This window comes from Acidovorax sp. NO-1, assembly GCF_000238595.1.
Classification (GTDB): Bacteria; Pseudomonadota; Gammaproteobacteria; order Burkholderiales; family Burkholderiaceae_C; genus Acidovorax.
The window spans coordinates 1-113,418 of the sequence record NZ_AGTS01000100.1 but is presented as its reverse complement, the minus strand read 5'-3'; the positions used below and the strand labels follow the sequence as shown (position 1 = coordinate 113,418).

General features: G+C 63.7%; 105 protein-coding genes and 2 pseudogenes (1 of these 107 only partly in view). 66 read left to right on the top strand and 41 right to left on the bottom strand.

Annotated elements, in window-relative coordinates; genetic code table 11:
* On the bottom strand, positions 1 to 270 hold the 5' portion of the coding sequence (locus KYG_RS16360; protein ID WP_008906043.1) for a GntR family transcriptional regulator. It extends 519 nt beyond the left edge of the window; 270 of the gene's 789 nt are visible here — the first part of the coding sequence; it begins with the start codon at positions 268 to 270; its stop codon lies off the left edge, out of view.
* 213 nt (positions 271 to 483) lie between these two features.
* Here KYG_RS16360 and KYG_RS16355 point away from each other — a divergent pair, with 213 nt between their 5' ends.
* From KYG_RS16355 to acnB, 4 genes are all read left to right on the top strand, one after another.
* Positions 484 to 1,470: a malate dehydrogenase gene (locus KYG_RS16355; protein WP_008906042.1), complete on the top strand. Its 987-nt coding sequence runs from the start codon at positions 484 to 486 to the stop codon at positions 1,468 to 1,470.
* 14 nt (positions 1,471 to 1,484) lie between these two features.
* Positions 1,485 to 2,555: a CoA ester lyase gene (locus KYG_RS16350; protein ID WP_182119813.1), complete on the top strand. Its 1,071-nt coding sequence runs from the start codon at positions 1,485 to 1,487 to the stop codon at positions 2,553 to 2,555.
* 31 nt (positions 2,556 to 2,586) lie between these two features.
* Complete coding sequence (locus KYG_RS16345; protein WP_008906040.1) at positions 2,587 to 3,180, top strand: hypothetical protein; 594 nt, start codon at positions 2,587 to 2,589, stop codon at positions 3,178 to 3,180.
* Between the two features lie 124 nt (positions 3,181 to 3,304).
* On the top strand, positions 3,305 to 5,890 hold the full coding sequence (acnB, locus tag KYG_RS16340; RefSeq protein WP_008906039.1) for a bifunctional aconitate hydratase 2/2-methylisocitrate dehydratase: 2,586 nt from the start codon (positions 3,305 to 3,307) through the stop codon (positions 5,888 to 5,890).
* Between the two features lie 120 nt (positions 5,891 to 6,010).
* Here the strand turns inward: acnB and KYG_RS23945 are convergent, their stop codons facing one another.
* The 4 genes from KYG_RS23945 to tsaE all read right to left on the bottom strand — a co-directional run bounded on the left by KYG_RS23945 (position 6,011) and on the right by tsaE (position 8,962).
* Positions 6,011 to 6,250 (bottom strand): glycine zipper 2TM domain-containing protein, encoded by a 240-nt coding sequence (locus tag KYG_RS23945; RefSeq protein ID WP_085942600.1) that lies wholly within the window; start codon positions 6,248 to 6,250, stop codon positions 6,011 to 6,013.
* Between the two features lie 303 nt (positions 6,251 to 6,553).
* A complete protein-coding gene (locus tag KYG_RS16335) occupies positions 6,554 to 6,886 on the bottom strand; it encodes a cupin domain-containing protein (protein WP_008906038.1) in 333 nt (110 codons plus the stop codon).
* 108 nt (positions 6,887 to 6,994) lie between these two features.
* Positions 6,995 to 8,437 (bottom strand): N-acetylmuramoyl-L-alanine amidase, encoded by a 1,443-nt coding sequence (locus KYG_RS16330; RefSeq protein WP_008906037.1) that lies wholly within the window; start codon positions 8,435 to 8,437, stop codon positions 6,995 to 6,997.
* A gap of 6 nt (positions 8,438 to 8,443) precedes the next feature.
* Positions 8,444 to 8,962, bottom strand: coding sequence for a tRNA (adenosine(37)-N6)-threonylcarbamoyltransferase complex ATPase subunit type 1 TsaE (gene tsaE, locus KYG_RS16325; protein WP_008906036.1), 519 nt, complete (start codon positions 8,960 to 8,962; stop codon positions 8,444 to 8,446).
* A 12-nt stretch (positions 8,963 to 8,974) separates the two neighbouring features.
* Between tsaE and queG the strand changes: the two genes are divergently transcribed.
* Positions 8,975 to 10,024, top strand: coding sequence for a tRNA epoxyqueuosine(34) reductase QueG (gene queG / locus KYG_RS16320; RefSeq protein ID WP_008906035.1), 1,050 nt, complete (start codon positions 8,975 to 8,977; stop codon positions 10,022 to 10,024).
* 96 nt (positions 10,025 to 10,120) lie between these two features.
* Here queG and KYG_RS16315 read toward each other — a convergent pair whose 3' ends face one another.
* Complete coding sequence (locus KYG_RS16315) at positions 10,121 to 10,798, bottom strand: GDSL-type esterase/lipase family protein (protein ID WP_008906034.1); 678 nt, start codon at positions 10,796 to 10,798, stop codon at positions 10,121 to 10,123.
* The gene (locus KYG_RS16310) at positions 10,795 to 11,700 is read right to left on the bottom strand and encodes an AEC family transporter (RefSeq protein WP_008906033.1); all 906 of its coding nucleotides are present in this window, start codon (positions 11,698 to 11,700) and stop codon (positions 10,795 to 10,797) included. The genes KYG_RS16315 and KYG_RS16310 overlap by 4 nt, the downstream gene beginning before the upstream one ends.
* Positions 11,701 to 11,824: 124 nt before the next feature.
* Here KYG_RS16310 and KYG_RS16305 point away from each other — a divergent pair, with 124 nt between their 5' ends.
* Both KYG_RS16305 and xerD read left to right on the top strand, forming a co-directional pair.
* Positions 11,825 to 12,790 carry a tripartite tricarboxylate transporter substrate binding protein BugE gene (locus tag KYG_RS16305; protein WP_008906032.1) on the top strand — a complete coding sequence of 322 codons (966 nt, stop codon included), beginning with the start codon at positions 11,825 to 11,827 and terminating at the stop codon, positions 12,788 to 12,790.
* A 73-nt stretch (positions 12,791 to 12,863) separates the two neighbouring features.
* Entirely contained in the window at positions 12,864 to 13,763 is a 900-nt protein-coding gene (gene xerD, locus KYG_RS16300; protein WP_008906031.1) for a site-specific tyrosine recombinase XerD, read from the top strand.
* Positions 13,764 to 13,791: 28 nt separating this feature from the next.
* Here xerD and KYG_RS16295 read toward each other — a convergent pair whose 3' ends face one another.
* The 3 genes from KYG_RS16295 to KYG_RS16285 form a co-directional block, all read right to left on the bottom strand.
* A complete protein-coding gene (locus KYG_RS16295) occupies positions 13,792 to 15,072 on the bottom strand; it encodes an EAL and HDOD domain-containing protein (protein WP_008906030.1) in 1,281 nt (426 codons plus the stop codon).
* 105 nt (positions 15,073 to 15,177) lie between these two features.
* A complete protein-coding gene (locus KYG_RS16290) occupies positions 15,178 to 16,443 on the bottom strand; it encodes an EAL and HDOD domain-containing protein (protein WP_034695002.1) in 1,266 nt (421 codons plus the stop codon).
* Between the two features lie 93 nt (positions 16,444 to 16,536).
* Positions 16,537 to 17,340, bottom strand: a complete 804-nt coding sequence (locus tag KYG_RS16285) for a ferritin-like domain-containing protein (RefSeq protein WP_008906028.1) — start codon at positions 17,338 to 17,340, stop codon at positions 16,537 to 16,539.
* Positions 17,341 to 17,423: 83 nt separating this feature from the next.
* On the opposite strand from KYG_RS16285, the gene KYG_RS16280 reads away from it, so the two are divergent.
* Together KYG_RS16280 and KYG_RS16275 are read left to right on the top strand one after the other, a co-directional pair.
* A complete protein-coding gene (locus KYG_RS16280) occupies positions 17,424 to 17,948 on the top strand; it encodes a gamma carbonic anhydrase family protein (protein ID WP_008906027.1) in 525 nt (174 codons plus the stop codon).
* 26 nt (positions 17,949 to 17,974) lie between these two features.
* Positions 17,975 to 18,967, top strand: a complete 993-nt coding sequence (locus KYG_RS16275; protein ID WP_008906026.1) for an Hsp33 family molecular chaperone HslO — start codon at positions 17,975 to 17,977, stop codon at positions 18,965 to 18,967.
* Between the two features lie 22 nt (positions 18,968 to 18,989).
* Here the strand turns inward: KYG_RS16275 and KYG_RS16270 are convergent, their stop codons facing one another.
* From KYG_RS16270 to KYG_RS16245, 6 genes are all read right to left on the bottom strand, one after another.
* Positions 18,990 to 19,475, bottom strand: a complete 486-nt coding sequence (locus KYG_RS16270; RefSeq protein ID WP_050813878.1) for a hypothetical protein — start codon at positions 19,473 to 19,475, stop codon at positions 18,990 to 18,992.
* Between the two features lie 22 nt (positions 19,476 to 19,497).
* Positions 19,498 to 19,776: a cell division protein FtsB gene (gene ftsB, locus KYG_RS16265; protein WP_008906024.1), complete on the bottom strand. Its 279-nt coding sequence runs from the start codon at positions 19,774 to 19,776 to the stop codon at positions 19,498 to 19,500.
* 143 nt (positions 19,777 to 19,919) lie between these two features.
* Positions 19,920 to 21,206 carry a phosphopyruvate hydratase gene (gene eno, locus KYG_RS16260; protein WP_008906023.1) on the bottom strand — a complete coding sequence of 429 codons (1,287 nt, stop codon included), beginning with the start codon at positions 21,204 to 21,206 and terminating at the stop codon, positions 19,920 to 19,922.
* Between the two features lie 99 nt (positions 21,207 to 21,305).
* Positions 21,306 to 21,596: a DUF1330 domain-containing protein gene (locus KYG_RS16255; RefSeq protein ID WP_005795233.1), complete on the bottom strand. Its 291-nt coding sequence runs from the start codon at positions 21,594 to 21,596 to the stop codon at positions 21,306 to 21,308.
* 4 nt (positions 21,597 to 21,600) lie between these two features.
* Positions 21,601 to 22,458 carry a 3-deoxy-8-phosphooctulonate synthase gene (gene kdsA / locus KYG_RS16250; RefSeq protein WP_008906022.1) on the bottom strand — a complete coding sequence of 286 codons (858 nt, stop codon included), beginning with the start codon at positions 22,456 to 22,458 and terminating at the stop codon, positions 21,601 to 21,603.
* 11 nt (positions 22,459 to 22,469) lie between these two features.
* Complete coding sequence (locus KYG_RS16245; RefSeq protein WP_008906021.1) at positions 22,470 to 24,128, bottom strand: CTP synthase; 1,659 nt, start codon at positions 24,126 to 24,128, stop codon at positions 22,470 to 22,472.
* Positions 24,129 to 24,242: 114 nt separating this feature from the next.
* Between KYG_RS16245 and coaBC the strand changes: the two genes are divergently transcribed.
* The 4 genes from coaBC to KYG_RS16225 all read left to right on the top strand — a co-directional run bounded on the left by coaBC (position 24,243) and on the right by KYG_RS16225 (position 27,108).
* Complete coding sequence (coaBC, locus tag KYG_RS16240) at positions 24,243 to 25,466, top strand: bifunctional phosphopantothenoylcysteine decarboxylase/phosphopantothenate--cysteine ligase CoaBC (RefSeq protein WP_008906020.1); 1,224 nt, start codon at positions 24,243 to 24,245, stop codon at positions 25,464 to 25,466.
* Between the two features lie 228 nt (positions 25,467 to 25,694).
* Positions 25,695 to 25,967, top strand: coding sequence for a hypothetical protein (locus tag KYG_RS16235; RefSeq protein WP_050813884.1), 273 nt, complete (start codon positions 25,695 to 25,697; stop codon positions 25,965 to 25,967).
* Complete coding sequence (gene dut, locus KYG_RS16230) at positions 25,964 to 26,410, top strand: dUTP diphosphatase (protein WP_008906018.1); 447 nt, start codon at positions 25,964 to 25,966, stop codon at positions 26,408 to 26,410. The genes KYG_RS16235 and dut overlap by 4 nt, the downstream gene beginning before the upstream one ends.
* A gap of 191 nt (positions 26,411 to 26,601) precedes the next feature.
* Positions 26,602 to 27,108, top strand: a complete 507-nt coding sequence (locus KYG_RS16225) for a glycine zipper 2TM domain-containing protein (RefSeq protein ID WP_008906017.1) — start codon at positions 26,602 to 26,604, stop codon at positions 27,106 to 27,108.
* A gap of 55 nt (positions 27,109 to 27,163) precedes the next feature.
* Here the strand turns inward: KYG_RS16225 and KYG_RS16220 are convergent, their stop codons facing one another.
* Positions 27,164 to 27,688, bottom strand: coding sequence for a peptidylprolyl isomerase (locus KYG_RS16220; protein ID WP_008906016.1), 525 nt, complete (start codon positions 27,686 to 27,688; stop codon positions 27,164 to 27,166).
* 53 nt (positions 27,689 to 27,741) lie between these two features.
* Here KYG_RS16220 and KYG_RS16215 point away from each other — a divergent pair, with 53 nt between their 5' ends.
* The 3 genes from KYG_RS16215 to KYG_RS23940 all read left to right on the top strand — a co-directional run bounded on the left by KYG_RS16215 (position 27,742) and on the right by KYG_RS23940 (position 29,882).
* On the top strand, positions 27,742 to 28,866 hold the full coding sequence (locus KYG_RS16215; protein ID WP_008906015.1) for a cupin domain-containing protein: 1,125 nt from the start codon (positions 27,742 to 27,744) through the stop codon (positions 28,864 to 28,866).
* A 25-nt stretch (positions 28,867 to 28,891) separates the two neighbouring features.
* Complete coding sequence (locus KYG_RS16210) at positions 28,892 to 29,413, top strand: hypothetical protein (RefSeq protein WP_008906014.1); 522 nt, start codon at positions 28,892 to 28,894, stop codon at positions 29,411 to 29,413.
* A gap of 202 nt (positions 29,414 to 29,615) precedes the next feature.
* The gene (locus tag KYG_RS23940) at positions 29,616 to 29,882 is read left to right on the top strand and encodes a hypothetical protein (protein ID WP_085942599.1); all 267 of its coding nucleotides are present in this window, start codon (positions 29,616 to 29,618) and stop codon (positions 29,880 to 29,882) included.
* A gap of 143 nt (positions 29,883 to 30,025) precedes the next feature.
* Here the strand turns inward: KYG_RS23940 and KYG_RS16200 are convergent, their stop codons facing one another.
* The 6 genes from KYG_RS16200 to KYG_RS16180 all read right to left on the bottom strand — a co-directional run bounded on the left by KYG_RS16200 (position 30,026) and on the right by KYG_RS16180 (position 35,005).
* Positions 30,026 to 30,808 carry an MBL fold metallo-hydrolase gene (locus KYG_RS16200; RefSeq protein WP_008906012.1) on the bottom strand — a complete coding sequence of 261 codons (783 nt, stop codon included), beginning with the start codon at positions 30,806 to 30,808 and terminating at the stop codon, positions 30,026 to 30,028.
* Positions 30,809 to 30,898: 90 nt separating this feature from the next.
* A complete protein-coding gene (gene bamC / locus KYG_RS16195; RefSeq protein WP_008906011.1) occupies positions 30,899 to 31,996 on the bottom strand; it encodes an outer membrane protein assembly factor BamC in 1,098 nt (365 codons plus the stop codon).
* Between the two features lie 45 nt (positions 31,997 to 32,041).
* Positions 32,042 to 32,938 carry a 4-hydroxy-tetrahydrodipicolinate synthase gene (gene dapA, locus KYG_RS16190; protein WP_008906010.1) on the bottom strand — a complete coding sequence of 299 codons (897 nt, stop codon included), beginning with the start codon at positions 32,936 to 32,938 and terminating at the stop codon, positions 32,042 to 32,044.
* 30 nt (positions 32,939 to 32,968) lie between these two features.
* Complete coding sequence (locus KYG_RS16185; RefSeq protein ID WP_008906009.1) at positions 32,969 to 33,523, bottom strand: bifunctional 2-polyprenyl-6-hydroxyphenol methylase/3-demethylubiquinol 3-O-methyltransferase UbiG; 555 nt, start codon at positions 33,521 to 33,523, stop codon at positions 32,969 to 32,971.
* Between the two features lie 75 nt (positions 33,524 to 33,598).
* A complete protein-coding gene (locus KYG_RS24860) occupies positions 33,599 to 33,757 on the bottom strand; it encodes a hypothetical protein (protein WP_008906008.1) in 159 nt (52 codons plus the stop codon).
* Positions 33,758 to 33,787: 30 nt separating this feature from the next.
* Complete coding sequence (locus KYG_RS16180; protein ID WP_008906007.1) at positions 33,788 to 35,005, bottom strand: MFS transporter; 1,218 nt, start codon at positions 35,003 to 35,005, stop codon at positions 33,788 to 33,790.
* A 130-nt stretch (positions 35,006 to 35,135) separates the two neighbouring features.
* Here KYG_RS16180 and KYG_RS16175 point away from each other — a divergent pair, with 130 nt between their 5' ends.
* The 4 genes from KYG_RS16175 (at position 35,136) to KYG_RS16160 (ending at position 42,372) form a co-directional block, all read left to right on the top strand.
* Positions 35,136 to 37,118, top strand: coding sequence for a DNA topoisomerase IV subunit B (locus tag KYG_RS16175; RefSeq protein WP_008906006.1), 1,983 nt, complete (start codon positions 35,136 to 35,138; stop codon positions 37,116 to 37,118).
* A gap of 93 nt (positions 37,119 to 37,211) precedes the next feature.
* Positions 37,212 to 38,000: a lytic transglycosylase domain-containing protein gene (locus tag KYG_RS16170; protein ID WP_008906005.1), complete on the top strand. Its 789-nt coding sequence runs from the start codon at positions 37,212 to 37,214 to the stop codon at positions 37,998 to 38,000.
* A complete protein-coding gene (parC, locus tag KYG_RS16165) occupies positions 37,997 to 40,354 on the top strand; it encodes a DNA topoisomerase IV subunit A (RefSeq protein ID WP_008906004.1) in 2,358 nt (785 codons plus the stop codon). Before KYG_RS16170 ends, parC begins: the two co-directional genes overlap by 4 nt.
* 212 nt (positions 40,355 to 40,566) lie before the next feature.
* Positions 40,567 to 42,372, top strand: coding sequence for a methyl-accepting chemotaxis protein (locus KYG_RS16160; protein ID WP_008906003.1), 1,806 nt, complete (start codon positions 40,567 to 40,569; stop codon positions 42,370 to 42,372).
* 79 nt (positions 42,373 to 42,451) lie between these two features.
* Here the strand turns inward: KYG_RS16160 and KYG_RS16155 are convergent, their stop codons facing one another.
* Entirely contained in the window at positions 42,452 to 42,910 is a 459-nt protein-coding gene (locus KYG_RS16155) for a RidA family protein (RefSeq protein ID WP_008906002.1), read from the bottom strand.
* 207 nt (positions 42,911 to 43,117) lie between these two features.
* On the opposite strand from KYG_RS16155, the gene KYG_RS16150 reads away from it, so the two are divergent.
* From KYG_RS16150 to KYG_RS16140, 4 genes are all read left to right on the top strand, one after another.
* Positions 43,118 to 45,616 carry a DNA internalization-related competence protein ComEC/Rec2 gene (locus tag KYG_RS16150; protein ID WP_008906001.1) on the top strand — a complete coding sequence of 833 codons (2,499 nt, stop codon included), beginning with the start codon at positions 43,118 to 43,120 and terminating at the stop codon, positions 45,614 to 45,616.
* A gap of 83 nt (positions 45,617 to 45,699) precedes the next feature.
* Positions 45,700 to 47,217 (top strand): circularly permuted type 2 ATP-grasp protein, encoded by a 1,518-nt coding sequence (locus KYG_RS16145; RefSeq protein WP_008906000.1) that lies wholly within the window; start codon positions 45,700 to 45,702, stop codon positions 47,215 to 47,217.
* A 1-nt stretch (position 47,218) separates the two neighbouring features.
* Positions 47,219 to 47,377 (top strand): alpha-E domain-containing protein, encoded by a 159-nt coding sequence (locus tag KYG_RS23935; RefSeq protein ID WP_008905999.1) that lies wholly within the window; start codon positions 47,219 to 47,221, stop codon positions 47,375 to 47,377.
* The gene (locus tag KYG_RS16140; RefSeq protein ID WP_008905998.1) at positions 47,371 to 48,330 is read left to right on the top strand and encodes an alpha-E domain-containing protein; all 960 of its coding nucleotides are present in this window, start codon (positions 47,371 to 47,373) and stop codon (positions 48,328 to 48,330) included. The genes KYG_RS23935 and KYG_RS16140 overlap by 7 nt, the downstream gene beginning before the upstream one ends.
* Positions 48,331 to 48,377: 47 nt before the next feature.
* Here the strand turns inward: KYG_RS16140 and KYG_RS16135 are convergent, their stop codons facing one another.
* The gene (locus tag KYG_RS16135) at positions 48,378 to 48,692 is read right to left on the bottom strand and encodes a VF530 family DNA-binding protein (RefSeq protein WP_034694991.1); all 315 of its coding nucleotides are present in this window, start codon (positions 48,690 to 48,692) and stop codon (positions 48,378 to 48,380) included.
* Between the two features lie 34 nt (positions 48,693 to 48,726).
* A complete protein-coding gene (locus KYG_RS16130; protein WP_008905996.1) occupies positions 48,727 to 49,644 on the bottom strand; it encodes a LysR family transcriptional regulator in 918 nt (305 codons plus the stop codon).
* Positions 49,645 to 49,815: 171 nt separating this feature from the next.
* On the opposite strand from KYG_RS16130, the gene KYG_RS16125 reads away from it, so the two are divergent.
* Entirely contained in the window at positions 49,816 to 50,697 is an 882-nt protein-coding gene (locus KYG_RS16125) for an alpha/beta hydrolase (RefSeq protein WP_034694989.1), read from the top strand.
* A 111-nt stretch (positions 50,698 to 50,808) separates the two neighbouring features.
* Here the strand turns inward: KYG_RS16125 and KYG_RS16120 are convergent, their stop codons facing one another.
* Positions 50,809 to 51,981: a pyridoxal phosphate-dependent aminotransferase gene (locus tag KYG_RS16120; protein ID WP_034694987.1), complete on the bottom strand. Its 1,173-nt coding sequence runs from the start codon at positions 51,979 to 51,981 to the stop codon at positions 50,809 to 50,811.
* 81 nt (positions 51,982 to 52,062) lie between these two features.
* On the opposite strand from KYG_RS16120, the gene KYG_RS16115 reads away from it, so the two are divergent.
* A complete protein-coding gene (locus KYG_RS16115; protein ID WP_008905991.1) occupies positions 52,063 to 53,499 on the top strand; it encodes an NAD-dependent succinate-semialdehyde dehydrogenase in 1,437 nt (478 codons plus the stop codon).
* A 199-nt stretch (positions 53,500 to 53,698) separates the two neighbouring features.
* Here the strand turns inward: KYG_RS16115 and KYG_RS16110 are convergent, their stop codons facing one another.
* The 4 genes from KYG_RS16110 to KYG_RS16095 form a co-directional block, all read right to left on the bottom strand.
* Positions 53,699 to 54,415, bottom strand: a complete 717-nt coding sequence (locus KYG_RS16110) for an SUMF1/EgtB/PvdO family nonheme iron enzyme (RefSeq protein ID WP_008905990.1) — start codon at positions 54,413 to 54,415, stop codon at positions 53,699 to 53,701.
* Between the two features lie 235 nt (positions 54,416 to 54,650).
* Positions 54,651 to 55,574 (bottom strand): porin, encoded by a 924-nt coding sequence (locus KYG_RS16105; protein ID WP_050813877.1) that lies wholly within the window; start codon positions 55,572 to 55,574, stop codon positions 54,651 to 54,653.
* Positions 55,575 to 55,975: 401 nt separating this feature from the next.
* On the bottom strand, positions 55,976 to 56,452 hold the full coding sequence (gene bfr / locus KYG_RS16100) for a bacterioferritin (RefSeq protein ID WP_008905988.1): 477 nt from the start codon (positions 56,450 to 56,452) through the stop codon (positions 55,976 to 55,978).
* 155 nt (positions 56,453 to 56,607) lie between these two features.
* Positions 56,608 to 57,426, bottom strand: coding sequence for an FTR1 family protein (locus KYG_RS16095; protein WP_008905987.1), 819 nt, complete (start codon positions 57,424 to 57,426; stop codon positions 56,608 to 56,610).
* Between the two features lie 393 nt (positions 57,427 to 57,819).
* Here KYG_RS16095 and ahpC point away from each other — a divergent pair, with 393 nt between their 5' ends.
* Positions 57,820 to 58,395 (top strand): alkyl hydroperoxide reductase subunit C, encoded by a 576-nt coding sequence (gene ahpC, locus KYG_RS16090; protein WP_008905986.1) that lies wholly within the window; start codon positions 57,820 to 57,822, stop codon positions 58,393 to 58,395.
* Between the two features lie 161 nt (positions 58,396 to 58,556).
* Positions 58,557 to 60,167: an alkyl hydroperoxide reductase subunit F gene (gene ahpF / locus KYG_RS16085; protein WP_008905985.1), complete on the top strand. Its 1,611-nt coding sequence runs from the start codon at positions 58,557 to 58,559 to the stop codon at positions 60,165 to 60,167.
* A 189-nt stretch (positions 60,168 to 60,356) separates the two neighbouring features.
* On the opposite strand, the gene KYG_RS16080 is transcribed toward ahpF, so the two are convergent.
* Positions 60,357 to 61,178 carry a pyruvate, water dikinase regulatory protein gene (locus tag KYG_RS16080; RefSeq protein ID WP_008905984.1) on the bottom strand — a complete coding sequence of 274 codons (822 nt, stop codon included), beginning with the start codon at positions 61,176 to 61,178 and terminating at the stop codon, positions 60,357 to 60,359.
* A gap of 204 nt (positions 61,179 to 61,382) precedes the next feature.
* Between KYG_RS16080 and ppsA the strand changes: the two genes are divergently transcribed.
* The 3 genes from ppsA (at position 61,383) to KYG_RS16065 (ending at position 66,257) form a co-directional block, all read left to right on the top strand.
* Entirely contained in the window at positions 61,383 to 63,773 is a 2,391-nt protein-coding gene (gene ppsA / locus KYG_RS16075; RefSeq protein WP_008905983.1) for a phosphoenolpyruvate synthase, read from the top strand.
* A 62-nt stretch (positions 63,774 to 63,835) separates the two neighbouring features.
* On the top strand, positions 63,836 to 64,174 hold the full coding sequence (locus tag KYG_RS16070) for a DUF4212 domain-containing protein (RefSeq protein ID WP_008905982.1): 339 nt from the start codon (positions 63,836 to 63,838) through the stop codon (positions 64,172 to 64,174).
* Positions 64,167 to 66,257, top strand: a complete 2,091-nt coding sequence (locus KYG_RS16065) for a VC_2705 family sodium/solute symporter (protein ID WP_034695031.1) — start codon at positions 64,167 to 64,169, stop codon at positions 66,255 to 66,257. Before KYG_RS16070 ends, KYG_RS16065 begins: the two co-directional genes overlap by 8 nt.
* Before the next feature lie 76 nt (positions 66,258 to 66,333).
* Here the strand turns inward: KYG_RS16065 and KYG_RS16060 are convergent, their stop codons facing one another.
* The 3 genes from KYG_RS16060 to KYG_RS16050 form a co-directional block, all read right to left on the bottom strand.
* Entirely contained in the window at positions 66,334 to 66,693 is a 360-nt protein-coding gene (locus tag KYG_RS16060) for an FKBP-type peptidyl-prolyl cis-trans isomerase (protein WP_008905980.1), read from the bottom strand.
* A gap of 134 nt (positions 66,694 to 66,827) precedes the next feature.
* Complete coding sequence (locus KYG_RS16055; protein ID WP_008905979.1) at positions 66,828 to 67,136, bottom strand: helix-turn-helix domain-containing protein; 309 nt, start codon at positions 67,134 to 67,136, stop codon at positions 66,828 to 66,830.
* Positions 67,137 to 67,335: 199 nt separating this feature from the next.
* On the bottom strand, positions 67,336 to 68,241 hold the full coding sequence (locus KYG_RS16050) for a LysR family transcriptional regulator (protein ID WP_008905978.1): 906 nt from the start codon (positions 68,239 to 68,241) through the stop codon (positions 67,336 to 67,338).
* A 118-nt stretch (positions 68,242 to 68,359) separates the two neighbouring features.
* Here KYG_RS16050 and KYG_RS16045 point away from each other — a divergent pair, with 118 nt between their 5' ends.
* Genes KYG_RS16045 through KYG_RS16035 form a run of 3 tightly spaced genes read left to right on the top strand, consistent with a single transcriptional unit; the run spans position 68,360 to position 71,607 of the window.
* The gene (locus KYG_RS16045; protein ID WP_008905977.1) at positions 68,360 to 69,316 is read left to right on the top strand and encodes a hydroxymethylglutaryl-CoA lyase; all 957 of its coding nucleotides are present in this window, start codon (positions 68,360 to 68,362) and stop codon (positions 69,314 to 69,316) included.
* A gap of 23 nt (positions 69,317 to 69,339) precedes the next feature.
* Positions 69,340 to 70,554, top strand: coding sequence for a CaiB/BaiF CoA-transferase family protein (locus tag KYG_RS16040; RefSeq protein WP_008905976.1), 1,215 nt, complete (start codon positions 69,340 to 69,342; stop codon positions 70,552 to 70,554).
* Positions 70,555 to 70,590: 36 nt separating this feature from the next.
* Positions 70,591 to 71,607, top strand: coding sequence for a tripartite tricarboxylate transporter substrate binding protein (locus tag KYG_RS16035; RefSeq protein WP_008905975.1), 1,017 nt, complete (start codon positions 70,591 to 70,593; stop codon positions 71,605 to 71,607).
* A gap of 192 nt (positions 71,608 to 71,799) precedes the next feature.
* On the opposite strand, the gene rpoD is transcribed toward KYG_RS16035, so the two are convergent.
* Positions 71,800 to 74,172 carry an RNA polymerase sigma factor RpoD gene (rpoD, locus tag KYG_RS16030; RefSeq protein WP_034694982.1) on the bottom strand — a complete coding sequence of 791 codons (2,373 nt, stop codon included), beginning with the start codon at positions 74,170 to 74,172 and terminating at the stop codon, positions 71,800 to 71,802.
* A 256-nt stretch (positions 74,173 to 74,428) separates the two neighbouring features.
* On the bottom strand, positions 74,429 to 76,444 hold the full coding sequence (dnaG, locus tag KYG_RS16025; protein WP_008905973.1) for a DNA primase: 2,016 nt from the start codon (positions 76,442 to 76,444) through the stop codon (positions 74,429 to 74,431).
* A gap of 53 nt (positions 76,445 to 76,497) precedes the next feature.
* On the opposite strand from dnaG, the gene KYG_RS16020 reads away from it, so the two are divergent.
* The 5 genes from KYG_RS16020 (at position 76,498) to KYG_RS16000 (ending at position 82,786) form a co-directional block, all read left to right on the top strand.
* Positions 76,498 to 77,604 (top strand): PotD/PotF family extracellular solute-binding protein, encoded by a 1,107-nt coding sequence (locus tag KYG_RS16020; RefSeq protein ID WP_008905972.1) that lies wholly within the window; start codon positions 76,498 to 76,500, stop codon positions 77,602 to 77,604.
* 3 nt (positions 77,605 to 77,607) lie between these two features.
* Complete coding sequence (locus tag KYG_RS16015; RefSeq protein ID WP_008905971.1) at positions 77,608 to 79,281, top strand: diguanylate cyclase domain-containing protein; 1,674 nt, start codon at positions 77,608 to 77,610, stop codon at positions 79,279 to 79,281.
* A 116-nt stretch (positions 79,282 to 79,397) separates the two neighbouring features.
* A complete protein-coding gene (locus KYG_RS16010) occupies positions 79,398 to 81,044 on the top strand; it encodes an acyl-CoA synthetase (protein ID WP_008905970.1) in 1,647 nt (548 codons plus the stop codon).
* A 117-nt stretch (positions 81,045 to 81,161) separates the two neighbouring features.
* Positions 81,162 to 81,833, top strand: a complete 672-nt coding sequence (locus KYG_RS16005; protein ID WP_008905969.1) for a pyridoxamine 5'-phosphate oxidase family protein — start codon at positions 81,162 to 81,164, stop codon at positions 81,831 to 81,833.
* Positions 81,834 to 82,030: 197 nt separating this feature from the next.
* Positions 82,031 to 82,786 carry a sulfite exporter TauE/SafE family protein gene (locus tag KYG_RS16000; protein ID WP_008905968.1) on the top strand — a complete coding sequence of 252 codons (756 nt, stop codon included), beginning with the start codon at positions 82,031 to 82,033 and terminating at the stop codon, positions 82,784 to 82,786.
* A gap of 100 nt (positions 82,787 to 82,886) precedes the next feature.
* Here KYG_RS16000 and KYG_RS15995 read toward each other — a convergent pair whose 3' ends face one another.
* Positions 82,887 to 83,894, bottom strand: coding sequence for an integron integrase (locus KYG_RS15995; protein WP_008905967.1), 1,008 nt, complete (start codon positions 83,892 to 83,894; stop codon positions 82,887 to 82,889).
* Positions 83,895 to 84,043: 149 nt separating this feature from the next.
* On the opposite strand from KYG_RS15995, the gene KYG_RS15990 reads away from it, so the two are divergent.
* The 3 genes from KYG_RS15990 to KYG_RS15980 all read left to right on the top strand — a co-directional run bounded on the left by KYG_RS15990 (position 84,044) and on the right by KYG_RS15980 (position 85,331).
* On the top strand, positions 84,044 to 84,382 hold the full coding sequence (locus KYG_RS15990) for a DUF6572 domain-containing protein (protein WP_034694981.1): 339 nt from the start codon (positions 84,044 to 84,046) through the stop codon (positions 84,380 to 84,382).
* Positions 84,383 to 84,443: 61 nt separating this feature from the next.
* Complete coding sequence (locus tag KYG_RS15985) at positions 84,444 to 84,641, top strand: hypothetical protein (RefSeq protein ID WP_008905965.1); 198 nt, start codon at positions 84,444 to 84,446, stop codon at positions 84,639 to 84,641.
* A 273-nt stretch (positions 84,642 to 84,914) separates the two neighbouring features.
* Positions 84,915 to 85,331, top strand: coding sequence for a hypothetical protein (locus KYG_RS15980; protein WP_008905964.1), 417 nt, complete (start codon positions 84,915 to 84,917; stop codon positions 85,329 to 85,331).
* Positions 85,332 to 85,433: 102 nt separating this feature from the next.
* Here KYG_RS15980 and KYG_RS15975 read toward each other — a convergent pair whose 3' ends face one another.
* The 3 genes from KYG_RS15975 to KYG_RS15965 all read right to left on the bottom strand — a co-directional run bounded on the left by KYG_RS15975 (position 85,434) and on the right by KYG_RS15965 (position 90,096).
* Positions 85,434 to 87,278: a gamma-glutamyltransferase family protein gene (locus KYG_RS15975; protein ID WP_008905963.1), complete on the bottom strand. Its 1,845-nt coding sequence runs from the start codon at positions 87,276 to 87,278 to the stop codon at positions 85,434 to 85,436.
* 197 nt (positions 87,279 to 87,475) lie between these two features.
* Positions 87,476 to 89,017, bottom strand: coding sequence for a GGDEF domain-containing protein (locus KYG_RS15970; protein ID WP_008905962.1), 1,542 nt, complete (start codon positions 89,015 to 89,017; stop codon positions 87,476 to 87,478).
* Positions 89,018 to 89,121: 104 nt separating this feature from the next.
* Complete coding sequence (locus KYG_RS15965) at positions 89,122 to 90,096, bottom strand: NADPH:quinone oxidoreductase family protein (protein ID WP_008905961.1); 975 nt, start codon at positions 90,094 to 90,096, stop codon at positions 89,122 to 89,124.
* A gap of 138 nt (positions 90,097 to 90,234) precedes the next feature.
* On the opposite strand from KYG_RS15965, the gene surE reads away from it, so the two are divergent.
* The 24 genes and pseudogenes from surE to KYG_RS15855 all read left to right on the top strand — a co-directional run bounded on the left by surE (position 90,235) and on the right by KYG_RS15855 (position 113,029).
* A complete protein-coding gene (gene surE / locus KYG_RS15960; RefSeq protein ID WP_008905960.1) occupies positions 90,235 to 91,023 on the top strand; it encodes a 5'/3'-nucleotidase SurE in 789 nt (262 codons plus the stop codon).
* Positions 91,023 to 91,793: a protein-L-isoaspartate(D-aspartate) O-methyltransferase gene (locus tag KYG_RS15955; RefSeq protein WP_008905959.1), complete on the top strand. Its 771-nt coding sequence runs from the start codon at positions 91,023 to 91,025 to the stop codon at positions 91,791 to 91,793. The genes surE and KYG_RS15955 overlap by 1 nt, the downstream gene beginning before the upstream one ends.
* Positions 91,794 to 91,805: 12 nt before the next feature.
* Positions 91,806 to 92,723, top strand: a complete 918-nt coding sequence (locus KYG_RS15950; RefSeq protein WP_008905958.1) for a peptidoglycan DD-metalloendopeptidase family protein — start codon at positions 91,806 to 91,808, stop codon at positions 92,721 to 92,723.
* A gap of 50 nt (positions 92,724 to 92,773) precedes the next feature.
* Positions 92,774 to 93,745 carry an RluA family pseudouridine synthase gene (locus tag KYG_RS15945; RefSeq protein WP_050813880.1) on the top strand — a complete coding sequence of 324 codons (972 nt, stop codon included), beginning with the start codon at positions 92,774 to 92,776 and terminating at the stop codon, positions 93,743 to 93,745.
* A 147-nt stretch (positions 93,746 to 93,892) separates the two neighbouring features.
* On the top strand, positions 93,893 to 94,648 hold the full coding sequence (gene scpB, locus KYG_RS15940) for an SMC-Scp complex subunit ScpB (protein ID WP_008905956.1): 756 nt from the start codon (positions 93,893 to 93,895) through the stop codon (positions 94,646 to 94,648).
* Positions 94,648 to 96,192 (top strand): annotated as a pseudogene (locus KYG_RS23930) (pseudouridine synthase); the annotation flags it as partial. The gene scpB and the pseudogene KYG_RS23930, both read left to right, overlap by 1 nt.
* A gap of 118 nt (positions 96,193 to 96,310) precedes the next feature.
* Complete coding sequence (gene ndk, locus KYG_RS15925; protein ID WP_008905954.1) at positions 96,311 to 96,736, top strand: nucleoside-diphosphate kinase; 426 nt, start codon at positions 96,311 to 96,313, stop codon at positions 96,734 to 96,736.
* Between the two features lie 87 nt (positions 96,737 to 96,823).
* A complete protein-coding gene (gene rlmN, locus KYG_RS15920; RefSeq protein ID WP_008905953.1) occupies positions 96,824 to 97,945 on the top strand; it encodes a 23S rRNA (adenine(2503)-C(2))-methyltransferase RlmN in 1,122 nt (373 codons plus the stop codon).
* Positions 97,946 to 97,982: 37 nt separating this feature from the next.
* Complete coding sequence (pilW, locus tag KYG_RS15915) at positions 97,983 to 98,816, top strand: type IV pilus biogenesis/stability protein PilW (protein WP_008905952.1); 834 nt, start codon at positions 97,983 to 97,985, stop codon at positions 98,814 to 98,816.
* Positions 98,791 to 99,177, top strand: coding sequence for a helix-turn-helix domain-containing protein (locus KYG_RS25260; protein ID WP_369749967.1), 387 nt, complete (start codon positions 98,791 to 98,793; stop codon positions 99,175 to 99,177). The genes pilW and KYG_RS25260 overlap by 26 nt, the downstream gene beginning before the upstream one ends.
* Entirely contained in the window at positions 99,174 to 99,722 is a 549-nt protein-coding gene (locus KYG_RS25525) for a RodZ domain-containing protein (RefSeq protein WP_246330933.1), read from the top strand. The genes KYG_RS25260 and KYG_RS25525 overlap by 4 nt, the downstream gene beginning before the upstream one ends.
* 20 nt (positions 99,723 to 99,742) lie before the next feature.
* Positions 99,743 to 101,005, top strand: coding sequence for a flavodoxin-dependent (E)-4-hydroxy-3-methylbut-2-enyl-diphosphate synthase (gene ispG, locus KYG_RS15910; RefSeq protein WP_008905951.1), 1,263 nt, complete (start codon positions 99,743 to 99,745; stop codon positions 101,003 to 101,005).
* Between the two features lie 154 nt (positions 101,006 to 101,159).
* A pseudogene (gene hisS, locus KYG_RS15905) lies at positions 101,160 to 102,424 on the top strand (histidine--tRNA ligase).
* Positions 102,425 to 102,438: 14 nt separating this feature from the next.
* A complete protein-coding gene (locus KYG_RS15900; protein WP_008905950.1) occupies positions 102,439 to 103,131 on the top strand; it encodes a tetratricopeptide repeat protein in 693 nt (230 codons plus the stop codon).
* Positions 103,132 to 103,205: 74 nt separating this feature from the next.
* Positions 103,206 to 104,294 carry an outer membrane protein assembly factor BamB gene (gene bamB, locus KYG_RS23920; protein ID WP_237707281.1) on the top strand — a complete coding sequence of 363 codons (1,089 nt, stop codon included), beginning with the start codon at positions 103,206 to 103,208 and terminating at the stop codon, positions 104,292 to 104,294.
* 13 nt (positions 104,295 to 104,307) lie between these two features.
* A complete protein-coding gene (gene der, locus KYG_RS15895) occupies positions 104,308 to 105,651 on the top strand; it encodes a ribosome biogenesis GTPase Der (RefSeq protein ID WP_008905948.1) in 1,344 nt (447 codons plus the stop codon).
* 106 nt (positions 105,652 to 105,757) lie between these two features.
* The gene (hfq, locus tag KYG_RS15890) at positions 105,758 to 106,012 is read left to right on the top strand and encodes an RNA chaperone Hfq (RefSeq protein ID WP_008905947.1); all 255 of its coding nucleotides are present in this window, start codon (positions 105,758 to 105,760) and stop codon (positions 106,010 to 106,012) included.
* A 69-nt stretch (positions 106,013 to 106,081) separates the two neighbouring features.
* On the top strand, positions 106,082 to 107,248 hold the full coding sequence (gene hflX, locus KYG_RS15885) for a GTPase HflX (protein ID WP_034694978.1): 1,167 nt from the start codon (positions 106,082 to 106,084) through the stop codon (positions 107,246 to 107,248).
* A 54-nt stretch (positions 107,249 to 107,302) separates the two neighbouring features.
* Positions 107,303 to 108,673 (top strand): FtsH protease activity modulator HflK, encoded by a 1,371-nt coding sequence (hflK, locus tag KYG_RS15880; RefSeq protein ID WP_034694977.1) that lies wholly within the window; start codon positions 107,303 to 107,305, stop codon positions 108,671 to 108,673.
* Positions 108,674 to 108,682: 9 nt separating this feature from the next.
* Positions 108,683 to 109,591, top strand: a complete 909-nt coding sequence (gene hflC / locus KYG_RS15875; RefSeq protein WP_034694976.1) for a protease modulator HflC — start codon at positions 108,683 to 108,685, stop codon at positions 109,589 to 109,591.
* Positions 109,592 to 109,621: 30 nt separating this feature from the next.
* Complete coding sequence (locus tag KYG_RS15870; RefSeq protein ID WP_034694975.1) at positions 109,622 to 109,804, top strand: DUF2065 domain-containing protein; 183 nt, start codon at positions 109,622 to 109,624, stop codon at positions 109,802 to 109,804.
* 90 nt (positions 109,805 to 109,894) lie between these two features.
* Positions 109,895 to 111,043, top strand: a complete 1,149-nt coding sequence (locus KYG_RS15865; protein WP_008905943.1) for an ATP phosphoribosyltransferase regulatory subunit — start codon at positions 109,895 to 109,897, stop codon at positions 111,041 to 111,043.
* A gap of 27 nt (positions 111,044 to 111,070) precedes the next feature.
* The gene (locus KYG_RS15860) at positions 111,071 to 112,447 is read left to right on the top strand and encodes an adenylosuccinate synthase (protein ID WP_008905942.1); all 1,377 of its coding nucleotides are present in this window, start codon (positions 111,071 to 111,073) and stop codon (positions 112,445 to 112,447) included.
* A gap of 57 nt (positions 112,448 to 112,504) precedes the next feature.
* Entirely contained in the window at positions 112,505 to 113,029 is a 525-nt protein-coding gene (locus KYG_RS15855; protein ID WP_008905941.1) for a phosphoribosyltransferase, read from the top strand.
* Positions 113,030 to 113,418 lie beyond the last annotated feature (389 nt).

The window sequence follows — 113,418 nt, the reverse complement described above, 5'->3', positions numbered from 1 at the left end:
AAATGTGCCCTTGCCCTGGCGGCGCATGACAAGGTTTTCGGCCGCCAGCTCGTCAATGGCCTTGCGCACCGTGCCCTGGCTCACGCGAAACCGCGCGGCAAGCTCCATCTCGCTGGGAATGGCCTCGCCGGGCTTCCATTCGCCCTGCTGCAGGCTCTGGAGGATGAGTCCCTTGATCTGCTGGTACAGCGGACTGAATGCCGGCGTGGCATTGCCAGCGACGCCGGATGGCGTGCCGGTGGGGTCAGCGGCGTACGGAAGGGATGACATGGCAGGAGAATGCAGTGGACGCCTGGTGGGTGCGTGGCGGGGGTATCAGCGGGTATCAATCATATCTTATATAAGACATAAGACAAATTGACCCGACGCGCCGATCAGCAGTACAATCCAAGGCTGTTTTGCGGGGCACGGGCTGCTGGTAACAGACGCAGGTGCTTGGCTTTCATCACCGTTTCTGTTTTTCACTTCCTGGAGTTTTTCACCATGAGCAAGAAGCCTGTTCGCGTGGCCGTCACCGGCGCCGCTGGCCAAATTGGTTACGCCCTGCTGTTCCGTATTGCCTCCGGCGAAATGCTGGGCAAGGACCAGCCCGTCATCCTCCAGCTGCTCGAAGTGCCCGTGGAAGGCCCCCAGAAGGCGCTCAAGGGCGTGATGATGGAGCTCGATGACTGCGCATTCCCCCTGCTGGTGGGCATGGAAGCCCACAGCGACCCCATGACCGCCTTCAAGGATGCCGACTACGCGTTGCTGGTCGGTTCGCGCCCCCGTGGCCCCGGCATGGAGCGTGCCGAGCTGCTGGCCGTCAACGGCGCCATCTTCACGGCACAGGGCAAGGCCCTGAACGCCGTGGCTTCGCGCAACGTGAAGGTGCTGGTGGTGGGCAACCCTGCCAACACCAACGCCTACATCGCCATGAAGTCGGCTCCAGATCTGCCCCGCAAGAACTTCACCGCCATGCTGCGCCTGGACCACAACCGCGCCGCGAGCCAGATCGCTGCCAAGACCGGCAAGGCCGTGGCCGACATCGAGAAGCTGACCGTCTGGGGCAACCACTCGCCCACGATGTATGCCGACTACCGCTTCGCCACCATCAACGGTGAGAGCGTCGCCAAGATGATCAACGACCAGGAATGGAACGCCAACACCTTCCTGCCCACCGTGGGCAAGCGCGGCGCGGCCATCATCGAAGCCCGCGGCCTGTCGTCGGCAGCCTCCGCGGCCAATGCCGCCATTGACCACATGCGCGACTGGGCCCTGGGTACCAACGGCAAGTGGGTCACCATGGGCGTGCCCTCGGATGGCCAGTACGGCATTCCCAAGGACACCATGTTCGGCTTCCCCGTCACCTGCGAAAACGGCGAATACAAAGTGGTGGAAGGTCTGGAGATCGACACGTTCTCGCAAGAGCGCATCAACACCACGCTGGCTGAGCTGCAAGGCGAGCAAGACGGCGTGAAGCACCTGCTGTAAACCAGGTAAGCGCCATGCAGCCGACGCCACAGGCATCGGGCCCTGATCGGGCCGCCCGGGTCCCCGCACAGGGGCAGGGCGCTGCGCCAATCCATCCACGCGATGTGTTGCTGGGCGCCCAGGCGCAGACGGGTTTCCTGCCGGTCTGCGACCACTACAGCGGCGTCGAAGCGCGCATGCGCAAGAGCCTGCAGCTGCAGGCGGAAATGATGCAGGAGTTCGGTACCTGCGTCTTTGATGTCACCCTCGACTGTGAAGATGGCGCCCCCGTCGGCCTCGAAGCTGACCATGCCCGGCTGGTTGCCAGCCTGGCCGGCGGCGCTGCGCCAGGTGCGCGCGTAGCGGCCCGGGTCCACGCGGTGGACCATCCGGCGTTTGCCAATGACGTCGCCACGATCGCGGGCGAGGCGGGCCACCGGCTCAGCCACATCATGCTGCCCAAGGTGGAATCTGTGGACGATGTGCTCAAGGCGGAGCGCGCGCTGGAACAGGCCTCTCCGGCTTTGGTGCCGATCCATGCCCTCATCGAATCTCCGGCCGCAGTGCACAGAGCGTTCGAGATCGCCGCGCACCCCCGCGTGCAGAGCCTGAGCTTTGGGCTCATGGATTTTGTGTCGGCCCATGCTGGCGCGATACCGGCACAGGGCATGAGCTCAACCGGACAGTTTTCGCACCCCCTGGTGGTGCGTGCCAAGCTGGAAATCGCCGCTGCCTGCCATGCCCATGGCAAGGTGCCGTCGCATTGCGTTGTCACCGAGTTTTCCGATACGTCGGCCTTGCACCGCGCCGCCAGCCAAGCTGCGCGCGAGCTGGGTTACACCCGCATGTGGAGCATCCATCCGGCCCAGATCCGGCCCATCCTGCAGGCATTTGCACCTGCGCAGGATGACATTGAGGTTGCTTCAAAAATAATAGCTGCCGCCGCAGATTCTGATTGGGCTCCGATCAGTTTTGAGGGTGTGTTGCACGACCGTGCGAGCTACCGTTTTTACTGGCAGTTGCTTGAGCGCGCCCACAGCACCGGGCGTGCACTTCCCGATTCCGTGCGCCATTGGTTTGGCGATCCGGCCTCCGTTCCATCGTGAACACTCCTGAATCCTTCTCGCAGGACCACCCATGAAATCCTTCATTGCTTCCGCATTGATGCTGCTCGTTCCGGCGCTTGCCGTGGCGCAAACTCCCGCCAAGCCCGAGGTCAAGGCTTCGGCCAAGCCGGCTGCCAAGCCCGCCAAGACTGCGGAAAAGGCGCCCGCCGCCAAGAAGTCCGCGGTGGCCAAATCCGAGGGCACCAGCAGCCGCACGCAGCTCAAGAGCGCGGCCAACCAGGTGGCTACCGGCATCATCGCGGCCGAAGCAGCCTTGTCTCCTGACGAACTCGCCATTGCAGAGCGGGTGCATGTCGGCCGCATCCCCTGTGAGCTGGGTGCGTTCGTCACCGTGTCGCCCGAGCCCGCGAGCCCGGGGCACTTTCACATCGAAGGCAAGGGCTTCAAGTACTTCATGGCGCCTGTGGCTACCACCACGGGGACGGTGCGCCTGGAGGACAAAAAGGGCGGAGCGGTGTGGCTTCAGATTGCCAACAAATCCATGCTCATGAACCAGAAACTTGGCCAGCGCCTGGCCGATGAGTGCATGAGCCCTGAGCAGATCATCGTGGCCGAAGCCATCAAGAAGAACCCCCCTGTGAGCGTGCTGGAGCCTCTCAAGTAGCCCACGCGCCGCGGGGCTATTCGCCCCTGAAAAAAACAACACCCTGTGCGTGCAGCACGAAAGCCCGTGTGCCGAGGCTGATTTCGCACGCCACCCCACTTTAGAACGCAACCGGAGAAAACTGATGTTGAAAGCCTACCGTGACCATGTTGCAGAGCGCGCTGCTCTGGGCATTCCGCCCCTGCCCTTGAGCGCCAAGCAGACCAGCGAACTGATCGAGCTCCTCAAGAACCCTCCAGCTGGCGAAGAAGCCATGCTGGTCGACCTGATCACCCACCGCGTGCCTGCCGGTGTGGACGATGCCGCCAAGGTGAAGGCCAGCTACCTGGCGGCTGTGGCGCACGGTACCGAGGTGTGCACCCTCATTGGCCGCGAGCGCGCAACGCAGCTCCTGGGCACCATGCTGGGTGGCTACAACCTCACGCCGCTGATCGACCTGCTGGACGATGCTGCGGTGGCGTCCGTCGCCGCCGAAGCGCTCAAGAAGACGCTCTTGATGTTCGACCAGTTCCATGACGTCAAGGAAAAGGCCGACAAGGGCAATACCTTCGCCAAGGCCGTGCTGCAGAGCTGGGCCGACGCCGAGTGGTTCACCAGCCGCCCCGAAGTGCCCCAGAGCATCAAGCTCACCGTGCTCAAGGTTACCGGCGAGACCAACACCGACGATTTGTCGCCCGCCCCCGACGCCTGGAGCCGCCCCGACATCCCGCTGCATGCGCTGGCCATGCTCAAGAACAAGCGCGACGGCATCACGCCTGAAGAAGACGGCAAGCGCGGCCCGGTGAAGTTCATCGAAGACCTGCGCGCCAAGGGCAACCTGGTGGCCTATGTGGGTGACGTGGTCGGCACGGGTTCCAGCCGCAAGTCGGCCACCAACAGTGTGCTGTGGTTCACCGGCGAAGACATTCCGTTTGTGCCCAACAAGCGGTTTGGCGGCGTCTGCCTGGGCAGCAAGATTGCTCCCATCTTCTACAACACCATGGAAGACGCGGGCGCGCTGCCGATCGAGCTGGACGTGAGCCAGATGCACATGGGCGACGAGATCGAACTGCTGCCCTACGCCGGCAAGGCGCTCAAGGACGGCAACGTGATTGCCGAATTCGAAGTCAAGAGCGAAGTGCTGTTTGACGAAGTGCGTGCCGGCGGCCGCATTCCGCTGATCATCGGCCGCGGCCTGACCACCAAGGCCCGCGAAGCCCTGGGCCTGCCCCCATCCACGCTGTTCCGCCTGCCCCAGGTGCCCGCTGCCACCGGCAAGGGCTTCACCCTGGCGCAAAAGATGGTGGGCCGTGCCTGCGGTCTGCCCGAAGGCCAGGGCGTGGTGCCCGGCACGTACTGCGAACCCCGCATGACCTCGGTGGGTTCGCAAGACACCACCGGCCCGATGACCCGCGACGAACTGAAGGACCTGGCCTGCCTGGGCTTCAGCTCCGACCTGGTGATGCAGTCGTTCTGCCACACGGCCGCTTACCCCAAGCCCGTGGACGTGAAGATGCACCACGAGCTGCCGGACTTCATCAGCACGCGCGGCGGCATCTCGCTCAAGCCCGGCGACGGCATCATCCACAGCTGGCTCAACCGCATGCTGCTGCCCGATACCGTGGGCACAGGCGGCGATTCGCACACCCGCTTCCCCATCGGCATCAGCTTCCCCGCAGGTTCCGGCCTGGTGGCTTTTGCCGCTGCCACGGGCGTGATGCCCCTCGATATGCCCGAATCGGTGCTGGTGCGCTTCAAGGGCCAGATGCAACCGGGCGTGACGCTGCGTGACCTGGTGCATGCCATTCCGCTGTACGCCATCAAGGCAGGCCTGCTGACAGTGGAAAAGCAGGGCAAGAAGAACATCTTCTCGGGCCGCATCCTTGAGATCGAAGGCTTGCCCGACATGAAGGTGGAACAGGCGTTCGAGCTGTCCGACGCGTCGGCTGAGCGCTCTGCAGCGGGCTGCACCGTCCGCCTGAACAAGGAACCCGTGATCGAGTACATCAACTCGAACATCGTGCTGCTCAAGAACATGATCGCCCAGGGCTACGCCGACGCACGCACCATCGGCCGCCGCATCAAGGCCATGGAAGCCTGGCTGGCCAACCCGCAGCTGCTGGCGCCCGACGAAGACGCCGAGTACGCGGCCGTGATCGAGATCGACCTGTCCGAGATCACCGAGCCGATCGTGTGCTGCCCCAACGATCCGGACGACGCCAAGACGCTGTCGGACGTGGCTGGCGCCAAGATTGACGAAGTGTTCATTGGCTCGTGTATGACCAACATCGGCCACTTCCGCGCAGCTTCCAAGCTGCTCGAAGGCAAGAAGGACATTCCGGTAAAACTGTGGATGGCCCCACCCACCAAGATGGATGCGCACCAGCTCACCGAAGAAGGCCATTACGGCGTGTTCGGCGCGGCCGGTGCCCGTATGGAAATGCCCGGCTGCTCACTGTGCATGGGCAACCAGGCACAGGTGAAGGAAGGCGCTACCGTGATGTCCACCAGCACGCGCAACTTCCCCAACCGCTTGGGCAAGAACACCAACGTGTATCTGGGTTCGGCAGAACTCTCGGCCATCTGCTCCAAGCTGGGCCGCATTCCTTCCAAGGAAGAGTACCTGGCCGACATTGGTGTCATCAACCAGAACGGCGACAAGATCTACAAGTACATGAACTTCGACCAGATCGCCGAGTTCAAGGAAGTGGCAGACGGCGTGACCGCCTGATTGGCGGCGCGGTGGCGCGGATAGCGCCCTGTCCAATAAAAGAAAAGCGGCTCCAGGAGCCGCTTTTTTCATGCGCTGGGGCGTCGCTATGTTGCGACCCTATGCCAGACCCTGAGACGCTTATCGGCGATACGGCTTGCGCTGGTCGCGGTCTTCGCCGATTTCGTGGCCTACCAGCGCACCGGCAGCGGCACCGCCAATGGTGCCGACCGGACCGCCGAAGATGGCGTTACCGGCGACCCCGCCTACGACAGCGCCTACGCCCGTTCCGACTTGTGCGCCAGTAGGGTTCGATGCGCAGCCGCCAAGGGCCAGGGCTGCAGTGCAAGTGGTTGCGAGGAGTATGTGACGGATTTTCATGGCAGGAGTCCTTTATGAATGGATCCAGGCCCTGATGCCCGTCTGCTGTTTGCGGAGGGGCTTGGCCTGTGCCTTTACTATCGACTCTGCCCGCAGGGCTGCGCGTAGGCAGGCTTGGCGTGCGTGTGTAGGACGGGGCGGGCTTGGGAATGCGTTCAAGGCAAACGCTGAAAACCCCTCGCGCGCCGCGCACTCCGGCTTTGGGCGGTCTGAGGCGTTGCACATCCTGGCCGCAGCTGCGATTTGCGCCTTGCATCCCGTCCCGAATGGGTGACCGCGCCACAGGGTTTATTTTGCGGCGGCTTAACCCGGGCGCAGGCAGATCGTGACCAGCAGCGAGGCGTGCTCCACCGCCTTGAGCGAGTGCAGCGCGCGGGGGGCCAGATGCACAAAGTCGCCGGGGTGCAACTGCTGGTTTCCGTCCTCGGTGGTGAACTCGACCACGCCTTCAAGGCATTGCACGGTGGCTTCCCCCGGTGTCTGGTGCTCCTTCATGGATTTGCCTGCGGGCAGTACCACGCGCATGACCTCGAGCTGGCCCGCCTTGAGAATGGCGGCAGTGACAGCCTCAGGCAGGCGGTCGCCCAGAGGGCGCACGCTCACGATCTGGCCGGATTGGGCGTGGGGCAGGGCCATGGCTATCTCCTTCTTCGGCCCCGGCGCCCAAGGGGATCCACGAGCACGGGGCGCCGGTGATGGGGCTTACTTTGCCTGCAGTTGGCGCCCTGCGCAAGGCGGGCTTGCCTACACCGACCGGCTGCGCGCCAGCGGCGGGTTCTTGGCGAAGTAGCGCACGATGCCGCGCATCAGCGCGTCGGCCAGCTTCTCCTGGTAGGCGCTGCTGCGCAGGCGCTTTTCTTCTTCCGGGTTGCTGATGAAGGCGGTTTCCACCAGCACGCTGGGGATGTCCGGGGCCTTGAGCACTGCAAATCCCGCCTGTTCCACACGCGGTTTGTGCAGTCGGCCCACATTGCCAATCTCGCCCAGCAACACCGTCCCCAGCTTCAGGCTGTCGTTGATTTGCGCTGTGGTGCTCATGTCCAGCAGCGCGCGCTGCACCTGCCGGTCTTTGGACTGCACATTGATGCCACCCACCAGATCTGCCTGGTTTTCCTTGTTGGCCAGCCAGCGCGCAGCCGTGCTGGAGGCGCCGCCCTGGCTCAGCGCAAACACGCTGGCGCCGCGCGCCGTGGGCACCGTGAACGCGTCGGCATGGATGCTGACGAACAGGTCGGCCTGCACGCGCCGCGCCTTTTGCACGCGGGTGGCCAGGGGTACAAAGTAGTCGCCGTCGCGCGTCAGGTAGGCGCGCATGGGGTTGCCTCCCACGGTGGTGGCGTTGATGCGATCGCGCAGCATGTGCGCCACGCGCAGCACCACGTCCTTTTCGCGCGTGCCTGCGGGGCCGATGGCACCGGGGTCTTCGCCGCCATGACCAGGGTCCAGCGCCACGATGATGATCCGGTCGGTCTGGGTGGTGGTGGCGCGGTTGCCAGGGCGCGCGGGTTCCGGTGGCGGCGTGGTGGCCACCATGGGCGGGGGCTCGGGCGGGCCCGGGCGCTGGCTGCGCTGGGCAATCAGGTCGCCCAGGGGGTCGTGCTCGGCGGGGGGCGCAGGGGGCCGTGCGGCGGCGGCTGCGGCAGCTGTCAGCGGTGGGTTGGGGGCTGGCGCGGGTTTGGCAGGGGCTTCGCGCAGGCGCTCGGCAATCAGCGCCTCCAGCGGGTCCACCGGCTCGGCGGGGTACAGGTCAAACACCAGCCGGTGCTGGTAGGCGGCCACCGGCGGCAGGGTGAACACCTGGGGCATGGCGGCCTGTTTCAGGTCGACCACCAGCCGCACCACGCCAGGCGCGTTCTGGCCCACACGGATGCCGGCAATGTTGGGGTCGTCGGGCTTGACCTTGGCCACCAGCTCGCGCAGCTCGGGGCTCAGGTCAATGCCTTCGATGTCCACCGCCAGCCGGGGCGGTGTGGTCACGAAAAACTGCTTGGCCACCAGCGCGCCGTCGGATTCGATGGTCACGCGCGAATACTCGGGGGCGGGCCACACGCGCACGGCCAGGATGGTGGCGCCGCGTGCAATCTGCTGCGTGCCCAGCAGCAGCACCAGGCTGCCCGCCTGCAGCACGGAGCGGCGCGAGGGCAGGGGGGCAGCAGCGGGGCGGGCGGGCAGGGTGGGTTCGTTCACGGCGTCTCAGAGGGCTTGCAGCAGGCTGCGCCCGGTGGCGGTGTGGGCGTGCAGCGTGATCTTCCTTTCGGTGTCATCCATTGCTTCAATGTGGATAGCAAGGTCCGCAAGCGGGGTAAGCGCTGCGGCCTTTTCCGGCCATTCTGCCACCTTGAGGCCGGGGTTGGCAAAAATGTCCCTGAAACCCGCGTCCTCCCACTCGCGCGGGTCGTCAAAACGGTAGAAGTCAAAGTGCCAGATGGCGAGGCCCGGGGCCTCGTGCGGCTCCACCACGGCATAGGTGGGGCTCTTGATGCGGCCCTCTACGCCCAGGGCGCGCAGCAGGTGGCGCACCAGTGTGGTCTTGCCCGCGCCCAGGTCGCCGTGCAGGGTCACGAAGGCATTGGCCAGCAGGGGCTGTGCGGCAAGGCGCTGCGCGAAAGCGGTGGTGTCGTCCTCGCTGTGCCAGGTGAAATGGCGCGTGGCCGGGGCGGCGGTGGCGTCGCCGCTTTCTACAATCTGGCCGGTATGTGGTGCAACAGTCAACTCGTTCCTCAAATGCAGGAGTGGGCCCGCGAACTGGGATTTTCCCAAATCGGCGTGGCGGGGGTGGACTTGTCTGCGGCAGAGCCCGGGCTTGAGGCCTGGCTGGCGCAGGGGTTTCATGGTGACATGCATTACATGGCATCCCATGGGTTGAAGCGCGCACGCCCGGCCGAGCTGGTGCCCGGCACGGTGAGCGTGATCACCGCGCGCATGGATTACTTGCCGCGCGATACCGCCGTGCACGCGCCCGAAGGCTGGCAGGTGGTGGAGCTCTCGCGCCTTGTCCGCCCGCAGGAAGGCATCGTCTCCGTCTACGCCCGGGGCCGGGACTACCACAAGGTGCTGCGCGCGCGCCTGCAAAAACTCAGCGACCGCATCGCCGAGGCCATCGGCCCTTTTGGCCACCGCGTGTTCACCGACTCGGCTCCCGTGCTGGAAGCGGAGCTGGCCGCGCGCAGCGGCCAGGGCTGGCGCGGCAAACACACACTGGTGCTCAACCGCGAGGCGGGGTCCATGTTCTTTCTGGGCGAGATTTATGTGGACATGGCCCTGCCCAGAAGCGCGCCCGTCACCGCGCACTGCGGCAGCTGCAGTGCGTGCATTGACGTGTGCCCCACGCAGGCCATCATTGCGCCGCACCGCATCGACGCGCGGCGCTGCATCTCGTACCTCACCATCGAACACGCCGGGCCCATCCCCGTGGAGTTGCGGCCCCTGATGGGCAACCGCATCTATGGCTGCGACGACTGCCAGCTGATCTGCCCCTGGAACAAGTTTGCCCAGGTGAGCCGCCTGCCGGATTTTGACGAGCGCAAGGGCCTGGGGGGCCAGCAACTGGTGCACCTGTTTGCGTGGGACGAGCCGACCTTTTTGCGCATGACCGAGGGTGGCCCCATCCGCCGCATCGGGCACGAGCGCTGGCTGCGCAATGTGGCTGTGGCGCTGGGCAATGCGCTGCGGGCGACGGGCGACGCGGCGGTGCGTGCGGCATTGCAGTCCCGCGCCGACGACCCCAGCGAGCTGGTGCGCGAACATGTGGCCTGGGCGCTGGATTTGGGGTGAAATTGGCCCCCGGCGCTTTATGGATAAGCGCGAGCAGCTATCAAAATAAGAGCATTGGTACCGCTTTGCTGCGGCGTGTTGCTTTGGATCTTGCGGCTACCGCGCCAGCCAACCTGTGTCTTTGAGGGTCAACACCAGCCCCTGGGTGAATTCTTCATACCCCGCCGCATTGGCATGGATCTGGTCCGCCCGCAGCCGCTCCTGCCCCAGTACACCTGACCAGCCTTTGCGGTGCAGCGGCACTTTCAGCTCGCTGGCGATTTCCTCGTACATCGCATGGTCGCTGAGGCGGCCTACTGCGGCCAACATCGTCAGCTCGGGCACGGCCACCAGCAGCACCTGTGCGCCGCTGGCCTGAGCATCGGCGCAGATCTGGCGGATGTTGCTGCGGGTTGTGGCAGTGCTCTGGCGGCGCAAAAAGTCGTTGCCGCCAATGCTCACGATCACCAGCGCGGGGGTGTGCTTATGCAGCAGCCCTGGCAACCGTGCCAGCGCCTGGGCAGAGGTGTCGCCCGAGATGCCGCCGTTGACTACTTTCCAGCCTGTCAGGCGTGCCAGCACGGCCGGGTAGGCGGTGTCGGCCGAGGCACCCACGCCCGATGTCAGCGAGTCGCCCAGGGCCAGCACGGTGGCATCGGGCGGCAACGATTGCGCGCGCGGGGTTTTGCGCCCGCAGCCCACCTGCGCCACCAGCGCCAGTGCCCCCAGGCTTGCCATCAACGCGCGGCGGCTGGTCACAGCGTCCGAACCCAGGGCTCTGCGGGAATCGGTCATCGGAGAAACCCCAGCGCAAACGGCAGGCTGACCATGCCCAGCAAGGTGGATAGGGTGACCAGCCCGGCCACATACGGCCCGTTGTAGCCCATGCGCGCCGCCAGCACATAGCAGGTAGATGCGGTGGGCAGGGCCGAGAAGGCCAGAAGCACCGTCGTCTGCACCGGGTTCAGCCCGAACAGCCGTGCCATCGCAAACGCCAGCAGTGGCTGCACCAGGTGCCGGATGGACAACACCGCCACGCTCAGCGCCTTGCCGCGCGAGAGCAGGCCAAACTGCAGGCCTGCGCCGGCTGCCATCAGGCCGAGGGCCAGCGATGCGGCGCTGATGCGGCTGACTGTGGGGCTGGCCCATTCAGGGATCTGAAACCCCAGCAAATTGGCGATCAAACCCGATCCCGTGGCGATGATGAGCGGGTTGCGCATCAGCTCCCGTGCAAAGCTGTGCTGCCCGTGCCGCGCCATGGGCCACACGGCCGCCACGTTGAACAGCGGCACACACACGCCGATCAGCACGGCGATCATCAGCAGGCCTTCTGCGCCCGCCAGGCGCTCGGCAATGGCCAGGCCAATGAACGAGTTGAAGCGGAACGCCACCTGCGCGCTGGCCGCATGGTCGCGCGCGTCGATGTGTTTGCCCAGCCAGGGCCAGTGCGGCAGGCTGTAGGCCACCGCAATGCCTGAAACGCCCATGGCCAACCCCGCCGCAATGAGGCCCGACGCAGCGCCGATGTCCACGGGGCTCTTGACGATGGACTGGAACAGCAGTACCGGGAACAGCAGGTAGTACACCAGGCTCTCCACGGGCTGCCACACCGAGCGGTTGAGGGCGGTGTACCGGCAGATCAGGTAACCGCAGAGGATGAGGGAGAAATCCGGGATCAGGAGCTGGGCGTAATTCACGCTCCGAGAATACTTGATGCAAGGCAGGGTCTTGGGGTTAGCCCTTATGTGGAATCCGCAGGTTGATGGCGGGCGTGTTGCGCATACCATCAGCGCTGTCTGTTACCTCACGAAGGAGAACTCCATGCATCGTCGTCAATGGCTTGCGCTGTCCGTACTGGCCGCCGCAGCAGGTACCGCAGCCGCCCAGGGCTACCCCAACAAGGTGATCAAGCTGCAGGTGCCGTTTGCACCCGGTGGCACCACCGACATCATTGCGCGCGTGATCGCCGACCCGCTGGGCAAGGCCCTCGGCCAGAGCGTGATCGTGGAGAACAAGGCCGGTGGCGGCGGCATTGTGGGTGCGGCGGAAACGGCACGCTCGGCACCCGACGGCTACACGCTGGGCGTGGCCACCGTGTCCACCACGGCCGCCAACCCCGCCATCAACCCCAAGACCCCGTACAACCCGCTGACGGATTTCACGCCCATCATCAACATTGCGGCCACGCCCAACCTGATTGCCGTGAACCCCAGCTTCCCCGCCAAGGACTACAAGTCGTTTGTGGCCGAAGTGCAGAAGAACCCCGGCAAGTATTCGTATGCATCGTCGGGCACGGGCGGCATCGGCCACCTGCAGATGGAGCTGTACAAGAGCCTGTCCAACACCTTCGTCACGCACATCCCCTACCGCGGTGCGGGCCCTGCACTGAACGACACTGTGGCCGGCCAGGTGCCGATCATCTTTGACAACATCCCATCGGCGCTGCCCTTTATCAAGGACAACCGCCTGGTCGCCATTGCCGTGGCAGCCCCCCAGCGCGTGGCCGCACTGCCCAATGTGCCCACCTTCAAGGAACTGGGCCTGGAGCCCGTGAACCGCATGGCGTACTACGGCATCCTGGGGCCCAAGGGCCTGCCCAAGGACATCGTGGACAAGATCAACGCCGCCGTGCGCACCGCTTTGCAAGACCCGGCGGTGAAAAAGCGCATTGAAGACACCGGCTCGATCGTGGTGGGCAACACCCCCGAGCAGTTTGCCGAACAGATCAAGGCCGAATTCGCGGTGTACAAGGATGTGGTCGCCAAGCAGAAGCTGACGCTGGAATAAGCCGGCGCGGCTTTGTTGCCACACCAAGCCGCCCGTTGCCACGGGCGGCTTTTTTACGTGCTATCGTTTTTGCATGCTCCCCACCAGCCTGACTGCCATTGACACCTTTGTGGACGCCCTGTGGCTGGAGGATGGCCTGTCGCGCAACACGCTGGCCGCTTACCGGCGCGATCTCACGCTGTATGCACAGTGGCTGGCAGGCCAGCAGCCGCCGCTGGCGCTGGATGACACAGCCGAGCACCACCTTCAGGGGTACTTTGCCGCCCGGCACGCGCAGACCCGTGCCACGTCTGCCAACCGGCGCCTGACGGTGCTGCGCCGCTACTTTCACTGGGCGGTGCGCGAGCGGCGCATGGCGGCCGACCCCACAGTGCGCCTGCAGGCCGCGCGCCAGCCGCTGCGCGTGCCCAAGACACTGTCCCAGGCGCAGGTGGAGGCACTGCTGAACGCACCCGACCTGGGCAACCCGCTGGGCCTGCGCGACCGCACGATGCTGGAGCTGATGTACGCCAGCGGGCTGCGCGTGACGGAGCTGGTCACCCTCAAGACCTTCCAGCTGGGGTTGAACGAAGGCGTGCTGCGAGTGATGGGCAAGGGCAGCAAGGAGCGGCTGGTGCCTTTTGGCGAGGAAGCCCGCCAGTGGCTGGAGCGCTACCTTCAGGAAGCGCGGGGCACGATCCTGGGCGGCCAGCAGACCGATGACCTCTTTGTGACGCAGCGCGGTAGCGGCATGACGCGCGTGATGTTCTGGGTCATTGTGAAGAAATGGGCGCAGGTGGCGGGCATCACCGTGCCGCTGTCGCCCCATACGCTGCGGCATGCCTTTGCCACACACCTGCTCAACCATGGCGCTGACCTGCGGGTGGTGCAGCTGCTGCTGGGGCACGCCGATATTTCCACCACCACCATCTATACCCATGTGGCGCGGGAGCGGCTCAAGTCGCTGCATGCGCAGCACCACCCGCGGGGTTGATCCTGGCCGGGCCAACGCCCGGCGCGCGTCACTCTTCGTTCAGGCTTTCCGCCCAGGTCAGCGCCTGCAGATGGGCCCAGTTGACTTGGCGGTTGGACAGGTGCAGCGCGTCAGCCGCCCTGGCAAAGGCCACCTCATCGCCGCTTTCGCACGCAATGGTGAGCTCCAGAAAAGGCGCAAACACCCCGGTACCACGCAGCAGTGCATCCATCACGGGCTCGGGCAGCGCCACCGATTCCAGCGCTTTTTCAATGGGAACACCCAGCATGGTGTCGAGCAGCGAGAAGACGCCCACCACAAAAGCGTTGTCGCATTCTTCGGGCGGCAGCAGCTCGGCGGCGAGCAGCTCCATCAGGCGGCCACGCACCACGGCGGTCTGGCCCACGGCCGGTGGGGCGCCGCCCGCGCGGGATGTGGTCATGAGCAAGGCTGCCCACCGGAACAGCTTTTTAAGGCCCAGGATCATCACCGCATGGCGGAACGAGGTGATCTCGCACGACAGGCCAAAACCCGACGAGTTGATGAAGCGCAGCAGGTTGAAAGACAGGGTGGGGTCTTTCTTGAGCAGCTCTTCAATTTCAGCCGTGGTCGCCTGTTTGCGCACCAGGTTGATGAGCTGGATGATGGTGGCCTGCGAGGGGCGGATGGTGGTGGCCTTCACCAGCGACGGTTTGGCGAACCAGTAGCCCTGGAACAGCTTGACACCCAGGCCGCGCATCAGCTCGTACTGCTCGGCCGTTTCCACCTTTTCGGCCACCAGGGTGGCCTTGCTGTGGGTGGTGGAGAATTTCACCAGCGGCCCTGCCAGTTCGGGCTTGAAAGCCTGCATGTCCAGCTTGATGAAGGATGCGAGCGGAAGCCAGTTGGTGTAAGCGCGCTTGAGGGCCTGCTGATCGAACGCCAGGCGAAAGCCACGCGCGCGCAGTGCTTCCAGTGTGGGGATGCGGCCTTCGATCTGTTCTGCGGTGGCGCCCTCGGGCAGGGGGGGCACTTCCAGCACCACCTTTTCGGGGTGGATCAGCTCCAGGTGGCCACCGGAGAGGCTGTCGTGCGTGCAATTGATGAACACCGTCTTCTTGCCGACCAGCGCTTCGGTGCCGGCGTATGACAAGGCATTGAACAGCAGGGCCGCATCGCTGGCCGCAGTGTGCGCATCAGAGGCCGTGGAGCGGTCAAACAGCTCATAGCCATAGACAGCGCGGGATTCATCCACGATGGCCTGGCGCGCAATGATTGCGATGTTCTCGTCTACGGGTTCGACCGCTGGCGCTGCAGCTTCGGGGGCGTCTTGTTCAGGTGTGCTCGACATGGGTCTGCTGTGATGAAGGGCGGGGCTCGCACTTGATTCTAGACCGGCACGCTCCGCCCGCACAGGAATCCCTGCGCATCGCCCTGCATCGCAGGCAGACGGGTGTCAGTCGCCGAGCTGGTCTGCCCAGGCCAGCGCCTGCAGGTGGGCCAGGTTGATCTGCTGGCTGGACAGGTGCAGCAGCCCTGCCGTGCGGTTGAACACCACATCGTCGCTGGACTCGCAGGCCTCGGCCAGTGTCAGCAGGTCGCCCAGAAAGCCCTCTCGGCGCAGCAGCGCTGCAGCCACCGGCTCGGGCACGTTGAGCAGGCCCAGCGCCGATTCCATGGGCATCGAGAGCATGACGTCCAGCAGCGAGAAAATGCCGACGACAAAGGCCTGGTCGGCCTCTTCGGGGGGCAGCGTTTCCAGCGCCAGTAGCTCCATCAGGCGGCCCCGCACCACGGCCGTCTGCCCCACGGACGACGGCGTGCCACTGGTGCGCGAAGCGGTCAGCAGCAGGGCGGCCCAGCGGAAAAGCTTTTTCAGCCCCATCAGCATGACGGCTTGGCGGAAGGATGACACCTCGCGCGAGAGCCCGAAGCCGGCAGAATTGATCAGGCGCATCAGGTTGAATGCCAGGCCAGCGTCTTTCTTGAGCGTTTCTTCGATGTCGTCGGTGCTGGCCTGTTTGCGCACCTGGTTGATGAGTTCGATGATGCTGGCCTGCGAGGGCGTGAGCAGCTTGGCCTCAACGAGGGCTGGGCGCGCGAACCAGTAGCCCTGGAACATCTGCACGCCCTGGCTGGAGACCATGTCGTACTGCTGGGCGGTTTCCACCTTTTCGGCGATCAGTTCAGCCTGCGAATGGCGCCCCGCATAGCTGATGAGCACGGCGAGCTGGTCGGGGGCCAGCACCGACAGGTCCAGCTTGATGTAGTCGGCCAGCGGCAGCCAGGGCGCATAGGCCGACTCCAGCACAGTGTGGTTGAACGCCAGGTGAAAGCCGCGATCGCGCAGCTCCGTGAGGATGGGCAGTCGCGTGGCCACCTCTTCACTGGCCGCATGGCCCAGCGGCGGGATCTCCAGCACCACCTTGTCAGGGTCTACCAGTTCCAGGTGCCCGCCCGAGAGGCTCTCGTGGGTGCAGTTGACGAAGATGAGCTTCTTGCCCACCAGCTCTTCGGTGCCCGCATGCGACAGCGCCGTGAAGACCAGGATCACATCGGTGGCGGCCGTGTGCGCCGCGCCGCTGCGCGAGCGGTTGAACAGTTCGTAGCCCACCACCACCTGTTGCGCGTTGACGATGGCCTGCCGCGCGATCATGGCGACCGAGGTCTGGTTGTCGGTGGCAGGTGCAGAAGAAGTGCCGGGGGCGGTGTTTGTGCTCATGGAGGGAGTATCGAAGAAACAGGGGCCGGTGTCAGTGCCGGGCTGGCGCGGCGGATTGTAGGAGCGGCGGCAATGCGCCATGTAACCAGAATTTCACAGCTGCTGGAGCCAGCGCAGTTCGTTGTCGGTGAAGCCGGCCTTTTTGCGGGCCGTTTCGTTGAACGGGGGTTTGAGGCGCGGGGCCTCGTATTGCGCCACCAGCGTGGCGTAGTGGGTCTCGGGGTCCAGCCCCGCCCGTTCACAGAGCCAGCGATACCAGTGGTTGCCAATCGCCACATGACCCACCTCGTCGCGCAGGATGGTGTCCAGAATGGCCACGGCCGCGAGTGCGTCGGGCGTGCCCACCTGGCGCAGCTTGGCCTGGATCTGGGGCGTGGCGTCCAGCCCCCGGGCCTCCAGGGTCCGGGGCACCAGCGCCATGCGGGCAAGGATGTCGTGCCCAGTCTTCTCGCACATGGTCCACAGGCCCTGGTGGGCCGGGAAGTCGCCGTAGTCATGGCCCTGGCTGCGCAGGTGGTCGCGCAGCAGCCTGAAATGGCCGGCCTCCTCGGCCGCCACCAGCATCCAGTCGAGGTAGTAACGCTGCGGCATGCCGCCAAAGCGCCAGACGGCATCCAGCGCCAGGTTGATGGCATTGAACTCGATGTGCGCGATGGCGTGAATCAGCACGGCGCGCCCCTCGGGCGTGGCGGGCGAGCGCCGGGCCATGTCGGTATGACGCCGAAGCTCGGGGCGCGCAGGGCGGCCTGGCAGGTCGTGGGCGTCGCCGGGGATTGGGTGCGTGTCGTTTGCTATTGAAAGCGTAGCTGCTTGCGCATGCAGGGCAAGCGCTGCGGCCGCTTTTTGTTCAGGGTCTGAAAGGCACAAGACCTGCAGTGCACGTTGGCGAAGCTCCATCCTTACAATTCTAGGGGCGCTGTAACGCCTGGCAGCTTCTGTGGCCTTGCGCGCGCTGGCCTTTTCTTTTTCTGGAGTGGTGCATGGCAATTTATGAACTCGATGGCGTGGCGCCGCAGGTGGCCGCATCGGCCTGGGTGGCAGACAGCGCGCAGGTGATGGGCAACGTGGTGCTGGGCGAAGACGCCAGCGTCTGGTTTGGCACGGTGGTGCGCGGCGACACCGAGAGCATCACCATTGGCGCGGGCTCCAACATCCAGGACGCCACTGTGCTGCACGCCGACTTCGGAAAACCCCTGGTGGTGGGCGAGCGCGTGACGGTGGGCCACCAGGTCATGCTGCATGGCTGCACGATTGGCGACGAATCGCTGATCGGCATTGGCGCCGTGGTGCTCAACGGGGCGAAGATCGGCAAGCATTGCCTGGTGGGCGCCGGTGCGCTGGTCACCGAGGGCAAGGAGTTTCCCGATGGCTCCATGATCATTGGCAGCCCCGCCAAGGCGGTGCGCGAACTGACGCCCGAGCAGATCGAAGGGCTGCGCCAGAGCGCCCTGCACTACATGGACAACGCGCGACGTTTTCGAAACGGCCTGCGCAAAATCGGCTGATTGCCGACATTTTCTGGAACCCCTGCGTGTCTGAACTTCACAAGTTTCTTTTTGATGGCCTTCCCGTGCGCGGCATGATCGTGCGCCTGACCGATGCCTGGACGGAAATCCTGCGCGTGCGTGCAGGCAATTCCGCCACGGGCGCGTATCCCGCACCGGTGAGCGAGCTGCTGGGCGAGATGGCGGCGGCCGGTGTGTTGATGCAGTCCAACATCAAGTTCAACGGTGCGCTGGTGCTGCAGGTGTTTGGCGATGGCCCGGTCAAGCTGGCCGTGGCCGAGGTGCAGTCGGACCTGAGCCTGCGCGCCACGGCCACCATCAACGGCGACGTGCCCGACGGCGCGCGCCTGAGCCAGATGGTGAATGTGGGCGGCGGCGGCCGCTGCGCGATCACGCTGGACCCCAAGGACCGCCACCCTGGCCAGCAGCCCTACCAGGGCGTGGTGCCGCTGCACGGCGACCACCACGAGAAGCTGGACCGCCTGTCCGACGTGCTGCAGCACTACATGCTGCAGTCCGAGCAGCTCGACACCATTCTGGTGCTCGGCGCCAACGAGCAGGTGGCGGCGGGCCTGTTGATCCAGCGCATGCCCATCAAGGGTGAAGGCAACCTGGCCGCAGGTCTCTCGCACCGCGAGAACGAAGACCAGATCGGCCACAACGAGGACTACAACCGCATCGCCCACCTGGCCGCCAGCCTGACGCGCGAGGAGTTGCTGACGCTGGACGTGGACACCATCCTGCACCGCCTGTTCTGGGAGGAAAAGCTGCTGCGCTTTGAGCCCCAGCAAGGCGCCAGCGGACCGCGCTTTGCCTGCACCTGCAGCCGCGAGCGGGTGAGCAACATGCTGCGCAACCTGGGCGCGGAAGAAGCCGAGAGCATCCTCGCCGAGCGCGAGGACATCGAGGTGGGCTGCGAGTTCTGCGGCCAGCAGTACCGGTTTGATGCAGTGGACGCCGCGCAGATTTTTGTCTCGCCCGCTGTCAGCCAGCCGCCCGGGCCCACGGGCATCCAGTAATCCGCCAGATTTGGCACGGCCCTCAGGGTTGCCGTGCTTCTCGCTGGGCGACAAGCGAGGTGAACAGGCGGTGCTCGCATTGAGGGTCGCTGCATTTCTCGCAGTTCCAGTCGCGCAACCGGGGCATTCGGGCCCCATTTTTTGATTCAAAACTGCCGCTAGCGCTTGCTGGATAAGCGCCAATAGCTATCTTATTGATAGCGTTTAGTGCGTTCTCGATCCGCCGTTCACCTTGGCCATAGACCACCTGGTAACGCAGCCCGGCTTGGGCCAGCGCAGCCCGAAGCCGGGCGTCCGCGGCTTCGCGGTCGGGTTGCTGCGCGGGCGGGCAGGGCAGGTCCAGCCCCATCAGCAACGTGAGGGCAGCCGCCGTGCAGTCGTCCGCGGTCGTCGTGCAGACAAGGCGCGCAGCGCCTCGTGCCAACCGCTGTTGCAAATCGTGTGCGAGGGCTGCGGCCCCGGTGCCGGGTGCGCCGATCAGGGCAATGGTCGGCGGCGGCGCAGACACGGGGTGCACAAAAAACCGCGCCTCAGCGCGGTGTGAACTGCACGTAGATCTCGTTGGGCTTGACCATGCCCAGTTCGCTGCGTGCTTTTTCTTCCACCATGTCCAGGCCTTCCTTGAGGTCGTGCACCTCGGACGCCAGGCGCTCGTTGGCCTGGCGGGCCTGGTCGTTTGCGGCCTTCTGCACATCAATCTGCCGCTGCATCTCGTTGACACGCGGCACGCTGCCACGCCCCAGCCAGAGCTGGGCGTGCAGCCCCACCAGCAGTGCCAGCAGAACCACGGTGACGGTGCGTGAGACCAAGGGTCAACCTTTACTGTTGCAACGATGTTTCGCCGCCGGGCCGCCCCAAGGCGCTCTGAACCGCTTGGCGGTCAGCCCCGAAAGGGAAACGTGGCCCCTTGGGGGGGCAGGGAGCCACACGCAGTGGGCGACCGTGGGGGGCATTACTTCAGGTTATAGAACGCAGCGCGGCCGGGGTACTGGGCAATTTCGCCCAGGTCTTCCTCGATGCGCAGCAGCTGGTTGTACTTGGCGATGCGGTCCGAACGGCTCAAGCTGCCGGTCTTGATCTGTCCCGCGTTGGTGCCCACGGCGATGTCGGCAATCGTGCTGTCTTCGGTTTCGCCCGAGCGGTGCGAGATCACGGCGGTGTAGCCGGCGCGCTTGGCCATCTCGATGGCGGCGAACGTTTCGGTCAGCGTACCGATCTGGTTGATCTTGATCAGGATGGAGTTGGCGATCTTCTTGTCGATGCCTTCCTTGAGGATCTTGGTGTTGGTCACGAACAGGTCGTCGCCCACCAGCTGCACCTTGTCGCCCAGGCGTTCGGTCAGGTGCTTCCAGCCGTCCCAGTCGCCTTCGTGCATGCCGTCTTCGATGCTGATGATGGGGTACTTGTCCACCCAGGTGGCCAGCATGTCGGTCCACTGCTCGGCGCTGAGCTTGATGCCGCCTTCGCCTTCCAGCACGTACTTGCCGTCCTTGTAGAACTCGCTGGCGGCGCAGTCCAGGCCCAGGGCGATCTGCTCGCCGGCGGTGTAGCCCGCAGCGTCGATGGCCTGCAGGATGAGCTGGATGGCGGCTTCGTGGTTTTCCACGGAAGGCGCGAACCCGCCTTCATCGCCCACGGCGGTGCTCATGCCCTTGTCGTGGATGATCTTCTTGAGGGCGTGGAACACCTCGGCGCCCCAGCGAACGGCTTCGCGGAATGTGGGCGCGCCCACGGGGATGATCATGAACTCCTGCAGGTCCAGGCTGTTGTTGGCGTGTGCGCCGCCGTTGATCACGTTCATCATGGGCACGGGCAACTGCACGCTGCCCATGCCACCCAGGTAGCGGTACAGGGGCAGGCCGGATTCTTCAGCCGCTGCGCGGGCCACGGCCATCGACACGGCCAGCATGGCGTTGGCGCCCAGGCGGCTCTTGTTCTCGGTGCCATCGAGGTCGATCAGGGTCTTGTCCAGAAAACCCTGTTCCGACGCATCCAGGCCCAGCACGGCTTCAGAGATTTCGGTGTTGATGGTTTCCACGGCCTTGAGCACGCCCTTGCCCAGGTAACGGCTCTTGTCGCCGTCGCGCATTTCAATGGCTTCGCGGCTGCCGGTGGATGCGCCCGACGGCACAGCGGCCCGGCCCATCACGCCCGATTCGAGCAGCACGTCGCACTCGACAGTGGGGTTGCCGCGGCTGTCCAGAATCTCGCGACCGACGATGTCAACGATAGCACTCATGGTTTTCCTTTTGCAGAAGTTTCAAATCAAATCGGGCTCCAGCGCTTGATGGATAAGCGCTGGCAGCTATCAATTAAAGAGCGAATCGGGTGTGTGCGCTCAGACGCCTTCGACGCACACCATGCGCATGATGGCGGCGCCTTCGCGGGCTGCCTTGGCCTTTTGGTACTCGGGCGTGTCGTAGAAAGCGCGGGCGGCTTCAAAGCTCGGAAACTTGAGAATCACGGTGCGGCCGGGGTTCCAGTCGCCTTCCAGCACCTCGACCTTGCCGCCGCGCACGCACACTTCAGCGCCGTGGGCCTGCATGGCCAGGGTGCTCCATTTGCGGTACTCCTCGTACTGCGTGGGGTTGGTGACGGTGACGGATGCGATGACGTAACCACTGCTCATGTCTTCAGGCTCCAAAGTTGTTTTCGAGGAATCCACTTTTCTTGGTGACGTCGTCCAGCGCCACCAGCGTTTCAAGCAATGCCTTCATGTGCTTGAGCGGCACGGCGTTGGGGCCGTCCGACCAGGCTTCGGCGGGGCGGGGGTGGGTTTCCATGAACAGGCCCGCCACGCCCACGGCCACGCCGGCGCGCGCAAGCACCGGCACCATGTCGCGCGCACCACCGCTCACGGCGCCCAGGCCACCGGGCTTTTGCACCGAGTGGGTCACGTCGAACACCACGGGCGCGCCGGAGTTGCGCATCTCGGCCAGGCTGGTCATGTCGGCCACCAGGTTGTTGTAGCCAAAGCTCACGCCTCGCTCGCAGGCGAGGAACCGGTCTTCTGACAGGCCGACTTCGGCTGCGGCGGCGCGGGCCTTGTCGATGACGTTCTTCATGTCCCAGGGTGCAAGAAACTGGCCCTTCTTGATGTTCACCGGCTTGCCCGATTGCGCCACAGCGCGGATGAAATCTGTCTGGCGGCACAGGAACGCAGGCGTTTGCAGAACGTCCACCACGCTGGCCACCTCGGCCACGTGCGAGGTGTCGTGTACATCGGTCAGGATGGGCAGCTGCAGCTGGCGACGCACTTCATCGAGGATCTTCAAACCGGCGTCGATGCCGACACCGCGCTTGCTGGTGCCCGACGACCGGTTGGCCTTGTCGAACGAGCCCTTGTAGATCAGCGGAATGCCCAGCGGCGCGCAGGCATCCTTGAGCTGGCCTGCGACGTCCAGCGACATCTCCAGGCCTTCGATGGAGCAGGTGCCTGCGATCAAAAAGAAGCGCTGGTCCAGGCCAACATTGAATCCGCACAGCTGCATCGTGACTCCCCTCAGGCTTTCTTCGTGGCTTGCTGGTGTTCCACGGCGGCCTTGATGAAGGCGTTGAACAGCGGGTGGCCGTTCCAGGGCGTGGACTTGAACTCGGGGTGGAACTGCACGCCGATGTACCAGGGGTGCACGCTGTGCGGCAATTCCACGATCTCGGTGAGTTCTTCGCGTTGCGTCAGCGCCGAGATCACCAGGCCCGCCTTGCGCAGCTCGTCGAGGTAGTTCACGTTGGCTTCGTAGCGGTGGCGGTGGCGTTCGGTCACCACGTCGCCGTAGATGCTGTGGGCCAGTGTGTCCTTGGCCACGTCCGAGCTTTGTGCGCCCAGTCGCATGGTGCCGCCGAGGTCCGAGTTTTCGTCGCGCGTCTTGATGGTGCCGTCGGCATCCTTCCACTCGGTGATCAGCGCGATCACGGGGTGGGGCGTGGTGGGGTCGAACTCGGTGCTGTTGGCTTTGGCCAGGCCCGCCACGTGGCGTGCATATTCAATGGTGGCCACCTGCATGCCCAGGCAGATGCCCAGGTAGGGCACCTTGTGTTCGCGGGCAAACTGGGCGGTGCAGATCTTGCCTTCCACACCGCGGCTGCCGAAGCCGCCGGGCACCAGAATGGCGTCGTACCTGGCGAGCTTGTCGGCAGCATTGGCACTGTCGATGGTTTCTGAGTCCAGGTGCTCGATCTTCACGCGCACATGGTTCTTCATCCCCGCGTGGCGCAGCGCTTCGTTCACCGATTTGTAGCTGTCCGAAAGATCGACGTATTTGCCGACCATGGCAATGGTGACTTCGCCCTGCGGGTGCTCGGTTTCGTGCACGAGCTCGTCCCAGCGCTTAAGGCTGGTGGGCGGTGTATTCAGGCGCAGCTTGTCGCAGATCAGGCCGTCGAGGCCTTGCTCGTGCAGCATGCGGGGCACCTTGTAGATGGTGTCCACGTCCCACATGCTGATCACGCCCCATTCGGGCACGTTGGTGAACAGCGAAATCTTTTCGCGCTCCTCCTCCGGCACCGGCTTTTGCGCGCGGCACAGCAGCGCGTCGGGCTGGATGCCGATCTTGCGCAGCTCCTGCACGGTGTGCTGGGTAGGCTTGGTCTTGAGCTCGCCTGCCGTGGCAATCCAGGGCAGGTAGGTGAGGTGCACAAAGGCCGAGTTGTTGGGGCCCAGCTTGAGGCTCAACTGGCGCACGGCTTCGAGGAACGGCAGCGATTCGATGTCGCCCACGGTTCCGCCCACCTCGCAGATGGCCACGTCCACCGCGTCATCGGTGCCGATGCCCGCACCGCGCTTGATGTATTCCTGGATTTCGTTGGTGACGTGGGGAATGACCTGAACGGTCTTGCCCAGGTAGTCGCCACGGCGCTCTTTCTCCAGCACCGACTGGTAAATCTTGCCGGTGGTGAAGTTGTTGGACTTCCTCATGCGCGTTTCAATGAAACGCTCGTAGTGGCCCAGGTCGAGATCGGTTTCTGCGCCGTCGTCGGTCACAAAGACCTCGCCGTGCTGAAACGGCGACATGGTGCCGGGGTCTACGTTGATGTAGGGGTCAAGCTTGATGAGGGTGACTTTGAGGCCCCGCGATTCGAGGATCGCGGCAAGGGAGGCTGAGGCGATTCCCTTACCGAGGGAAGACACCACACCGCCGGTGACGAAGACAAATTTGGTCATGTCTGAAGGGGGCCTCTCGCGAGAGGTCTCCTGGTGGTGGGAAATTGGGATTATAGATGGCACCCCGGCAATACCCCCGGCGGCAAGGGTACCCCCGTCTGCTAAATTCGCCCCATGAATGAGCTTGCTGGCAAACACATTGTTCTGGGTCTGAGTGGGGGCGTGGCTTGCTACAAGGCAGCCGATCTGTGCCGCCAGCTCATCAAGGAGGGCGCCACCGTGCAAGTGGTGATGACCGAGTCGGCTGAACAATTCATCACGCCTGTCACCATGCAGGCGCTGTCGGGCCGCACGGTGTATGGATCGCAATGGGACGCCCGCGAGCCCAACAACATGCCCCACATCAACCTGAGCCGCGAGGCAGATGCCATCCTGATTGCGCCCTGCAGCGCGGACTTTATTGCGCGTCTGGTGCAGGGCCGGGCGGACGAGTTGCTCAGCCTGATGTGTCTGGCCCGCCCCGCAGAGCAAGTGCCGTTGCTGTTGGCCCCCGCCATGAACCGCGAAATGTGGGCACACCCCGCCACCCGGCGCAACTTGAACCAGGTGGCGCAGGATGGTGCGGTGGTGCTGGGCGTAGGCAACGGTGACCAGGCCTGTGGCGAGACGGGCGACGGCCGCATGCTGGAGCCCGAGGAACTGCTGGAGGAGCTGATTGCGTTCTTTGCGCCCAAGGTTCTGGCCGGGCGCAAGGTGCTGGTGACGGCAGGCCCTACGTTTGAGGCAATCGACCCCGTGCGTGGCATTACCAACCTGTCGAGCGGAAAAATGGGCTTTGCCATTGCCCGCGCGGCCCGCGAAGCCGGGGCTGATGTCACGCTGGTCGCCGGGCCCGTGCATATACCGACCCCGCGCGGTGTGCGCCGCGTGAATGTGCAGTCGGCGCGGGACATGCTGGCCGCGGTGGAGCGGCATGTGCAATCGGCATCGGTGTTCATCGCCACTGCGGCCGTGGCGGACTGGCGGCCCGCGCGCGAGTCGACTCAAAAGATAAAAAAGGACGGCTCGGGTGACACCCCGAGCCTTGAATTTGTTGAAAACCCAGACATCCTTGCCACGGTCGCGAAGTCACTCCACGCCCTGGAAGGCGATCTTTTCTGTGTAGGTTTTGCGGCAGAGAGCCATGATCTGCTGGCCCATGCCACCGCCAAGCGTGCGCGCAAAGGTGTGCCGCTGCTGGTGGGCAATATCGGCCCTGCCACCTTTGGCCAGGATGACAACGCCCTGCTGCTGGTGGATGCCCAAGGCCACCGGGAGCTTCCCCGGGCGTCCAAGCGGGTGCTTGCGCAGCAGCTTGTGCAGGATATTGCGACACGCCTGCCGCCTGCGGCACGGTGACGGCTACTAACGGGAGGTCGTATGAGAACTGGCTCCACCAAGCCTGAATGGGACACCCCGCCAGACGGCGATTTTGCGCGCTATGTGGAGCAGCTGACCGCCTCTGTGCCACCAGCGAAGACCCCACCGTCGTCCTACGCCTCGCCTGCGGCCAGTCCGAAGCAGCCTGGTTCAAGGGTCGCCCGCCCTGTGGCACCGGGTGTTCCGCCCGATCTGGCCCAGGTTCTGATGCCACTGTTCGGCGTGCTGCGTGCTGTACGTATGCTGCTGGTGGTGCTGCTGGCATTGCATGGCGCGGCGCTTTTTTTGCTGGGGCAGGGCTCGTTGCCGGGATTGGTGGTGATGGGGGTTCTGTGGTGGGCGCTTGGCTGGTTGATGCAGGCAGCTCCTGGAGCCCTATCATCTGAAAGCGGTGCGTCCACACCAGCACTGGGGCCGCTGCAGGAGCGTCTGCGGCAGGTCGCGCAGCAACGCACAACAGGAAAGAAGAAACTGCCGTGAAGATTGATGTGAAGATTCTGGATCCGCGCATGGCGGATCAGTTGCCCACCTATGCCACCCCGGGCAGCGCTGGCCTGGACCTGCGCGCCTGCCTGGATGCACCGCTGACCTTGCAGCCCAATGCATGGAAACTCGTCCCCACGGGCATCTCGTTGTACATCAAGGACCCGGGCTACGCGGCGCTCATCCTGCCGCGCTCCGGGCTGGGGCACAAGCACGGTATCGTGCTCGGCAATCTTGTCGGCCTGATTGACAGCGATTACCAGGGTCAGCTGATGGTGAGTGCCTGGAACCGCAGCAGCGTTGCGTTCACCCTGGAGCCCATGGAGCGGCTGGCCCAGTTGGTGATCGTTCCCGTGGTTCAGGCGCAGTTCAATGTGGTCACGGAATTTGCAGCCACAAAGCGGGGTGAGGGCGGCTACGGCTCAACCGGCAAAGCCTGAATCCACGTATTGCCCGGTTTGGTCAGTTGCGTTGTAAGACGATGCTTACCTTTCGATGGGTTTGTTACTGACCAATGGGTTGCTCCTGCGTCTACGGACCAGGGGGCTGCAACGTTGTTCCAATCAAGCTATGCAAACAAGGCCAGACACTCCGTCTGCCGTGCGTAACCCATGACTTTAGGAGCCTGGAAATGCTGAAATTCAACCGTTCTTTCGCCGTTGCTGGCACTGTGGTTCTCGTGAGCGCTCTGGCGGCATGTGGCCACAACCGCTCCGCCCCTTCCGCGCCGTATTCCGGTGGCTACTCGGGCGGTTACCAGACGGCACCCGCCTACCCCAACAGCCCAGCCGGCACAGAATACGGCCGCGTTTCCAACATCGAGGTACTGCAGGGCCGATCACAGGGTCAGACGTCCGGTGCAGGTGCCGTGATCGGCGCGGTGGTCGGAGGGGTGTTGGGGAACCAGATTGGCAAAGGCTCGGGCCGGGCCGCTGCCACAGGCGTGGGCATTGTGGGTGGTGCTGTAGCCGGCAATGCCATCGAGGGCCGCAACAGCAGCCAAGATTACGCCCAAGGTTACCGTTTGTCGGTGCAACTCGATCAGGGGGGCTACCGCGTTTATGACGTGAGCAGCCCCGGCGATTTGCGCATTGGCGACCGCGTCCGCCTGTATAACGGGCAGATTTCGCGTCTCTAAGGTCGAAGAAAAGCATCAATGAAGTCCTGGCATCCCGGGACTTCCGCAATTGCCTTCAGTGCAGCAGGTGGTTTCCGGGCGCTTGGGGTTGCACCCGGAAGAAGCCTGTTCCCGCGCTTTTGCGGCCTACTTCCTCTTCCGTCGCCTCTCTGACGCCCTGCACAGTCAGCTGAAGTCGCAGCGCAATCCCCGCCAGTGGGTGATTCCCGTCCAGAACAACATGCTCGGGATAGATCTCGGTGACGGTGTAGAGCCCCGTGCGTGGTGCATCGGGATTGCACCCTTGCGGTAGGGCGGCACCGTCAAAAGTCATCCCTTCCTCGGTCTCTGCGGGAAAGAGATTGCGAGGCTCCAGAAAAAGCAGTTGGTCATCAAAGTCTCCGAAGGCGTCTTCCGGCTCCAGATGCAGGGCGAGCGTGGCCCCGGGGCCGTGTCCTTGCAGGGCTTCTTCGATGCGTGGCAGAAGGTCGTCCCCGCCGACGAGAAACTCCACAGGCTCATCGAGGACGTCCAGCTCTTCGCCCAGCGTGTCCTTGAGTATCCAGGTCAGCGCGACTACACAGTGTTCGGTAATTTCCATAGGAGAATTGTCGCAGTTTGACCAACGGCTCCGAAAAGGGGCAATTCGTTCTCATGGATATCCAGCAACCCCTCCCCCTGCTCGGCAGCCTGACCCCCGCGCAGTTCATGCGCCGCCATTGGCAGAAAAAGCCGCTGCTGGTGCGCCAGGCGATTCCACAGTTTTCGCCTCCGGTGCTCCGATCCGAGCTTTTTGCGCTGGCCGCCCAAGAGGGCGTGGAATCGCGTCTGGTGCAGTTGGCCAAAGGGGCTTGGAAGCTGCGCCATGGTCCTTTTCAGCGGCGTGCGCTGCCTTCGCTGCAGCAGCCTGACTGGACCTTGCTGGTGCAGGGCGTGGATCTGCATGACGATGCCGTGCATGCGTTGATGCAACAGTTCCGGTTCGTGCCCGAGGCGCGACTGGACGATCTCATGATCAGCTACGCGTCCAACGGCGGCGGCGTCGGTCCACATTTCGACAGCTATGACGTTTTTCTGCTTCAGGCGCACGGGCGACGCCGCTGGCGCATTGGACGCCAGAAGGACCTCACGCTGCGCGACGGCATTCCGCTCAAGGTGCTGGCGCAGTTCGAACCAGAAGAGGAGTTCGTCCTCGAGCCCGGTGACATGCTGTATTTGCCGCCCCGCTACGCCCACGACGGCGTTGCCGAAGGCGAATGCATGACGTACTCGATTGGCTTCAGGGCACCGGCCCGGCAGGAGCTGGCGCAGGAGCTTTTGGTGCGGTTGGCAGAGGACGCTTCTGAACAGGAAGGTGCGCTGCTGTACCGCGACGCAAAACAGGAAGCAGTGTTTCAGCCCGCAGCCATTCCTTCGGGGTTACAGGATTTCGCGCGCGAGGCCCTGGCCCGAGCGCTGTCGCAGCCGCTGGTGTTGGAGCGCGCGCTGGGTGAATACCTGACCGAGCCCAAGCCCAGTGTATGGTTTGAAGCCGGAGATGTGGGCGTGATGCTGGAAGGCGTGCGCCTGGATCGCCGTAGCCGCATGATGTATGACACGCACCACCTGTTCATCAATGGCGAGAGCTACCGCGCTGCTGGCCGGGATGCAACACTGATGCGCCGTTTGGCAGATGAACGCCAGTTGACGGCGCGGGAGCTTGCACGGGCCAGTGACGATGCGCTGGAATTGTTGTCAAACTGGTGTGACGCAGGCTGGGCGCACGCCTGGGCAGGCTAGCCAGTGAAGACCGAGGAGCCACGTGATGACCGAGATTTCTGCCACTAGCCCGCAGTCGCTCCCCGACTTGCCCTCTGGCCGTTTCAGTGGGCGGGAGGCGTTCCAGCAACTGGTTCGCGACGCAATTGCCACGGCCGCACGCGATGGGTGGAAGGAGATCGTCATCAGCGATGCGAATTTTCATGACTGGCCGCTGGGCGAACGCGCTGTGGTGGAGGCCCTCCAGGAATGGGCACACGGGAGTCGGCGGTTCACGATGCTGGCCTGCAGCTATGACGACGTGATTCGACGGCATGCCCGTTTTGTGCGGTGGCGTGGCACATGGGATCACATCCTCAATTGCCGCCGCAGCCCTGGCGCCGACCCGCTGGACATTCCCAGCGCTCTGTGGTCTCCGCAATGGGTGATGCAGCGGTTGGACCCTGAGCGGTGTGTGGGCGTGACGGGCAATGAACCCGATCGGAGGGTGTTGCTGCGCGAGACACTCAACGAGTGGGTTCGTGGCAAGAGCGCGCCTGGCTTTCCTGCTTCGACCCTGGGGCTTTGAGCCTCAATCGGCGTATTGCGCAGAGTCAAGCGGTCGTAAAGGATTCGTCAGTGTTAGTCAGTATTGACTAAATACCAATATAATCGGCGGCTGTGCCAAAAAGGTGCAACCCAAGCGCATTGTGCCAAAGCGTACCGGGGCTTCCCATAAGCCTTGCGCCGTGGCTTTTCAAGATTCTGTCTGTTCAACTAGGAAAATCGAAATGAAGAACTCTCTCGTTCTGGCCGCCCTGATCGCTGCTGCTGCACTCGCCGCCTGTGGCAAGAAGGAAGAACCCGCTCCTGCACCAGCGCCCGCTCCTGTCGAAGCACCCGCTCCTGCTCCAGAGCCAGCAGCTTCTGAAGCCGCTCCTGCCGCATCGGACGCAGCTGCAGCCGCCTCTGACGCAGCAGCTCCTGCTGCTGACGCTGCCAAGGCCGCTGCCGACGCAGCTGCAGCCGCTGCAACTGGCGCTTCCGAAGCCAAGTAATCCCGGCGTGCAGTGGTGGCAGGTTGCAAGACCTGCCGCTTTTGCCCAAAAGCTCCGCCCGCAAGGCCGGAGCTTTTTGCTTTTTGGGTGCGATGGCTTTTTCAGTAGCCCGTGAGTGACGGTCATTCGGGCTGTGCAACTGCTCAGCCCGTGACGGTCAGCCACGGTGTACCGGCTGTCGGACTGGCCACGGTGATGTCGTCGGGGCTGGTATCGAGGGCGCGGCCCAAGGCCTGCTTCGCGAGGGTGGGGGTGTTGTTGCGTGCGCTCAGATGAGCGGCCACCACGCATTGAAGGCGCGAATGCCGGACCGCCCGCAGGATGCTGCCGGTCGCTTCGTTGGCCAGGTGTCCGTAGGGCCCGGCAACCCGGCGTTTGAGGAACAGTGGGTACCTGGAGGCGTCGAGCAGTGCGGGATCATGGTTGGCTTCAATCATGAGCGCATTGCAGCCTTTCAGTTGCTCCAGAACGTGATCGCTGGCGTGGCCCAGGTCGGTCAGTAAGCCCAGATGGGATGCACCGTCGGTAAATCGCAGTTGCAGCGGTTCGCGGGCGTCGTGTGGCACCGTGAAAGGAACTGCGTTGAAGGCCCCCATGTCGATGGCGTGCATGTCATGCGCAACCTGAAGAAGGCCATCAAAATCCGGGGCTCCCAAGGCGGAGTAGGTGCCCTGGCTCATCCACACTGGAACACGGTAGCGCACGGCCAGTGCCTGCGCGCAGCCAATGTGGTCCGAGTGTTCGTGCGTGATGAAGATGCCATCGAGGTCGTCAGGTTGCAACTGTGCCTGTGCCAGACGAGCCTGAAGCTGCCGGATTCCGAATCCGCAATCGATGAGCAGACGCCGGGTCAGCGTGCCGCAGCGACCCTCCACCACCGTGGCGTTGCCTGTGCTGCCGCTGCCCAGGTTCTTGAAGCGCAGCATGAAGGTTCGAATGAAAGCGCGCCTTGGCAGCCGTCTGGGTCCCGGGGCGTGCGCCCTGGGACTGCTGGCTGGGGGGGGCGGGCAGGCCGCTTATTTCAGGTCGTCGGCGATCACGCGCACGATGCGTTCCGCGTTGGCCGAGGATTCGGGTGCGCCAGCCTCATTGAGGACGGACACCGTGCTCGACTCGCCCTCGCTGCGCAACACGATGCGGTACTTCAGCGGGGGTGTGGAACTGGTCGTGTTGAACAATTTTCCGAAGAACCCTGGATCCTTCTTGTCGGCATTCGGCGCCACATAGCGGACGAAGTACGTGCCTTCGTTGCGGTTGCGGTCTTCCACCGTGAAACCGGTGCGGTCGAGCGCCAGGCCCAATCGGCGCCAGGCGCGGTCAAAGCCCTCGTCGAGCTGTACCACGGGTACGTTGTTGACGGTGGCCATGCGGGCCCCCTGAGCGCGCGATGCGGGCACAGCCACAACGGCCTTGGACTGTTCCTGGCTCACGCCCAGCTTGACCATCAGGCGGCGCAGGAATTCGGTCTCGAGTTCGACATCGGCGGGGCGGGGCTGCCAGACGGTGGTGTCCTGCACCTTGGTGGTGTAGACCTCCACCATGCCGCGGTGGGAAATGTAGATCTCGGTGCCGCCATTGGCGTTGCGCTCCAGGCGAGTGCGGAACTTGTCGCGTTCACCGGTGGAGTACACGGAATCGAGCAGCTTGCCCAGGGTGGCGCGGATGATGTCCTGCGGCAGCTTGGCACGGTTTTCGGCCCAATCGGTTTCCATGATGCCCACATTGGCATCGGCCTGCTCGAGGTTGAAGCCGTTTTCCTGCCAGAAGTCACGCACAGGCTCCCAGAGCTTGTCGGCGGGGCGGTTGACCACGAGCCAGCGCTGGTTGCCATCGCGCTCGATGCGGACATCGCCCAGCTGCAATGCAGCGGCATTGGCCGTGCCCGAGGGCTGCGCGGCCAGCCCCGCCTGCATGGCAGCCGCCGAAACGGTGCCGCCGGGGATGGCATAGCGCGAATCCCGTGACAACTGGGTGAGGTCTGGAGGCACTTCGAGCGTGGCGCCCTTGGCGGCGCTCTTGTAGTCGATCTTGTCGCCTTCCAGAAGGCTGGTGGAGCAGGCGGACAGGGCCATGGCAAGGGCCAGCAGGCTCAGGCGGGTGGTAGCAGCTTTCACGCGGAAATCCTTGGAGAGTGTCTCGGGGAGCGGGCGCAGCCCGGATTAGATCAGGCCGCTGGTGCGCAGCGCGGATTCGACCACAGCCTCGTTGCCGCTGGTCAGCGGCGTCATGGGCAGGCGCATGGAGCCGCCACACAAGCCCATGCGGGCCATGGCCCACTTCACGGGAATGGGGTTGGCTTCGACAAACAGGTGCTTGTGCACGGGCATCAACTTGAACTGGATTTCCATGGCGCGCCGCGCATCGCCTGCAAGGGCCGCCACACACAGTTCGTGCATCAGGCGGGGCGCCACGTTGGCCGTGACGCTGATGTTGCCGTGGCCGCCGCAGAGCATGAGGGCTACGGCCGTAGGGTCGTCGCCCGAATACACCGCGAAGTTCTTCGGCAGATCGCGAATGAGCCATTGCGCGCGCTCGATATTGCCCGTGGCTTCCTTGATGCCGATGACGCCAGGCACCTGGGCCAGGCGCAGCACGGTGTCGTGCTGCATGTCCGCCACCGAGCGGCCGGGCACGTTGTACAGCACGATGGGCAGGTCACCCGTCGCTTCGGCAATGGCCTTGAAATGCTGGTACTGGCCCTCTTGCGTGGGCTTGTTGTAGTAGGGCACCACCTGCAGCTGGCTGTCGGCCCCCACACCGCGGGCGAACTTGGCCAGCTCGATCGCTTCGGCGGTGGAGTTGGCGCCGCAGCCGGCCATGATGGGCACGCGCTTGGCGGCTTGCTCCACAGCCACGCGGATGATTTCGCAGTGTTCCTCGACATTGACCGTGGGCGACTCGCCCGTGGTGCCCACCACGCCGATGCAGTCGGTGCCTTCGGCGATGTGCCAGTCGATGAGTTTGCGCAGTGCCGGGTAGTCCACGCTACCGTCCTCGTGCATGGGAGTGACGAGGGCGACGATGCTGCCGGTAAGGGGGACGGAGGAAGAGGTCATGTCCGCAGGGGTAAACGGTAAAAGAGCATTCTAACTAGCCGACACGGGCAAAAGATGTCGTGAGGGTGCGCCGGAGGGCGGGAGTTCCCGCACCGCCGTGATGCGTTGCACAAATCGGGCGGGTTCGGGCAAAAAGCCGTCTTCGTAGGCCACCACCCGCAAACCCTCGCAAGCCCTGATCAGTTCACCGGGTTGCAGCAGAAACTCGGGCCGCGCGGGGCGCCCCACGGTTTCATTGCCGTGCGCGAAGGTTTCATAGATAAGCACACCACCGGGCGCCACGCTGCCTGCAATCACCGGTAGCAAGGGGCGCCACAGGTAGTTGGTCACCACCACGGCGCCAAACACGCGCCCGGCAAACGGCCAGGGGCCCGACTCGATGTCAGCGCAGACCATTTCGCCCAGACCCGCACAGGCGGCAAGGGCTTCTTCAGAGCGGTCCACACCCGCCACGCGCAGGCCCCGGGCGTGCAGATATCGCACATGGCGGCCCGCGCCACAGGCCACATCCAGGGCCGTGGTGCTGCCGGGGATCAGGTGAGCCCAACGTTGCACCCATTCGGAAGGGGCTTCGGTACCGTGCATTTTGCTATGTTAATGATAGCTTTAGGCGCTTTTTGGATAAGCGCTGGAGGCCAAAAAGACTAAAAATTCAGCGGCTTAGAAGCATGCCCAGACCTGGTCGGCAACCATCACCATGAAGTCTGGCACCGTGTACATGCCAAACACCGCAAGGCAGGCCAGCACCGCCACGGCCCAGCCAAGCCAGCGCAGCGCGGGCTTTGCCGACGTGGACCATGGGGAAGATGGTGGGTTCATGGTGGTCTTGGGATGCTGTGTGCAGCGATGTCAGGCCGGTTGCGGCGCATGGCGCTGGATGGGGCTTTCCTTGACGGGCAGGTTCACCAGGCCCGCAAACACTCCGAGCCCGATGGCGATGTACCAGACGATATCGTAGCTGCCGGTGGCGTCATACAGATAGCCTCCCAGCCACACGCCCAGGAAGCTCCCGATCTGGTGGCTGAAAAACACAAAACCGCCCAGCATGGACAAATGCTGCACGCCGAAAATCTGCGCCACGGTGGCGTTGGTGGGCGGAATGGTGGACAACCACAGCGTGCCCATCACCGCCGAGAACACATACACCGACAGCGGCGACAGCGGCACCAGCAAGAACACGCTGATGGCGACGGCCCGCGCAAAGTAGATAAAAGCCAGGATGAACCGCTTGGGCATGCGCTGGCCCAGCGTGCCCGCCACATACGTGCCCAGCACGTTGAACAGCCCGATCAGAGCCAGTGCATAGCTGGCCACCTGGGGCGACAGGCCATGGTCCTTGAGGTAGCTGGGCATGTGCACGCCGATGAAAACCACCTGAAACCCGCACACAAAATAGCCCGCCATGAGCAGGTTGAAACTGGGGTAGCGGAAGGCCTCGCCCAGCGCCTGCAGGATGGTTTGCTCACGTTTGACGGGCGCTGAGCCCTGGAACCCCGGCTCGCGCAGGCCAAAGGCCAGCGGCACAATGAGCAGCACCATGAGCGACAGTGCCAGCAGCGCCTGTTGCCAGCCCAGGCCTGCAATCAGCCAACCTTCTACCGGGACCATGAGAAACTGGCCAAAGGACCCTGCCGCAGCCGCCACACCCATGGCCCACGACCGGCGTTCCGGCGCAATCTGCCGCCCCAGCACCCCGTAGATCACCGCATAGGTGGTGCCCGCCTGCGCAGCGCCGATGAGTACGCCCGCCGTGAGCGCAAACAGCGTGGGCGTGGGTGACAGGGCCATCCCTGCCAGGCCCAGGCCGTACAGCACGGCCCCGCCGATCAGTACGCGGAAGGCGCCGAACCGGTCGGCCACCATGCCCGCAAAAATGCCGATCAGGCCCCAGGACAGGTTCTGGATGGCGATGGCCAGCGCAAACGACTGGCGCGTCCAGCCCATCTCCTGGGTGATCGGCAGCAGCCACAGGCCGAACCCATGGCGGATGCCCATCGACAGCGTCACGATGGCCGCACCGCAGGCCAGCACCTGGAACATGGACAGTTTCGGAGGATTGATATGCATACGCAGGAATGTAGCCAGATTGTGTGAAACGTGCTGATACACCGGGGACCAATACAGTCGGCAACAGGGGCAGGGGTTAACTGGTTTTATATCCAGCTATTGATGCGTTGCCGCACTACAATCCGCCGCTATGTCTGCCAAACCGTCTTCTGCCTCTGCCAGCGAATATTCCGAAGGCTCGATCCGCGTGCTCAAGGGCCTGGAGCCCGTCAAGCAACGCCCGGGCATGTACACGCGCACCGACAACCCGTTGCACATCATCCAGGAAGTGCTGGACAACGCGGCCGATGAAGCACTCGCCGGTTATGGAAAAAAAATCCGGGTCACGCTGCATGCCGATGGCTCGGTCAGCGTGGAAGACGACGGCCGGGGCATCCCCTTTGGCATGCACCCCGAGGAAAACGCCCCGGTGATCGAACTGGTGTTCACCCGCCTGCACGCGGGCGGCAAGTTCGACAAGGGCAAGGGCGGCGCCTACAGCTTTTCGGGCGGCCTGCACGGTGTGGGCGTGAGTGTGACCAACGCTTTGGCCACCCGGCTCGAAGCGACGAGCTACCGCGAAGGCAAGGCGGCGCGCCTGGTGTTCTCGGCTGGCGACGTGATCGAGCCCCTGGTGGCTCGCCCGCTGGAGGCGGGTGAGCGCAAGCAGGGCACCTCGGTGCGCGTGTGGCCCGACGCCAAGTATTTCGAGTCGAGCGCGCTGCCCATGGGCGAACTCACCCACCTGCTGCGCAGCAAAGCCGTGCTCATGCCGGGCGTGACCGTGCAACTGGTGAACGAGAAAACCCGCGACACGCAAACCTGGCAGTACAAGGGCGGCCTGCGCGATTACCTCATGCAGACGCTCAACGGCGACCCGGTGATCCCGCTGTTTGAAGGCGAGGGTTTTGCCGACCGCAACAACGAAAGTTTTGCCGAAGGCGAGGGCGCATCGTGGTGCGTGGCCTTCACGGAAGACGGCCAGCCCGTGCGCGAGAGCTACGTCAACCTGATTCCCACCAGCGCGGGCGGCACCCATGAAAGTGGCCTGCGCGATGGCCTGTTCAATGCCGTCAAGAGCTTCATCGAACTGCACAGCCTGCTGCCCAAGGGTGTGAAGCTGCTGCCTGAGGACGTGTTTGCGCGCGCCAGCTATGTGCTCTCAGCCAAGGTGCTCGACCCGCAGTTCCAGGGCCAGATCAAGGAACGCTTGAACTCGCGCGACGCGGTACGGCTGGTGAGCGGCTTTGTGCGCCCGTCACTCGAACTGTGGCTGAACCAGCACGTCGACTACGGTAAAAAGCTCGCCGAGCTGGCCATCAAGGCCGCGCAAACCCGCCAGAAGGCCGGTCAGAAGGTCGAAAAGCGCAAGGGCTCGGGCGTGGCAGTGCTGCCGGGCAAGCTCACCGATTGCGAAAGCAGGGACATCGCCCACAACGAGGTCTTCCTGGTCGAGGGCGACTCGGCCGGTGGTAGCGCCAAGATGGGCCGCGACAAGGAAAGCCAGGCCATCCTGCCGCTGCGGGGCAAGGTGCTCAACACCTGGGAGGTCGAGCGCGACCGCCTGTTTGCCAACAACGAAATCCACGACATTTCGGTAGCGATTGGCGTGGACCCGCACGGCCCCAACGACACGCCGGATTTGAGCGGCCTGCGCTACGGCAAGGTCTGCATCCTGAGTGATGCCGACGTGGACGGCTCGCACATCCAGGTGCTGCTGCTGACGCTGTTCTTCCGCCACTTTCCCAAGCTTATCGAGGCCGGTCACATCTACGTGGCGCGCCCGCCGCTGTTCCGTGTGGATGTGCCCGCGCGCGGCAAGAAGCCCGCCGCCAAGATGTATGCACTGGACGACGGCGAGCTGACCGCCATCCTGGACAAGGCCGAAAAGGACGGCGTGCCACGCGAGAAGTGCCAGATCAGTCGCTTCAAGGGCCTGGGCGAGATGAACGCCGAGCAGCTGTGGGAAACCACGCTCAACCCCGACACCCGCCGCCTGCTGCCCGTGCAGCTGGGCGACATGGACTTTGCCGCCACAGAGGGGCTCATCACCAAGCTCATGGGCAAGGGCGAAGCCGCCGCCCGCCGTGAGCTGATGGAGCTGCATGGCGACGCGGTCGAGATAGATATCTGACCGCATCGACGCGCTCCGCCCGGTGTTTGTGATCAAAATATGAATAAAAACAGTGCCCTGCGCTTGTCTGTATTGGGTTTGTTGCTATGTTTTATGCAGCATTCGGCCCATGCAGACCTGTGGGCGCATGTGGACGAGCGCGGCGTGACGCACTTTGCGGCCGAGCAGCTGGATTCCCGCTACCAGCTGTTTTTTCGCGGCACCGACTTTGACTCCACCCGCGATGCTCCAGAGCAAGCGCCCGCCATGCCCTACGCGTTGCCTGCCAATGGTGCGCGCTTGCTGGCATTTTTTGACATCGCACCAGACTACAAGCGCGTAAAGCACCACCTGCGCGCAGCCTCTGGCCAACACGGCGTGGACTACGAGCTGCTGCAGGCCGTGATCGCCACCGAATCTGGCTTTGACGCCGCTGCGGTGTCGCCCAAGGGTGCCGTCGGCCTGATGCAGGTAATGCCGAGCACGGCCAGCCGGTTTGGTGTGCGGGCCGATGCCAAGCGCACCGTGGAGCAAAAGCTGGCTGACCCGGCGGTGAACGTGCCTACCGGCACGCGCTACCTGCGCTACCTGCTGGACCTGTTTCCCGGTCGCATCGACCTGGCGCTTGCCGCCTACAACGCGGGTGAAGGCGCCGTGCAGCGCGCGGGCAACCAGATACCCGCATACAAAGAAACGCAGAACTACGTGCGCACCGTGATGGGTCTGTACACCCAGCTCAAGCCGCCAGCGCCCGTGCTGGCCCAGCGCGCAGCGCCCGGCCGCGTTCGCATGGAGCTTTCGGGCGGCGCGCAGAACCGGGGCAACCTGCCGCCCACCCGCGTGGCGCAGACACCAAACGGCCCACAGAACGTGAATCAAGCAGAACCTGTATCCAACGAATGAGCGACCAACCCACTCTCGATTTCACCACCGCAGGCGACGACGGGGGCGACTCCCTGGGCCTGGCGGGCTACGCCCAGCGCGCCTACCTTGAATACGCGCTTTCGGTCGTCAAGGGCCGTGCGCTGCCCGATGTGTGCGACGGCCTCAAGCCCGTGCAGCGGCGCATTCTGTATTCGATGGACCGCATGGGCCTGGGCTACAGCGGCCCCACGCGCAATACGGCCGCCAAGCCGGTCAAGAGCGCCCGCGTGGTGGGCGATGTGCTGGGCCGCTTCCATCCCCACGGCGACCAGTCGGCCTACGACGCGCTGGTGCGCATGGCGCAGGACTTTGCCCAGCGCTACCCACTGATCGACGGCCAGGGCAACTTCGGCAGCCGTGATGGCGACGGCGCTGCCGCCATGCGCTACACCGAAGCGCGCCTGTCGCGCATCACCAGCCTGCTCCTGGATGAGATCGACGAGGGCACGGTTGATTTCATGCCCAACTACGACGGCTCCACCACCGAGCCGCGCCAGCTGCCTGCGCGCCTGCCGTTTGCGCTGCTCAACGGAGCCAGTGGCATTGCGGTGGGCCTGGCCACCGAAATCCCCAGCCACAACCTGCGCGAGATTGCCGACGCCTGCATTGCGCTCATCAAGACGCCTTCGCTCAGCGCCGAGGATCTGCTGGCCATCGTGCCCGGGCCGGACTACCCCGGCGGCGGACAGATCATCAGCACCCCTGGGGACATTGCCGACGCCTACCGCACGGGCCGCGGCAGCCTCAAGGTGCGCGCACGCTGGAAGATCGAGGACCTTGCGCGTGGCCAATGGCAGCTGGTCGTCAACGAACTGCCGCCCGGCGTGAGCACGCAGCGCGTGCTCGAAGAGATTGAAGAAATCACCAACCCCAAGGTGAAGGCGGGCAAAAAGGCACTGAGCCAGGACCAGACGCAACTGAAGGCCAGCATGCTGGCGGTGCTTGACGTGGTGCGTGACGAGTCGAGCAAAGATGCCCCCGTGCGCCTGGTGTTCGAGCCCAAGACGGGCAAGACCCCGCAGCAGGAGCTGATTACCGCGCTGCTGGCGCACACCAGCCTGGAGACCTCGGCGCCCATCAACCTCACCATGGTGGGTCTGGACGGCAAGCCCGTGCAGAAGTCGCTGCGCCAGATGCTGGAGGAGTGGATCGCCTTCCGCCAGACCACCATCACCCGCCGCAGCCAGCACCGGCTGGACAAGGTGCTGGACCGCATCCACATCCTGGAAGGGCGGCAGACCGTGCTGCTTAACATCGACGAGGTGATCGCCATCATCCGTCAGGCCGACGAGCCCAAGGCGGCGCTGATTGCGCGTTTTAACCTCAGCGACCGGCAGGCCGAAGACATTCTAGAAATCCGCCTGCGCCAGCTCGCGCGGCTCGAAGCCATCAAGATCGAGCAGGAACTGAAAGAACTGCGCGAAAGCCAGGGCAAGCTCGAAGACATTTTGAACAACCCTGGCTCGCTGCGCCGCACCATGGTCAAGGAGATCGAGGCCGACGCCAAGACCTTTGCCGACGCGCGCCGCACGCTGATCCAGGCCGAGAAGAAGGCCGTGGCCGAGGTGAAGGTGGTGGACGAGCCCGTCACGGTGATCGTCTCGCAAAAAGGCTGGGTGCGCGCCCGCACGGGCCATGGCCACGAGGCCGCCAGCTTCGCCTTCAAGGCAGGGGACGGGCTGTACGGCACGTTTGAATGCCGCACGGTGGATACCCTGCTGGCCTTTGGCAGCAACGGCCGCGTGTACTCGGTGGCGGTGTCGCTGTTGCCCGGCGCGCGTGGTGACGGCCAGCCGGTGACCACGCTGATCGAACTGGAATCGGGCACTCAACTGCTGCACTACTTTGCGGGTCCTGCCAACGCCACGCTGCTGTTGTCCAACTCGGGCGGCTATGGCTTTTTGGCGGCGGTGGAGAACATGGTCTCGCGCCAGAAGGGCGGCAAGGCCTTCCTCACGCTGGGCGAGGGCGAAACCGTGTGCGTGCCTTCGCATGCCGCAGGCAGTACAGGCAGCAAGCCGGTGCTACCTGCCACGCACGTGGCCTGCGCCTCCACGGGCGGGCGCATCCTCACGTTCGAGATCACCGAGCTCAAAACCATGGCCAACGGCGGCCGGGGGCTGATGCTGATCGACCTGGAAGACAAGGACACGCTGGCCGGCGCTGCGGCCTACACGCGCAGCATTCGCCTCGATGGCATCGGCCGGGGCGGCAAGCAGCGCGATGAGACGCTGGAGATCCGCAGCCTGAACAATGCCCGCGCCGCGCGAGGCCGCAAGGGCAAGGCCGCGGACCTGGGCTTCAAGCCCAACGCGGTGACGCGGGTGGAATAAGTCCGCTGCCGAGGCCCATCGCCGCAGCGCAACGGGCTGCTGCGGCGCACTGCCTTTTTGCAGTGATGCACGGACGTGCAGGTAGCGTGCAAGGGTGGGTGCTGCAGAGCCCGCCATGCTGGGGATCACCCTCGTGCGGTGCACGGCGATTTGTGCAATTGTGAAAAAACGCGCAACATTTGCATACAAGCACAACATCGCAGGAGGCCTTCATGCTTAACCAACTCCGGATTGCCCACAAGCTGTGGGCGGCGGTGATTCTGATCGTGGTCATGCTGGTGGCTGTGGTGGGTTTTGCGGCGTACCGCTCTGCCAAGGTCCAGGTCCAGGCCGACGCTGTCGCCAAGGAAATGGAATCGCGCGTGCAGGCCGCATTGCGCTGGTCAGGGCTCACGGAGACGAATGCGGCGCGCACCCAGGCGCTCATTGTCAGCAGTGACCCGGCCGTGGAGGCGGAATTCAAGGACGTGATTGCCGCCACGTCGGCCCAGATCAGCGAGGTGCAGAAGTCGCTGGAATCCATGGCACTCTCCGACGCCGACAAGGCGCAGATGGCCAGGATCGCGGCGGCACGCAAGACCATGATCGACCTGCGCGGCGAAGCGCGCAAGCTCAAGAGCGACGGCCAGCAGGACCAGGCGGTGACGCTGATCAACCAGAAGTACAACCCTTCGGTGGTGGCCTACATCACCACCCTGCGCGATTTCGTGCAGCAGCAGCAAAAGAACGCCGAAGACACCCAGAAAGCCATGGCGGCCGAGCGCATGCTGACCGTCAAGATTGCTGCAGTGGCGGTGGGCCTGCTGCTGCTGGCGATCATTGTGGGAGCCCATTACCTGATTGGCAGCATCCAGCGTCCCCTGGAGCAGGCCAGCGGGCTGGCCGAGCGCATTGCGGGAGGTGATCTGAGCATGCAGGAGACCGTGACGCGCGGCGATGAGTTCGGTGACCTTCTGAGGTCGCTTTACGCCATGAGCAATGCCCTCGGCCGCATGGTGCACCAGGTACGCCAGAGCACCGACAGCATTGCCATCGCCAGCGCCGAGATTGCCACGGGCAACCACGATCTGTCGGCCCGCACCGAGCAGACGTCCAGCAACCTGCAGGAGACGGCGGCTGCGATGGAGGAGTTCACCAGCACCATCCAGCAGAGCGCGGGCAGCGCCCAGCAGGCCAGCAGCCTGGCGGCGGGCGCCACGGGGGTGGCGCGCCGGGGCGGCGAGGTGGTGACCCAGGTGGTGGCCACCATGGAGGACATCAACCACAGCAGCAAGAAGATTGCGGACATCATCGGTGTGATCGACGGCATTGCGTTCCAGACGAACATCCTGGCCTTGAACGCGGCGGTGGAAGCCGCGCGCGCCGGTGAGCAGGGCCGGGGATTTGCCGTGGTGGCCAGCGAGGTGCGCAGCCTGGCCCAGCGCAGTGCAGACGCCGCCAAGGAGATCAAGCAGCTCATCAGCGCGTCGGTGGAAAAGGTGGAGACCGGCTCGCGCCTGGTCACTGACGCGGGCACCACCATGACGGATATCGTGCAGTCGGTACAGCGCGTGACGGACATGATCGGCGAGATCACGGCGGCATCGTCCGAGCAGAGCGCGGGGGTCTCCCAGGTCAACAAGGCCATCAGCAACCTCGACCAGATGACCCAGCAGAACGCCGCATTGGTAGAAGAAAGCGCGGCTGCGGCCCAGAGCCTGCGCGAGCAGGCCGACCACCTGGCACGCGAAGTTTCGATGTTCAAGGTGAACGCTGCGAGCTATGGCCCCGCGCAGGCCGCCATGGGTGCGGCGCGCGCCACGGCGGCCCTGCGCCCCAACATGCCCACTGCGGACACCGCCCGTAGCGCGCAGGGTGCGGCAAAGAGCAGCCCCGCAGCTCCCGCATCTCCCACAGCGACGCCCCGTGTGGCTGGGGCGAGTGCTGCTCCATCCGGCAAACCCGCTGCACTGCCCGCCCAAGCCAGCCGCAAGGCTGCAGCCACCGCTGCGTCGGAGGACGACTGGGAGTCTTTCTGACCCTGCAGGCCCGCCGCCAGCCGTAAAAAAACCCATGGCATTTCTGCCATGGGTTTTTGCCTGGTGGGCAGGATGGCGGTCAGGCCAGTTCTGCGATCAGCTCGATTTCAACGCAGGCGCCCATCGGAATCTGTGCCACACCGAAGGCGCTGCGGGCGTGCACGCCTTTCTCGCCAAAAACCTGGCCGAGGAGTTCGCTGGCGCCGTTGGTCACCAGGTGCTGCTCGGTGAAGTCGCCCGTGGAGTTCACCAGGCTCATGACCTTGACGATGCGCTTGACGCGGTTCAGATCTCCACCGCAGGCCGCCTGCAGTGTGCCCATCAGGTCGATGGCCACCGCGCGCGCCGCCTGCTTGCCTTCCTCGGTGCCGATGTCGCGGCCAAACTGCGCCGCCCAGGGCTTGCCATCCTTGCGGGCGATGTGGCCGGAGAGGAACACCAGGTTGCCCGTCTGCACGTAGGGCACATAGGCCGCCGCAGGCACCGACACGGGGGGCAGTGTGATGTTGAGTTCTTTCAGCTTGTCGTAAACGCTCATGGTCTTCCTTGGTGTGACGTGAGAGATGCGGGAGTGCAGCCGTTGGCGGGGCTGGGCCGGGCCCGACGGGCCAACACTGCGCGGGTGGCCGGAAGTGTTACACAGCCCGGTTCGCAGAATCCAGCCCGGCGGCTGCTGGCGCCGCATTAGCATCACCCCATGCCCACCATAAGCACGCCTAATGCCGCCGTCCCTGATTCGGGGTGCATGGGCCGGGGCGTGGTCGGCGGGCACGCTGCGGGGCACACCGCCGCCGCGGCCTGGCGGGTGCCGGCGTGCCTGATGGGCCTGGTGCTGGGGGCGGCCCTCCAGCTGCAGCAGCCCTGGCTGTGGGCAGGTGCGGTGTATGGCATGTGTCTGGTGGGGGCCTGTCTGCTGGGCTGGGGTGTGCGGTGGGCCAGCACCCGCCTGCGATGGCGACCCGCGGCGACCACGGCGCTCACCCTGGGTGCGGCCGCCCTCGCCATGTTCGCGGTGTGCGGCCTGCGCGCGGTGGCGTTTGCCGAGCAGGGGCTCGCACCTGCGCTGGAGGGGCGGGACATCCGGGTGACCGGCGTGGTCGCGACCATGCCGCAGAGCAATGAGGCCGGCTCCCGCATCCGCATCAACGTCGAGTCCGCACACCTCTACGGCACACCGGTGCAGCTGCCCCCACGCATCGAGGTGGCGTGGTATGGGGGTGCCTTTCGCGATGCTGCGGGGGTGGTGGACCTGCAACGCCCAGCGCCGGCACTGATTGCGGGGGAGCGCTGGGCGATGACAGTGCGCCTCAAGGCCCCGCACGGGCTGCGAAACCCGCACGGTTTTGACGCTGAACTCTGGATGTGGGAGCAGGGCGTGCAGGCCACGGGCTACGTGCGAGCGGGGCCGCGGGATGAACCGCCCGCGTGGATGGCGGCAACCTGGCGGCACCCTGTGGAAAGGGCCCGCCAGGCCGTGCGCGATGCGATCCGCGAGCGCCTGGTGCACGGTGCGGAGGATGCGGACCCTGCGCGCACGCGCCTGGCGGGCGTGGTGGCAGCGCTGGTGACCGGCGATCAGCGGGCCATCGACCGTGCCGACTGGGATGTGTTTCGTGCCACGGGCGTGGCGCACCTGATGAGCATTTCGGGCTTGCATATCACCCTGTTTGCCTGGTTGGCAGCGCTGGTGGTGCGAGCGTTGTGGCGGCGCTCCACGCGGTTGTGCCTGGCAGTGCCCGCGCCGTCCGCAGCGCTGGCCGCTGGTGTGGTGCTGGCCACTGCCTACGCGCTGTTCAGTGGTTGGGGTGTGCCTGCACAGCGCACGGTGATCATGCTGGCCACCGTGGCACTGCTGCAGCTCAGCGGAAACCGGTGGCCCTGGCCGCAGGTGTGGCTTTTGGCGTGTGCTGCCGTGGTGGTGGCAGACCCGTGGGCGCTGGGCCAGGCGGGGTTCTGGCTGAGCTTTGTGGCGGTGGGGATGTTGTTTGCTACAAATTCAGTAGCTGCTGGCGCTTATCAGTCAAGCGCTGGAAGGCATTTTTATGCCTTATTTCGGGAGCAGTGGGTCGTCACGCTCGCACTCACGCCGCTGTCGTTGTTGTTGTTTGGGCAGGTGTCTCTTGTAGGGTTTGGGGCGAACCTGGTGGCGATTCCGTGGGTGACGCTGGTCGTCACGCCGCTGGCGTTGGGCGGGGTGTTGTGGCCGCCGTTGTGGAGCCTGGCCGCACTCAGCCTGCAGCCTCTTGCCGCCATGCTGCAATGGCTTGCGCAGTGGCCGTGGGCCGTGGTGTTCCTGCCTGCGGCGCCGCTCTGGGCCGGGTTGCTGGCGGTAGCCGGGGGCGGCTTGCTGGCAATGCGCCTGCCCAGGGGGCTTCGGGTGGCTGCACTGATGCTGCTGTGGCCCGCCCTGGGGTGGTATCCGGTGCGGCCCGTGCCCGGGCAGTTTGAAGTGCTGGCCGCCGACATCGGCCAAGGCAACGCCGTGTTGGTGCGCACGGCCAGCCACACCCTGCTCTACGACGCGGGGCCGCGTTTCAGCCGCGAGAGCGATGCGGGCCACCGCGTGCTGGTGCCGCTGCTGCGCTCGCTGGGCGAGCGGGTGGACATCCTCATGCTCAGCCACCGCGATGCGGATCACACGGGAGGGGCTGCAGCGGTGCTTGCACAGCAGCCACAGGCCCAGTTGGTGGGCTCGCTCGACGCAGAGAATGCCCTGCATGCCGTGCGGCCTGTCCGCCCGTGTCTTGCGGGCCAGCGCTGGGAGTGGGACGGCGTCGTTTTTGAAGTGCTGCACCCCCGGCCTGGTGACGAAGGTATCCGTGCCCTGCGCCCCAACGCACTGAGCTGCGTGCTGCGCATCGTGGCGCCAGGAGGCAACGCCCCTGCCGCGATGCTCGCGGGCGACATCGAAACCCTGCAAGAGCATGCCCTGCTGGAGCGCGGAGCGAACCTGAAGGCAGATCTTCTGCTCGTGCCGCACCACGGCAGCAAAACATCGTCTTCGCCGGGATTTCTGGATGCCGTCCAGCCACGCACGGCTTTGGTGCAGGCGGGCTACCGCAACCGCTTTGGTCACCCCGCCGAAGACGTGATGCAACGCTATCGCGTGCGCGGCATTGAGGTAGTGGAATCCGCACGCTGCGGCGCCGCCACGTGGGCGTCTTCATCCCCCGCGGTGGTAGCGTGTGAGCGCGACACGGGCCGGCGCTACTGGCAGCACCGGGTAGTGCCCACGGTGGATTGACCCGGCCGGCGCGGCCGCGCAGCCACCGGCGTTTCCGTTCGCCGGGCGTACAACTTGCTATCCTGAGGGCAGGAGGCCGGTTCATGCAGAAATTCGATGAGATGTACGCCATGCTGCCTTTTGATGGCAGCGATGTGCGCGACCACTACAAGCGCTATGCGCAGTGGCTGGGCAAACAGCCCCAGGACGCGATGCAGGCCCGCAGGGCCGAGGCCGAGATGATCTTCCGCCGGGTGGGCATCACCTTCGCCGTTTACGGCGCAAAGGACGAGGGCGGCGCAGGCAACGAGCGCCTGATACCGTTTGACCTGATCCCGCGCATCATTCCCGCCCACGAGTGGAGCAGCATGCAGCAGGGGCTGGTGCAACGCGTGACGGCGCTCAACCGGTTCATCCACGACGTCTACCACGGTCAGGACATCATCCGGGCGGGTATCGTTCCCGCCGACCTGATCCTGCACAACGCCCAATACCGGCCCGAGATGGCCGGGCTGCAGGTGCCTCAGAACATCTATGCGCACATTGCCGGCATCGACATCGTGCGCGCACCCAATGCGCAGGGCGAAGGCGACTACTACGTGCTGGAGGACAACCTGCGCGTGCCCAGCGGCGTGAGCTACATGCTCGAAAACCGCAAGATGATGATGCGGCTCTTCCCGGAGCTGTTCAGCCTGCACAAGGTCGCGCCGGTAGCGCACTACCCCGACATGCTGCTCGAAACCCTGCGCGCCAGCGCGCCCGCAGCGGCCGACGAGCCCACGGTGGTGGTGCTCACGCCCGGCATGCACAACAGTGCCTACTTCGAACACGCCTTCCTGGCCCAGCAGATGGGCGTGGAGCTGGTGGAGGGGCAGGACCTGGTGGTCAAGGACAAGTTCGTTTACATGCGCACCACGCGGGGCCTGCAGCGGGTGGACGTAATCTACCGCCGCGTGGACGACGACTTCCTCGACCCGCAGGTGTTTCGCCGCAATTCCACGCTGGGGTGCCATGGCCTCATGGAGGCCTACCGCGCCGGCAACGTGGGCATCTGCAACGCCGTGGGCACCGGCGTGGCCGACGACAAGTCGGTGTACCCCTACGTGCCCGAGATGATCCGGTTCTACCTGGGGCAGGAGCCCATCCTCAAGAACGTGCCTACCTGGATGTGCCGCAAGCAGGACGACCTGCAGCATGTGCTGGCCCATCTGAAAGATCTGGTCGTGAAGGAAGTGCACGGCGCGGGTGGCTACGGCATGCTGATCGGCCCGGCCGCCACGCAGGCCGAGATCGAGGACTTCCGCCGCGCGCTGCTGGCCAACCCGGCGGGTTACATCGCCCAGCCCACGCTCAGCCTGTCCAGCTGCCCCACCTTTGTGGAAAGCGGCATCGCCCCGCGCCACATCGACCTGCGGCCTTTCGTGCTCAGTGGTCGTGAAGTGCAGATGGTGGCCGGTGGCCTCACGCGCGTGGCGCTGCAGGAAGGATCGCTGGTGGTCAACTCGTCACAGGGCGGGGGCACCAAGGACACCTGGGTGCTGGGCGAGCACGCGGCGGGGCCATCGGTTCAGTCGCAGTCGCAGACGATGGATGGCATGACGCAAACGCAAGGGAGATTTTGAGATGCTGAGCCGTACCGCCGACCATCTGTTCTGGATGTCTCGATACACCGAAAGGGCAGAAAACGCCGCCGAAGGCGGTGTTTCGACACAACATCGCTTGCGTGCGCAGCACGTGCGGTGTTCTCTGCCCGCATCGTCGATCAAGGAGGCCGTATGCTGAGCCGTACCGCCGACCATCTGTTCTGGATGTCTCGATACACCGAAAGGGCAGAGAACACCGCCCGCATGCTCAACGTGAGCTACGAAACCTCGCTGTTGCCGCAGTCTGCCGTTGTGGCACAGGAGAGCTGGGAGGGGTTGCTGTCCATCAGTGAACTGATTCCTGCCTACACCGCCCGGCACGGCAAGGTCACACCGCAGAACGTGCTGGAGTTCATGGTTCGTGATGGAGACAACCCTTCCTCCATCCTCTCGTGCCTGCGGGCCGCGCGCGAAAACGCGCGGGCAGTGCGGGGCGCGCTCACCACCGAAGTCTGGGAGACGCAGAACCAGACCTGGCTGGAGCTCAACCGGCACCTTCAGGCAGGTGCTTTCGAGCGCGATGCGGGGCAGTTCTTTGAATGGGTGAAATACCGCTCACACCTGTCGCGGGGTGTGGTGTTGGGCACCATGCTGCAAGACGAGGCGTTCCACTTTCTGCGCATGGGCACGTTTCTGGAGCGGGCAGACAACACGGCGCGGTTGCTGGATGTGAAATTCCACGCCGTCGAGAACGACTTTTTCGGACGTGCCAGCGAGCGCCACCAGGAAAATGACTTTTATCACTGGAGCGCCATCCTGCGCAGCGTCTCGGCGTTCGAGGTGTACCGCAAGGTGTATCGCGACGTCATCACCCCCGGCCGCGTGGCAGACCTGCTGATTCTGCGCCGTGACATGCCGCGCTCGCTGCACGCCTGCCTGCGCGAAGTGGTGGACAACCTCGCGGTGCTGGCCAACGAGCAGTCTGCCGAAACGCAGCGCAGGGCCGGGCGCCTGCTGGCCGATCTGCAATACGGCCGCATTGACGAAATACTGGCGACCGGCCTGCATGCGTTTCTCACGCAATTCCTCGACCGTGTGAACGACCTGGGGGGCGGTATCAGCCGCGACTTTCTGGTGGCCGCGGGCGACTGACACCCGAGGCCTGGGCTTCTTGCGCGCGCAGGTGGACGCTGAAGGTCTCAGTCCCGCGCGTTGCGCCGCTGGTCGCGCAGCATGAAGAGGTAGAGGCTTTCGACCTTCTCCCGCGCCCAGGGGGTCTTGCGCAGAAATTTCAGGCTGGATCCCACGCTGGGGTCGATCTGGAAGCAGCGGATGGGGATCTGCCGCCCCAGCTCTTCCCAGCCAAAGTAGTCGGCCAGCGCCACCACCATGGCCTCCAGCGTCACCCCGTGCAGCGGGTTGCGGGGCTGCCGGGTTGGTGTGGTGCCCGGAGCAGAGGGCTGGGCTTCAGTGGCGGATGAACCGGGTGTGGGGGTGGGCTCGGTGGCGTTCATGGGCGCAAGCATAAAGCCGCCGGGCAGCGCAGGGTCAGGCAGACTGGCGCAGATCGGTTTCACGCTGGAAGAGTTCTGCCGCCCAGTCCACAAACGCCCGCACCTTGGCGCTCAGATGCCGGTTGGGGGGGTACACCACGTACACGGGCAAGGGCGGCTGGGTCCATTCGGGCAGCAGTTGCACCAGGGTGCCCTGGTCAAAGTGCCGCTGGGCCTGAAAGGCGGTGATCTGGCCAATGCCAAGGCCTGCGACGAGGGATGTCACATAGGCATTGCTCTCGTTCACGCTCAACTGGTAGGGGCCGGTGATGTCGATCGATTCGTCGCCCTGGCGGAACTCCAGCGGATAGTGTCTGCCGCTTTGCGCAGAAAAGTAGATCACGCTGGTGTGTTTCTCCTCGATCTCGACCGGATGGCTGGGGGTGCCCTTGCGCTGGAGGTAGTCGGGCGAGGCGACCGTGATGAAATCCAGATTGCCAATGCGGCGTGCCACGAGCGATTGGTCGGTCAACTCGCCCCCACGGATCACGCAGTCCACGTTGTCCCCGATCAGATCCACCATGCGGTCACTGACGCCCAGGTCCACCTGGATGTCCGGATAGCGGGCATGAAACTCCGCCAGGTGCGGAATGATGAGCAGCTGTGCCACCGAGGTACCCACATCCACGCGCAGCCGCCCGCGCGGGTTGGCCCGGGCGTTGGTCATGCTGGCCTCGATGTCGTCCAGATCGGTCAGCAGCCGAACCGTGCGGTCGTAGTAGGCCGCGCCATCGGGCGTCACCGTCACTCGGCGTGTGGTGCGGTTGAGCAGCTTCACGCGCAGGCGCTCCTCCAGCGCCTGCACATGTTTCGTCACCGTGGCTTTGGGCAGGCTCAGCGAATCGGCCGCCCGGGTGAACGTGCCGGCCTCCACCACCCGCACGAATATGCGCATGGCCTGTATCTGGTCCATGGCTTCTCCTTGAATCTGGAACTCGGAAGAATTCTCACACGCCAGGCGCGCGATGATTGTTGGCTGTTTGGAAACACTGCGGCGGTGTTTTGCCGGTTTATCTGCTGGCCAGGAGCCACTACATTTCATCCATCGTCAACCGACGCTCCACCTACTTGATGGGTATCTGCCATGCAGCCCGACCGGCCATCGTCGTCATCTTCGCCATCGCAGCCCGCGGCAGCGTCTGCCAGGGCGTCCGGGGCGGCTTCTTCTGTCTGCACCGATTCCACCATTGAGGTGGCCCAGGGGCAGGACGTGGCGGTGCGCATGTACGGTCGCAAGAAGACCGGCCAGGCGTCCCCGGTGGTGGTGCACTTTCATGGTGGTGCCTTCACGTCGGGCAACCTGGACATCGGCTGCACGGTGGCCTCGATGCTGGAGGGTGCGGGGGCCGTGGTGGTGTCGGTGGCGTATCCGCTCACGCCCTTTCCGCAGCCGGTGGACACGGGCTACGGTGTGCTCAAGTGGGTGCACAAGCACCGCACCAGGCTCGGCGGGCAGGGCGCCGCGGTTTACCTGGCGGGCGAGGAGGCCGGCGGCAACCTGGCAGCGGCCGTGGCACTGATGGCGCGCGACCAGTCGCACCCCCCGCTGGCCGGGCAGATTCTGCTGTCGCCCATGCTGGACCCCTGCGTGGGCACCGCCTCGGTGCGCGAGGCCACGGGCGACGCCACCGGGTGCAAGTGGACAGAGGGTTGGCGCAACTTTCTGCGTTGCCCGCGCGATGCCGAGCACCCCTATGCCGTGCCCGCCGGTGCGCAGCGCCTGGCGGGGCTGCCCCCCACGCTGATCCTGGTGGGCGACACCGACCCCATGCACGACGAGGCGCTGGCCTACGCGGCCCGGCTGGAGGCTGCGGGCCTGCCGGTCACCCGCCATGTGTTCGCCAAGAACCCACAGTGGCCCGATGCCTTGCTGCAGACCGGCCCGCACGAATGCCAGTCTGCGGCGGGTGCGCAGGAGCAGTTCCGGCATTTTTTTGCAGCCACGCAAAGTCCGGTGTCGTCCTGACGGCCGCTGCAGCCCAAACGGGCAGGGGCGAGATAAGCTATAAAAACAATAGCTTCTAGCGCTTGCCCAGCAAGCGCCAGCGGCCAAAATCGTTCGAAAAATCGCTCTGCATCAACCTTTCAACCACCCCCGCAACCTCCCGACTCCTTCCTCCAGCCTCACCACATCCTGGCTCGCAAAACACCACCGCAGCCAGCCTGACGCCTCACCTCCAAACGCACTGCCCGGCGCCAGCCCCAGCCCCGCCTCCCGCACCAGCCGCTTGGCCAGCGTCAGGCAGTCGTCGTAACCGTCGATGTGGAAGAACGCATACATGCCCCCACGTGGCGTGGCCACCGACACCCCCGGCACCTCGGCCAGCAGCGGCACCAGCGTGTCGCGGCAGGTTTTCAGGTGCGCCACCAACGCGGGTGTCACCTCATCCGTGCGCTGCAGCGCCACCGTGGCCCCGCGCTGCACAAACACCGGCGCGCACGAGGTGTTGAACTCGATCAGCTTGCCGACGGCATGCGTCAGCGATGGCGGCAGCACCAGCCACCCAAGGCGCCAGCCGGTCATCAGGAAGCTCTTGGAAAAGCTGTGTGTCACGATCAGCCGGTCCTCGGGCTCAGCCACGTCCAGAAAGCTGGGGGCCGCGCCATTGGCCGTGTCGCCCGCGTAGTAAAGCCGCTCATACACCTCGTCCGCCAGAATCCACGTGCCGGTCCGGCGGCAGTGCGCGAGGATGGTGGCTTGCTCTTCGCGCGTCAGCGTCCAGCCTGTGGGGTTGTTGGGTGCGTTGACCACCAGCAGGCGCGTGCCGGGTGTGATGGCGGCCAGCAGCGCATCCATGTTCAGGCGCCACGCGCCCTGCGCATCGGCCACCAGCGGCACGGTGCGCACCTGTGCGCCCAGAATGCGCGGCTGCGCCACCAGGTTGGGCCACACCGGCGTGACCAGCACCACCTCGTCGCCCGCGTCCACCAGCGCCTGCACGGCCACCATCAGACCGTTCACACCGCCGGATGTGACGGCTATGCGGTCAAACCACGCATCGGTGTGCTGCCGCGGGTGCAGGCCGTGCATGTAGCCTGCAATCGCGTGGCGCAGCTCGGGCAAGCCTAGGTTGTGGGCGTAGAAGGTCTCGCCCTTTTGCAGCGACGCAATGGCCGCCTCGCGGATGAAATCGGGCGTCACCTCGTCGCTCTCGCCGAACCAGAACTTCAGCACATCACTGCGCCCCAGGCCTTCGTTGGCCACTTCGCGGATGCGCGACTCTTCGAGGCCTTGCACTACTTCTCGCATGAAATCTCCTTGATCAACGTGACGATCATCGCAGGCGTATAGTCTTTTGTCCTTTTTCCATCCAACACCTGACCAAGGCCCATGACCTATCCCAACACCCAGCTCTTCATCGCAGGCCAGTGGCAAGACGCCGCCGAAGGCAAGACCCTTGCCGTGTTCAACCCCGCCACGGGAAAAGAAATCGGCCGTGTGGCCCATGCCACCAAGGTGGATCTGGACCGCGCGCTGGAGGCCGCCCAAAAGGGCTTTGAAGCCTGGCGCGACATGCCCGCCGCCGAGCGCGCCAAGACCATGCGCCGCGCCGCAGCGCTGATGCGCGAGCGCGCCGAATCAATAGCCGCCATCATGGTGAAAGAGCAAGGCAAGCCCCTGGCAGAAGCCAAGGTCGAAACCATGGCGTCGGCCGACATCATCGAATGGTTTGCCGACGAATCGCTGCGCGTGTATGGCCGCATCGTGCCCTCGCGCAACCTCAAGGCCACGCAGATGGTGCTGAAGGACCCGGTGGGCCCCGTGGCCGCGTTCACGCCCTGGAACTTCCCCATCAACCAGGTGGTGCGCAAGCTGGCCGCCGCGCTGGGTGCAGGCTGTTCGATTCTGGTGAAGGCGCCCGAGGAAACCCCCGCCAGCCCCGCCGAGCTGATCCGCGCGTTTGCCGACGCGGGCGTGCCTGCAGGCACGGTGGGCCTGGTCTATGGCGACCCGGCCGAGATCTCCAACTACCTCATCCCGCACCCCATCATCCGCAAGGTCACTTTCACGGGTTCCACGCCCGTGGGCAAGCAACTGGCAGCATTGGCTGGCAAGCACATGAAGCGCGTGACGATGGAACTGGGCGGCCACGCCCCGGTCATCGTGGCCGAAGACGCCGACCTCCAACTCGCCATCAAGATCAGCAGTGGCGCCAAGTTCCGCAACGCAGGCCAGGTCTGCATCTCGCCCACGCGCTATCTGGTGCACGAAAGCATCCGTGCCGACTTCGTGGCTGCCTTCGCCAAGTACGCGCAGGGCCTGAAGGTGGGCGATGGCCTCACGGACGGCACGCAGATGGGCCCGCTGGCCAACCCGCGCCGCATCACCGCGATGGCCGACCTGATGGCTGACGCGGTGCAGCAGGGCGCCACGCTGGTGACGGGTGGCGAGCGCATCGGCACCGAAGGCAACTTCTTCCAGCCCACCGTGCTGAACGACGTGCCTCTGTCGGCCCGCATCGTGAACGAAGAGCCCTTTGGCCCCGTGGCTGCCGTGCGTGGCTTCACCAAGATCGAAGACGCCATTGCCGAAGCCAACCGCCTGCCGTTTGGCCTGGCCGGTTATGCCTTCACCTCGTCGCTGAAAAACGCTCATTTGCTGGCGCAGCGCCTGGAAGTGGGCATGCTCTGGATCAACCAGGCCGCCGCCCCTGCGGCCGAGCTGCCGTTTGGTGGCCTGAAGGATTCGGGCTATGGCTCCGAGGGTGGCCCCGAGGCCATCGAGGCGCACCTGAACACGCGCCTGGTGTCGATCATGAACGTGTGAATGTGACCATCGCGCTTATTGAACAGGTTCTTAGCGCGTCAGTCACAGGTCCCCGGTGCCATGGGCATCGGGGCCTTTTTGCTTTATGAGAACCTGATCACGAGCTTTTCAAGCTCGCACAAGAGGGGCGCGACGGCAGGTCGGGCGGTTTGCGGGCATAGTGAAGATCCCCTCACTGACGGTGCCGCCTCTTTTGGCCCTAAGGCTTCGGGTCGTACGCGCAGCGAAAGCCGATGTACACCGCATAAAAGTCCGCAGGCTTCCAGGCCTCCACCTCCGCGCGCATTTGCGATGCGGGATACCACCAGGACCCACCCATCGTGCGCCGCTCGTCGCCGCGTGTATCGGCCGCCCATTCCCACACATTGGCGCCCATGTCGTGCAGCCCGTTCACCCCGGCAGCCGTGGCGGTGACCGGCGCGGCGCGGGGCCAGGGGTCGGGGTCGCTGGTGTTGGCGCCCTGCGGGCTCTGGCCTGTTGTCCAGGGGTAGGTGGTGCCACGCACCCAGGGCGCGGGGGGGTAGCTGCGCAGCTCGGTAAAGCCGGCGGCGCGCCACTCGGCGGCGGTGGGCAGACGGCCACCCGCCCATCGGCAGTAGGCCTGGGCCTCGGTGTGGGTGAGGTGTACGGCGGGCAGCTGGTCGCTGTCTGGCACTACACCGTCTGGGCGCTGCCAGGTCCAGCCTGCGCGGCGCTGCCAGCCGCCTGCGTATTCAAAACCGCCGCCTTCGCGCTCGGCACGGGTGGTGGTGCCGGTGGCTCGCGCGTAGCGTGCAAACTGGGCGATGGTGACTTCGGTCTTGTCGATGCGCAGGCCGCGCAGGTCGTCCAGCACCACGGGCGCTGTGGTCTGGGCAGATGCGGTCAGGGCCCAGAACGCCAGGGTGGCGCTGGCTGCGTACATGAGTTTTTGCATGTTCCTGTGCTTCCCAATTCAGAGCCAAGTGGTCATTGCCCGGCCGGTGTGGCGCAGAGCATCTGCCGCCCGGAAAGCCTGTGTGCCGGGCCGGATTTGGTGCGCTTCGGGCCCGCAACACGCATGCACCGGCCTGCAGGGGGCACAAAAAAACCCCGCAACTCCAGAGGAGCGCGGGGTCATTCGCTGTGTGTCTGCCCTCCCACCAGTCAGGGCAGCAGCTTGGGGCCGGTCATCAGAAGTTGTGGCGCACGCCCAGGGCAACGGAGCTGAAGTCGTCGCCGGCCGTGCCCACGCCATAGCTTGCGCCCTGGCTGTTGTTGATGCGGGTGTACAGGGCGTAGACCTTGGTGCGCTTGCTCAGGTTGTAGTTGTAGCCCAGCGTGAATTGCGTGGCAGCGCTGTCGCTCACGTTGGAATACTTGCCCGCGCGGCCCACATTCAGGTGGAACTCCGACGCATCCACCATGTAGGCAACGGCCAGGCGCAGGTTGGTGCGGTTGCCGCCGTTGGCGATGAACACGTTCTTGTCGCGCTGCACGTAGGCGCCCAGCACGAACGGGCCGGTGGTGTACGAAGCACGCACGGCAAACTGGCGCTGGTCGTCCAGCCGGGAATAGCCGGCGCCCAGGCCCAGGGCACCAATCTCGTAGTTGGCGGCCAGGTCCAGGCTGTTCTTGCCACCGGTGCCGCTGGGTTGCCCGTGCAGGGACACGCCGGCCTCAACCGTTGCACCACCCAGGCTGGGGGTGCGGTAGGCGATCTTGCTGGTGTCGCGCGCGGGGTAGGCATACAGCGCATCGGCCGACGAACCGGTGTCGTGGTTGTGCATGCTGATGTAGTCCGCCGTGGCGTAGTACGACTCGGACGTGAAGTTGCCCAGGCGCACCATGCCGAAGCCACCCGAGAGGTTCACTTCGCTCTGGCGGGCGTAGCCGTTCGACGCGCCGGTGCGGGGGTCAATACCGCTTTCGAACTGGAAGCCTGCCGTCATGCCGCCGCCCAGGTCTTCCACGCCCTTGAAGCCGATGCGGGAGGAGTTGTTGGCCATGGCCGTGGCCGACGTGTCGCCCTCTTTCTGGTGTTCGGCGGACACATTGTTTGTTTGACGACGGGTGATCACGGGCCAGGGACACGGAGGGTGCGCACCCCTGGCCATCGCTACAAGCAAGATAGGTGCCTGTGGTGATGTGATCGTTGCCTATATGCAACGGAGGCGAATGGTAGTGGCCCGGGTTGCCCGCCGCCAGAGGGGTAAACGCGCTGGCTTCTGGCTTGTATGCCGCATGCAACAGACGCTCTTGTCCGATGCCGTTAGGTGTTGACAAAGGCCGTGCCAGGAACGCCAACCCAGGGGCTGCGCGAGGTTGCTGCCCGGCCGGGATGTGAGGTCGCTGGTGGCAACAGCACACCTGGTGCCGTGCCCCGCAAGTACCAGCCCCTGCACAGAAATACGGATGTGCGCCGCGGATGTGATTCCCTGTGAGACATAACAAAACGGGCCTCGGCCCGTTTTCTCTTCGCTTGCCTGCAGTGAGGCGCTCTCATGAAACCGTGGCGTTACTCCACCTCACCCATCTGCGACTGCAGGTAGTTCTGCAGGCCCACCTTGCCGATCAGCTCGATCTGGGTTTCGAGGAAGTCGATGTGCTCTTCGGTGTCGTCCAGGATCTTTTGCAGCAGGTCGCGCGAGACATAGTCGCGCACGCTTTCGCAGTGGGCAATGCCGTCTTTGATGGTGGCCTGGGCGCCTTGTTCGGCGCGCAGGTCGCAGGCCAGGATCTCCGGCACGTCTTCGCCGATCTGGATCTTGGCCAGGTCCTGCAGGTTGGGCAGGCCATCCAGCATGAAGATGCGGTCCATCAGCCAATCGGCATGCTTCATCTCGCCGATCGACTCTTCGTACTCCTTCTTGGCCAACTTGTCGAAGCCCCAGTGCTTGAGCATGCGGTAGTGCAGGAAGTACTGATTGATCGCGGTGAGCTCGTTCTTGAGCTGGGCCTGCAGATGGCCGATGACCTGTGCGTCGCCTTTCATGGGGACTCCTTGCTATGTCGTGTTGTGTGGATGCGGCCCCGATTGTCGTGAGCTGCACCAAGCCTTGCAAGGCAAGCCCCTGCGCGCGGGCAATGGCTGCGTGTGATGCTGAGTTGTGTTCGCATCTGGCTGCTGCAAGGAAGGGACCGGGGCAGTTACCCCGCTTGGCGCGTTGTGCCCACTGCGCGCCCGGCCGACATGGGCAGGGCAGCCTGCGCCGCAGCCCTGCGGTCGCGCCAGTGCGCCAGGCCCAGCCACAGGGTGGGCACCAGCACCAGGGCCAGCGAGATCAGCTGCGCAATCCGCCCCTCGGCCAGATCTTCGGTGGCGGCGTGCCACCAGGCGTTGTCGATGAACGGAATGGATGCGGTCTCGGTGAACTCATGCAGCGCATAGACCACCAACTGCACGGCAAACACCGCCATGAACCATGCGGTGACGCGAAAAAACCGTGCCAGATTCACCGCGCGGCCATAGCGCGTCCAGGCCCAGGCAATGGCAATGGCCAGCGCCAGGCCCGCGATGCCGCCCCAGGCCATGTAGGCCAGGTCAGCACTGCGGCCCAGGGCTGCAAGCATGGTGGCGGTTTCCACGCCCTCGCGGCCCACCATGAAAAGGGCAAACAGGAACACCGCAACCCAGGCGCGCGGGCCCTCCAGCACGCTGGCGCGGTCCATGCGTTGGGCGATGACCCGGCTCATGCCCTGGCCCGCGCTGCGCATGTGCACCGCACACCACGCCACGGTGGCTGCCGCAACCAGCGCCATCACACCTTCCGCCGCAGGCGACAACGCGCCAACGTGCGACAGCACCCAGCCCAGCACCACCGAGAGTGCTGCGGCCACCCCCACACCTGCGCGCAGCGGCACAAGCAGCTGCGTGCGCCCCGTCTTGCGCAGGTACAACGTGGCAATGGCAACCACCAGCAGGGCTTCCAGCCCTTCGCGAAAGCAGATCAGAAGTGTTTGGAACATGGTGATGAATTCGCTATTAATAAATGAGCTACTTACGCATGTTGGTAAAGCGCTGAAGGCAGTTTTGGCCAATATTTCTGGTGCCCGATCGGGTTGAGTGCGGCCAGCAGGGCCATGCCGCGCGGTGCCCCGATCTTATTAGCAAACGCGAATCATTTGCATTTATTTTGTTGATATGACGCAAAGCCTGTTTGTCACAGGGTTGTGCTGCTTCCTGCGCGCTGCAATCCTTTCAGCGGGGTGGGGCAATAGTCGCGGCACTCACGCTGCATTGGAGAGGGCGATGTATAGTCGTAGACAATTGATTCAATGAAATCAATTAATTGGATTGATTGCTAGGAAAGGCCTAGACTTCAGTCCTGTTCAGTCAACCAACCCATAAAGGAAACAGCAATGTCCCTGATCAATACGCAAGTTCAGCCCTTCAAGACCACCGCTTTCGTCAACCGCAATGGCAAAGGCGAGTTCATCGATCTGACTGAAGCCGACCTGAAGGGCAAATGGTCCGTGCTGATCTTCATGCCCGCAGCCTTCACCTTCAACTGCCCCACCGAAATCGAAGACGCCGCCGACAACTACGCTGAGTTCCAGAAGGCCGGTGCCGAGGTCTACATCGTGACGACCGACACCCACTTCTCGCACAAGGTGTGGCACGAAACGTCGGACGCCGTGGGCAAGGCCAAATTCCCCCTGGTGGGCGACCCCACGCACCAGCTGACCAACGCGTTCGGCGTGCACATCCCTGAAGAAGGCCTGGCGCTGCGCGGCACGTTCGTGATCAATCCCGATGGCGTGATCAAGACGATGGAAATCCACTCCAACGAAATCGCCCGTGACGTGTCGGAAACCCTGCGCAAGCTCAAGGCTGCCCAGTTCACCGCCGCCAACCCTGGCCAGGTCTGCCCCGCCAAGTGGAAGGAAGGCGCCAAGACGCTGACGCCTTCGCTGGACCTGGTCGGCAAGATTTAAGCAATCTGGTTCTTCGGCCCCAAAGCCGGACAGCGTCATGGCGCCTGTGCGCCATGCCGTCCGGCTTTTTTACGCCCGGACGTTGACATGCAGGCTTGAACTGCAGCCCTATTGGCTTCAACCTCCCCCACATCACAACTCCAAATTCAAAGGACACCACCATGCTCGACGAACAACTCAAGACCCAACTCGCCGCCTACCTGGAGCGCGTGCAGCAGCCGTTTGAGCTGGTGGCTTCCCTGGACGACAGCGAGACGGCGCGCGACATGCGCGAGCTGCTCGTGACCATCCAAACCCTGCGCAGCGACAAGATCACCCTGCGCACCGACGGCAACGATGCCCGCAAGCCATCCTTCAGCCTGCAGCGCGTGGGCGCCAGCAACAGCCTGCGCTTTGCCGGCCTGCCGCTGGGCCATGAATTCACCTCGCTGGTGCTGGCCCTGCTGTGGACGGGCGGCCACCCGCCCAAGGTCGAGCAGGACGTGATCGATTCCATCAAGGCCCTGGATGGCGACTTCAATTTCGAGGTCTACATGAGCCTGACCTGCCACAACTGCCCGGACGTGGTGCAGGCGCTGTCGCTCATGGCCATCGTCAACCCCAAGATCAAGACGACCGTGATCGAAGGCGGCGCCTTCCAGCAGGAAGTGAACGAGCGCGAAATCATGGCCGTGCCCATGGTGTTCCTGAACGGCCAGGTGTTCGGCTCGGGCCGCATGACCATCGAAGAAATCGTGGCCAAGCTCGACACTGGCTCTGCCGCCCGCGAAGCCGCCAAGCTCAGCGCCAAGGACCCGTATGACGTGCTCATCGTTGGCGGTGGCCCTGCAGGTGCCGCGGCCGCCGTGTACGCCGCCCGCAAGGGCATCCGCACCGGCGTGGCTGCCGAGCGCTTTGGCGGCCAGGTGAATGACACGCTGGCCATCGAGAACTACATCTCGGTGCTCGAAACCGACGGCCCCAAGTTCGCCGCCGCGCTCGAAGCCCACACCCGCGCCTATGGCGTGGACATCATGAACCTGCAGCGCGCCGACAAGCTCATCCCCGCCGCGCAGCCCGGTGGCCTGATTGAAGTGCAGCTGGCCAACGGCGGCTCGCTCAAGGCCAAGACGGTGATCCTGTCCACCGGCGCCCGCTGGCGCAACGTGAACGTGCCTGGCGAAGCCGAGTACAAGAACAAGGGCGTGGCCTACTGCCCGCACTGCGACGGCCCGCTGTTCAAGGGCAAGCGCGTGTCCGTCATCGGCGGCGGCAACAGTGGCGTGGAGGCTGCGATTGACCTCGCTGGCGTGGTGGCCCATGTCACGCTCATCGAGTTTGCCGACCAGCTCAAGGCCGACGCCGTGCTGGTCAACAAGCTCAAGAGCCTGTCCAACGTGACCATCCACACCAACGCGCAGACCACCGAGATCACCGGCGCCGATGGCAAGGTCAACGGCCTCAAATACAAGGACCGCGCCACCAATGTGGAGCACACCGTGCAGCTTGAAGGCGTGTTCGTACAGATCGGCCTGGTGCCCAATACCGAATGGCTCAAGGGCACGGTGGAGCTGTCGCGCTTTGGCGAAATCACTGTCGATTCGCACGGCCGCACCAACATCCCCGGCGTGTTTGCGGCGGGCGATTGCACCACCGTGCCTTACAAGCAAATCGTGATCGCGGCGGGTGACGGGTCGAAGGCGGCACTGAGCGCGTTCGACCACCTTATCCGCATGCCGGTGGTGGCATCGGCCGCAGCCCCGGCAGCGCAGCCGGTGGCGGAACCCGCCTGATATTCAGGTAAAAATGGGCTTCTGCGCTTGATGGTAAAGCGCTGGCAGCTATAAAAATATGAGCGACGTGGTGCGTTGGCACCCGTCGCTCTTTTTATGCCCGGGCTCTGTACGCAGAGCAGGCCACCAGCCTTTGCCCCCTCGCTGCTCGCCACACGCCTGGCGCCATGGGGCGTACCGGCAGGGGCTTCAATACACCAGCCTCTCCGGCCGGATCTCCTGCAGGATGGTGGTGGCGATTTCCTCGATGGACTTGGTCGTGGTCGAGAGCCACCGAATGCCCGAGCGGCGCATCATGGCTTCGGCCTCGGCCACCTCGTTGCGGCAGTTGAGCAGGTCTGCGTACTTCGAGTTGGGGCGGCGTTCGCTGCGGATCTCGGACAGGCGCTCGGGGCTGATGGTCAGGCCGAAGATCTTGCTGCGAAACGGCACCAGGGCCGGCGGGAGCTGGCGGCGTTCAAAGTCCTCGGGAATCAGCGGGTAGTTGGCAGCCTTCAGCCCGCATTGCATGGCCAGGTACAGGCTGGTGGGGGTCTTGCCGCTGCGGCTCACGCCCACCAGGATCACATCAGCGCCCGCCAGGTCGCGGTTGCTCTGACCGTCGTCGTGGGCCAGGCTGAAGTTGATGGCCTCGATGCGGTCGGTGTACTCCTTGCTGCGGCTCACGTCGCTGAAACGTCCCACGCGGTGGTGCGAGCGGATGCCCAGCTCTTCCTCCAGCGGGTGGACAAAGGTGCCAAACATGTCCAGCAGCATGCCTTTGCAGCCTTCCTGGATGACCTTGAGCACTTCCATGTTGACCAGGGTGGTGAAGACGATGGGCTTTTTGCCCTCCACCTCGCCTGTGTGGTTGATCTGGCGCACCGCCTGGTGGGCCTTGTCGGCGGTGTCGATAAAGGGCAGGCGCACATGGCGCGGCTTCATCTCGAACTGGGCCAGGATGGCGTTTCCAAAGGTTTCGGCGGTGATGCCGGTGCCGTCAGAGACAAAGAATACGGTGCGCGAGTGCATGGAGCCCCTTTTTGAAAACGTCAGCCCGCCGCCAGTGGTGGGGGCCTACAATTGTCACAATTATCTGATTCTCACCATGCACCGCGTCGGCCCACAACCACAACGACAAAGCTGCAGCCTGTGCATGGCCGCTCGCCCACCGCTCCTGCGTACAGCACGAGGCGGGCGCGCAGACGACCCGGTTTCAACTTCTGGAGCTTTCCCATGTCTGCACTTTTCAGCCCGACCGCCCTGGTCGTACCGTTTGAAAACCTGAGAATGACCGATGTCGAGGTCGTTGGCGGCAAGAACGCCAGCCTCGGCGAGATGATCTCCCAGCTGCCGCAGGGCGTGCGCGTGCCCACCGGCTTTGCCACCACCGCCCACGCGTTTCGCGAATTTCTGGCCTACGACGGCCTGGCCGACAAGATCAGCGCCAAGCTCAAGAGCCTGGACACCGAAGACGTGCGCGCCTTGGCGCAGGTGGGTGCCGAAATCCGCGCCATGGTCGAGGCCCAGCCTTTTCCGGCCGACCTGCAAAAGGCCATTGCCGACGAATTTGCCAAGCTGAGCGCTGGCAACCCCGCTGCCTCTTTTGCCGTGCGCTCGTCGGCCACGGCCGAGGACTTGCCCGATGCATCGTTTGCCGGCCAGCAGGAGACCTTCCTGAACGTGGTGGGCATCGACGAAGTCATGCACAAGATGAAGGAAGTGTTCGCGTCGCTGTACAACGACCGCGCCATTTCCTACCGTGTGCACAAGGGCTTCGAGCACGATGTGGTGGCCCTGTCGGCCGGTGTGCAGCGCATGGTGCGCTCCGACCTCGGCGCTGCGGGCGTGATGTTCACCATCGACACCGAATCCGGCTTTGAAGACGTGGTCTTCATCACCAGCAGCTACGGCCTGGGCGAAACCGTGGTGCAGGGCGCCGTGAACCCCGACGAGTTCTACGTGCACAAGCCCATGCTCCAGGCGGGCAAAAAGGCGCTGATCCGCCGCAACCTGGGCAGCAAGCTGATCCAGATGGTGTTCTCCACGCCCGAGGAAAAGGCCGCCAGCGGCAAGCTGGTCAAGACCATTGACGTGCCCACCGAGCAGCGCAACCGCTATTCGCTGACCGATGCTGACGTGGAGCAACTGGCCCGCTACGCGCTGGTGATCGAGCAGCACTACGGCCGCCCCATGGACATCGAGTGGGGCAAGGACGGCACCGACGGCCAGCTCTACATCCTGCAGGCCCGCCCCGAGACCGTGAAAAGCCAGGCCAAGGGCCAGGCCGAGCTGCGCTACAAGCTCAAGGGTCGCGGCACCGTGCTGGCCGAGGGCCGCGCTATTGGCCAGAAGATCGGCACCGGCCCGGTGCGCCTGGTGCACAACATTTCCGAGATGGACAAGGTCCAGCCCGGGGATGTGCTCGTCACCGACATGACCGACCCGAACTGGGAGCCCGTGATGAAGCGCGCCAGCGCCATCGTCACCAACCGGGGAGGCCGCACCTGCCACGCGGCCATCATTGCGCGCGAGCTGGGCATCCCGGCCGTGGTGGGCTGCGGCGATGCCACCGAGCGCCTGACCGATGGCACGCTGGTCACCGTGAGCTGCTCCGAGGGCGACACCGGCAAGATCTATGACGGCCTGCTCGAAACCGAAGTCACTGAAGTGCAGCGCGGCGCGATGCCACCCATCAAGACCAAGATCATGATGAACGTGGGCAACCCCCAGCTGGCGTTTGACTTTGCCCAGCTGCCCAACGAAGGCGTGGGCCTGGCGCGGCTGGAGTTCATCATCAACAACAACATTGGCGTGCACCCCAAGGCGATCCTGGACTACCCCCAGATCGACGCCGACCTGAAGAAGGCCGTTGAATCCGTGGCCCGTGGCCATGCCAGCCCCCGCGCTTTCTATGTGGACAAGGTCGCCGAAGGTGTGGCCACCATTGCCGCCGCCTTCTGGCCCAAGCCCGTCATCGTGCGCCTGTCGGACTTCAAGTCCAACGAATACCGCAAGCTGATCGGCGGCAGCCGCTACGAGCCCGAGGAAGAAAACCCGATGCTGGGCTTCCGCGGCGCAGCCCGCTACATCAGCGAAGATTTCGGCGAAGCCTTCGCGATGGAATGTGAAGCCTTGAAGCGCGTGCGCAACGACATGGGCCTGACCAACGTGCAGGTGATGGTGCCCTTCGTGCGCACACTGGGCCAGGCCGAGCGCGTGACCAAGCTGCTGGCCACCCACGGCCTGGCGCGTGGCAAGGACGACCTCAAGGTCATCATGATGTGCGAAGTGCCGAGCAACGCCATCCTGGCCGAGCGCTTCCTTGAATTCTTTGACGGCTTCTCCATCGGCTCCAACGACCTGACCCAGCTCACGCTGGGCCTGGACCGCGACTCGGGCCTGGAACTGCTGGCGCAGGACTTTGACGAGCGCGATCCTGCGGTGGAAGCGCTGATCCATCAGGCCATCAAGGCCTGCCTGGCCCAGGGCAAGTACATCGGCATCTGCGGCCAGGGCCCCAGCGACCACCCTGACTTTGCGCAGTGGCTGGCCAGGGAAGGCATCTCGTCGATCTCGCTGAACCCTGACAGCGTGATTGCCACCTGGCAGCAGCTCGCAAGCTGACGCGCGGGCAGCCATGCGCAATCTGCACCACCTGACACAGCGTCCGTGATGCCGTGCCCGTGATGCAGCCGCCCCAGCCGCCCTCCCGATCTCCCGACGCTGAAATGGCGGGCCCGTTCCCGCCCGATCTGCACGATGTGCGGCATCTGAAGCTTAAGGCCGGGTTGCTGTTGCTGTGGGTGGCGGTGACGTTCGTGGCCACCTATTTCGCCAGAGACCTGCAGCAGCGCGTGTTCGGAACCTGGCCGCTGGGTTACTGGATTGCTGCCCAGGGGGCCGTGCTGGTGTTCATCGGTATCGTGGTGGCCTATGGCTGGGCCATGAACCGTTTCGAGCGCCAGGATGCCGAACGCAATGCGGCTCAGGCGTCGCCCGATGCTGCGGACCGCCCCCATGGCTGACCAAACCGCGTCTGGCGCCGACCGCGCCTATCTGTGGCGGCTGCACCGCATTCTGGCCCTGTACATCTTCGGGGTGCTGGCCTTTCTGGCGCTGATGACCTGGGCAGAGCGGCAGGGGCTCTCGCGGCACTGGATTGGCCCCATCTTCCTGTTCCTCACGGTGATGGTTTACGCAGGCATCGGCGTTTACGGCCGCACCACGGACCCGGAGGAGTACTACGTGGCCGGGCGGCGCATTCCGCCCATGTACAACGGCATGGCGGCAGCGGCAGACTGGATGAGTGCCGCGTCGTTCATCAGCCTGTCCGGGGCGCTGTACCTGCAGGGCTTTTCGGGCACACCGGGGCAGGCAGGGGGCCTGGCCTATCTGTTGGGGTGGACGGGAGGCTTCTGCCTGGTGGCCATGCTGATTGCGCCGCACCTGCGCGCCATGGGCTTGTACACGGTGCCGGACTTCTTTCATGTGCGCTTTGGCGGGCGCTGGCCGCGGTTGATTGCGGCGCTGGCGGCCGTGTTGTGTTCGTTCACCTATGTCGTGGCGCAGATCTATGGGGTGGGGCTGATCGCTTCGCGCCTGACAGGGGTGCAGTTCGAGATCGGCATCATGCTCGGGCTGGGCGGGGTACTGCTGTGCTCGTTCCTGGGCGGCATGCGCGCCATCACCTGGACGCAGGTGGCACAGTATGTGGTGCTGCTGCTGGCGTTCCTCATACCCGTGTCGTGGCTGGCGTACAAGCAGCTGGGCAACCCGTTGGCGCCGCTGGTCTATGGCACGCAGATCAGCAAGATCGCCGATCTGGAGGCACAGCTCCTGGACTCCCCGGCCGAACACCAGGTGGTACAGACCTACCTGCGGCGCGCGCAGGATTTTGAAGAACGGCTGCGCGACGTGGAGGGCGCCCTGGAGCGCGAGCGCGAGAGAGGCCGCGAGCGCATCCGCGCGCTGCGCGCCCAGAATGCCGAGGTGGGCCTGATCGTTGCAGCCAGCCGCGAACTGGCCGCGTTGCCCCGGGACGCTGCTGCTGCCCGTGAGCGCTGGACGCGCGAGATGCGCGAGAACTATGAACGTGCGCGCCCCCTGGGCGGCCTGCCGTTGCACAGCCAGGCGTACGTGGGCGACCCGAACGGAACGCCCGAAGAGCAGCGCGACTACGAGCTCACGCGCCGCAACTTCCTGGCGCTCATGTTCTGCCTCATGGTCGGCACGGCGGGCCTGCCCCACCTGCTCACGCGCTACTACACCTCGCCCACGGTGTCGGGGGCGCGCGCGTCCGTGGCGTGGTCCCTGTTCTTCATTGCCCTGCTGTATCTCAGCGCCCCGGCCCTGGCTGTGCTGGTGAAGTTCGAGGTCATGCAGAACCTGGTGGGCAGCAGCTTTGAAGCTCTGCCCAACTGGATGGCGCAGTGGGCGCGGGTGGACAGTTCGCTCCTGTCGGTGGAGGACGTGAACGCCGACGGTATCGTGCAGTTTGGCGAGATCCGGCTGGGGGCCGACCTCATCATGCTGGCCACGCCAGAACTGGGCGGACTGCCCTATGTCGTATCCGGCCTGGTGGCGGCCGGAGGGCTGGCGGCGGCGCTCTCTACCGCAGACGGATTGTTGCTGACCATCAGCAACGCCCTGGTGCGCGATCTCTACTTCCAGGACACGCAGCGTGAAGCCTCTCCCGAGCAGCGTGTGATCCTGACCAAGTTCGCGCTCCTGGCGGTGGCCCTGTCGGCGGCGTTTGTGGCGGCGCTCAAACCGTCCGAGATCCTGCCCATGGTGTCGGCGTCGTTTTCGCTGGCCGCGTCGGCTTTTGTGCCGGTGATGGTGCTGGGCATATTCTGGCGCGGGACGACGCGGCAGGGTGCCGTGGCAGGGATGCTGGCGGGGCTGGGTGTGGCGGTGTACTACATGCTGTCACACGTGCCTGCCATGAGCGTGCTGCCCGCGTGGATGCTGGCCGACGGGCTGTGGTTCGGCATCCAGCCCATCTCGGCCGGCGTGTTCGGCGTGCCCACGGGGCTCGTGGTGGCGGTGGTGGTGAGCTGGCTGACGCGACCCGCACCGCCCCAGCCGCGTGTACGCACAGAGATGTAGCCAGGCAACAAAAAAGCGGCCACAAGGCCGCTTTTGCAGGGTGGAGACGGGCGTCGCCAGCCGGAAATTTCAGGTGTCAGCGGCCCACCTTGAGCAGTTCCACATCGAACTTCAGCGTGGCGTTGGGCGGAATCACGCCGCCCGCGCCGCGTGCGCCGTAGCCCAGGGCTGCGGGGATGATCAGGGTGCGCTGGCCGCCCACCTTCATGCCCTGCACGCCTTCGTCCCAGCCCTTGATGACCATGCCGGCGCCCAGCGAGAACTCGAACGGGTCGTTGCGGTCGCGGCTGGAGTCGAACTTGGCGCCTTGTTCGCCGTTGTTGTAGAGCCAGCCGGTGTAGTGCACCGACACGTTCTGGCCCTTGGTCGCCTCGGCGCCTTCGCCCACGGTGGTGTCTTCGTATTGCAGGCCGGATGCGGTGGTGGTCAGTGCCATGGGGAAATTCCTTGAATGCTATTAAAAATATAGCTTCTAGCGCTTGTTCATCAAGCGCTAGAAGCTATTTTGACCTTATATTTTAACGGTGGCGCCGCGGTGCAGTGCGCAAGGCCTGGCGCGGCGGGGGCCGTTCAGGCCTTTTTGGTGCGGCCGGCAACCCAGCGGGTGGCGAAGGCCTGCACGTCGGAAAGGCGTTTGAGCAAGTCGGCGCCGGAGGGAGTGACGGTGTAGCCATCGCTGCCATGATCCACAAACCCTGCCTCGCGCAGTTCCTTGATGCGGGTGTTCAGCGTGTTGGGCGTGATGCCCCCGACGCTGTCTTGCAGCAGGCGGAACGTCTGGGGGTGACCGTCCTTCAGGGCCCACAGCACGCGCAGCGCGTACCGGCATTCGAGCCGCTCGAACAACTGGTTGATGGCGACATTTTCTTTGGAGCTCATGGACGCTTCTCCTCGCGCAAGTGTTGGATCAAATTTCATTCGGGCGGGTGTTCCCCGGGCCCCCTGATGCGCTGAGACTATAGCGCGGAACCCATTTTGCTACAAGTTTAGTAGCTCAGAACGCACACCACACATGCGCTAGGCCCAGAAAAACTCATGTTACAACTTAAACTGTTGCGATCAGGCCACGTTGCTGCGGTCAGTCCGGGCGGGCCAGGCCTGCCAGGTGGCTCACCAGGAGCTGGGCGGCGGGCGTGAGGGTCTGCGCGCTGCGAAAGCAGATGGCAAAGCGCCGCCGCGCCCAGGGATCGCTCAGCGGAACCACCCGCAGCGGGGCGGTCTGGGCAAAGGGCAGGGCCACTTCGCGGGGCACCACGCTGATGGCCAGGTTGGCCCGCACCACCCGCAGGGCGGCATCAAAGTTGGACACCAACACCCGGTGGACGAGGGCTTTGCCTTCCACGGCTGCTGCACGTGTCAGCAGCACCTGCACGGCACTCAGCGCAGGCATGCTGACGAACTCGTAGCCCAGCACATCGGCAAAGCGCACGCTGCTCTGCGTTGCCACCGGGTGCGAGGTGTGGGCCACCACGGCGAGATGGTCGGTGCGGTAGGCGCGGGTTTCCAGGCCTGAAAGGTCCGCAGCGTCCCAGCAGATGCCGATCGAGGCGCTGCCGTCGCGGATGCCCTGCACCACGTCGGGGCTCACGCGTTCTTCCATGCTGACCTGGATGTCGCGGTGGGCGGGGTCCTGAAGAAAGGCCGCCACATCGTCGGCCAGCGATTCGGCCATGACCGATGCCGTGACCAGCATGCGCACATGGCCCCGGGTGCCGGTGGCGTAGGCCGCCATGTCGCGCTCGATCTGCCCCACGCTGGCCAGCATGGTGCGCGCGTGCTCCAGCAGGGTTTCGCCGGCCGGCGTGGGCACCACGCCGCGGCGCCTGCGCAGCAGCAGCGGCGTGCCCACCGTGTCTTCCAGCTGCGCCAGGCGTTTGCTGATGGCCGATCCCACGATGGATTCCTGCTCGGCCACGCGCGCAATGCTGCGCTGCTCGCACACGGCGGCAAACAGCCGCAATGTTTGCAGATCGAGGTCGCGCATGGGGCCCTTGCTGGTTTGATATTCCAGGTGGGAATCTTAGAGCTTCCGAAATTGATTTTCAGTTTCTATTCGGAATTTCTAGAATTCAACAAAACCGAGCCCCATCAGGAGACAGCCCGTGCAAACGACCACCGCCCATCCCACGCCCCTGCGCGCCATCGTCCGCGAGGTGGGCCTGCGCGACGGGCTGCAGAGCATTGCCACCGTGGTCTCCACCGCGCACAAGATCGAGTGGATCAACGCTGCCTACGCCGCCGGCCAGCGCGAGATCGAGGTGGGCTCCTTCGTGCCCGCCCGCCTGCTGCCGCAGCTGGCCGACACTGCGCAGGTGCTGGCCCATGCCAAGAGCTTGCCGGGGCTGGTCGCCTCGGTGCTGGTGCCCAATTTCAAGGGTGCCGAGCGCGCGCTGGAGCAGGACGCCGACCTCATGATCGTGCCGCTCTCGGCCAGCCATGCCCACAGCCTGGCCAACCTGCGCAAGACCCCCGATGAAGTGGTGGCCGAGGTGGCGCGTATCCGCGTATTGCGTGACGCCAGTGGCAGCCGCACGCTGATCGAAGGTGGCGTGGGCACGGCCTTTGGCTGCACCCTGCAGGGCGAAGTGGCCGAGAGCGAAGTGCTGCGCCTGATGCAGGCGCTGCTGGATGCAGGCGCCGACCGCGTGAGCCTGGCGGACACCGTGGGGTATGCCGACCCCGCCTCGGTCGCCCGGCTGTTTGAGAAAGCGCGCGCCCGGGTGGGCGACCGCCTGGCCTGTGCGCATTTCCACGACACGCGTGGCATGGGCCTGGCAAACGTCTATGCCGCGTGGCAGACGGGCATCACCCGCTTTGATGCCTGCCTGGCCGGTATCGGCGGCTGCCCACACGCGCCCGGTGCCAGCGGCAATGTCACTACCGAAGACCTGGTGTTCATGCTCGAACGCATGGGCGTGACCACGGGCATTGACGTGCGCGCGCTGCTGGCGCTGCGCCAGCGCGTGGCGGGCTGGCTGGCGGGGGAGACCCTGCACGGCACGCTCTGGCAGGCGGGCCTGCCCCGCAATGCCGCACCCGCTGCACTGCAAGCGGCCTAACCCCCATTTTTTAACGCTGCACCATGAACGACACACAGCCCTCTACACCATCCCCACGCCTGCCCCTGGAAGGCCTGCGCGTGGTGGAGTTCACCCACATGGTCATGGGCCCCACCTGCGGCATGGTGCTGGCCGACCTGGGGGCCGAGGTCATCAAGGTCGAGCCCGTGGACGGTGACCGCACGCGCCACCTGCTGGGCGCAGGCGCGGGCTTTTTCCCCATGTTCAACCGCAACAAGAAAAGCATTGCGCTCGACCTGCGCAGCCCCGAGGGCCTGAAGGTGGCGCGCAAGCTCGCAGCCTCGGCCGATGTGGTGGCGCAGAACTTCAAGCCCGGCGTGATGACGAAATACGGCCTGGACTATGCCGCGCTGAGCCCGATCAACCCGCGCCTCATCTACGTGAACCACACGGGCTTTTTGCCCGGCCCCTACGAGCACCGCACGGCGCTGGACGAGGTGGTGCAGATGATGGGCGGCCTGGCCTACATGACCGGGCGCCCCGGAGACCCGCTGCGCGCGGGCACCAGCGTGAACGACATCATGGGTGGCATGTTTGGCGCCATTGGCGCCATGGCGGCGCTGATGCAGCGCGGTATCACCGGGCGCGGGCAGGAGGTGGACTCGGCCCTGTTCGAGAACAACGTGTTCCTCGTGGGCCAGCACATGATGCAGTACGCCGTCACCGGCCAGCCGGCAGCCCCCATGCCCGACCGCATCTCGGCGTGGTCGCTGTATGACGTGTTCAGTGTGAAGGACGGCGAGCAGATCTTTCTGGCCGCCGTGAGCGACGCGCAGTGGATCACCTTTTGCGATGCCCTGGGCTTCGCCGACCTCAAGGCCGATCCGGGCCTGTCTAACAACAACGACCGCGTGCGCGCGCGTGGCACGCTGCTGCCCGAGCTGCGCAGGCGCCTGGCCGCACACAGCGCGGCCGAACTGGCTGCCATCTTCGAGAAGCACGGTCTGCCCTTTGCGCCCATCCTGCGGCCCGAGCAGCTGTTTGACGACCCGCACCTCAATGCCACCGGCGGCCTGGCGGACATCACGCTGCCCGATGGCGAGCGCGCCGGACAGACGGCACGCACCACCCTGTTTCCCCTGCGCATGGATGGGCAGCGGCTGGGCGTGCGCCTGCAGCCACCGGTGCTGGGCCAGCACACCGCCGAACTCATGGCGCAGCTGGGCTACAGCCCCGAGCAGCTGCAGGCCCTGCAGGCGCAGGGCGCCGTGGCCTGAACCCACGCATTCCCATCACAACACCGGAGACAAACCATGACAGACAACACGGCACGCAGCACCGTATCCCCCTCACAGAACGCACAGCGCCTCACAAGGCGCACGCTGCTCGCCGCCGCCATGACCAGTGCCGTGGTGCCCGCGTGGACCTTTGCCCAGGGGGCAGACAGGCCGGTGCGCCTGGTGCTGCCTGTCAGTGCGGGCTCGGGGGTGGATGGCGTTGCGCGCGTGCTGGGCCCCAGCCTGGGCAAGGCGCTGGCGCGGCCGGTGGTGGTGGAAAACTACCCCGGCGCCGGCGGCATCACGGGCACGACGATGATCGTGAAGGCGCCCAAAGACGGCTCCATGCTGGGCATGGTGTCCAACAACCATGCCGTCAACCCCAGCGTGTTCAAGAACATTCCGTATCACGCGGTGGACGACATCACGCCGATCACCCTGATTGGCGCCACACCCTTTGTGCTGGTGGCGCACCCTTCGGTGGCGGCCAAAAACGTGCGCGAACTGGTGGCCCTGGCCAAGGCCCAGCCGGGTGTGCTGAACTACGGTTCGTCGGGCAACGGCACCATCCTGCACCTGGCGGCGGAGATGTTCGTGCACGAGGCGCAGGTGGATATCAAGCACATTCCCTACCGGGGCATGGGGCCGCTGACGGCCGATGTGCTGGGCGGGCAGATCCAGATGGCGTTCATCGCCGTGGCCGTGGCGGCGCCCCATGTGAAGTCGGGTGCGCTGCGGGCCATAGGCCTGTCGTCCACCACACGCTCCCCGCTGCTGCCCGACCTGCCAACGATTGCCGAACAAGGCCTGCCCAACTACGCCCTGGACGGCTGGGTGGCCGTGGTGGGGCCGGCCGGTCTGCCCCGGGCAGAAGTGGACCGGGCCTACAACGCCGTGCGCAGCGCCGTGGCAGCACCGGAAGTGCGCGAGGCCCTGCTGGCGCAGGGCTACCAGCTGCAAAGCCCCGCGCCCGATGCCACGGCTGCGTTCTTCCGCAGCGAGGTGGATCGCATGGCCAAGCTGGTCAGGCAGTCCGGGCTGAAACTGGATTGAATGCTCATGTTTTTATAGCTGTTAGCGCTTATCCATAAAGCGCTGGAGCCATATTTCAATCAAATTTTGAGCGACGGCGTGCCCGCTGCGGCCGGCACGCCAAAAAGCACAACGCCCCAGCACCATGGTGGTATCTGGGGCGACCGATGCAGCCCCGTTGCCAAGGGCCTGCCCATGTGACCGCAATGCGGTTTACAGCGAGTCGATAAAGCTGCGCAGCTTGTCCGAGCGCGAAGGGTGCTTGAGCTTGCGCAGCGCCTTGGCTTCGATCTGGCGAATGCGCTCGCGCGTCACGTCGAACTGCTTGCCCACTTCTTCCAGCGTGTGGTCGCTGGTCATCTCGATACCGAAACGCATGCGCAGCACCTTGGCTTCGCGGGGGGTGAGGCCATCCAGGATGTCCTTGACCACGTCGCGCAGGCCGGCCTGCATGGCGGCTTCGATAGGCGCGGTGTTGGCGCCGTCCTCGATGAAGTCGCCCAGGTGGCTGTCATCGTCGTCGCCGATGGGGGTTTCCATCGAGATCGGCTCCTTGGCGATCTTCATGATCTTGCGGATCTTGTCCTCTGGGATCTCCATCTTGGCCGCCAGGATGGACGCATCGGGCTCAAAACCAAACTCCTGCAAGTGCTGGCGGCTGATGCGGTTCATCTTGTTGATCGTCTCGATCATGTGCACCGGGATGCGGATGGTGCGTGCCTGGTCGGCAATGCTCCTTGTGATGGCCTGGCGGATCCACCAGGTCGCATACGTCGAGAACTTGTAGCCACGGCGGTATTCGAACTTGTCCACCGCCTTCATCAGGCCGATGTTGCCTTCCTGGATCAGATCGAGGAACTGCAAGCCGCGGTTGGTGTACTTCTTGGCAATCGAGATCACGAGGCGCAGGTTGGCCTCGATCATTTCCTTCTTGGCATCGCGCGAGGTGGCTTCACCTTCGTTCATGCGCTTGTTGATGCCCTTGAGCTCCGCCAGCGGCACCACCACGCGCGACTGCAGGTCGATCAGCTTTTGCTGCAGGTCCTGGATGGGCGGTACGTTGCGCGCAATGATGGACGACCAGGGCTTGCCGGCGGCGGCCTGCTTCTCTACCCACTGCAGGTTCAGCAGATTGGGCGGGAAGTCCTTGATGAACGTCTCCTGGGGCATGCCGCACTTGTCCACGATGATGCGGCGCAGCTCGCGCTCCTTCTTGCGCACGTCGTCCACCTGGCCGCGCACCATGTCGCACAGCTTCTCGATGGTCTTGGCGGTGAAGCGGATGGTCATCAGCTCTTCCGACAGGGCCTTCTGCGCCTTCTGGTAGTTGGGCGTGCCGTAGCCTTCCTTGTCGTACACCTTGTGCACTTTTTCAAACAGCTCGCGCAGCTTGTCAAAGCGCTCCAGCGCCTGCTTCTTGAGCTCTTCGAGCTTCTTGGTCAGCGCCTTGCTGCCACCCTTGCCGTCGTCATCGTCGGCCTCGTCGAATTCATCGAAGTCTTCTTCGGCCACATAGTCGTCGGCCTCATTGGGGTTGGAGAAGCCGTCCACGATGGTCGAGATGACGACCTTGCCTTCGCGGATTTCCTCACCCATGTTGAGGATCTCGGCGATGGTGGCGGGCGATGCGCTGATCGCCTCCATCATGGCCATCAGGCCGCCTTCGATGCGCTTGGCGATTTCGATTTCGCCTTCGCGGGTCAAGAGCTCCACGGTGCCCATCTCGCGCATGTACATGCGGACCGGGTCGGTGGTGCGGCCGAATTCCGAGTCCACGGTCGAGAGCGCGGCTTCGGCGGCTTCTTCGGCTTCTTCCTCGGTAGCGCCAGCGGGGGCGTTGTCCGTGATGATCAGCGCTTCGGCATCGGGCGTCTGCTCGTACACCGCCACGCCCAGGTCGTTCAGCGTGGTGATGACGGCTTCGAGGGTTTCGGCATCGACCAGCTTGTCGGGCAGGTGGTCGTTGATTTCAACGTGCGTGAGGTAGCCGCGTGTCTTGCCCAGCTTGATCAGGGCCTTCAGGCGCGCACGGCGCTTGGCCATGTCTTCTTCGGACAGGACGGTTTCGTCCAAGCCGAACTCCTTCATCAAGGCGCGTTCCTTCGCCTTGCTGATCTTCATGCGCAGGGGCTTGACCTTCTCGACCGTGGCTGCGGTTTCGGTGGTCTCTTCGACTTCACCTTCCAGGTCGGCTTCGATGTCCGACAGGTCGGTGTCGTCGCCACCTTCGTCGCTGGCGGCTGCAGCCTTGGGCTTGCGTCCGCGCTTGGCAGGGGCCTTGGCTTCGGCGGCGCCTGCCGCCTTGGCGGGGCGGCCGGGGCGCTTTTTCGGGGTGTCGTCGTCTTCGGATACTGCGGCGGCCTTGGCGCGGGCAGGCTTTTTCTTCAGCAATTCATCGGCAGCTTTGGTCAGCTCGGCAGAACTTTTCACGGGCACAGTTTTCACTTTCTTGGCAACCGGGGCGGGCGCGGCGGCGGCCTTTTTGGGGGCAGCCTTGGCCGGGGCTTTGGCAGCGGTTTTGGAGACAGCCTTGGCGGCGGGCACTGGAGCAGACTTGGATGGCTTCGCGGACTTTTGAGCGGGCATGGAACAACCTCAGGATCAAAAACGGACACAAAGAAAACGCAAGCGCCTCAGGTCCCGGCGCGGGTGGCAACGCAAAGCTACAAGGGCTTTGCGCTTGAGGGGAGGCCCTCAGCGGCAAGATGTCTGGGCGATCATTTGGTGTGCAGTCCTTGCGATGGGTGGACGGTTGTGCGCGTTTGTCACGGTGGCCCGGCTCGGAGGTGCTGCTGTCGCTCTTGCCAATAACTAACCCTACATTATACCTTTGGCGCAGATTTCAAGCCGCTTTTGCCGCTGCGTTCTGCAAGGCGTTGCGCTTTTGCTCCAGGGCGCGGTAGCGCTCCAGCGCCGTTGGATCCTGCGCCACCTGCAGCACCAGCAGCTTTTGCTGCTCCTTGATGTCCTCGATCTGCATGCGGTTGAGCAGGTCGCGCAGCTCCAGCCGCAGTTCCTGCAGCGCGCCTTCGGTCTGCGCGTGCGAACCCGTCATCACCTTCACGGCCAGCGCCTCGCATTCGTGGTCGCGCAGGCTCTCGCGCAGTACCGCCCAGGCCAGCGGGCCGTACTCGTGAAACTGCGCCTCCAGCCAGACAAACAGCGGGCCGTGGGGGGCGGGCTGGGCGCTCAGGGTGGCGTGATCGTCGTGCGTCAGCTCTTCCAGAAACGCCATGTGCGACAGCAGCAGGCGCGCGGCGTGGTCGGCGCGGCTGGCCGTGGGCGCGCGTGGCAGGCGCGGCTGGGGTGGCCAGGGGGCGTCTCTGTCCTTTTTCTTCCAGGTCCCCGTTTTCCAGTCCCCTGTGCCTTTGCGGAACGGCGGCTTGCTGTAGCCCGTGGCGTAGCCGGAAGAGGGGGCCTCTGCGTATGTGCTCCATGCGTCGGGGCCGGGGGCGCCCGCCCAGGGCGGCACGTCCTCGGAGGGCGATGGTGCGTGGTAGCCCGCCGTTTGCGCACCGCGGCCGCCAGGCCCGGGGGGCCTTGGCTGGTCGCGGCCCTGGCCCGGGCCCCACAGGTCGGCCAGGTCTTGAGCTTTGAGCTGGGTCAGTTCCGCCAGCTCGCCGAGCACCTGGCGCTTGAGCACGCCGTCAGGCAGTGCCGTCCACAAAGGCCGGGCGTTGCTGGCCATGTGGGCGCGGCCTTCTGCCGTGCCAAGGTCGCAGTGCTCGCTGGCCGCCTCGACCAGGAAGCGGCTCAACGGCATGGCATCGCCCACCAGGCGCGCAAAGGCTTCGGTGCCGTGCGCGCGGATGAAACTGTCTGGATCGTGCTCGGCGGGTAGAAAGAGAAATTTGATGCTGCGCGTGTCCGTGGCGTGGTGCAGGGCGCCGTCCAGGGCCTTGCGCGCTGCGCGCCGCCCGGCAGCGTCACCATCAAAGCTGAACACCACCGATTCGGTGAAGCGCAGCAGCTTTTGCACGTGCTCGGGCGTGCAGGCTGTGCCCAGCGTTGCCACGGCGTTGGGAAAGCCCAGCTGCGCCAGTGCCACCACGTCCATGTAGCCTTCGGTGACCAGGGCGTAACCTGCCTCGCGGATGGCGGTGCGGGCCTCGAACAGCCCATAAAGCTCGCGGCCCTTGTGGAACACGGGAGTCTCGGGCGAGTTGAGGTACTTGGGTTTGTCGTCGCCCAGCACACGTCCGCCAAAACCGATGCATTCGCCCTTCACGTTACGGATGGGGAACATCACCCGGTCGCGAAAGCGGTCATAGCGCTTGCCGCCATCCTCGTCGTTCACGATGACCAGGCCGCTTTCTTCCAGCAGCGGGTCGTCGTAGCTCGCGAACACACTGGCCAGGCTGCGCCAGCCCTCGGGCGCATAGCCCAGGCCATAGCGCTTGGCGAGAGTGCCCGACACGCCCCGGCCCTTGAAGTAGCCGATGGCCCGCTGCGACTCACGCAGGTGCCGGCGGTAGGCGTCAGCGGCTTTTTCCAGCACGTCGGTCAGCGTGGCCTGCTTCTGGCGGGCAGCGGCGGCGCGTTCTTTTTCCAGGGGGGACACGTCATCGTCCGGCACCTGCAGCCCCACGCTCTGGGCCAGGTCCTGCACGGCCTCGACAAACCCCATGCCCGCATGGTCCATCAGGAAGCTGATGGCATTGCCGTTTTTTCCACAGCCAAAGCAGTGATAGAACTGCTTGGCCGGGCTCACACTGAAAGAGGGGGATTTTTCGCCGTGAAAGGGGCACAGGCCCATCAGATTGGCGCCGCCTTTCTTGAGCTGTACATAGCGGCCCACGATGTCGACCACATCGACGCGGGCAAGCAGCTCCTGAATGAAAGACTGAGGGATCGTCACGGCGCTATTGTCCGCGTAAACTGTTTGTAACCAGATCTTGCAGAAGCGGGGCGATGGGCATGGCACACAGGGCACGGTGCGCGGTGGATGGGGCGGTCACTTCGGTGCGGCGGTCGCTGCGGCGCCGGGACGTGGCCGTGCTGCTGCCGCTGGCCGCTGCAGCCCTGTGGCCCGCAGCGGTGCACGCGGCGCCGGTGCTGCGTGTGCTGTCCTGGCCGGGCTATGCCGACCCGGATATCGTGGCCGACTTCGAGAGGCGCCACCGGGCGCGGGTGGAGATCACCACCGTGGCCTCTGACGACGTGCTGCGTGCCAAGCTGGCCAATCCGCAGGGCACCGGTTTTGACCTGGTGGCGGCCAACACGGCCGAAATCGCACGGCTGGTGGCGCGACGCCTGCTCACACCGTTGCCACTGCACAACATCTCCAACACCCAGCACCAGCTGCCGCGCTTTCGGCAACTGCACGCCATTGCGGGCATTGCCCAAGGCACGGATGTCTACGCCATGCCCTACACCTATTCCGAGATGGGGCTCATCTACGACCGCGGGCAGTTTGCCCGGCCTCCGGGCTCCATTGCCGTGCTGTGGGATCCGCGCTGGCAGGGGCGTGTGCTGGCGTTCATCGGCAGCAGCCACGGCTTTTCGCTCGCGGCCATGTACCGGGGCGTGCCGCCCTTCCAGATCCCGGTGGGGCAGTTGGGCCCGCTGGCCAAAGACCTGGTGGCCTTGCGCCGCAATGTGCGTGCGTTCTACAGCCTGCCCGAAGAATCGCTGGAACTGTTTCGCAAGCACCGCATTGCGGTCATGCATGCCAACTACGGCCAGCAGCAGCTCAAGCAGCTGCGCGATGCCGGGCTGGATGTGGGCTATGTGGTGCCGCGCGAGGGCGCACTGGCCTGGCTGGACTGCTGGGCCATCACCCGCCAGTCCACCCAGGTTGAGCTGGCCGCCGAGTGGATCAACTACATGCTGGAGCCCGCCGTCAGTGGTGCGCTGACCCGCCGCCAGGGCCTGGCCAACACGCTCGAAGAGCCACCAGCGCTGTCGGCCGATGCCCCGGCCGGCGCCATCGTGTGGCTGGAGCCCGTGGAAGACGAAGCGCGGCGTGCCCAGCTGTGGCAGCGCATTCTGTCGGGCGACCGGCCGAACCGGTTCTGAGCCATGAAAACCCGCGTGAAATGGGGCATTGCGCTGCGGCTGGGGCTGTTGCTGGCATCGTTCAGCGTGTTTGCGGCCATTCTTGCGGGCTACTACACCTTCGACTCCAGCCGCGAGCGGCTGCAGGGGCGGGCCGAGCAGGCGCTGCTGGCCACCACACACGTGCTGGCGCGCCACATGCAGGCCGGCTTTGGCACCGTGGCGCGGGATACCGCGTTTCTGGCCAGCGTGGCGGCCAGCGAGCAGGACAAGTCGGCGCTGGCAGACGTGTTCAAGGCCAGCCTGGTCACCCATCCCAGCTATCTGCAGATCCGCTTCATTGGCGTGCAGGACTTTGGGCTGGAGCAGGTGCGCATTGACCGCAAGGGCGACGCGTGGATCCGCGCCAGCGAGGACGAACTGCAGGAGAAAGCGCATTTCCCCTTTGTGTTTGAAACCCTGGCGCTCGCGCCGGGCGAGGTCTATGTCTCGGAGTTCGGCATCAACCACGAAGGCGCAGCCGACGCAGAGCCCATCCCCGTGTTCAGCATGGCCTCGCCGGTGGTGCGGGGCGGGCAGGTGCGGGGCGTGGTGGTGCTGCGGGTGGCGGCGCAGCCGTTTTTGCGCGATTTCAACACCGCACTGCCGGTGCCCTACGGTTTCTATCTCAGCAACCGGTGGGGTGATTTTCTGGTGCATCCCGATGCGGACCAGTCCTTTGGCTTTGATCGGGGGCAGCGCATCCTGATCCAGGAAAGCTTTGCGCCCGTGGCTGCGCTGATCGATGGCCGCCAGCAGGAAGTGGTGCTCAGCCAGCCGGGCACTGATGACGAGGAAGCCCGCGTCTACTCCTTTGTGCGCATGCCGTATGGGCGTGAAGGTGAAGGGCGGTTCATGGTGGTGGGCCTCTCGCAGCCGCTGGCTGCGGTGCAGGGCGAGGTGGTGAGCCTGGGCAACAGCATCCTCAAGATCCTGCTGGTGCTCAGTGCGGTGGGCGTGGTGCTGGCAGCGCTGGTGTCGCGCGCAGTCACGCAGCCCCTCAAGGCCATCGTGCAGGCCACGCAGGCGGTCACGCTGGGGCGCGCGCACGCCACGCTGCCCGTGCACCGGGACGACGAGGTGGGCGAGCTGGCGCGCAGCTTTCAGGACATGGAGCAGCAGATCCACCGCCAGATGACCGAGCTGAACGCCAGCCGCGACGCCATGGCCCACCTGGCGCACCACGACGCGCTCACCGGCCTGCCCAACCGCCGCATGTTCGAGCAGCGCCTGGCCCAGGTGCTGGAGCTGTCGCGCCGCAGCGGCCGCAGCTGTGCCCTGCTGTTTGTGGATCTGGACGACTTCAAGGCCATCAACGACACGCGCGGTCATGCCGTGGGCGACCTGGTGCTGCAGGCCGTGGCCCGCACCATCACGGGTGCCGTGCGGCAGGTGGACACCGTGGCCCGGCTGGCCGGGGACGAGTTCACGGTGCTCTGCGAAAACGTGGACTCCGAACAAGCAGCGCTGCAGATCGTGACCAAGCTGCAGCACGCGTTCATGCTGCCGCTGGACATTGAGGGCCGGCCCCTGCCCGTGCGCGCCAGCATCGGCCTGAGCCTGTTCCCGCGCGACGCGCAGGATGCGCGCACACTGATGACCAGCGCAGACGCGGCCATGTACCGCATCAAGCAAAGCCGCCGGCAGGACAAGGCATGAGCTGCCCCCATTGGCGCTGCGGTTTCACACAGGTTGGCCGGTGTTGCCTCCATGTCAGCCAGTGGCGCTAGGCTGTCGCTTGTTCACCTTATTGCCTGATCTTCTTGCACTGACCCATGACCTCCATCTTTGACCAGCACCTGCCCCGCAACGAAGCCAACTTTGCCGCCCTGTCGCCCCTGTCGTTCATCGAACGCACGGCCGAGGTCTACCCCGACCGTCTGGCCATCGTGCACGGCGAGCTGCGCCAGACCTGGGCCCAGACCTACGCCCGCTGCCGCCAGCTGGCCAGCGCGCTGACCAAGGCAGGCATCGGCAAGAACGACACCGTGGCCGTGATGCTGCCCAACACACCCCCCATGGTGGAGGCGCACTTTGGCGTGCCCATGGCGGGCGCCGTGCTCAACACCCTCAACACCCGGCTCGACCCCGAGGCCATCGCCTTCATGCTGGATCACGGCGAGGCCAAGGCCGTGATCGTGGACCCGGAGTTCAGCGGCACCCTGGCCAAGGCGCTGGCCCTGCGCACCGCCCCCACGCCCCTGCGCGTGATCGAGGTGCAGGACGCGCTCTACGGCCCCGCCGTGCAAAGCCTGGGCGGCACCGACTACGACGCCTTTGTGGCCAGCGGCGACGCCGCCTTTGCCTGGAGCCTGCCCGCCGACGAGTGGGATGCGATAGCGCTCAACTACACCAGCGGCACCACCGGCAACCCCAAGGGCGTGGTCTACCACCACCGGGGCGCCGCCACCAACGCCATCAGCAACGTGCTGGAGTGGGACATGCCCAAACACGCGGTGTACCTGTGGACGCTGCCCATGTTCCATTGCAACGGCTGGTGCTTTCCCTGGACCATCGCAGCGCGTGCTGGCGTCAACGTGTGCCTGCGCCGCGTGGACGCACAAGCTATCTTCGACGCCATCCGCAACCACGGCGTCACGCACTACTGCGGCGCGCCCATCGTGCACGGCCTGCTGGTCAACGCGCCCGATGCGATGAAGGCGGGCATCCCCGCAGGCGTCAAGGCCATGGTGGCGGGCGCCGCGCCGCCGGCCTCGATGATCGAGGGCATGGAAAAGATGGGGTTTGACCTGACCCACGTGTACGGCCTGACCGAGGTGTACGGCCCGGCCACGGTGTGCGCCAAGCACGAGGCCTGGGACGGCCTGGACATCGGCGAGCGCGCCCGCCTCAACGCCCGCCAGGGCGTGCGCTACCACCTGGAGCGCGACGTGCGCGTGCTCGACCCCGAGACCATGCTGCCCGTGCCGCAGGACGGCGAAACCATGGGCGAGATCATGTTCAAGGGCAACATCGCCATGAAGGGCTACCTGAAGAACCCCAAGGCGACGGAAGAGGCCTTTGCGGGCGGCTGGTTCCACAGCGGCGACCTGGCCGTGCAGTACCCCGACGGCTACATCAAGATCAAGGACCGTAGCAAGGACATCATCATCTCGGGCGGCGAGAACATCTCGTCCATCGAGGTGGAAGACGTGCTCTACCGCCACCCTGACGTGCTGGCCGCCGCCGTGGTGGCCAAGCCCGATGCCAAGTGGGGCGAGACACCCTGCGCGTTTGTGGAGCTGAAGGCCGGTGCGCAGACCACACCCGAAGACATCGTGGCCCACTGCAAGAAGCACCTCGCGGGCTTCAAGGTGCCCCGCGCGGTGGTGTTTGGCGAGCTGCCCAAGACCAGCACCGGCAAGATCCAGAAGTTCGAGTTGCGCAAGCAGGCGGGCTCGGCGGCGGCTATCGACCTGTGATGAACTTGCAAAAATGATAGCTGCCAGCGCTTGCTGGCTAAGCGCTAGCGGCCATTTTTGCTTAGTATTTAAGAGCACACACTGCGCAGCTTGCCAGCCCGCCCAAGGCACGGCACGATGCAGGGCATGACTGCACCCGCGCCCCTGAACCCCGCCGCTCTGTCTGCGGACAGCGAACACACCATCCACACCCTTGGGCAGCTCGAATCCCTGCTGGGCACGCCCAGCGAAGCCGCAGTTGCCAAGGAGCTGCCCCGCGTGCACCCCGGCTACCGCGCCATGATCGAGGCATCCCCCTTTGCCGTGCTGGCCACCCAGGGCCCCGGCGGGCTGGACGCATCACCGCGCGGCGACCCGGCTGGCTTTGTGCAGGTGCTGGACGACGACCAAACCCTGCTGCTGCCCGAACGCCGCGGTAACCACCGCGCCGACAGCCTGCGCAACATCCTCACCGACCCGCGTGTGGCGCTGCTCTTCCTCATACCCGGCGTGGGCGAAACCCTGCGGGTGAACGGCCGCGCGCACATCAGTGTGGCGCCCGATCTGCGGGCGCGCTTTGTGGTCAACGGTAAGCCGCCCCAATGCGTGCTGGTGATCAAAGCCGAATCGGTGTACTTCCAGTGCGCGCGCGCCATCCAGCGGTCCGGCTTGTGGGACTCCGTTCCGCCTGGCACGCCCCGGCCCGTGCCCACGCCAGGCGCGCTGCTCGCGTCCATCACGCACGGCAGTTTTGACGGCGAAACCTACGACCGCGAACTGCCAGCACGCCAGCAGGCCTCGCTGTACTGAGAGGCTGAGAGGAAATCGGTCGTGCCCGCCTTGACGCCCCAAACCACCGCCCGCGGCGTTGCAAATGCGCGCCATAGCCCGAGTTACGGCTGTGCTTTGCGCCTTGCTGGCGGCGCTTTGGCGCACCCTTTCGGGCACGCCCGACTCCCTCTCAGCCTCTGAGCCGAACTGGTCCAACGAAAAGAACAGGCGGACGCATGGACGGCGTATGGTGGGTGGTGGTGCTGGGCGCGGCGGCCGCGGGCTTTGTGCAAGGCCTGTCGGGCTTTGGCTTCAGCATGGTGGCCATGTCCTTCTGGGCCTGGACTTTGGAGCCCCGCCTGGCCGCCGTGCTGGCCGTGTGCGGTGCACTCACCGGGCAGATCGTTGCGGCCGCCACGATGCGGCGCGGCTTTGACACAGCCCGCCTGCTCCCTTTTGTGCTGGGCGGCTTGGCGGGCATCCCCCTGGGTGTGGCCTTGCTGCCCCGGCTGAACATGGACGCCTTCAAGCTCGTGCTGGGCACGCTGCTGGTGCTGTGGTGCCCGGCCATGCTGCAGGCCCGCCAGCTTCCCCACATCACCGCTGGCGGCCGCGTGGCGGATGCGGCCGTGGGCCTCTCGGGCGGTGTGATGGGCGGCCTGGGCGGCTTCACCGGCGTGCTGCCCACGCTGTGGTGCACCCTGCGCGGGCTCGACAAGGACGTGCAGCGCGCCATCATCCAGAACTTCAACCTGGCCATGCTGCTGGTGACCTTCGCCACCTACGCCTCCACCGGCCTCATCACCCGCGCCACGCTGCCCCTGCTGGCACTGGTGATTCCGGCCATGCTGGTGCCGTCACTGCTCGGCGCCCGGCTGTACCTGGGCATCAGCGAGGCGCGGTTCAAGCAGGTGGTGCTGGGGCTGCTCACGCTGTCAGGCGCGGCGATGCTGGTGGCGAGTGTGCCGAAGCTGTTGGCAAGGTGGGGGTGATCGAGAGAATGCTCACCTATTGATAGCTGCTAGCGCTTGATAGACAAGAGCTAGAGGCTGATTTGGTCAATATTTTTCCGTTTGTGCCCAACGCAGCGTGTCATTTCATGTGCTGCATCGAATCCAGCGGACTGGCCGTGCCACCAGCCGCCACCTTCAGGACATGGGTGTAGATCATGGTGGTAGACACATCGCTGTGGCCCAGCAACTCTTGCACGGTGCGGATGTCGGTGCCCGACTGCAGAAGGTGTGTGGCAAAGCTGTGGCGCAGTGTGTGCACAGACACGGGTTTGTAAATACCGGCCTGGGCTACCGCCTTCTTGACGGCCCGCTGCAGCCGCTCCTCAAACAAGTGATGCCGCCGCTGCACGCCCGAACGTGGGTCCACAGAAAGGGTGGGTGAGGGAAACAGCCAGAACCAGCCCCATGTGTGTCCCACCTGGGGGTACTTTAGCTCCAGCGCATGCGGCGTTTGCACACCACCGCGCTGCGCCTGCCGGTCCTGTTCCCACACGCCTCGCGCGTGCAGCAGCTGCGAGCGCAGCGTGGGCCCCAGGGTGCGCGGCAGCATGACGACCCGGTCTTTGTTGCCCTTGGCCTCCCGGACGATGATCACATGGCGGTCAAAATCCACATCCTTGACGCGCAGGCGAAGCCCCTCCATCAGCCGCATGCCTGTGCCATACAGCAATTGCGCCAGCAAACGCATGTCTGCATCCAGAAACTGAAACAAGGCAGCGACCTCATCCCGCGTCAAAACGCTGGGAATGCGCCGCTTCTGGGCGGGGCGGTTTACGCCCTCCAGCCAGGGCAAATCGACGCCCAATACTTCGCGATAGAGAAAAAGGACCGCGCTGAGTGCTTGGTTGTGGGTAGAGGCAGACACGTGCCGTTCTGTTGCCAACATCGTGAGGAACGCTTCGACCTCGGCCGCCCCCATGTCGCGCGGGTGCCGCATGACCCCGCCACGCCCGTGCCAACGGATGAAAAAACGCACCCAGTGCAGATAAGCCTTTTCGGTGCTGAGGCTATAGTGAAGGTAGCGAATGCGCTCCCGGACCTGATCCAGAAGGCGGGGGGAGCGCAAGTCAGGCGTGCCGGGTTTCATGGAATTTTTATACCTGTGTTTTTACACAGTGTATCGGCCGCCACCTCAAGCTGCAAGCCACTTTCAGGAGGTTCCCGTGTCCAGAATATCCCGCAAGGTCCAGTTTATCCCGCAGGTTTTGCGGTCTAAATTACGTTAGGCGGCATTCGTTGAGCGTCGAGCAACATTCTTCGATTGATGCAATAGGCATCGACCGGGCATCAGGCAAGGTCCATCTCACGGTATCGGATCATTTGCCTTGGGACGGCGAGCACCTCGTAGTGCTACAGGCGAAACTAAACACCTACTTGGCGTTCCTCGAATCTGGAGAGGTTTACGTGAGTTACCCGAATGCCAAGGGACGCGACTTTGTCATCGACGTGCTGGTTCGCTATAGGCCCGACGCGGCAGCGCTGGAATTTCTCGTCAAGGCGCAGTGCGCAGTGGAAGGTGCTGGCTTTGCGTTTCGCTTCCGCCCACTGGACGGCTACGCTGAGGATGCCGCCTAACATGCCGTTCGAGTACCGATGCCCTTCGAGCCCGGCTCGACTTCAACCTTAAGGCTCAGGCATGGAAGAGCTCTTCGCGCTAATAGTTGCTCCGGCGGTTCTCGTTGGCGTGGTCGGTGCAGTGGCGCTCGCGGTGCTATTTCATTTACTTGCGCCTGCCGGTACGGACACGGTTTCAGCGGGCGCCTGGCTCGTCGGCATCGGCGCGGTCGGGGGCCTGCTGTGGGAGTGGCGCTTTCGCGCGGACAAGAAGAAATGAGCCACCGTTTTTTCTGGCTTAGCCTTAACAGGTCGGCCCAGTGGCGCTTGGATACTGGTTTCAGCCCGAGTGGCTGTCCGTATTGCGCGGTGAGTTCACTGAGGATTTCTACGCCTCGTTAAGAATGCTTTTTTTTCCTGGTGCTCTGCGGCGGCAGTACATACCATCATTGATGGCAAGTTCTTCACGCCAGTTGGAATGTGAGTTTTGGGCTGGGATGCGCAGTCGGCGGTCTCTACGGGTGTCCAACTGTTTTACAGGATTGCCTCCGGCATGACCACCGCAAAGTTCAGTGAAATCCTGGATGGCTATGAGTTCTGCGCCCTCGCCGATCTGATGGACACGCAGGCGTTCGTCAGCCTGGAGCGCGGGACCGTGCATATCGTTTCCGGCGACTTGGAGTTGGACCAAGAGCTGCCGGAGGATATTGAAACCGGCCCCTACCTGGCACTGCCGGGAAAGCGCGAGCTGGACCTGGGCTGGGACCTGGCGATGGAGTTTTCGGAAAAGTACCTTCAAAACGATGCGGAAACCGTCCGGGGTTTCTTTCGCCGGCGCGGCGCGTACGCACGCTTCAAGGAGTTTCTGGAATGCAGAGGTCAGCTGGCCGCGTGGTTTGAATTTGAGCGGTCTGCCACCGAGTCTCGCCTTCGCCAGTGGTGTGCGGACCATGGCATTGATCTTGTGTAGTTCAGCCTGAGCCTGTCGAAGCATTGCGCGGCGCGTCGACAGGCTCAGCGTGAACGGTCTCAAAGGGATGAAGGAGGCCGAAGCATTGCCCGGCCCACTCCTTCAATCCCCCATCACCACCCCTTCACGCCGCGGGTCGGCCCCACCCATCCACAGTTTCTTGCCATGCGCGTTGCCCAGGGTGATGGCCTGCAGGCCGCTCGTCATGTTCATCTCGCGCACCTCGGCACCGCGGGCGCGCAGGGCTTCCACCGTGGCGGGCGGGAAGCGCTTTTCTTCCAGCAGCGTGGGGCCGTTCATCGAGCCGAAGTTGGGCAGGTTGATGGCCTGCTGGGGCATCAGGCCCCAGTTGAAGACGCCGTACAACGTCTTGGCGGTGTAGTGGATGATGGCTGCGCCGCCGGGGCTGCCGCCGCTCATCAGGAGTTCACCCGTGGCCTTGTCGAACACCAGCGTGGGCGCCATCGAGGAGCGGGGGCGCTTGCCGGGCTGCACGCGGTTGGCAATGGGCTGGCCTTGCGCGTCGTTGGGGGCAAAGCTGAAGTCGGTGAGTTCGTTGTTCAGCAAAAAGCCTTTGACCATCTGGCGGGCACCAAAGGCGTCTTCGATGGTGGTGGTCATGGCCACGGCGTTGCCAAAGGCATCGACGATGCTGATGTGGCTGGTGCCGTACTCGGGCTGGTCGGGCATGGGGGCGTAGCCGGTCTTCACGGCGGCCGGGTTGCCGGGCTGGGCGACTTTCATGCTTTGCGTGCCGATGAGTTTGGCGCGTTCGGCCAGGTAGGCGGGGGCGATCAGGCTGCTCCAGCTGCCGCCGGGGGCCTGCACAAAGTCGGGGTCGGCCACGTAGAGGGCGCGGTCGGCAAAGGCCAGGCGGGCGGCCTCGGTGTACAGGTGCAGCCAGTCGGCCGATGGAATGCCGTCTTGCAGGGGCTTGGCGGCGGCGTCGGTGTTTTTCAGGATGCCCAGGATCTGCCCGATGGCAATGGCGCCTGAGCTGGGCGGCGGGAAGCCGCACACGCGGAAGTCTTTGGCCTGCACCTGGTAGTCGTGGCACAGGGCTTCGCGCTTTTTGGGCTGGTAGCCCGCCAGGTCGGCCATGCTGAGCTTGCCGGGATTGGTGGGGTGTTTTTGCACCTTGTCGACGATGGCCTGGGCGATCTCGCCTTCGTGCAGGGCCTTGCTGCCTTCGGCGGCGATACGGCGCAGCACGGCGGCCAGCTCGGGGTTGCGCAGGTTGAAGCCCACGTCGCGTGCGTCGCCATCGGGCTTGTAGAAGTAGGCGGCGGCGACGGGGTCTTTCTTGAGGTGGGCGTCGGCCTTCACCAAAGTATTCAGCCGTGCGCTGACCTTGAAGCCGCCTTCGGCCAGGGTGATGGCGGGCTGGAACAGGCTGGCCCAGGGTAGCTTGCCGTGCTGCTTGTGCGCCATCTCCAGCATGCGCACGGTGCCGGGCACGCCCACCGATCGGCCGCCCACCACACCGTCGTAGAACGGCACGGGTTTCCCATCGGCGCCCAGGAACAGTTTTTCGTCGGCAGCGGCGGGGGCGGTCTCGCGGCCGTCATAGGCCTCTACGGTCTTGCCGGTGCTGTGCAGCAGGAAGGCGCCGCCGCCGATGCCGCTGGACTGGGGCTCTACGAGCGTCAGCACCATCTGCACGGCGATGGCAGCGTCGATGGCTGAGCCACCGGCCTTGAGGACCTGGTAGCCCGCGTCGGTGGCCAGCGGGTTGGCGGCGGCCACGGCGAACTTCTCGGTGGCCCAGCCGGGTTTTTCGGTGTAGCCCGATGAACCCTCGGGTTGGGCGGGCACGGTGTAGGCGAACTGCGAGGGGGCGCTGGCGCAGCCCGCGAGCGCTGCCACGGCGGCCAGGGCGGCGGTGGCGAGCAGTTTGCGGCCCAGGCGGGGCGAACTGAGCGGGCTGGGCGAGAAGGCTTGGGGCATGGCGTTTCCTTGGGTGCGAGAAGTAGTGGGCATCGTACGGTGCCTTGGGGGTAGCGCAGAAGGGCGTTACATCAGGCTACAGGGCAGAAAATTTTAATGATTTTGGCCTCCAGCGCTTAACTGGTAAGCGCGAGCAGCTATAAATTTAGTAGCAATTGGCCCGAAGCGTGCACCCTGCGCCTCGGTGCGCCCCGGCTTCAGGCTGCCATCACACGGTTCTTGCCCGAGCGCTTGGCAAGGTACATGGCCTTGTCGGCGCGGATGATGGCGTCGGCGCTGCTTTCGTTGTCGTGCAACTGGGCCACGCCGGCGCTGAAGGTGATGAGCACTTTTTCAGTGCCTTGCAGGAAGAACCGTGTGGTGAGTTCGCGCTGAAGGCGTGTCATGGCGGTCACGCCGCTGGCGGCCAGGGTGTCGGGCAGCACCAGCACGAATTCTTCGCCGCCGTACCGTGCCAGCAAATCCTGCGGCCGCATCACTTCGCGCGTGACCTGCGCCAGGTGCACCAGGGCGGCGTCTCCGCCCGAGTGGCCCAGGCGGTCGTTGATGGTCTTGAAGTTGTCCACGTCGAGCAGGGCCAGGCACAGGGGCGAGCCCAGGCGGCGTGCACGCGCGATTTCGCGCTCCATGGCTTCATCGAGGCCCTTGCGGTTGAGCGAACCGGTCAGCGGGTCATGCCGCGCCTGGGCGCTGGCGCGGTCGAGTTCTTCCTGCAGCCGGGCGACTTCGGCGCGTTTGGCTTCTGTGCGCTCGCGCAGGTCCTGCAGTTCGTCGTGGGCTACACGGCTGTCCAGCGCCATCGCGCGGGTGGCCGACATGACCTCTTGCAGCACGGGCGCGATTTCTTCCAGCGTGTTGGCCTTGCCGATCAGGTCGGCACACCGCGCCATCGTGCCCTGGTAGCTGGAGCTGGACGCCGTGATGGCGGCAAGGCGGTCGATGAAGGTGGCCAGCATGTCCTTCATCTGCTCCTGCGCTTCCACAGTGCGCGCCTTGGCCTCGGTCTGCTTGAAGATCACGTCTTTCAGGCGCCGCTGCACGTCGTCCAGGCGGCGCAGCGTGAGGGGCGGGGTGGAGGCGGCCATCAACGCCTCGGCCTGGCCTTGCAGCCAGCGGTCTTCGGTGCTGAGCACGGCGATGTTCTCGAACACCATGTGCAGCAGCTCCAGCAGGCCGGCGCGTATGGAGGCCTGCTCCTCGGTGGCAAATGACAGCCGGTAGGTGAAGTTGCCCAGCATGAGCTGGACGGTAGAGATGGGCGGCGCAGGCTCCTTCAGAAACGCGATGAGCTTTTGCGCCATCTCGATCACGCGGGCGTCGTCTTCGCCCAGCGCGGGCAGGGTGTTGTCGATCAGGCGGGCCAGCATCTGCGCAAACTCGTCCGGCAGCACGCCAGGGCTGGTGCGGGGGTCGGGCGGGGTTTCTACGGGGGCCGCCGCGGCGGCAGCAGGGCTCAGCCCCAGGTTGGCATAGCCCACCAGCACGCTTTGAAGCGAAGTCCAGTCTTTCTGGCTGACGGCACGTTCAAACTGGCCCAGAAGGCGCTTCTGCGCGGGGGTCTGCCCCGGCAGCACGCGCAGGATCTGGCTGAGCGGGCCTTCCGGAAACGGCTGCACGCTGCGGCTTCCGGCGATTTCATCGTACAGCGCCAGATAGTTGTCGGGCGTGGGGGGCAGACGGCGGGCCGCCAGCTGTTTGAGCGTCTCGCGCGCGATGTCGGAAGGTGGTCGGTCGGCCATGTGCGGACACCAGTGTCAGGGGGAGGCAGGAGTTGCGAGTGTGACACAGCGGCCGGTTTGCCGAGGGGAGGTCCCGCCAAATCCACAGACTGGCAGGACGGGGATCAGTTCACCATGACGAGCTTGCCCATCACCCCCCGCGAACCCATGTGCGCGTAGGCGGCGGGCAGCTCGGCCATGGGCATGGTGCGGTCGATCACGGGCTTGATCTTGCCCTGCGCATACCACTGCGCCAGCTCGCCCATCATGGCGGCATTGGCCTTGGGCTCGCGCTTGGCAAAGTCGCCCCAGAACACGCCCACGATGGACGCACCCTTGAGCAGCGCCAGGTTGAAGGGCAGGGCCGGGATGGGGCCGGAAGCGAACCCCACCACCAGGTAGCGCCCGCGCCAGGCAATGGAGCGGAAGGCGGGCTCGGCAAAGTCGCCGCCCACAGGGTCATAGATCACGTCGGGGCCCTTGCCGTCGGTAAGCGCCTTGATGGCGTCGCGCAGGTTGTCCTTGCTGTAGTTGATGGTGGCGTCGGCGCCGATGGAGGTGCACAGCGCGCACTTTTCGTCGCTCGATGCTGCTGCAATCACGCGGGCCCCCATGGCCTTGGCAATCTGGATGGCCGCCGTGCCCACGCCCCCGGCGGCGCCCAGCACCAGTACGGTCTCGCCCGCCTTGAGCTGCGCGCGGTCTACGAGGGCATGGTGTGAGGTGGCGTAGATCATGATGAACGCGGCGGCATCAACATGCGAAAAGCCGTCAGGCAGCGGCATGCACAGGGCTGCCGGGGCGATGGTGTGGGTACCAAAGCCGCCGGTGCCCGACAGGCAGGCCACGTTCTGGCCGACCTTGAGGTGCGTGACGCCTTCGCCCACGGCCGCCACCACGCCGGCATATTCCGAGCCCGGAACGAATGGCAGGGGCGGCTTCATCTGGTACTTGTTCTGCACGATCAGCAGATCGGGGAAGTTCAGGCTGGCCGCCTTGATCTCGATCAGCACCTCGCCCGCCTTGGGCGTGGGCGTGGGCAATTCGGTCCAGGCCAGGGCGTCAACGCCGGTGGGGTTGGTGCAAAGCCAAGCGTGCATGGGAAAAGTCTCCTGTCAGTGTGGGTTGCATGATAGGCGGGGCTGCAGGCAGCGCCGTGTCCCAAGAGCGACGGATATGGGCTGCACACGGCACGTGGAGGCCCCACCTACAATCCGTTGCAAGCTCTACCGCAACCCATGAAAATTCTGATATCCAACGACGACGGCTACCAGGCCCCCGGCATCGTGGCGCTGCACGATGCCCTGAAATCCCTTGACGGGGTGGAGGTGGAAGTGGTCGCACCCGAGCACAACAACAGCGCCAAGTCCAATGCGCTGACCCTGCACTCGCCGCTGTATGTGCACAAGGCGCACAACGGCTTCCGTTATGTGAACGGAACGCCGGCCGACTGTGTGCACATCGCCCTGACGGGGCTGCTGGGCTACCGGCCCGATCTGGTGGTGTCGGGCATCAACAATGGCGCGAACATGGGCGACGACACCATCTATTCGGGCACGGTGGGCGCGGCCATGGAGGGCTTTCTGTTTGGCATTCCGGCCATTGCCTTCTCGCAGGTGGACAAAGGCTGGGGCGAGATCGAGGCCGCAGCGGCCAAGGCACGGGAGATCGTGGCGCAGATGCGCGCCCAAAACCTGGTGACCGATACACCCTGGCTGCTGAACGTGAACATTCCCAATATGCCGCTTGCGGCACTACAGCCCATCAAGCTGTGCCGCCTGGGGCGCCGCCATGCGGCCGAGCGTGTGATCGTGCAGGAAAGCCCCCGGGGTGAGGCGATGTACTGGATTGGTGGCGCCGGGGCGGCCAAAGACGATGCGGAAGGCACGGATTTCCATGCCACGGCGCAGGGCCATGTGTCCATCACGCCCCTGAAGGTGGACCTGACCGACCATGACAACCTGGGCTATTGGGCGCAAACGGCGTCCCGGCTTGTGGCTGGGGCGGCTGGCGCCCCCACAGCCTGATGCAGCGCCGCCCCGGGTTTCCGGCCCGCTTGCCGGGATCAGGTGCTGTGCCCGCCCGCACTGCACCGCCAGCACCCGCAGTGCGCAGCCCTGCTGCGCCAACCCCGGTGGGGGTGGGGCTGGATTCAGCCGCCGTGCGCGCCCGCATGGTGCAAAAACTCGCCGCCGGAGGCATCACGTCGCCAGCCGTGCTGCAAGCCATGGGCAGGGTGGAGCGACACCGTTTTGTAGACAGTGCCCTGGTCAACCAGGCTTATGAAGACACCAGTTTGCCCATTGGCCTGGGCCAGACCATTTCCAAACCCAATGTTGTTGCCCGCATGTGCGAGCTGCTGTTGGGAGCAGAGATTGCGCGTGCCGGGGGTTTGGGCCGGGTGCTGGAGATCGGTACCGGCTGCGGTTACCAGGCGGCGGTGCTCAGCTTTCTGGCGCGCGAGGTCTATACCGTGGAGCGCCTGCGCGGGCTGCACGACAAGGCGAGACAGAATCTGCGCCCGTTTCGGCTGGCCAATGTCCATTTGCTTTTGGGGGATGGCATGTTGGGATACGCCCAGGGCGCACCCTATGCTGCGATCATCGCCGCGGCGGGTGGAGACGCCGTGCCCCCGGCCTGGTGCGACCAGCTGGCCGTGGGCGGGCGTCTGGTAGCACCGATGGCCCTTGCGGGCGGGCAGCAGATGTTGCTGGTCATCGACAGAACACCGCACGGATTGAAACAAAACGTGCTCGAACCGGTCCATTTTGTACCCCTAAAATCGGGGATTGCGTAAAGGAAATTGCTTATGTTCGTATCGCGTGGTCTTGTGGTTGGGTTTGCCGTGGCACTGGCGGGGCTGGTGCTCACCGGCTGTGGTACCCGGCTGAACAAGGCTCCAGTGGAAGATCGGGGCACATCCTCGTCCTCTCCAGCCAACCCCGCTGCACAGCCGGGCGTGGTGGTCGGTGCCCCTGTCAAGCCCCTTCCGGGCGCTGAAAATGCAGGCAAAGCGGGGTACTACACGGTCAAGCCGGGAGATACCCTGATTCGCATCGGCTTGGAAACCGGTCAGAGCTGGAAAGACATTGCGCGCTGGAACAATCTGGACAACGCCAACCTCATCGAGGTCGGGCAGGTGCTGCGGGTTGCGCCGCCCGCACCGGCCTCGCAGGCCGTGGCCTCGGACACCGGGGTCGTGACGCGCCCTGTGACATCGTCCACAGTGACTCCAGCGGCTCCTGCAAGCACCCCTGTCACGCCCGCAAGTGCCACAAAGCCTGCGGCGTCGGCGGCCTCTGGCGCGGTGGTGGCCGTCGCCCCCACCACCCCGGCAACGCCGCCTGCGGCGGCCGAAGATGACATGGCCTTCATCTGGCCTGCCCCCGGTGCGCTGATTGCAGGATTTGATGAGGCGCGCAACAAGGGGTACGACATTGCGGGCAAGGCAGGAGACCCTGTTCTTGCGGCTGCGGATGGGCGTGTCGTGTACGCCGGAGCCGGCCTGCGAGGGTATGGCAACCTCGTGATCCTCAAGCACAACAATACGTTTTTGACGGCATACGCCCACAACCAGACCTTGCTGGTCAAAGAGGACCAAGCTGTGCGCAAGGGGCAGAAAATTGCCGAAATGGGCAGTACGGATGCCGACCGCGTCAAGCTGCACTTCGAGATCCGGCGGCACGGCAAGCCTGTCGACCCCTCTCGCTATTTGCCTGCCCGTTGATATCCCCTGAGGCTCAACCGCCAGAGAGTGCGGTACCTTCTGCCGACCTGCTGAACGACGAGTCCGAGGGGCTGCCGGACGATTCTGGCAGCGAGATCCGCTCTGCCCGTGTGGGTGCCGACCAGCATGCTGCGCGGCTTGACCGGGCCCTTGCCGGCCTGGTGCCGGAGTTTTCTCGCAGCTACCTGCAGCAATTGCTGTCGCAGGGGTTGGTCCGGCTGAACGGCACGTTGGCCACCAAGGCGGCGACGCGAGTGAAAGCCGGCGATGAGGTGGTGCTGGAAATGCGCCCCACGCTGCAGAGCCAGGCGTTCCGGCCCGAGCCCATGCCCATTGAGGTGGTGCATGAAGACGGGCATTTGCTGGTGGTGAACAAGCCCGCGGGTCTGGTGGTCCATCCGGCACCGGGGAACTGGAGCGGTACCTTGCTCAACGGGTTGCTTGCTCGCGATGACAAGGCACTGACCGTGCCGCGTGCAGGCATCGTGCACCGGCTGGACAAGGACACGAGTGGTCTGATGGTCGTGGCCCGCGATCGTGCCACCATGGACGCGCTGGTGGCATTGATCGCAGAGCGCAAGGTGCAGCGCCAGTACCTGGCCATGGCCCACGGCGCATGGTCAGGCTCCCAGACCCGAACGGTGGATGCTCCCATCGGGCGCGATCCGCGCAACCGCCTGCGGATGGCGGTGGTGGATTTGGCCCTCCATGCAGGCAAGCAGGCGCGCACCGACATTCGCTACCTGGCGGGTACGGACAATGGGTGCTGGGTGCAATGCACCCTGCACACGGGGCGCACTCATCAGATCCGGGTGCACATGGCCTCCCTGAAACACCCTCTGGTGGGTGACAGCCTCTATGGGGGCGCTCCGATCGGGGCGATGCAGCGGCAGGCGCTCCATGCCTACCGCCTGGCCTTCGACCATCCCGTCACGGGCCAGGCGATGGAATTTCATGCCCCCGTGCCAGAAGACATGCGGCAGGCCCTTGCCTTGTGGGGGCTGGGCTACAATGCGCCCTGACGGCCAGACTGGCCCCAGCCCGAAGACGGAATCCCGCCGGGCTCTTGCGTCGCGCCAGCGCCCTTGCACAGCGCGCCATTGATTGCCCCCTGCTGTTGATGTGCCACCCGTTGCAACGCGTGGCACTTTTCCAGGAAACGCTGAAACATGAACACGGTGGATGCCAAAAGGGTCCTCGAAACTGCGTTGATCTGCGCGCAGCAGCCCGTCCCCCTGCGCGAACTGCGGGTACTTTTTAACGACGCCCTGGGGTCGGACACGCTCAAGTTGCTTCTGCTGGATTTGCAGCTGGAGTGGACGCTGCGGGGTGTAGAGCTGGTGCAGGTGGCCACGGGGTGGCGGTTTCAGAGCCGTCCCGAGATGCGCGAATACCTTGACAGGTTGCACCCCGAAAAGCCCCCACGCTATTCGAGAGCCACGATGGAGACACTCGCAATCATTGCGTACCGCCAGCCAGTGACCCGCGGTGATATCGAGGATATCCGGGGGGTGACCGTCAATAGCCTGATCGTCAAACAGTTGGAAGACCGGGGCTGGGTGGAGGTCATTGGCCACCGGGAAACCGTGGGTCGCCCCGCATTGTTTGCGACCACGCGACAGTTCCTGGACGACATGGGGTTGCAGTCTCTGGACCAGTTGCCGGTGCTTGACGACCCGTCAGGCAATGCAAATATGCTGGAAGCGATGGCCGCTGCTGCGCAGGGTGTCATAGAACCTGAGACTGAACCACAGGCAGAGGCCGAAAAGGCGGCTGTGCAAGCAGATATTCAGCAGCCACAGTCTGTGGAAGCTGTTGTTGCAGATGGGCCGGTGCCTTATGTGGATGATTTTTTTCAAACTGCGGAGACGGATCTCCGTGATGACGATGCCGATACCCAGGGTGGTATCCAGGGAAATATTTGATGAATGATTCGACCCCCGACGTTCCGACCGATCTGCCGGCCCCTGACCTTTCAGCGGACGCCTCTTTGCCCAAAAAGGCCGCTGCCAAGCGCGCTCCGCGCAAGAAAAAAGGCGAGCCAACTGTGGCCGTGGTGATGCCTGATGCGGATGACGTAAATGGACAGGGGGCTGCGGGAGCGGCTGCTAGCGCTGGGGAAATGGCACCAGAGCTGAGTCAGCCGGACGTGGTTGAAAGTACTTCGGTTGAACGTGAGCCTGCTGCAAGCTCTGACGCTTCCCGCGCAGGCCACTCTGGCGCGCCCGGGAGCCGTGGAGACGCTGGGGCCAGGCCGTCGCGTCAGGATGGCGCTGCCCGCGAGAAGCGCAAGGCGGGTGCACCTGCAGTGCAGGGCTATGAGTTTGAAGATGTGGTATCAGGGCGTTTTGACGCGGATGACGCTTCGGCAGAAGCTGTGCCTGCCAAGCGTGTGTTGTTGCCCCAGGTAGAAACACCCAAGCTCCACAAGGTGCTGGCGCAGGCGGGTCTGGGCTCGCGCCTCGAGATGGAGCAACTCATTCTGGAAGGGCGCATCTCCGTCAACAACGAGCCAGCCCACATCGGCCAGCGCATCCAGTTCGGCGATCAGGTCAAGGTCAACGGCAAACCCATCCGCTACCGCATCGACCCGCCGCCAGCACGTGTGATTGCGTACCACAAGCCAGTGGGGGAGGTGGTGACCCATGACGATCCCCAGAACCGCCCCACCGTTTTTCGCAAACTGCCCCGGCTCATGCAGGGCAAGTGGCAGTCGGTCGGGCGACTGGATCTGAATACCGAAGGCCTGCTGCTGTTCACCAGCTCGGGAGAGCTGGCCAACAAGCTGATGCACCCGCGTTTCGGTCTTGAGCGCGAATACGCGGTGCGTGTGCTTGGCGCCCTGAGCAATGAGGAAAAGCAGAAGCTGCTCGATGGCGTGCGCCTGGACGATGGCATGGCGTCGTTTGGTTCCATTGAAGACGGTGGAGGCGAAGGTTCCAATTGCTGGTACCGGGTCACCATTTCCGAAGGGCGCAATCGCGAGGTGCGCCGCATGCTCGAATCCGTGGGTCATGCGGTCAGCCGCCTGATTCGCATTCGGTACGGCGCCATGGTGCTACCGCGGGGGCTCAAGCGCGGCGCATGGCTCGAACTCGATGAGAGCGACATCCGTGCCTTGGTGCGGGCTGCGGGTGCCGGGCGGCCAGAAGCTGCCGATGGTCGTTCGGAGGAAGGGCTGGGGGCCGATGGTGGGCGGAGCGGAAACAAGCGCAACCGGGGACGCAATGGCCCGCGTGCGGGCGAGGGTCCGCGTCGCGACATGTCGCAGGGTGGGCCAGGTGGCACCCGCGGGCAGAAGTCCCGCCGTGATGGGGGGCAAGGTTTCGACCGTGGCAACAACACAGGCAGTGGAGACCGCCCCCGTGGCGCAGCGCAGCCCGATCCTATGAAGACTTCTGTGGGCTATATCGGCATGGACAGTCTCTCGCGGCATCGTCAGGACAAACGACGTCCCGGTGGGGGGGGCCTCGACGTGGCGGGGGTGGGCGCTGATGCAGCGGATCCGTATGCAGTCTCACGGTTAGAATCGAGGGCTTTGTCCGGTGGACAAACGATTCACAGCAACATCAATTCAGGAAATCAATATGGCAATCGAACGCACTCTCTCCATCATCAAGCCCGACGCAGTGGCAAAGAACGTCATCGGTCAGATCTATGCGCGCTTCGAAGCGGCTGGTCTCAAGGTCGTGGCTGCACGTATGGCCCATCTGTCGCGCCTGGAAGCCGAGCAGTTTTACGCTGTGCACAAAGAGCGTCCTTTCTTCAAGGATCTGGTGGACTTCATGATCTCCGGCCCCGTGATGATCCAGGCTCTGGAAGGTGAAAACGCGATTCTGAAAAACCGCGAACTCATGGGTGCCACTGACCCCAAGAAGGCAGAAGCCGGCACCATCCGCGCCGACTTCGCGGACAGCATCGACGCCAATGCAGTGCATGGTTCCGACGCCGCGGAAACCGCCCAGGCCGAAGTCGCTTTCTTCTTCCCTGGCCTGAACATTTACTCGCGCTGATATGGGTGTCCCCATGCCTGTTCCCGCACACGTGGGATACCTGCGCCATGGGGACGACTGGGTTCGGCCCACCCCGGGGAGGGCGCAGTGACCACCAATCTTTTGGAATTTGATCTCGACGGTCTGGCGGCTTTCTGCCAGCAGTTGGGTGAAAAGCGGTTTCGCGCTACGCAGTTGTTTCGCTGGATCCATCAACGCGGCGCCAGTGACTTTGACGCCATGAGTGATCTGGCAAAGGCCTTGCGCGACAAGCTCAAGGGCTGCGCGCGTGTTGAAGCCTTACCCGTCATCTCCGAACATGTGTCCACGGACGGCACCGTCAAATGGCTGTTCGACGTGGGTGATGGCAATGCAGTCGAGGCGGTTTTTATCCCCGAAGATGACCGGGGAACACTGTGTGTTTCCTCGCAGGCTGGGTGTGCCGTGGGGTGCCGCTTCTGCTCAACAGGTCATCAGGGCTTTAGCAGAAACCTTACGACGGGCGAAATCGTTGCGCAGCTTTGGTTTGCTGAGCATTCCCTTCGCCAGCGCCTTCAATCCGGTGACCGCGTCATTTCGAACGTGGTGATGATGGGGATGGGGGAGCCGCTGCAGAACTACTCGGCCCTCGTGCCGGCCTTGCGCGTCATGCTGGACGACCATGGGTATGGTTTGTCACGCAGGCGGGTTACAGTTTCAACGTCGGGTGTAGTTCCTATGATGGACCGCTTGGCCCTCGATTGTCCTGTGGCGCTCGCTGTGTCACTTCATGCGCCGAACGATCCATTGCGCGACAACCTGGTACCTCTGAACCGCAAGTATCCCATCGAGGAGTTGATGGCCGCATGCAACCGGTATCTGGCTCATGCCCCGCGTGACTTCATTACGTTTGAATATTGCATGCTGGATGGTGTGAATGACCAGGTTGAGCATGCTCGTCAGCTGATAGAACTCGTCAAGCCGGCGCGCGGCGCGGGAGTGCGCTGCAAATTCAACCTGATTCCTTTCAATCCGTTTCCGGCCTCTGGGCTGTTGCGTTCGCCGCAAAATCAGGTACTGGCTTTCGCTAAGGTTTTGAGCGAAGCGGGTATTGTCACCACCGTGCGCAAGACGCGGGGGGATGACATCGATGCTGCTTGCGGTCAACTCGCGGGTGATGTCAAGGATCGCACGAGAGCGGCTGAGCGCATGGCGAAGCAGCGGACAATTTTGCTCAAACCGGTGACTTGATTCTGCAAGCGGTCGACATTATTCAAGGAGGCTCTAAATGGTGGGATTGGCTGGACGCTGGCGGTACTGGGTTCGCTGGGCACTCATGGGGTGTGGTGTGGCTGCCTCGATGGCGGTCCTTCAGGGGTGCGCCACACAAAACGGTGCGCTGACTGCCGATGCCAACGCAGGTTTGATCACTCCGTCTGACGAGCCAGAAACGCGCCGACGCGCTCGCATCCGCCTGGAGCTGGCGTCCAACTATTTTGAGAATGGACAGACGGCTGTTGCGCTCGACGAAGTTAAGCAGGCCCTGGCTGCGGATCCCACGTATGCGGATGCTTTTAACCTTCGTGGCCTCATCTACATGAGGATGAATGATCTTGCGCAGGCGGATGACAGTTTTCGCCGGGCATTGGCTCTGAGAGGCGGAGACCCCAATTTGCTGCACAACTATGGATGGTTGTTGTGTCAGCAGCAGAAATACGCAGAAGCCGACCAGCAGTTTGGTCGCGCGCTCGCCAGCCCGGCGTACACCGCACGCAGCAAAACGCTGATGGCCAGGGGGCTCTGCCAGTCAGGTGCGGGAAGGTTTGCGGAAGCGGAAGACTCGCTGCTGAAATCCTATGAGCTGGATGCGTCCAACCCAGTGGTCGGCTACCATCTGGCCGCTCTTCTGTTGCGGAGAAACGAGTTGACGAAAGCCCAGTTCTATATTCGCCGCCTTAATAACAGTCAGTTCGCCAATTCTGAATCTTTATGGCTGGGAATCAAAGTGGAGCGTGCTTTGGGCGAAACAGTGGCCATGAGGCAGTTAGCGGACCAGCTGCGCAAGCGTTTCCCGGAGTCGCTGGAACTGGGTCTCTATGAGCGTGGGGCGTTCAATGAGTGAGGTAGCAGAGGCGACGGGCGTAACGGCGGGTGGCTTGTTGCGAGAGGCGCGACAAGCTTCAGGCATGCACATAGCTGCGTTGGCCGTGGCGTTGAAAGTGCCGGTGAGCAAGCTTGAAGCCCTGGAAGCTGATAACTATGGTGCCTTGCCAGATACGGTTTTTGTGCGGGCGCTGGCCTCGAGCATGTGCAGAACCTTGAAGCTGGACCCCGCCCCCATTTTGGCGCTTTTGCCGCAAAGTCAGAGCCCACGGCTTGCTACTGACAGCGCGGGATTGAACGCGCCGGTGAAGGGGGGGGAGGCAGGACTTCCACCACAGCGTCCTTTTCGTCGAGTTCGACTTCCAAGTCTGTCACAGTGATCGTCCTGGCGTTATTGGTAGGCGCGTTGGTATTGGTATTTTTTCCCAGGCAGCCGCACAGCGTTACTGGCTCTGCAGCGAGCTCCTCCGATGGTCGGGGGCCTGTAATAGAGCCAAACGACGCACCGGCTACGCCATCGGCGGTCATCCCTGGAACATCGCAAGAGGCCCCCCTGGTGTCAGCGCCCGCGTCAAGTGCTGCTCAGTCTTCCGCAGTTCCCGCAAGCACGGGATCTTCCGTAATAGCCGGCCAGAGTGAGCCACCAGCCTCAACGCCAGGGGGTGTTAGCGGGGTGGTGTCTCCGCAGGGCGGTGTTTTGGTATTGCGTGCCCGCAGTGAGTCGTGGATACAGGTGCGGGATTCTGCCGGCGCTTCCGTGCTGCAGCGCAATCTGACGGCTGGGGAGTCCGTGTCGGTCACAGGACAGCTGCCCTTGAGTGTTGTCGTGGGTCGTGCGGATGCGACAGAGGTCCTGGTGCGTGGAAAACCTTTGGATCTGACAACAGTGTCGCGTGACAACGTAGCGCGCTTCGAGGTGAAATAGTGGATCAGCTTCCTTGCGAAATGCAGCCCGTTGCAGTTGCCTCCCCCTTGCCCCGGCGGTCGCGCCAAGCCAAGGTTGTCTGGGGCTCGCGCGTCGTTACCGTAGGGGGGAATGCGCCCGTACGCGTGCAGTCAATGACCAATACCGATACGGTGGATGCAATCGGTACCGCCATACAGGTCAAGGAACTGGCGCAGGCCGGATCGGAGTTTGTCCGGATTACTGTGAATACCCCCGAGGCAGCAGCGGCTGTTCCGTACATACGCGAACAGTTGGACCGCATGGGGGAGAGTGTGCCCTTGGTGGGGGATTTCCACTACAACGGACACCGGCTGCTGACTGATTTTCCGGATTGCGCGCAGGCGCTTTCAAAGTACCGCATCAATCCCGGCAACGTTGGCAAAGGAGACAAGCGGGATCGGCAGTTCGGCCAGATGATTGATGCAGCCATGCGTTGGAACAAAGCTGTGCGCATCGGTGTTAACTGGGGCAGTCTCGACCAGGAGCTGCTGGCTGACTTGATGGATGCCAACAGCCGTCGCTCTGCTCCCTGGGAGGCACGCCAGGTTATGTATGAGGCCCTGATTACCTCGGCCATTGAGTCGGCTCGACGCGCTGAGGAAATGGGCCTTGATGGTAATCAGATCATCCTGTCCTGCAAGGTCAGCGGTGTGCAGGATCTAATATCCGTGTACCGTGAGCTGGCGCGTCGCTGCGACTATGCGTTGCACTTGGGTCTCACTGAAGCGGGCATGGGAACCAAAGGCACAGTAGCGTCCGCAGCTGCATTGTCGGTGTTGCTGCAGGAAGGCATCGGTGACACTATCCGCGTTTCGCTGACCCCCCAGCCAGGCGAGGCGCGTACCCAGGAAGTGGTCGTCGCATCCGAGATACTTCAAGCTTTGGGTATGCGCGTATTTGTCCCGAGTGTCACGGCATGTCCAGGTTGTGGCCGTACGACCAGCACAACATTTCAGGATCTTGCCAAGCAGATTGATGACTTTCTGCGTGCCCAGATGCCGGTATGGCGTGTCCGCTATCCCGGCGTAGAAAACCTGCGCGTGGCAGTGATGGGCTGCATTGTCAACGGCCCCGGCGAGAGCAAACATGCCGATATCGGTATCAGCCTGCCAGGTACCGGGGAGGCTCCTGCAGCGCCCGTGTTCATCGATGGCGAGAAAGCGATGACTCTGCGAGGCGACAACATTGCCAATGAATTCCACCACATCGTGGAGCAGTACATCGAGCGGCGTTTTGGCGTCGCTGCTGCGGCATCGTCCTGAGTGCCGCACACCATGGCGTGATTGATGTGTGTCACCACCCCGAAATGGTGCGCGACTTCTGTCCAGAATTTGTCAGATTGAGAAAAGAACAGTTGTGAGTAACGAAAAAAGCGCTTCGTCGATCAAGCAGGAAAAGCTGGTGGCCGTGAAAGGCATGAACGATATCTTGCCCCCAGAATCTGCCCGATGGGAGTGGCTGGAGTCCAGGGTGCGCACACTCATGGCTCGGTATGCCTACCGCAATATCCGCACGCCAATTGTTGAGCCCACCGCCCTGTTTGTGCGGGGGCTGGGTGAGGTTACGGACATCGTCGAAAAAGAGATGTACTCGTTCGAGGATCGTCTCAATGGCGAACACCTTACCTTGCGCCCCGAATCGACGGCAGGCGTTGTGCGCGCAGTTGCAGAGCACTCCATGCTGTATGACGGGGGTAAGCGTCTCTATTACATGGGCCCCATGTTTCGCCATGAGCGCCCGCAGCGCGGGCGCTATCGCCAGTTCCACCAGATAGGGGCGGAGGCGCTGGGTTTCCCCGGGGCGGAGGTCGATGCAGAACTGATTCTTCTGGCCCACTCGCTGTGGCGCGAACTCGGTCTGCAGAATGTGCGCCTGGAGCTGAACAGCTTGGGTGAACCGCATGAGCGCAAGGCGCACCGGGCGGCCCTGATCTCGTATCTGGAACAGCACGTTGAGGTGCTTGATGATGAGGCGCGAAGACGTTTGTACAGCAATCCGTTGCGTATCCTGGATACCAAGAACCCTGCCATGCAGGCGGTCGTGGAGGCTGCGCCTCAATTGATCGATTTTTTGGGACCGAAGTCGCTCGCGCACTTTGACGCAGTAAAGACTATCCTGAGTGCCAACGATGTAGCCTGGACGGTAAATCCCCGGCTCGTTCGGGGAATGGACTATTACAACCTGACGGTCTTTGAATTTGTCACTGATCAGCTAGGTTCGCAGGGCACGATTTGTGGCGGCGGTCGCTACGACTATTTGATTGAACAGATCGGTGGAAAGGCGGCTCCGGCGGTGGGTTGGGCTCTGGGGGTAGAACGTGTCCTGGAACTGCTTAAGGAACAGACCAGCGTAGCCCCCCCCTGGCGCCAGATGTATATGCTGTGATTCCGTCCGTCACGGCGCTCCCCGTGGCAGTGGCCGCGATTGAGAGTCTGCGGCGGTTGGGCATAAGTGTGCAGATGCATGCTGCCCCTGCGGGGAGTGATGGTATGGGCAGTATGAAGTCCCAGTTCAAGAGGGCGGACGCGAGCGGTGCACAGCACGCGCTCGTTTTTGGTGACGACGAGCTGTCCCGGGGGATGGTTGTCGTCAAGTCACTGCGCGATGGCATTGGGGCCCAGTCTGACCGTCCGCTAGATTCCGTGGCCGAGTGGGCTGCAACCCTACAATCCAATTGCTAAACAGAACACATTCCATGGCAAATCACCTTGATCTTGAAGAACAAGAGCAGCTTGACCAGCTCAAGCATTTCTGGAACACCTGGGGCACGCTCATCAGCTCTGTGCTGATTCTCGTAGCAGGCTCCTTGGTCGCTTGGAACGGATACCAGTATTGGCAGAGTCGGCAGGCTGGACAGGCCGCAGCTCTCTATGACGCTGTGGAGGTGGCCGCCCGGTCGGGTGATCCGGTGCGCATGTCACAGGCCTTTGCTGACCTGAAAGCCAAGTATGCGAGTACGACGCAGGCAAGCCAGGCGGGGCTGGCACTGGCCAAGACCATGGTGGAAGCAGGTGATGCCGACAGTGCCAAGGAGCCGCTTGCTTGGGTGGCCGCACAGTCGGGAGATGATGGTCTCAAGGCATTGGCCAAGGTGCGCCTGGCGAGTGTGCTGATGGATCAGAAAAACTACGATGACGCACTCAAGGAATTGTCTGGCAGTGCGCCTGTGGAGTTTGAAGCCGTTTTTGCAGATCGCAAAGGAGATATTTATCTGCTGCTGGACAAGCGTGCCGACGCTATTGCGGAATATACGAAAGCCTTGAAGGCCCTCGAGGAGGGTGTGGAGTACCGTCGCCTTGTGGAAGTCAAACTCGGAGCTCTGGGGGTTTCTCCGCAAGGTACGGCGGTCGCCGCTGCCGGATCCGCGGAAGGGGTGAAACAGCGATGACGTTCATTCGTGGAGACGGCCTGAAGGGCCTGGTTTTCAGCGTGCGTGGGGTCTGTTCTGCGGTCTTGGTCGCGATGTTGGCGGGATGCTCATTGTGGGGTGGAGGAAGCTCCAAGCCGGTGCCGGCGGATCTCGGAGCCAATGTTGCTGTCCTTGGCGTACGCCAAGCGTGGACTGCGCGCATAGGAAACGTTTCGGGGCTTCCTCTTGAGATCCATTCCGCGGGCAGTGTGGTAACTGTTGCTTCCTCCGACGGGGTTGTGGCGGCCATTGACGCCCGCACCGGCGCAGACCTGTGGCGTGTAGCTCTTTCGGAGCCGTTGTCCGCGGGTGTGGGAAGCGACGGCAAGTCGGCTGCCGTTGTTGCTCGTAGCAACGCCCTGATCGTTCTGGATGGGGGGCGCGAGCGGTGGCGCCAGCCGTTGGGGGCGCAGGTTTTCACCCCCCCTCTCGTTGCGGGAGGGCGGGTATTTGTGCTTTCGGCCGATCGTTCCTTGTCTGCTTTTGATGCGTTGACGGGGCGCAAACTTTGGAGCCTGCAGCGACCCGGTGAACCCTTGATTTTACGCCAGTCTGGCGTTCTGCTGGCTGCGGGCGATACCTTGGTTACAGGCTTCTCCGGCCGTCTTGTGGGGCTAAATCCCGACAATGGGAGCGTTCGTTGGGAGGCTCCCTTGGCCAGCGCTCGGGGTACCAACGATGTCGAGAGACTGGTGGAGTTGGTGGGGCGTACCAGCCGGGTGGAAGAATCCATCTGTGCGCGTGCTTTTCAGGCAGCAGTGGGTTGTGTTAACGCTGCGAGAGGTTCGGTGAGCTGGACGCTACCCGCTAGTGGTGCTGAGGGGGTGCATGGTGACGGAGAGGCACTGTTCGGAGCTGAGAGCAATGGTACGGTGACCGCATGGCGTCGCGGCGATGGGTCGCGTCTGTGGTCGACTGACCGGCTCAAACATCGCAAGTTGACAGCTCCTTTGCTGTTGGGGCGCTCAGTGGTGGTCGGTGACGAAACAGGCCTCGTTCATCTGCTTTCCCGCACGGACGGTTCCCCTCTTAACCGCATCTCCACCGACGGATCTGGCATTGCTGCAGCACCTGCTGTGGCAGCAGATACGCTGGTCGTGGTTACACGCAATGGTGGAGTCTACGGATTCCGGCCAGATTGAGGACTCTTATTTAATGAAGCCAGTTATCGCCCTCGTGGGGCGTCCGAATGTCGGCAAGTCCACTTTATTCAACCGTCTGACCAAGTCCCGTGACGCCATTGTTGCGGACTTTGCTGGGCTTACGCGTGACAGGCATTACGGCAATGGCAAGCAGGGTAAGCATGAGTACATCGTCATAGACACCGGTGGCTTCGAACCTGATGCATCAACCGGCATTTACAAAGAGATGGCCAAGCAGACGCAGCAGGCGGTGGCCGAGGCTGACGTGGTCATATTTGTCGTGGATGCGCGTGCCGGCGTGTCTGCGCAAGACCATGACATCGCCAATTACCTGCGTCGCCTAGGGAAACCTTGTGTACTGGTAGCCAACAAGGCAGAGGGCATGCTGGAGGGGGTGCAACTGGCCGAGTTTTATGAACTGGGTCTCGGCGACGTGTACCCAGTGTCTGCCGCGCATGGGCAAGGCATTCGTAGCTTGGTGGAGATTGCGCTGGAGCCGCTTCAGCTTCCTGATCCGGATGATTCCGAGGTTGAATCTGACAAGAGCATCATCAAACTTGCCGTCGCTGGCCGGCCGAATGTCGGCAAATCGACACTGATAAACACTTGGCTTGGCGAAGAACGGCTCGTAGCGTTTGACATGCCCGGAACAACCCGGGATGCCATCACGGTACCTTTCGAGCGCAACGGCCAGCGCTTCGAACTGGTGGATACGGCGGGGCTGCGACGCAAGGGCAAGGTTTTTGAAGCTATAGAAAAATTCTCGGTCGTCAAAACCCTCCAGGCCATTGAGTCAGCCAATGTGGTTTTGCTGTTGCTTGACGCAACACAGGGTGTCACAGATCAGGATGCGCACATCGCGGGCTACATCCTGGAAAGTGGCCGGGCGGTCGTTGTTGCTGTCAATAAATGGGACGCTGTGGACGATTACCAGCGCCAGTTGTTGGAGCGCTCCATTGAGACCCGGCTGGCGTTCCTGAAATTCGCGTCGTTGCATTTCATCTCTGCGAAAAAACGCCAAGGTTTGGGCCCGCTGTGGGCGTCCATTGCCCAGGCGCACAAGGCGGCCACATGCAAGATGTCTACGCCGGTGCTTACACGGTTGTTGCTGGAAGCCGTCCAGTTTCAGAGTCCGAAGCGTGCGGGCATGTTCCGACCAAAGATGCGGTATGCGCATCAAGGGGGCATGAATCCGCCGGTCATTGTCATTCACGGAAACTCTCTGGAGCATGTGACGGATGCCTACAAGCGGTTTCTGGAAGGCCGCTTCCGCAAGGAATTCGACTTGGTTGGTACGCCCCTGCGGATTGAAATGAAAACCTCACATAACCCTTTTGCCGGGAAAGACGAGGTGTGATTTAAACGCGGGTAACACGAAGGGCCATGCCACAGCAACGGAGTTCAGTGCCGTTGCTGTGGTAAGGTGCTGGTTTACAACAACAGTTTTGAACACGGAGAATATCGTGAGCAATAAAGGCCAGCTTTTGCAAGACCCCTTTCTCAACGCGCTGCGTCGAGAGCATGTGCCGGTTTCCATTTACTTGGTCAACGGTATCAAACTCCAAGGGCAGATCGAGTCCTTTGACCAGTACGTCGTGTTGTTGCGCAACACGGTCACGCAGATGGTCTACAAGCACGCGATTTCCACCATCGTTCCTGGCCGTGCAGTGAACTTCACCACCGCAGACACCGCAGATGCAGACGGCAGCAACCCCTGAGGTGCTAGAGCGGTGTCTGACCTTCTTTGATTTCAGAGACTCGGCAATGGGTCACTGGCTTTGAATTCCATGACTGCTTTGCCAGGGGGCGAGACTCCTGTGTTGCTCGTGGGAGTGGATTTTGGCCATCCTCACTTTGATGGTGAACTGGAAGAGTTGGGCTTGCTTGCAGAAACTGCCGGCATGATGCCTGTCGCCCGGTTGACCTGCAAGCGCAAAGCTCCAGACGCTGCTCTATTTGTTGGAAGTGGCAAGGCGGATGAAATCCGGATGCTAGCGCAGCTGCACGGGGCTTTGGAAGTGCTGTTCGATCAGGCCCTCAGCCCGGCGCAGCAGCGTAATCTCGAGCGGCATTTGGAGCTTCCAGTGAATGACCGCACCTTGCTGATTCTGGAAATATTTGCCCAACGTGCCCGCAGCCACGAGGGTAAGCTGCAAGTTGAGCTAGCTAGGTTGCAGTACCTTAGCACGCGACTTGTGCGTCGTTGGTCGCATCTGGAACGCCAGACTGGTGGTATCGGCGCGCGCGGTGGTCCTGGGGAAAAGCAGATCGAGCTTGACCGTCGCATGATTGGTGATGCTGTCAAGCGAACGCGCGAACGTTTGGTGAAGGTCAAGCGTCAGCGATCGACCCAGAGAAGGCAGAGAGAGCGCCGCGACACCTTCAATATTTCATTGGTAGGGTATACCAACGCGGGAAAGTCCACGCTATTCAATGCGTTGGTAAAAGCGCGGGCGTACGCAGCAGACCAGTTGTTCGCGACGCTGGATACTACAACCCGACAACTGTACCTGGGTGGTGCGGACAGATCGGTCTCCCTGTCTGACACCGTGGGATTCATCCGGGATTTGCCCCATGGTTTGGTGGATGCGTTCCAAGCAACGTTGCAGGAGGCCATTGATGCTGACCTTCTTTTGCATGTGGTGGATGCATCCAATCCCGGCTTTCCCGAACAAATGGAGCAAGTCCAGCGGGTGTTGCGTGAAATTGGTGCAGCGGACATACCTCAGATACTTGTGTTCAACAAGATTGACTTGCTGCCGAATGAGCAACGACCAGTGCAAACAGGCGATCACTATGACTTGGATGGTCACGTGTTCCGCCGTCTGTTCGTGAGCGCTCAATCTGGCGAGGGGCTGGATGTGCTGCGGCAGGCATTGGCGAGTACCGTACTCGCGGCGCAGGCTGCCATGACCCCTGGTACAGCCATTGAATTGCCAGGGATTTCGACTTGATTGGGCACAATGCCAGCATTCGAAATGCCAATTTGAGAACGTGAGAATTTCCGCATGAATTTCCAAGACCGCACCTTACGCTGGGCGTCACTCCCAGGACGTATTCGGGGCATGTTCAATCTGAATGACCCACGTTGGGGTAGAGGTGACGACAACAAAGCCGATGACAGCAACCGGCCGGACGATCGCCCTGCAAATCCTCCCGCCGGAGGTCGTGGTGGAGATCAGCGTCCCAGCAACAGTGGGCAGCCGCCGGACCTTGATGAGCTCTGGCGCGACCTGAACAAGAAACTTGGAGGTTTTTTTGGTTCCAAGGGCGGGGCTGGTCGTGGTCCAGGCGGTGGTAGCCCGGGAGGTGGATTCCAGCCTGACATGAAAAATGCAGGTGTGGGGCTGGGTCTTATCGCGGGTATCGCCTTTGTCATCTGGCTGGGGACAGGGTTCTTCATTGTTCAAGAAGGTCAGCAAGCTGTCATAACCCAGTTTGGCAAGTACAAGAGCACGGTAGGGGCTGGCTTTAATTGGCGCCTGCCGTACCCTATTGAGCGCCACGAACTGGTGTTTGTGACGCAAATCCGCTCCGCTGATGTGGGCCGCGACAACATCATCAAGAGTACTGGGTTGCGTGAGTCGGCGATGCTGACGGAAGACGAAAACATCGTGGAAATCAAATTCGCGGTTCAATACCGGCTGAACGATGCCCGTGCGTGGCTGTTTGAGAGCAGGAACCCGTCCGACGCTGTGGTTCAGGCAGCCGAGACTGCAGTGCGCGAGGTGGTTGGAAAGATGCGGATGGATTCCGCCTTGGCGGAAGAGCGTGATCAGATTGCGCCACGCGTTCGTACCCTCATGCAGACCATTCTTGATCGCTACAAGGTGGGGGTGGAGGTAGTTGGCATCAATCTGCAGCAGGGAGGCGTACGCCCTCCCGAGCAGGTTCAGGCATCGTTCGATGACGTACTGAAAGCCGGTCAAGAGCGTGAACGAGCCAAGAACGAAGCGCAGGCCTATGCCAACGATGTTATTCCCCGGGCAGTGGGTTCTGCTTCGCGTTTGAATGAAGAGGCAGCTGCTTACAAGGCGAGAATTGTTGCTCAGGCACAAGGTGATGCACAACGGTTTTCATCTATCCTGGCCGAGTACCAAAGGGCACCCCAGGTAACGCGTGATCGCATGTACCTGGAGGCCATGCAGCAAATCTATGGGAACGTGACCAAGGTGCTGGTGGAATCGCGTCAGGGCTCCAATCTCTTGTACCTGCCGCTGGACAAAATCATGCAAGGCGTCGCTGCGGGTGGAGCTGCCGCAGAGCCGCTGTCGGGCACTGTGGTGCCGCCGACGATGCCGTCCGGCCCGTCATCCAGTTTGTCGAATGATCCCCGTGCGCGTGACAGCAGCCGCACACGTGAACGCGAATCTCGCTAGGAGCAACTTGTGAATAGAGTCGGATTTATTGCTTCTACCCTGTTGGTGGTGCTGGCCCTGATGAGCTCGATGCTTTTTGTGGTGGATCAGCGGCAGTTTGGGGTGCTGTATGCACTTGGTCAGATCAAAGAGGTGATCACCGAGCCGGGGTTGAATTTCAAATTGCCACCGCCTTTTCAGAATGTCTCGTACATAGACAAGCGGCTTTTGACGCTGGATAGCAGCGATACCGAGCCGATGCTGACCGCAGAAAAGCAGCGTGTAGTGATTGACTGGTACGTGCGGTGGCGGATCTCTGAGCCCACCGAATACATCCGCAATGTTGGCCTGGACGAAAATGCGGGTGCCATGCAGCTCAATCGTGTAGTGCGCAATGCCTTCCAGGAAGAAATCAACAAGCGAACCGTCAAGGAGCTTCTGTCGCTCAAGCGGGAGGCTCTGATGGCCGATGTCAAGCGCGAGGTGCTGGAGAGCGTTCGGGGTGCGAAACCCTGGGGGGTGGATGTTGTCGATGTGCGCATAACACGTGTCGATTACGTCGAGGCGATTACGGAATCGGTATATCGGCGCATGGAGGCTGAGCGCAAGCGTGTGGCCAACGAACTCCGTTCTACGGGTGCAGCGGAGGGTGAGAAAATTCGCGCAGATGCCGACCGCCAGCGCGAAATCACGATTGCCAATGCCTACCGCGATGCACAGAAGATCAAGGGAGAAGGGGATGCCGAGGCCGCCCGCATTTACGCTGAGTCATTCGGTCGGGATCCGCAATTTGCGCAGTTCTACAGAAGTCTTGAAGCCTACAAATCCAGCTTCAACAAGAAGAGCGATGTCATGGTGCTTGATCCATCGACATCGGATTTTTTCAAGACCTTCCGAGGCGGTAACGCTGCTTCCACGTCGGCGGCGCCGCGAAAGTAGTCGTGTTCGTGCCATGCTCTGCTTGCCGCCGTGAACTCCGATAGCCTCTGGGCGGCCTTTGGCTTGTTTCTGCTCATAGAGGGGTTGCTGCCATTTCTTTCACCATCGAGGTGGCGGAGTGCAGTCGCGCAGATTGCCCTGATGCGAGATGGTCAAATCCGGGCTTTCGGTTTGGTTGCCATTCTCGCGGGCGCGTTGATGCTCTGGGTCTGAATAGCGCACGAACTGGTAGCTGGTGTGGATCTCCCGATGTTCTCGTCGCTACCGGTAGAATCACGGTTTTAACAGCCTCCCCTTTTCTACATGTCTGCTTGGGTCCTTCCGGATCACATTGCCGATGTCTTGCCGTCCGAAGCGCGGCACATCGAAGAGTTGCGTCGCGGGCTGCTTGATACAGCCCGTTGTTACGGCTATGAATTGGTCATGCCTCCGCTTATGGAGCACCTGGAGTCATTGCTCACCGGTACTGGCGAAGCGCTAGATCTCCAGACATTCAAGCTGGTGGACCAGCTCTCTGGGCGCTCCATGGGTCTCCGCGCGGACACAACGCCGCAAGTGGCACGAATCGACGCGCATTTGCTCAATCGTAAAGGAGTCACTCGCCTGTGCTATTGCGGCCCCGTGCTTCACGCGAGGCCTGATCGGCCGCACGCCACGCGTGAGCCGCTCCAGTTTGGAGCAGAGATCTACGGACATGCAGGGCTTGAGGCGGATCTGGAGGCGTTAGAGCTGGCCAGAGACTGCTTGCGTACTGCCAATGTGGCAGACACCTCGATTGACTTGGCTGACGTGCGCATAGTGCGCAATCTACTCGCGGGTGTGTCGTTAAGTGCGCTTGATCTGCGTCGTATCCACGCGGCGCTTGCGGCCAAAGATGGAGCTGAACTTGCGACATTGACCCGACTTTTCCCTGCGGAATCCCGAGAGGGTTTGTTATCGCTGCTGCAGCTCTATGGCGACCAGGGTGTATTGAATGAGGCCGAAAAAGCACTTCAGCGCTTTCCTGGTATTGCTGTAGTGCTATCAAACTTAAAGTGGCTTGCTTCCCGTCTTGAAGGTGCTACCGTTACGTTCGATCTGGCCGATTTGCGTGGGTATGCGTACTACAGTGGCGCGCGGTTCGCAATTTATTCCCCCGGCGGGAGCGATGCGCTCGTACGCGGTGGCCGATATGACGAGGTGGGTGCTGTATTCGGTCGCAATCGTCCTGCGGCTGGCTTCAGCCTGGATATCAAGCAGGTGGTGGGCGTGGTGTCTCCGCGTGCTTTGAAGGCTGCCATCCGTGCTCCTTGGGGAGAATCCGATGATGTGAATGCGGCTATTGCCGAACTACGGCGTTCGGGTGAGACGGTAGTCTGTGTATTGCCGGGACATGAGAGCGAAGTGGACGAATTTCACTGCGACCGGGAACTGGTGCAGGTTGCGGGCCGCTGGGTCGTGCAATCTGTTTGAGCGTTTGACAATTGAATTGGGTTTGAGATGAAAGTAACCAAAGGTCGCAACGTGGTAGTGGTCGGAACCCAGTGGGGCGACGAGGGCAAAGGCAAGCTGGTCGACTGGTTGACCGAAAGTGCACAAGGCGTGGTCCGTTTCCAAGGTGGGCACAACGCCGGCCACACATTGGTCATCAACGGGGTTAAGACTGCTTTACACCTTATTCCCAGCGGAATCATGCGTCCGGGTGTGAAATGCTACATCGGCAACGGCGTGGTGTTGTCGGCAGCCAAGCTGTTTGAAGAAATCGAAGGGCTTGAAAAAGCGGGGGTTGAAGTGCGTTCTCGCCTGCGCATCAGCGAAGCTTGTCCGCTCATCCTTCCGTTTCACGCTGCCCTTGATGTGGCGCGTGAGGCTGCGCGCGAGCAAGGTGGCGCGGAAAAAATCGGGACTACAGGTCGCGGGATCGGACCCGCGTACGAAGACAAGATCGCTCGTCGCGCCTTGAGGGTGCAAGATTTGAAATATCCCGAGCGTTTTGCGGCCAAGCTGCGTGATTTGCTGGATCTGCACAACCACGTACTCACCACGTATCTGGGCTCAGAAGCCTTCGTATTTGGCGACGCACTCAAGCCGTACATCCAAAGTGGCAGAGTTCTGTTTGATGTGGTTTACGCCGAAGCCATGCGTCATGCCGAATTGCTCAAGCCCATGATGGCTGATGTATCGCGTGAGCTAAACGACGCCCACCGGGATGGTGCCAACCTTCTGTTTGAAGGCGCGCAAGGTACGTTGCTGGACGTGGATCATGGGACATATCCCTATGTTACGTCGAGCAATTGCGTTGCTGGGAACGCTGCCGCCGGGTCGGGTGTCGGGCCGGGCATGTTGCATTACATATTAGGCATAACCAAAGCGTATTGCACCCGTGTTGGCGGCGGTCCTTTCCCTACGGAACTTGACTGGGAAGTAGCCGGTACGCCTGGCTATCACATGAGTACTGTGGGCGCCGAGAAGGGGGTGACCACGGGGCGTAGTCGCCGCTGCGGTTGGTTTGATGCGGCCCTGCTCAAGCGTAGTGCGCAGGTCAACGGCTTATCTGGATTGTGCATCACGAAGCTGGACGTGCTGGACGGGCTCGAGGAATTGCTGCTCTGCACGGGATATGAACTCGACGGCCAGCACATTGATCTTTTGCCGATGGCTGCGGAGGAGATCTCACGTTGCAAGCCTATCTATGAAACCCTCCCCGGTTGGAGTGAATCCACGGTGGGGGTCACCGACTACGACAAGCTTCCGCAAAGCGCGCGGCGCTACCTGGAACGTATTGAGCAAGTGACTGGCGTGCCTATTGACATGATTTCTACCAGTCCCGACCGGGATCACACCATCATGATGCGTCATCCTTATGTCGCCAGCTGATGTTTTGTTGTCGCCTATAAGTCTTGCGCACATAGTGTTCTATCGAGGAGTTGTTTCATGTTGACCGAAGACGGCAAACACCTTTACGTCAGCTACGATGAGTACCATAGCTTGATCGAGAAGCTCGCCCTCAAAGTGCATCAGTCTGAATGGGAGTTCGACACCATCTTGTGCCTTGCGCGGGGAGGGTTGCGACCTGGCGATATCCTGAGTCGGATCTTTGACAAGCCGTTGGCCATCATGTCCACGAGCTCATACCGCGCAGAGGCCGGAACAGTGCAGGGGCATCTGGATATTGCTCGGTTCATTACTACTCCCAAAGGCGAAATTGCTGGCAAGGTGCTGCTGGTGGATGATCTCGCAGACTCTGGGCATACTTTGCACGCTGTCATCCACATGCTGAAAACCAACTATGAGCCCATCACCGAATTGCGCAGTGCTGTGATCTGGACCAAGGGCCTGTCGACCTTCACGCCCGACTATTCGGTGGAGTTTCTGCCGACCAACCCCTGGATACATCAGCCGTTTGAGGGCTACGATAGTTTGAGCCCTGAGAAGCTGCTTGAGAAGTGGCAGGTGTGAACAGTATCTCGCTCGTTTGCCTGTAGCCAATCAGAAATTTCGCACGCAACTCTTCAGGACCCCCAAAACAGTGCTATAGTCGAGGGCTTCGCTACCGATGCGACGCTGCAGAAAACGCGGCGTTGCTGAAGGCGCAGATCTGTGACGGGCCGAGTGCTGCGCTGCAGCTGATGCCGGGGTGGTGGGGTGAAAGAAAGTTTGGTTTTGGATTGCAGGCGGTGTAAAAACCGGTATATAATTCAAGGCTTCGCTGAGTGGAGGTTGATGTCGCAAGACGCTGCTTTTGCAAGGTGATGAAAACTGAGAAAGTTTTCAAAAGTTTGACAGTTCTTTAAAAACTGTGCTAGAATTCAAGGCTCAGCTGATCGCAGCTAGGTCAGGAAAACAAG

Coding starts and splice junctions, on each gene's coding strand:
- KYG_RS16355 (WP_008906042.1), top strand. CDS start 484: ATGAGCAAGAAGCCTGTTCGCGTGGCCGTCACCGGCGCCGCTGGCCAA.
- KYG_RS16350 (WP_182119813.1), top strand. CDS start 1,485: ATGCAGCCGACGCCACAGGCATCGGGCCCTGATCGGGCCGCCCGGGTC.
- KYG_RS16345 (WP_008906040.1), top strand. CDS start 2,587: ATGAAATCCTTCATTGCTTCCGCATTGATGCTGCTCGTTCCGGCGCTT.
- acnB (WP_008906039.1), top strand. CDS start 3,305: ATGTTGAAAGCCTACCGTGACCATGTTGCAGAGCGCGCTGCTCTGGGC.
- KYG_RS23945 (WP_085942600.1), bottom strand. CDS start 6,250: ATGAAAATCCGTCACATACTCCTCGCAACCACTTGCACTGCAGCCCTG.
- KYG_RS16335 (WP_008906038.1), bottom strand. CDS start 6,886: ATGGCCCTGCCCCACGCCCAATCCGGCCAGATCGTGAGCGTGCGCCCT.
- queG (WP_008906035.1), top strand. CDS start 8,975: ATGCAGGAGTGGGCCCGCGAACTGGGATTTTCCCAAATCGGCGTGGCG.
- KYG_RS16315 (WP_008906034.1), bottom strand. CDS start 10,798: ATGACCGATTCCCGCAGAGCCCTGGGTTCGGACGCTGTGACCAGCCGC.
- KYG_RS16305 (WP_008906032.1), top strand. CDS start 11,825: ATGCATCGTCGTCAATGGCTTGCGCTGTCCGTACTGGCCGCCGCAGCA.
- xerD (WP_008906031.1), top strand. CDS start 12,864: ATGCTCCCCACCAGCCTGACTGCCATTGACACCTTTGTGGACGCCCTG.
- KYG_RS16295 (WP_008906030.1), bottom strand. CDS start 15,072: ATGTCGAGCACACCTGAACAAGACGCCCCCGAAGCTGCAGCGCCAGCG.
- KYG_RS16290 (WP_034695002.1), bottom strand. CDS start 16,443: ATGAGCACAAACACCGCCCCCGGCACTTCTTCTGCACCTGCCACCGAC.
- KYG_RS16285 (WP_008906028.1), bottom strand. CDS start 17,340: ATGGAGCTTCGCCAACGTGCACTGCAGGTCTTGTGCCTTTCAGACCCT.
- KYG_RS16280 (WP_008906027.1), top strand. CDS start 17,424: ATGGCAATTTATGAACTCGATGGCGTGGCGCCGCAGGTGGCCGCATCG.
- eno (WP_008906023.1), bottom strand. CDS start 21,206: ATGAGTGCTATCGTTGACATCGTCGGTCGCGAGATTCTGGACAGCCGC.
- KYG_RS16255 (WP_005795233.1), bottom strand. CDS start 21,596: ATGAGCAGTGGTTACGTCATCGCATCCGTCACCGTCACCAACCCCACG.
- kdsA (WP_008906022.1), bottom strand. CDS start 22,458: ATGCAGCTGTGCGGATTCAATGTTGGCCTGGACCAGCGCTTCTTTTTG.
- KYG_RS16245 (WP_008906021.1), bottom strand. CDS start 24,128: ATGACCAAATTTGTCTTCGTCACCGGCGGTGTGGTGTCTTCCCTCGGT.
- coaBC (WP_008906020.1), top strand. CDS start 24,243: ATGAATGAGCTTGCTGGCAAACACATTGTTCTGGGTCTGAGTGGGGGC.
- KYG_RS16235 (WP_050813884.1), top strand. CDS start 25,695: ATGCCACTGTTCGGCGTGCTGCGTGCTGTACGTATGCTGCTGGTGGTG.
- KYG_RS16225 (WP_008906017.1), top strand. CDS start 26,602: ATGCTGAAATTCAACCGTTCTTTCGCCGTTGCTGGCACTGTGGTTCTC.
- KYG_RS16220 (WP_008906016.1), bottom strand. CDS start 27,688: ATGGAAATTACCGAACACTGTGTAGTCGCGCTGACCTGGATACTCAAG.
- KYG_RS16215 (WP_008906015.1), top strand. CDS start 27,742: ATGGATATCCAGCAACCCCTCCCCCTGCTCGGCAGCCTGACCCCCGCG.
- KYG_RS16210 (WP_008906014.1), top strand. CDS start 28,892: ATGACCGAGATTTCTGCCACTAGCCCGCAGTCGCTCCCCGACTTGCCC.
- KYG_RS23940 (WP_085942599.1), top strand. CDS start 29,616: ATGAAGAACTCTCTCGTTCTGGCCGCCCTGATCGCTGCTGCTGCACTC.
- KYG_RS16200 (WP_008906012.1), bottom strand. CDS start 30,808: ATGCTGCGCTTCAAGAACCTGGGCAGCGGCAGCACAGGCAACGCCACG.
- dapA (WP_008906010.1), bottom strand. CDS start 32,938: ATGACCTCTTCCTCCGTCCCCCTTACCGGCAGCATCGTCGCCCTCGTC.
- KYG_RS16185 (WP_008906009.1), bottom strand. CDS start 33,523: ATGCACGGTACCGAAGCCCCTTCCGAATGGGTGCAACGTTGGGCTCAC.
- KYG_RS24860 (WP_008906008.1), bottom strand. CDS start 33,757: ATGAACCCACCATCTTCCCCATGGTCCACGTCGGCAAAGCCCGCGCTG.
- KYG_RS16180 (WP_008906007.1), bottom strand. CDS start 35,005: ATGCATATCAATCCTCCGAAACTGTCCATGTTCCAGGTGCTGGCCTGC.
- KYG_RS16175 (WP_008906006.1), top strand. CDS start 35,136: ATGTCTGCCAAACCGTCTTCTGCCTCTGCCAGCGAATATTCCGAAGGC.
- KYG_RS16170 (WP_008906005.1), top strand. CDS start 37,212: ATGCAGCATTCGGCCCATGCAGACCTGTGGGCGCATGTGGACGAGCGC.
- parC (WP_008906004.1), top strand. CDS start 37,997: ATGAGCGACCAACCCACTCTCGATTTCACCACCGCAGGCGACGACGGG.
- KYG_RS16160 (WP_008906003.1), top strand. CDS start 40,567: ATGCTTAACCAACTCCGGATTGCCCACAAGCTGTGGGCGGCGGTGATT.
- KYG_RS16155 (WP_008906002.1), bottom strand. CDS start 42,910: ATGAGCGTTTACGACAAGCTGAAAGAACTCAACATCACACTGCCCCCC.
- KYG_RS16150 (WP_008906001.1), top strand. CDS start 43,118: ATGGGCCGGGGCGTGGTCGGCGGGCACGCTGCGGGGCACACCGCCGCC.
- KYG_RS16145 (WP_008906000.1), top strand. CDS start 45,700: ATGCAGAAATTCGATGAGATGTACGCCATGCTGCCTTTTGATGGCAGC.
- KYG_RS23935 (WP_008905999.1), top strand. CDS start 47,219: ATGCTGAGCCGTACCGCCGACCATCTGTTCTGGATGTCTCGATACACC.
- KYG_RS16140 (WP_008905998.1), top strand. CDS start 47,371: ATGCTGAGCCGTACCGCCGACCATCTGTTCTGGATGTCTCGATACACC.
- KYG_RS16135 (WP_034694991.1), bottom strand. CDS start 48,692: ATGAACGCCACCGAGCCCACCCCCACACCCGGTTCATCCGCCACTGAA.
- KYG_RS16130 (WP_008905996.1), bottom strand. CDS start 49,644: ATGGACCAGATACAGGCCATGCGCATATTCGTGCGGGTGGTGGAGGCC.
- KYG_RS16125 (WP_034694989.1), top strand. CDS start 49,816: ATGCAGCCCGACCGGCCATCGTCGTCATCTTCGCCATCGCAGCCCGCG.
- KYG_RS16120 (WP_034694987.1), bottom strand. CDS start 51,981: ATGCGAGAAGTAGTGCAAGGCCTCGAAGAGTCGCGCATCCGCGAAGTG.
- KYG_RS16115 (WP_008905991.1), top strand. CDS start 52,063: ATGACCTATCCCAACACCCAGCTCTTCATCGCAGGCCAGTGGCAAGAC.
- KYG_RS16110 (WP_008905990.1), bottom strand. CDS start 54,415: ATGCAAAAACTCATGTACGCAGCCAGCGCCACCCTGGCGTTCTGGGCC.
- KYG_RS16105 (WP_050813877.1), bottom strand. CDS start 55,574: ATGGCCAGGGGTGCGCACCCTCCGTGTCCCTGGCCCGTGATCACCCGT.
- bfr (WP_008905988.1), bottom strand. CDS start 56,452: ATGAAAGGCGACGCACAGGTCATCGGCCATCTGCAGGCCCAGCTCAAG.
- KYG_RS16095 (WP_008905987.1), bottom strand. CDS start 57,426: ATGTTCCAAACACTTCTGATCTGCTTTCGCGAAGGGCTGGAAGCCCTG.
- ahpC (WP_008905986.1), top strand. CDS start 57,820: ATGTCCCTGATCAATACGCAAGTTCAGCCCTTCAAGACCACCGCTTTC.
- ahpF (WP_008905985.1), top strand. CDS start 58,557: ATGCTCGACGAACAACTCAAGACCCAACTCGCCGCCTACCTGGAGCGC.
- KYG_RS16080 (WP_008905984.1), bottom strand. CDS start 61,178: ATGCACTCGCGCACCGTATTCTTTGTCTCTGACGGCACCGGCATCACC.
- ppsA (WP_008905983.1), top strand. CDS start 61,383: ATGTCTGCACTTTTCAGCCCGACCGCCCTGGTCGTACCGTTTGAAAAC.
- KYG_RS16070 (WP_008905982.1), top strand. CDS start 63,836: ATGCAGCCGCCCCAGCCGCCCTCCCGATCTCCCGACGCTGAAATGGCG.
- KYG_RS16065 (WP_034695031.1), top strand. CDS start 64,167: ATGGCTGACCAAACCGCGTCTGGCGCCGACCGCGCCTATCTGTGGCGG.
- KYG_RS16060 (WP_008905980.1), bottom strand. CDS start 66,693: ATGGCACTGACCACCACCGCATCCGGCCTGCAATACGAAGACACCACC.
- KYG_RS16055 (WP_008905979.1), bottom strand. CDS start 67,136: ATGAGCTCCAAAGAAAATGTCGCCATCAACCAGTTGTTCGAGCGGCTC.
- KYG_RS16050 (WP_008905978.1), bottom strand. CDS start 68,241: ATGCGCGACCTCGATCTGCAAACATTGCGGCTGTTTGCCGCCGTGTGC.
- KYG_RS16040 (WP_008905976.1), top strand. CDS start 69,340: ATGAACGACACACAGCCCTCTACACCATCCCCACGCCTGCCCCTGGAA.
- KYG_RS16035 (WP_008905975.1), top strand. CDS start 70,591: ATGACAGACAACACGGCACGCAGCACCGTATCCCCCTCACAGAACGCA.
- rpoD (WP_034694982.1), bottom strand. CDS start 74,172: ATGCCCGCTCAAAAGTCCGCGAAGCCATCCAAGTCTGCTCCAGTGCCC.
- KYG_RS16020 (WP_008905972.1), top strand. CDS start 76,498: ATGGGCATGGCACACAGGGCACGGTGCGCGGTGGATGGGGCGGTCACT.
- KYG_RS16015 (WP_008905971.1), top strand. CDS start 77,608: ATGAAAACCCGCGTGAAATGGGGCATTGCGCTGCGGCTGGGGCTGTTG.
- KYG_RS16010 (WP_008905970.1), top strand. CDS start 79,398: ATGACCTCCATCTTTGACCAGCACCTGCCCCGCAACGAAGCCAACTTT.
- KYG_RS16005 (WP_008905969.1), top strand. CDS start 81,162: ATGCAGGGCATGACTGCACCCGCGCCCCTGAACCCCGCCGCTCTGTCT.
- KYG_RS16000 (WP_008905968.1), top strand. CDS start 82,031: ATGGACGGCGTATGGTGGGTGGTGGTGCTGGGCGCGGCGGCCGCGGGC.
- KYG_RS15995 (WP_008905967.1), bottom strand. CDS start 83,894: ATGAAACCCGGCACGCCTGACTTGCGCTCCCCCCGCCTTCTGGATCAG.
- KYG_RS15985 (WP_008905965.1), top strand. CDS start 84,444: ATGGAAGAGCTCTTCGCGCTAATAGTTGCTCCGGCGGTTCTCGTTGGC.
- KYG_RS15980 (WP_008905964.1), top strand. CDS start 84,915: ATGACCACCGCAAAGTTCAGTGAAATCCTGGATGGCTATGAGTTCTGC.
- KYG_RS15975 (WP_008905963.1), bottom strand. CDS start 87,278: ATGCCCCAAGCCTTCTCGCCCAGCCCGCTCAGTTCGCCCCGCCTGGGC.
- KYG_RS15970 (WP_008905962.1), bottom strand. CDS start 89,017: ATGGCCGACCGACCACCTTCCGACATCGCGCGCGAGACGCTCAAACAG.
- KYG_RS15965 (WP_008905961.1), bottom strand. CDS start 90,096: ATGCACGCTTGGCTTTGCACCAACCCCACCGGCGTTGACGCCCTGGCC.
- surE (WP_008905960.1), top strand. CDS start 90,235: ATGAAAATTCTGATATCCAACGACGACGGCTACCAGGCCCCCGGCATC.
- KYG_RS15955 (WP_008905959.1), top strand. CDS start 91,023: ATGCAGCGCCGCCCCGGGTTTCCGGCCCGCTTGCCGGGATCAGGTGCT.
- KYG_RS15950 (WP_008905958.1), top strand. CDS start 91,806: ATGTTCGTATCGCGTGGTCTTGTGGTTGGGTTTGCCGTGGCACTGGCG.
- scpB (WP_008905956.1), top strand. CDS start 93,893: ATGAACACGGTGGATGCCAAAAGGGTCCTCGAAACTGCGTTGATCTGC.
- ndk (WP_008905954.1), top strand. CDS start 96,311: ATGGCAATCGAACGCACTCTCTCCATCATCAAGCCCGACGCAGTGGCA.
- pilW (WP_008905952.1), top strand. CDS start 97,983: ATGGTGGGATTGGCTGGACGCTGGCGGTACTGGGTTCGCTGGGCACTC.
- KYG_RS25260 (WP_369749967.1), top strand. CDS start 98,791: ATGAGCGTGGGGCGTTCAATGAGTGAGGTAGCAGAGGCGACGGGCGTA.
- ispG (WP_008905951.1), top strand. CDS start 99,743: ATGCAGCCCGTTGCAGTTGCCTCCCCCTTGCCCCGGCGGTCGCGCCAA.
- KYG_RS15900 (WP_008905950.1), top strand. CDS start 102,439: ATGGCAAATCACCTTGATCTTGAAGAACAAGAGCAGCTTGACCAGCTC.
- bamB (WP_237707281.1), top strand. CDS start 103,206: ATGTTGGCGGGATGCTCATTGTGGGGTGGAGGAAGCTCCAAGCCGGTG.
- der (WP_008905948.1), top strand. CDS start 104,308: ATGAAGCCAGTTATCGCCCTCGTGGGGCGTCCGAATGTCGGCAAGTCC.
- hflX (WP_034694978.1), top strand. CDS start 106,082: ATGACTGCTTTGCCAGGGGGCGAGACTCCTGTGTTGCTCGTGGGAGTG.
- hflK (WP_034694977.1), top strand. CDS start 107,303: ATGAATTTCCAAGACCGCACCTTACGCTGGGCGTCACTCCCAGGACGT.
- KYG_RS15865 (WP_008905943.1), top strand. CDS start 109,895: ATGTCTGCTTGGGTCCTTCCGGATCACATTGCCGATGTCTTGCCGTCC.
- KYG_RS15860 (WP_008905942.1), top strand. CDS start 111,071: ATGAAAGTAACCAAAGGTCGCAACGTGGTAGTGGTCGGAACCCAGTGG.
- KYG_RS15855 (WP_008905941.1), top strand. CDS start 112,505: ATGTTGACCGAAGACGGCAAACACCTTTACGTCAGCTACGATGAGTAC.